At 71.6% G+C, this 115,343-nt stretch carries 84 protein-coding genes and 8 pseudogenes (1 of these 92 running past the window's edge); 40 read left to right on the top strand and 52 right to left on the bottom strand.

Annotation, left to right across the window (positions count from 1 at the left end):
• The 5 genes from BZZ08_RS10830 to pssA all read left to right on the top strand — a co-directional run.
• Positions 1-316 carry the final stretch of an HpcH/HpaI aldolase/citrate lyase family protein gene (locus tag BZZ08_RS10830; RefSeq protein WP_104631955.1) on the top strand. It extends 647 nt beyond the left edge of the window, so only the last 316 of its 963 coding nucleotides appear in the window; its start codon lies beyond the left edge, outside the window; its stop codon occupies positions 314-316.
• Positions 317-321: 5 nt separating this feature from the next.
• Complete coding sequence (locus BZZ08_RS10825) at positions 322-834, top strand: MaoC family dehydratase (protein ID WP_104631954.1); 513 nt, start codon at positions 322-324, stop codon at positions 832-834.
• 2 nt (positions 835-836) lie between these two features.
• On the top strand, positions 837-2,042 hold the full coding sequence (locus tag BZZ08_RS10820) for an acyl-CoA dehydrogenase family protein (protein ID WP_104631953.1): 1,206 nt from the start codon (positions 837-839) through the stop codon (positions 2,040-2,042).
• 170 nt (positions 2,043-2,212) lie between these two features.
• Positions 2,213-2,869 (top strand): phosphatidylserine decarboxylase, encoded by a 657-nt coding sequence (locus BZZ08_RS10815; RefSeq protein ID WP_104631952.1) that lies wholly within the window; start codon positions 2,213-2,215, stop codon positions 2,867-2,869.
• Positions 2,870-2,927: 58 nt separating this feature from the next.
• Positions 2,928-3,710: a CDP-diacylglycerol--serine O-phosphatidyltransferase gene (gene pssA, locus BZZ08_RS10810; protein WP_003972511.1), complete on the top strand. Its 783-nt coding sequence runs from the start codon at positions 2,928-2,930 to the stop codon at positions 3,708-3,710.
• A 181-nt stretch (positions 3,711-3,891) separates the two neighbouring features.
• Here the strand turns inward: pssA and BZZ08_RS10805 are convergent, their stop codons facing one another.
• Positions 3,892-5,034: a glycerate kinase gene (locus BZZ08_RS10805; protein WP_104631951.1), complete on the bottom strand. Its 1,143-nt coding sequence runs from the start codon at positions 5,032-5,034 to the stop codon at positions 3,892-3,894.
• A 185-nt stretch (positions 5,035-5,219) separates the two neighbouring features.
• Between BZZ08_RS10805 and BZZ08_RS10800 the strand changes: the two genes are divergently transcribed.
• The gene (locus tag BZZ08_RS10800) at positions 5,220-5,714 is read left to right on the top strand and encodes an NUDIX domain-containing protein (protein WP_104631950.1); all 495 of its coding nucleotides are present in this window, start codon (positions 5,220-5,222) and stop codon (positions 5,712-5,714) included.
• A 40-nt stretch (positions 5,715-5,754) separates the two neighbouring features.
• On the top strand, positions 5,755-6,480 hold the full coding sequence (locus tag BZZ08_RS10795; protein WP_104631949.1) for an SIR2 family NAD-dependent protein deacylase: 726 nt from the start codon (positions 5,755-5,757) through the stop codon (positions 6,478-6,480).
• A 22-nt stretch (positions 6,481-6,502) separates the two neighbouring features.
• Here the strand turns inward: BZZ08_RS10795 and BZZ08_RS10790 are convergent, their stop codons facing one another.
• The 4 genes from BZZ08_RS10790 to BZZ08_RS10775 form a co-directional block, all read right to left on the bottom strand.
• Positions 6,503-7,372 (bottom strand): LLM class flavin-dependent oxidoreductase, encoded by an 870-nt coding sequence (locus BZZ08_RS10790; RefSeq protein ID WP_104631948.1) that lies wholly within the window; start codon positions 7,370-7,372, stop codon positions 6,503-6,505.
• Between the two features lie 182 nt (positions 7,373-7,554).
• Complete coding sequence (locus BZZ08_RS10785) at positions 7,555-8,049, bottom strand: methylated-DNA--[protein]-cysteine S-methyltransferase (protein ID WP_104631947.1); 495 nt, start codon at positions 8,047-8,049, stop codon at positions 7,555-7,557.
• 38 nt (positions 8,050-8,087) lie between these two features.
• Positions 8,088-9,560 carry an AlkA N-terminal domain-containing protein gene (locus BZZ08_RS10780; protein ID WP_104631946.1) on the bottom strand — a complete coding sequence of 491 codons (1,473 nt, stop codon included), beginning with the start codon at positions 9,558-9,560 and terminating at the stop codon, positions 8,088-8,090.
• 91 nt (positions 9,561-9,651) lie between these two features.
• Positions 9,652-11,559 carry a heavy metal translocating P-type ATPase gene (locus BZZ08_RS10775; RefSeq protein ID WP_104631945.1) on the bottom strand — a complete coding sequence of 636 codons (1,908 nt, stop codon included), beginning with the start codon at positions 11,557-11,559 and terminating at the stop codon, positions 9,652-9,654.
• A 69-nt stretch (positions 11,560-11,628) separates the two neighbouring features.
• Here BZZ08_RS10775 and BZZ08_RS10770 point away from each other — a divergent pair, with 69 nt between their 5' ends.
• The gene (locus BZZ08_RS10770; protein WP_003972519.1) at positions 11,629-11,991 is read left to right on the top strand and encodes an ArsR/SmtB family transcription factor; all 363 of its coding nucleotides are present in this window, start codon (positions 11,629-11,631) and stop codon (positions 11,989-11,991) included.
• Here BZZ08_RS10770 and BZZ08_RS10765 read toward each other — a convergent pair.
• The 7 genes from BZZ08_RS10765 to BZZ08_RS10735 all read right to left on the bottom strand — a co-directional run bounded on the left by BZZ08_RS10765 (position 11,972) and on the right by BZZ08_RS10735 (position 22,176).
• The gene (locus tag BZZ08_RS10765; protein WP_104631944.1) at positions 11,972-12,850 is read right to left on the bottom strand and encodes a DUF72 domain-containing protein; all 879 of its coding nucleotides are present in this window, start codon (positions 12,848-12,850) and stop codon (positions 11,972-11,974) included. The genes BZZ08_RS10770 and BZZ08_RS10765 overlap by 20 nt on opposite strands.
• Before the next feature lie 41 nt (positions 12,851-12,891).
• Positions 12,892-16,815, bottom strand: coding sequence for a glycoside hydrolase family 2 TIM barrel-domain containing protein (locus BZZ08_RS10760; RefSeq protein ID WP_104631943.1), 3,924 nt, complete (start codon positions 16,813-16,815; stop codon positions 12,892-12,894).
• A gap of 143 nt (positions 16,816-16,958) precedes the next feature.
• Entirely contained in the window at positions 16,959-17,660 is a 702-nt protein-coding gene (locus BZZ08_RS10755; RefSeq protein ID WP_104631942.1) for an ABC transporter ATP-binding protein, read from the bottom strand.
• Entirely contained in the window at positions 17,653-18,657 is a 1,005-nt protein-coding gene (locus tag BZZ08_RS10750) for an ABC transporter ATP-binding protein (RefSeq protein WP_104631941.1), read from the bottom strand. The genes BZZ08_RS10755 and BZZ08_RS10750 overlap by 8 nt, the downstream gene beginning before the upstream one ends.
• On the bottom strand, positions 18,654-19,541 hold the full coding sequence (locus BZZ08_RS10745; RefSeq protein ID WP_104631940.1) for an ABC transporter permease: 888 nt from the start codon (positions 19,539-19,541) through the stop codon (positions 18,654-18,656). Before BZZ08_RS10745 ends, BZZ08_RS10750 begins: the two co-directional genes overlap by 4 nt.
• 5 nt (positions 19,542-19,546) lie before the next feature.
• Positions 19,547-20,515, bottom strand: coding sequence for an ABC transporter permease (locus tag BZZ08_RS10740; RefSeq protein ID WP_104631982.1), 969 nt, complete (start codon positions 20,513-20,515; stop codon positions 19,547-19,549).
• Between the two features lie 32 nt (positions 20,516-20,547).
• Positions 20,548-22,176, bottom strand: a complete 1,629-nt coding sequence (locus tag BZZ08_RS10735) for an ABC transporter substrate-binding protein (protein WP_104631939.1) — start codon at positions 22,174-22,176, stop codon at positions 20,548-20,550.
• An 83-nt stretch (positions 22,177-22,259) separates the two neighbouring features.
• Between BZZ08_RS10735 and BZZ08_RS10730 the strand changes: the two genes are divergently transcribed.
• Positions 22,260-22,607 (top strand): hypothetical protein, encoded by a 348-nt coding sequence (locus tag BZZ08_RS10730; RefSeq protein WP_133169189.1) that lies wholly within the window; start codon positions 22,260-22,262, stop codon positions 22,605-22,607.
• Between the two features lie 39 nt (positions 22,608-22,646).
• Here BZZ08_RS10730 and BZZ08_RS10725 read toward each other — a convergent pair whose 3' ends face one another.
• The 3 genes from BZZ08_RS10725 to BZZ08_RS10715 all read right to left on the bottom strand — a co-directional run bounded on the left by BZZ08_RS10725 (position 22,647) and on the right by BZZ08_RS10715 (position 25,634).
• Positions 22,647-23,156: an O-acetyl-ADP-ribose deacetylase gene (locus BZZ08_RS10725; protein WP_104631937.1), complete on the bottom strand. Its 510-nt coding sequence runs from the start codon at positions 23,154-23,156 to the stop codon at positions 22,647-22,649.
• Positions 23,153-24,562: a phytoene desaturase family protein gene (locus BZZ08_RS10720; RefSeq protein ID WP_104631936.1), complete on the bottom strand. Its 1,410-nt coding sequence runs from the start codon at positions 24,560-24,562 to the stop codon at positions 23,153-23,155. Before BZZ08_RS10720 ends, BZZ08_RS10725 begins: the two co-directional genes overlap by 4 nt.
• Before the next feature lie 142 nt (positions 24,563-24,704).
• Positions 24,705-25,634: an AraC family transcriptional regulator gene (locus tag BZZ08_RS10715; RefSeq protein ID WP_104631935.1), complete on the bottom strand. Its 930-nt coding sequence runs from the start codon at positions 25,632-25,634 to the stop codon at positions 24,705-24,707.
• Between the two features lie 113 nt (positions 25,635-25,747).
• On the opposite strand from BZZ08_RS10715, the gene BZZ08_RS10710 reads away from it, so the two are divergent.
• Entirely contained in the window at positions 25,748-26,428 is a 681-nt protein-coding gene (locus BZZ08_RS10710; protein ID WP_104631934.1) for an NAD(P)H oxidoreductase, read from the top strand.
• 12 nt (positions 26,429-26,440) lie between these two features.
• Here the strand turns inward: BZZ08_RS10710 and BZZ08_RS10705 are convergent, their stop codons facing one another.
• The 3 genes from BZZ08_RS10705 to BZZ08_RS10695 form a co-directional block, all read right to left on the bottom strand.
• On the bottom strand, positions 26,441-27,286 hold the full coding sequence (locus BZZ08_RS10705) for an inositol monophosphatase family protein (RefSeq protein WP_104631933.1): 846 nt from the start codon (positions 27,284-27,286) through the stop codon (positions 26,441-26,443).
• A 95-nt stretch (positions 27,287-27,381) separates the two neighbouring features.
• The gene (locus BZZ08_RS10700; protein WP_104631932.1) at positions 27,382-29,241 is read right to left on the bottom strand and encodes a gamma-glutamyltransferase family protein; all 1,860 of its coding nucleotides are present in this window, start codon (positions 29,239-29,241) and stop codon (positions 27,382-27,384) included.
• A 93-nt stretch (positions 29,242-29,334) separates the two neighbouring features.
• Positions 29,335-30,273 (bottom strand): SDR family oxidoreductase, encoded by a 939-nt coding sequence (locus BZZ08_RS10695; protein WP_104631931.1) that lies wholly within the window; start codon positions 30,271-30,273, stop codon positions 29,335-29,337.
• A 268-nt stretch (positions 30,274-30,541) separates the two neighbouring features.
• Between BZZ08_RS10695 and BZZ08_RS10690 the strand changes: the two genes are divergently transcribed.
• The 4 genes from BZZ08_RS10690 to BZZ08_RS10675 all read left to right on the top strand — a co-directional run bounded on the left by BZZ08_RS10690 (position 30,542) and on the right by BZZ08_RS10675 (position 40,621).
• On the top strand, positions 30,542-31,384 hold the full coding sequence (locus BZZ08_RS10690) for a helix-turn-helix transcriptional regulator (protein WP_104631930.1): 843 nt from the start codon (positions 30,542-30,544) through the stop codon (positions 31,382-31,384).
• Between the two features lie 147 nt (positions 31,385-31,531).
• A complete protein-coding gene (locus BZZ08_RS10685) occupies positions 31,532-38,440 on the top strand; it encodes a glycoside hydrolase domain-containing protein (RefSeq protein ID WP_104631981.1) in 6,909 nt (2,302 codons plus the stop codon).
• A gap of 60 nt (positions 38,441-38,500) precedes the next feature.
• Positions 38,501-39,469, top strand: a complete 969-nt coding sequence (locus BZZ08_RS10680; RefSeq protein ID WP_198601400.1) for a HAMP domain-containing sensor histidine kinase — start codon at positions 38,501-38,503, stop codon at positions 39,467-39,469.
• An 87-nt stretch (positions 39,470-39,556) separates the two neighbouring features.
• Positions 39,557-40,621: a lipoate--protein ligase family protein gene (locus tag BZZ08_RS10675; RefSeq protein ID WP_104631929.1), complete on the top strand. Its 1,065-nt coding sequence runs from the start codon at positions 39,557-39,559 to the stop codon at positions 40,619-40,621.
• Between the two features lie 34 nt (positions 40,622-40,655).
• On the opposite strand, the pseudogene BZZ08_RS10670 reads toward BZZ08_RS10675, so the two are convergent.
• Positions 40,656-40,877, bottom strand: a pseudogene (locus BZZ08_RS10670) (response regulator transcription factor); the annotation flags it as partial.
• A gap of 150 nt (positions 40,878-41,027) precedes the next feature.
• On the opposite strand from BZZ08_RS10670, the gene BZZ08_RS10665 reads away from it, so the two are divergent.
• A complete protein-coding gene (locus BZZ08_RS10665) occupies positions 41,028-41,684 on the top strand; it encodes a hypothetical protein (protein WP_104631928.1) in 657 nt (218 codons plus the stop codon).
• On the opposite strand, the gene BZZ08_RS10660 is transcribed toward BZZ08_RS10665, so the two are convergent.
• The 8 genes from BZZ08_RS10660 to BZZ08_RS10625 all read right to left on the bottom strand — a co-directional run bounded on the left by BZZ08_RS10660 (position 41,681) and on the right by BZZ08_RS10625 (position 50,974).
• Positions 41,681-43,231 (bottom strand): NCS1 family nucleobase:cation symporter-1, encoded by a 1,551-nt coding sequence (locus BZZ08_RS10660; RefSeq protein WP_198601399.1) that lies wholly within the window; start codon positions 43,229-43,231, stop codon positions 41,681-41,683. The genes BZZ08_RS10665 and BZZ08_RS10660 overlap by 4 nt on opposite strands.
• Positions 43,232-43,341: 110 nt before the next feature.
• Complete coding sequence (locus BZZ08_RS10655; protein WP_104631926.1) at positions 43,342-44,364, bottom strand: TIGR03842 family LLM class F420-dependent oxidoreductase; 1,023 nt, start codon at positions 44,362-44,364, stop codon at positions 43,342-43,344.
• A gap of 11 nt (positions 44,365-44,375) precedes the next feature.
• Positions 44,376-45,779 (bottom strand): dihydropyrimidinase, encoded by a 1,404-nt coding sequence (gene hydA, locus BZZ08_RS10650; protein WP_104631925.1) that lies wholly within the window; start codon positions 45,777-45,779, stop codon positions 44,376-44,378.
• 34 nt (positions 45,780-45,813) lie between these two features.
• Positions 45,814-46,656 carry a nitrilase-related carbon-nitrogen hydrolase gene (locus BZZ08_RS10645; RefSeq protein WP_104631924.1) on the bottom strand — a complete coding sequence of 281 codons (843 nt, stop codon included), beginning with the start codon at positions 46,654-46,656 and terminating at the stop codon, positions 45,814-45,816.
• Positions 46,657-46,779: 123 nt separating this feature from the next.
• On the bottom strand, positions 46,780-48,405 hold the full coding sequence (locus tag BZZ08_RS10640; protein WP_104631923.1) for a PucR family transcriptional regulator: 1,626 nt from the start codon (positions 48,403-48,405) through the stop codon (positions 46,780-46,782).
• Between the two features lie 38 nt (positions 48,406-48,443).
• Positions 48,444-49,727, bottom strand: a complete 1,284-nt coding sequence (locus BZZ08_RS10635) for an aspartate aminotransferase family protein (protein ID WP_104631922.1) — start codon at positions 49,725-49,727, stop codon at positions 48,444-48,446.
• Positions 49,724-50,566 (bottom strand): nitrilase-related carbon-nitrogen hydrolase, encoded by an 843-nt coding sequence (locus BZZ08_RS10630; protein ID WP_104631921.1) that lies wholly within the window; start codon positions 50,564-50,566, stop codon positions 49,724-49,726. The genes BZZ08_RS10635 and BZZ08_RS10630 overlap by 4 nt, the downstream gene beginning before the upstream one ends.
• A 156-nt stretch (positions 50,567-50,722) precedes the next feature.
• Complete coding sequence (locus BZZ08_RS10625; protein ID WP_007445836.1) at positions 50,723-50,974, bottom strand: helix-turn-helix domain-containing protein; 252 nt, start codon at positions 50,972-50,974, stop codon at positions 50,723-50,725.
• A 100-nt stretch (positions 50,975-51,074) separates the two neighbouring features.
• Here BZZ08_RS10625 and map point away from each other — a divergent pair, with 100 nt between their 5' ends.
• Together map and BZZ08_RS10615 are read left to right on the top strand one after the other, a co-directional pair.
• Positions 51,075-51,851, top strand: a complete 777-nt coding sequence (map, locus tag BZZ08_RS10620) for a type I methionyl aminopeptidase (RefSeq protein WP_104631920.1) — start codon at positions 51,075-51,077, stop codon at positions 51,849-51,851.
• A gap of 330 nt (positions 51,852-52,181) precedes the next feature.
• Entirely contained in the window at positions 52,182-54,710 is a 2,529-nt protein-coding gene (locus BZZ08_RS10615) for an ATP-dependent Clp protease ATP-binding subunit (protein WP_104631919.1), read from the top strand.
• Here BZZ08_RS10615 and ggt read toward each other — a convergent pair whose 3' ends face one another.
• Positions 54,711-56,522 carry a gamma-glutamyltransferase gene (gene ggt, locus BZZ08_RS10610; protein ID WP_104631918.1) on the bottom strand — a complete coding sequence of 604 codons (1,812 nt, stop codon included), beginning with the start codon at positions 56,520-56,522 and terminating at the stop codon, positions 54,711-54,713. It lies immediately after the preceding gene.
• Positions 56,523-56,673: 151 nt separating this feature from the next.
• Between ggt and BZZ08_RS10605 the strand changes: the two genes are divergently transcribed.
• Entirely contained in the window at positions 56,674-57,432 is a 759-nt protein-coding gene (locus tag BZZ08_RS10605; protein ID WP_104631917.1) for a hypothetical protein, read from the top strand.
• Positions 57,433-57,454: 22 nt separating this feature from the next.
• Here the strand turns inward: BZZ08_RS10605 and BZZ08_RS10600 are convergent, their stop codons facing one another.
• A complete protein-coding gene (locus tag BZZ08_RS10600) occupies positions 57,455-58,540 on the bottom strand; it encodes a LacI family DNA-binding transcriptional regulator (RefSeq protein ID WP_104631916.1) in 1,086 nt (361 codons plus the stop codon).
• On the opposite strand from BZZ08_RS10600, the pseudogene BZZ08_RS10595 reads away from it, so the two are divergent.
• A pseudogene (locus BZZ08_RS10595) lies at positions 58,458-62,732 on the top strand (endo-alpha-N-acetylgalactosaminidase family protein); the annotation flags it as partial. The gene BZZ08_RS10600 and the pseudogene BZZ08_RS10595 sit on opposite strands and share 83 nt — an antisense overlap.
• Before the next feature lie 89 nt (positions 62,733-62,821).
• On the opposite strand, the gene BZZ08_RS10590 reads toward BZZ08_RS10595, so the two are convergent.
• Both BZZ08_RS10590 and BZZ08_RS10585 read right to left on the bottom strand, forming a co-directional pair.
• A complete protein-coding gene (locus BZZ08_RS10590) occupies positions 62,822-64,609 on the bottom strand; it encodes a glycoside hydrolase family 35 protein (RefSeq protein WP_104631915.1) in 1,788 nt (595 codons plus the stop codon).
• Positions 64,610-64,863: 254 nt separating this feature from the next.
• Positions 64,864-65,589 (bottom strand): lytic polysaccharide monooxygenase, encoded by a 726-nt coding sequence (locus tag BZZ08_RS10585; protein ID WP_104631914.1) that lies wholly within the window; start codon positions 65,587-65,589, stop codon positions 64,864-64,866.
• Between the two features lie 211 nt (positions 65,590-65,800).
• On the opposite strand from BZZ08_RS10585, the gene BZZ08_RS10580 reads away from it, so the two are divergent.
• Complete coding sequence (locus tag BZZ08_RS10580; RefSeq protein WP_104631913.1) at positions 65,801-67,408, top strand: amidase family protein; 1,608 nt, start codon at positions 65,801-65,803, stop codon at positions 67,406-67,408.
• Positions 67,409-67,698: 290 nt separating this feature from the next.
• Here the strand turns inward: BZZ08_RS10580 and BZZ08_RS10575 are convergent, their stop codons facing one another.
• From BZZ08_RS10575 to BZZ08_RS10555, 5 genes are all read right to left on the bottom strand, one after another.
• Positions 67,699-68,106 carry a DUF6278 family protein gene (locus tag BZZ08_RS10575; protein ID WP_104631912.1) on the bottom strand — a complete coding sequence of 136 codons (408 nt, stop codon included), beginning with the start codon at positions 68,104-68,106 and terminating at the stop codon, positions 67,699-67,701.
• Between the two features lie 125 nt (positions 68,107-68,231).
• Positions 68,232-69,011, bottom strand: a complete 780-nt coding sequence (locus BZZ08_RS10570; protein WP_104631911.1) for an exodeoxyribonuclease III — start codon at positions 69,009-69,011, stop codon at positions 68,232-68,234.
• Between the two features lie 60 nt (positions 69,012-69,071).
• On the bottom strand, positions 69,072-69,707 hold the full coding sequence (locus tag BZZ08_RS10565) for an MBL fold metallo-hydrolase (protein ID WP_104631910.1): 636 nt from the start codon (positions 69,705-69,707) through the stop codon (positions 69,072-69,074).
• A gap of 43 nt (positions 69,708-69,750) precedes the next feature.
• The gene (gene pcaDC / locus BZZ08_RS10560) at positions 69,751-71,067 is read right to left on the bottom strand and encodes a bifunctional 3-oxoadipate enol-lactonase/4-carboxymuconolactone decarboxylase PcaDC (protein ID WP_446750249.1); all 1,317 of its coding nucleotides are present in this window, start codon (positions 71,065-71,067) and stop codon (positions 69,751-69,753) included.
• 20 nt (positions 71,068-71,087) lie between these two features.
• A complete protein-coding gene (locus BZZ08_RS10555) occupies positions 71,088-72,209 on the bottom strand; it encodes a site-specific integrase (RefSeq protein WP_446750248.1) in 1,122 nt (373 codons plus the stop codon).
• A gap of 245 nt (positions 72,210-72,454) precedes the next feature.
• Here BZZ08_RS10555 and BZZ08_RS10550 point away from each other — a divergent pair.
• The 4 genes and pseudogenes from BZZ08_RS10550 to BZZ08_RS10535 form a co-directional block, all read left to right on the top strand.
• Positions 72,455-73,009, top strand: a pseudogene (locus BZZ08_RS10550) (site-specific integrase); the annotation flags it as partial.
• Positions 72,970-73,835, top strand: a pseudogene (locus tag BZZ08_RS10545) (IS5 family transposase). The pseudogenes BZZ08_RS10550 and BZZ08_RS10545, both read left to right, overlap by 40 nt.
• Before the next feature lie 57 nt (positions 73,836-73,892).
• Entirely contained in the window at positions 73,893-74,423 is a 531-nt protein-coding gene (locus tag BZZ08_RS10540) for an SMI1/KNR4 family protein (RefSeq protein WP_241965433.1), read from the top strand.
• Positions 74,424-74,455: 32 nt separating this feature from the next.
• Positions 74,456-74,692 (top strand): annotated as a pseudogene (locus tag BZZ08_RS10535) (tyrosine-type recombinase/integrase); the annotation flags it as partial.
• A gap of 102 nt (positions 74,693-74,794) precedes the next feature.
• Here BZZ08_RS10535 and BZZ08_RS10530 read toward each other — a convergent pair.
• Together BZZ08_RS10530 and BZZ08_RS10525 are read right to left on the bottom strand one after the other, a co-directional pair.
• On the bottom strand, positions 74,795-75,550 hold the full coding sequence (locus BZZ08_RS10530; protein ID WP_157953332.1) for a barstar family protein: 756 nt from the start codon (positions 75,548-75,550) through the stop codon (positions 74,795-74,797).
• 100 nt (positions 75,551-75,650) lie between these two features.
• Positions 75,651-82,763 (bottom strand): polymorphic toxin-type HINT domain-containing protein, encoded by a 7,113-nt coding sequence (locus tag BZZ08_RS10525; protein ID WP_104631905.1) that lies wholly within the window; start codon positions 82,761-82,763, stop codon positions 75,651-75,653.
• A gap of 540 nt (positions 82,764-83,303) precedes the next feature.
• Here BZZ08_RS10525 and BZZ08_RS10520 point away from each other — a divergent pair.
• The 3 genes and pseudogenes from BZZ08_RS10520 to BZZ08_RS39475 form a co-directional block, all read left to right on the top strand.
• Positions 83,304-86,777 carry a DNRLRE domain-containing protein gene (locus BZZ08_RS10520; RefSeq protein ID WP_104631904.1) on the top strand — a complete coding sequence of 1,158 codons (3,474 nt, stop codon included), beginning with the start codon at positions 83,304-83,306 and terminating at the stop codon, positions 86,775-86,777.
• Positions 86,778-87,678: 901 nt separating this feature from the next.
• Positions 87,679-88,299, top strand: coding sequence for a LysE family translocator (locus BZZ08_RS39480; RefSeq protein ID WP_241965432.1), 621 nt, complete (start codon positions 87,679-87,681; stop codon positions 88,297-88,299).
• Positions 88,299-88,577, top strand: a pseudogene (locus BZZ08_RS39475) (GNAT family N-acetyltransferase); the annotation flags it as partial. The gene BZZ08_RS39480 and the pseudogene BZZ08_RS39475, both read left to right, overlap by 1 nt.
• Here BZZ08_RS39475 and BZZ08_RS10505 read toward each other — a convergent pair.
• Positions 88,558-89,445, bottom strand: a complete 888-nt coding sequence (locus BZZ08_RS10505; RefSeq protein ID WP_104631903.1) for an alpha/beta hydrolase — start codon at positions 89,443-89,445, stop codon at positions 88,558-88,560. The pseudogene BZZ08_RS39475 and the gene BZZ08_RS10505 sit on opposite strands and share 20 nt — an antisense overlap.
• Positions 89,446-89,592: 147 nt before the next feature.
• On the opposite strand from BZZ08_RS10505, the gene BZZ08_RS10500 reads away from it, so the two are divergent.
• The 3 genes from BZZ08_RS10500 to BZZ08_RS10490 all read left to right on the top strand — a co-directional run bounded on the left by BZZ08_RS10500 (position 89,593) and on the right by BZZ08_RS10490 (position 93,616).
• Positions 89,593-90,456: a helix-turn-helix domain-containing protein gene (locus tag BZZ08_RS10500; protein WP_104631902.1), complete on the top strand. Its 864-nt coding sequence runs from the start codon at positions 89,593-89,595 to the stop codon at positions 90,454-90,456.
• A 928-nt stretch (positions 90,457-91,384) separates the two neighbouring features.
• The gene (locus tag BZZ08_RS10495) at positions 91,385-92,977 is read left to right on the top strand and encodes an MFS transporter (RefSeq protein WP_104631901.1); all 1,593 of its coding nucleotides are present in this window, start codon (positions 91,385-91,387) and stop codon (positions 92,975-92,977) included.
• A gap of 141 nt (positions 92,978-93,118) precedes the next feature.
• The gene (locus BZZ08_RS10490) at positions 93,119-93,616 is read left to right on the top strand and encodes an FBP domain-containing protein (protein WP_104631900.1); all 498 of its coding nucleotides are present in this window, start codon (positions 93,119-93,121) and stop codon (positions 93,614-93,616) included.
• Positions 93,617-93,703: 87 nt separating this feature from the next.
• Here the strand turns inward: BZZ08_RS10490 and BZZ08_RS10485 are convergent.
• Both BZZ08_RS10485 and BZZ08_RS10480 read right to left on the bottom strand, forming a co-directional pair.
• Positions 93,704-93,901: pseudogene (locus BZZ08_RS10485) on the bottom strand (LysR family transcriptional regulator); the annotation flags it as partial.
• Between the two features lie 7 nt (positions 93,902-93,908).
• The gene (locus BZZ08_RS10480; RefSeq protein ID WP_241965430.1) at positions 93,909-95,270 is read right to left on the bottom strand and encodes an NAD(P)-binding domain-containing protein; all 1,362 of its coding nucleotides are present in this window, start codon (positions 95,268-95,270) and stop codon (positions 93,909-93,911) included.
• Positions 95,271-95,354: 84 nt separating this feature from the next.
• Here BZZ08_RS10480 and BZZ08_RS10475 point away from each other — a divergent pair, with 84 nt between their 5' ends.
• Positions 95,355-95,720 (top strand): ArsR/SmtB family transcription factor, encoded by a 366-nt coding sequence (locus BZZ08_RS10475; protein WP_104631898.1) that lies wholly within the window; start codon positions 95,355-95,357, stop codon positions 95,718-95,720.
• 67 nt (positions 95,721-95,787) lie between these two features.
• Here the strand turns inward: BZZ08_RS10475 and arsB are convergent, their stop codons facing one another.
• The gene (gene arsB, locus BZZ08_RS10470) at positions 95,788-96,897 is read right to left on the bottom strand and encodes an ACR3 family arsenite efflux transporter (protein ID WP_104631897.1); all 1,110 of its coding nucleotides are present in this window, start codon (positions 96,895-96,897) and stop codon (positions 95,788-95,790) included.
• Entirely contained in the window at positions 96,894-97,202 is a 309-nt protein-coding gene (locus tag BZZ08_RS10465; protein ID WP_104631896.1) for an ArsR/SmtB family transcription factor, read from the bottom strand. Before BZZ08_RS10465 ends, arsB begins: the two co-directional genes overlap by 4 nt.
• 117 nt (positions 97,203-97,319) lie before the next feature.
• On the opposite strand from BZZ08_RS10465, the gene BZZ08_RS10460 reads away from it, so the two are divergent.
• Complete coding sequence (locus BZZ08_RS10460) at positions 97,320-97,739, top strand: arsenate reductase ArsC (protein ID WP_104631895.1); 420 nt, start codon at positions 97,320-97,322, stop codon at positions 97,737-97,739.
• A gap of 34 nt (positions 97,740-97,773) precedes the next feature.
• Here the strand turns inward: BZZ08_RS10460 and BZZ08_RS10455 are convergent, their stop codons facing one another.
• Entirely contained in the window at positions 97,774-99,276 is a 1,503-nt protein-coding gene (locus tag BZZ08_RS10455) for a SulP family inorganic anion transporter (RefSeq protein WP_104631894.1), read from the bottom strand.
• Between the two features lie 258 nt (positions 99,277-99,534).
• On the opposite strand from BZZ08_RS10455, the gene BZZ08_RS10450 reads away from it, so the two are divergent.
• On the top strand, positions 99,535-99,987 hold the full coding sequence (locus BZZ08_RS10450) for a MerR family transcriptional regulator (RefSeq protein WP_104631893.1): 453 nt from the start codon (positions 99,535-99,537) through the stop codon (positions 99,985-99,987).
• Positions 99,984-100,700 carry a spermidine synthase gene (locus BZZ08_RS10445; protein WP_104631892.1) on the top strand — a complete coding sequence of 239 codons (717 nt, stop codon included), beginning with the start codon at positions 99,984-99,986 and terminating at the stop codon, positions 100,698-100,700. Before BZZ08_RS10450 ends, BZZ08_RS10445 begins: the two co-directional genes overlap by 4 nt.
• A 37-nt stretch (positions 100,701-100,737) precedes the next feature.
• Here the strand turns inward: BZZ08_RS10445 and BZZ08_RS38960 are convergent, their stop codons facing one another.
• Positions 100,738-101,790, bottom strand: coding sequence for a DUF6215 domain-containing protein (locus BZZ08_RS38960; RefSeq protein WP_198601398.1), 1,053 nt, complete (start codon positions 101,788-101,790; stop codon positions 100,738-100,740).
• A 232-nt stretch (positions 101,791-102,022) separates the two neighbouring features.
• Between BZZ08_RS38960 and BZZ08_RS10435 the strand changes: the two genes are divergently transcribed.
• From BZZ08_RS10435 to BZZ08_RS10415, 5 genes are all read left to right on the top strand, one after another.
• Entirely contained in the window at positions 102,023-102,880 is an 858-nt protein-coding gene (locus BZZ08_RS10435; RefSeq protein ID WP_104631891.1) for a TetR/AcrR family transcriptional regulator, read from the top strand.
• A gap of 77 nt (positions 102,881-102,957) precedes the next feature.
• Positions 102,958-103,851, top strand: coding sequence for a 3-keto-5-aminohexanoate cleavage protein (locus BZZ08_RS10430; RefSeq protein WP_104631890.1), 894 nt, complete (start codon positions 102,958-102,960; stop codon positions 103,849-103,851).
• Between the two features lie 35 nt (positions 103,852-103,886).
• Positions 103,887-104,843: a 3-hydroxyacyl-CoA dehydrogenase NAD-binding domain-containing protein gene (locus BZZ08_RS10425; RefSeq protein ID WP_104631889.1), complete on the top strand. Its 957-nt coding sequence runs from the start codon at positions 103,887-103,889 to the stop codon at positions 104,841-104,843.
• Positions 104,840-105,319, top strand: a complete 480-nt coding sequence (locus tag BZZ08_RS10420) for a thioesterase family protein (protein ID WP_104631888.1) — start codon at positions 104,840-104,842, stop codon at positions 105,317-105,319. Before BZZ08_RS10425 ends, BZZ08_RS10420 begins: the two co-directional genes overlap by 4 nt.
• A gap of 120 nt (positions 105,320-105,439) precedes the next feature.
• Positions 105,440-107,266, top strand: a complete 1,827-nt coding sequence (locus BZZ08_RS10415; RefSeq protein ID WP_104631887.1) for a glycoside hydrolase family 3 protein — start codon at positions 105,440-105,442, stop codon at positions 107,264-107,266.
• 17 nt (positions 107,267-107,283) lie between these two features.
• On the opposite strand, the gene BZZ08_RS10410 is transcribed toward BZZ08_RS10415, so the two are convergent.
• Complete coding sequence (locus BZZ08_RS10410; RefSeq protein WP_241965429.1) at positions 107,284-109,188, bottom strand: ABC transporter ATP-binding protein; 1,905 nt, start codon at positions 109,186-109,188, stop codon at positions 107,284-107,286.
• A gap of 164 nt (positions 109,189-109,352) precedes the next feature.
• Here BZZ08_RS10410 and BZZ08_RS10405 point away from each other — a divergent pair, with 164 nt between their 5' ends.
• Entirely contained in the window at positions 109,353-110,033 is a 681-nt protein-coding gene (locus tag BZZ08_RS10405) for a GntR family transcriptional regulator (RefSeq protein WP_104631886.1), read from the top strand.
• Here the strand turns inward: BZZ08_RS10405 and BZZ08_RS10400 are convergent.
• The 6 genes and pseudogenes from BZZ08_RS10400 to BZZ08_RS10375 form a co-directional block, all read right to left on the bottom strand.
• A complete protein-coding gene (locus BZZ08_RS10400) occupies positions 110,023-111,024 on the bottom strand; it encodes a proline racemase family protein (protein ID WP_104631885.1) in 1,002 nt (333 codons plus the stop codon). The two genes, BZZ08_RS10405 and BZZ08_RS10400, sit on opposite strands and share 11 nt — an antisense overlap.
• Positions 111,025-111,026: 2 nt before the next feature.
• Positions 111,027-111,923, bottom strand: coding sequence for a dihydrodipicolinate synthase family protein (locus BZZ08_RS10395; protein WP_104631884.1), 897 nt, complete (start codon positions 111,921-111,923; stop codon positions 111,027-111,029).
• Positions 111,920-113,419 carry an FAD/NAD(P)-dependent oxidoreductase gene (locus tag BZZ08_RS10390; protein ID WP_104631883.1) on the bottom strand — a complete coding sequence of 500 codons (1,500 nt, stop codon included), beginning with the start codon at positions 113,417-113,419 and terminating at the stop codon, positions 111,920-111,922. The genes BZZ08_RS10395 and BZZ08_RS10390 overlap by 4 nt, the downstream gene beginning before the upstream one ends.
• Positions 113,412-113,666, bottom strand: coding sequence for a (2Fe-2S)-binding protein (locus BZZ08_RS10385; protein ID WP_104631882.1), 255 nt, complete (start codon positions 113,664-113,666; stop codon positions 113,412-113,414). The genes BZZ08_RS10390 and BZZ08_RS10385 overlap by 8 nt, the downstream gene beginning before the upstream one ends.
• The gene (locus tag BZZ08_RS10380; RefSeq protein WP_198601404.1) at positions 113,663-114,823 is read right to left on the bottom strand and encodes an NAD(P)/FAD-dependent oxidoreductase; all 1,161 of its coding nucleotides are present in this window, start codon (positions 114,821-114,823) and stop codon (positions 113,663-113,665) included. The genes BZZ08_RS10385 and BZZ08_RS10380 overlap by 4 nt, the downstream gene beginning before the upstream one ends.
• Positions 114,824-114,941: 118 nt before the next feature.
• Positions 114,942-115,343, bottom strand: a pseudogene (locus BZZ08_RS10375) (hypothetical protein); the annotation flags it as partial.

Genomic DNA, 115,343 nt, shown 5'->3' with positions numbered 1-115,343 from the left:
CAACGTGGACGGCTACCGCGAGGTCGCGCAGCGCGCCGCCGCCCTCGGCTTCGACGGCAAGTGGGTGCTGCACCCGGGCCAGGTCGAGGCGTCCAACGAGATCTTCTCGCCCTCCCAGGAGGACTACGACCACGCCGAGCTGATCCTGGACGCGTACGACTACTACACGTCCGAGGCGGGCGGCAAGAAGGGCTCGGCGATGCTCGGCGACGAGATGATCGACGAGGCCAGCCGCAAGATGGCGCTGGTCGTCTCCGGCAAGGGACGTGCGGCCGGCCTGCAGCGCACGTCGAAGTTCGAGATCCCGGAGGGCTGAGGGCGATGCAGTTCGGACGCACCTACGAGGAGTTCGAGGTCGGGGCGACGTACAAGCACTGGCCGGGGAAGACGGTCACGGAGTACGACGACCACCTGTTCTGCCTCCTCACCATGAACCACCACCCGCTCCACATGGACACCAACTACGCCGAGAAGACGACGGACTTCGGCAAGAACGTGGTGGTGGGCAACTACGTCTACTCGCTCCTGCTCGGCATGTCCGTCCCGGACGTCTCCGGCAAGGCGATCGCCAACCTGGAGATCGAGTCGCTCAAGCACGTGGCGCCGACCTTCCACGGCGACACGGTCTACGGCCAGACGACGGTGCTCGACAAGTGGCCGTCGAAGTCGAAGAGCGACCGCGGCATCGTGCACGTCGAGACCAAGGGCTACAAGCAGGACGGCACGCTCGTGTGCGTCTTCCGCCGCAAGGTGATGGTGCCGACCGAGACGTACGTCAAGGAGCGCGGCGGCGAGCAGCCGGGCCGCCCCGAGCTGAAGGAACAGGGGAAGTAGAGATGAGCCGTCTCGCCCAGACCCACGGGCTCACGGACGTCCAGCGGGAGATCCTCTCCACCGTCCGGGACTTCGTGGACAAGGAGATCATCCCGGTCGCCACCGAGCTGGAGCACCGCGACGAGTACCCGCAGGACATCGTCGACGGACTGAAGGAACTCGGTCTGTTCGGCCTGATGATCCCCGAGGAGTACGGGGGCCTCGGCGAGTCGCTCCTGACCTACGCCCTGTGCGTGGAGGAGATCGCCCGCGGCTGGATGTCGGTGTCCGGCATCATCAACACGCACTTCATCGTGGCGTACATGCTCAAGCAGCACGGCACGCGGGAGCAGAAGGACCACTTCCTGCCCCGCATGGCCGCGGGCGACATCCGGGGCGCCTTCTCGATGTCCGAGCCGGCGCTGGGCTCGGACGTCTCGGCGATCTCCTCGAAGGCGGTGCGGGACGGCGAGGAGTACGTCCTGAACGGCCAGAAGATGTGGCTGACCAACGGCGGCACGTCGTCCCTCGTGGCCGTCCTGGTGAAGAGTGACGAGGGTCACCCCGAGGGGACCGCTCCCCACAAGTCGATGACGACCTTCCTGGTGGAGAAGGAGCCCGGTTTCGGTGAGGTCCGCCCGGGGCTGACCATCCCCGGCAAGATCGACAAGATGGGCTACAAGGGCGTCGACACCACCGAGCTGATCATGGACGGCCTGCGCATTCCGGCCAATCGGGTGCTCGGCGGCGTCACCGGCCGAGGTTTTTACCAAATGATGGACGGCGTCGAGGTCGGCCGCGTCAACGTGGCGGCCCGTGGCTGCGGCGTCGCTCAGCGTGCCTTCGAACTCGGCGTCCGGTACGCCCAGCAGCGTCATACTTTCGGCAAGCAGATCGCCCAGCACCAGGCCATCCAGTTCAAGCTCGCGGAGATGGCTACCAAGGTGGAGGCGGCGCATGCGATGATGGTGAACGCTGCGCGCAAAAAGGACTCGGGCGAACGAAACGACCTGGAAGCGGGGATGGCCAAGTACCTCGCCTCCGAGTACTGCAAAGAGGTCGTGGAGGACGCCTTCCGGATCCACGGCGGATACGGCTTCTCCAAGGAGTACGAGATCGAGCGTCTCTACCGCGAGGCGCCGATGCTGCTCATCGGTGAAGGCACCGCCGAGATCCAGAAAATGATCATCGGCCGCCGGCTGCTCGAAGAGTATCGGTTCCAGGGTTAGATGTCCGGATACGGGGTGTTTTCTTGGAGAAGAAGGTCACACCCCGTAGGCAGTGTTCGGCCGCCGACTCGGCTTCCTGGCTTACCCAGTTGCGGCGGGAAGCCGCTACGATCGCCGGAAAGCCGCCGTCCCCCGTCAGAGCGCGGCATCATCCGCTACGAAGGTCATCCATGCCCCACAGCCAAACCTCTGCACCTCGCGACAGCCTCGCCGGCGTACGCCTCGCGCGCGGAGCATCGCCGTGGCTTCTGCCGACCGTCGCCACCGCAGCCGTCAGCCTCCTGCGGGCCCGCCGTTCCGGCGCCGCCAAGGCCGTCGCCGTCCCCGCCACCGCGCTCGCGGCGGGGATGCTGTGGTTCTTCCGCGACCCCGAGCGCGAGATCACCCAGGGCCGGGTCGTCTCGCCCGCCGACGGTGTGGTGCAGAGCATCATGCCGTGGAAGGACGGCCGCACCCGCGTCGCGATCTTCATGAGCCCGCTCAACGTCCACGTGAACCGCGCCCCGCTGTCGGGCACGGTGACCTCGGTCGAGCACGTGCCGGGCGGCTTCGTTCCCGCTTTCAACAAGGAGAGCGAGAACAACGAGCGCGTCGTGTGGCACTTCGACACCGAGCTGGGCGACATCGAGATGATCCAGATCGCCGGCGCGGTGGCCCGCCGCATCGTCCCGTACGTGCCGCAGGGCACCAAGGTCGAGCAGGGTGAGCGGGTCGGTCTGATCCGCTTCGGCTCCCGTGTCGACCTGTACCTGCCGGAGGGTGTCGAGGTGGATGTCGAGGTGGGTCAGAAGACGGTGGCTGGGGTGACTCGAATTGACCGTGATTGATCCGCAGACCCAGGCCGGATGGGTGCCGGAGGCCGACGAGATGGACGACGAGGAGGAGATGCCGCTCTCGCTCCGCCTGTCGATAGCCGACACCCTCACGCTCGGCAACGCCACGTGCGGCTTCATGGCGGTGTACTTCACCACCACCGGCATCCTCATCCCCCACCTCATGGGCAGCGACGAGTCGGGCATGGCCCGGCACAGCGCGGCCACCGCGGTCATCCTGATGCTGTGCGCGGCGATCTTCGACCTGTTCGACGGTCTGGTCGCCCGCAAGCTGCGGTCCTCGCCCATGGGCGCGGAGCTGGACAACCTCTCCGACCTGATCAGCTTCGGCCTCGCGCCGGCGTACTTCGTCCTCGTCTACGGCATGGTCGCCGACGACGCCTACCAGCGGGTGGCGGCGGTGGGGGCGATCGTGGTGCTGCTGGCGGTGGTGCTGCGGCTCGCGCGGTTCTCCTGCGTCACGGTCAAGGACGGCACGTTCCAGGGCATGCCGTCGCCGTTCGGCGCGCTGACCGTGGTGTCGATCGTGCTGCTCGAGCTGCCGTTCGTGGCGACGCTGCTGGCGATCCTCGGCACGGCCTGGCTGATGGTGAGCCGGGTCGAGTACCCGAAGCCGCGGGGGCGCCTCGCGGTGGCGATGCTGTCGTGGATCGTCCTGTCGATGGGGCTGCTGGCCGGGTGGGCGTTCGACGCGCCGAGCGGGCAGCTGCTGCTGCAGACGGGGTGTGCGTTGCAGTTGGTGATGGGGGCGGTGATTCCGCTGTTCGCGACCGCTCGCAGGGTGAACAATTTCCGTGACAATCGGCGGGAGGCGCGGGCGGCGCAATTGCCGTAGCGCGTGGCGCTGACGCTGGTGGGCCCCGGAACCGGGTTGGGTTCGGGGCCCTTCCGTTGTGTGCGTGCCCGGCGTCGGTGGCGGCGTCCCTGGGGGCTCCGCCCCCAGACCCCCGGCCTATTGCCCACCCGCCACCCGACTCGGTGGGGACAGAGGCGAGGTACACGGGCCGGAGACTTCCCTACGCGACGAAGTCCCGCGCGATGGACTCCGCCACCCGCTCCAGGATGGGTCCCGCGTTCGCGATGCACTTCGCGACGTCCGGTTCGACATCCGTCAGGGGGTACGCCCGCCGGATCCCCGCCCGCCCCAGCGTCTCCGCCGGCAGCGCGAGGCGGCCGCACACCGCGACGACCTCCTTGCCCGCGGCCCGGGCCGCCGCCGCGACGCCCGCCGGTGCCTTCCCGTGCAGGGTCTGCTCGTCCAGCGAGCCCTCCCCGGTGATGACCAGGTCCGCCCGGTCCAGCGCCGGCGCGAAGCCCAGCACGTCCAGCATCACCTCGATGCCGGGCCGGAACCGCGCCCCCAGCAGCATCGCCCCGAACCCGATGCCGCCCGCCGCTCCCGCGCCCGGGGAGGCGGCGTACTCGGCGGCGCGCGCGCCCACGCCCTCCGTCTGCTCCAGCACCTTCGCGAAGTGCGCGAGGGCCGCGTCCAGGGCCGTCACGTCGTCCGGCGAGGCGCCCTTCTGCGGCCCGTAGACCGCCGGGGCGCCCTTGGGTCCGGTCAGCGGATTGTCGACGTCGCTGGCGAGCACCAGCGCCACGTCGGACAGGCGGGGGTCGAGGCCGGACAGGTCGGCCGAGGCCAGCCCGGCGAGGCCGCCCCCGCCCGGCGCGACGGGCTCCCCGTCGCCGTCCAGGAACCGCGCGCCCAGCGCGGCCAGCATCCCGGCGCCGCCGTCCGTGGTGGCGCTGCCGCCGACCCCGAACACGATCGTCCGCGCGCCCGCGTCCAGCGCGGCCCGCAGCAGCTCGCCGGAGCCGTACGTGGACGCGGTCAGCGGTGCGAGGACACCTTCCGGGAGCCGCTGGAGGCCGCTGGCCTCCGCCATCTCCACCACCGCGGTGTCCTCGCGCAGCGCGTACGCCGCCGTCACCTCGTCGCCGAGGGGGCCGGCGACCCGTACCTCCCGGCGCTCGAACCCGGCCGCGACCGCGGCGGCCACCGTGCCGTCGCCGCCGTCGGCGACGGGCAGCGCTTCGACCTGGACGTCCGGCACGACGCGGCGCAGTCCGGCCGTGACCCGCTCGGCGACCTCGACGGCCGTCAGCGAGCCCTTGAACTTGTCCGCGGCGACGAGTACCCGGCGGGTCCCGTCCACAGCAGCGTCAGCCACCTTGCTCTCCCCTTGCTCTTCGAGCCTTGCGCACGTCAAGGCAGTCGCGCCGCTGCGACCCTAACCGGAGGACGCCCGTGCCGTCATGCCCTGCCCACACCCTGGAACCGGCCGTGGGCCCGGGCCCGGGGGTGCCCCGGGCCCGGGGGCGGGCTCGTTACGCTTCCGGGATGACCACTGCTGACTACGCCACCTACATCGCCGGTCTGCCCCGTGTCCTCGCCGGTGCCGCCGCGGTCTTCCGGGACGCCGAGGGGCGGGTGCTGCTCGTCGAGCCCAACTACCGCGAGGGGTGGACCCTGCCGGGCGGGACCATCGAGTCCGACGCCGGGGAGACCCCGCGGCAGGGCGCGTGGCGGGAGACCCTGGAGGAGATCGGCCTCGACGCGCGGATCGGCCGGCTGCTCGCGGTGGACTGGTCGAGCGGGGCGGGCAGGCCGCCGATCGTGGCGTACCTGTACGACGGCGGGGTCCTGTCGGAGGACGATCTCAAGGCGGTCCGGCTGCAGGAGGAGGAGCTGCTGTCCTGGCGGCTGGTGCCGCGCGAGGAACTCGGCGGCCACCTGCTCGGTTCCCTGCACGGCCGGGTGCTGGCCGCGCTGGACGTGCTGGCGGACGGCTCCGGCGCCGCCGAGCTGGTCGACGGCGTGCGGGTCGACCGATAACCGTTCGCCGGCCGCACCCCGGCGCCCTACCCTCGTCCGCATGACCGGCAAGCCCCTCGTCGCCGTCCTCAGCGGTGCCGGCGTCTCCACCGACTCCGGCATTCCCGACTACCGCGGTCCCAACGGGCTGTGGCGGCGCGACCCGGAGGCCGAGAAGCTCGTCACGTACGCGTACTACATGGGCGATCCGGAGATCAGGCGGCGCTCGTGGCTGATGCGGCGCGACAGCGCGGCGCTGCACGCCGAGCCGAACGCGGCGCACCGTGCGGTGGCCGAGCTGGAGCGGCGCGGGGTGCCGGTCCGCGTGCTCACGCAGAACGTGGACGGTCTGCACCAGCTCGCCGGGGTCTCCGCCCGCAAGGTCCTCGAACTGCACGGTTCCGCGCGCTCCTGCGTGTGCACCGGCTGCGGGGCCCGGGGGCCGATGGCGGACGCCCTCGCCCGGATCGAGGCCGGTGAGGAGGACCCGCCGTGTCTGGAGTGCGGCGGCATCCTGAAGCCGGCCACCGTGATGTTCGGCGAGCGCCTCGACCCGGTGGTGCTGGGCGAGGCGGCCGCCATCAGCAAGGCGTGCCAGGTGTTCGTCGCGGTCGGCACCAGTCTCCAGGTGGAGCCCGCCGCCGGGCTGGCCGGCGTCGCCGTCGGGCACGGGGCGCGGCTGGTCGTCGTCAACGCGGAGCCCACGCCCTACGACGACCTCGCCGACGAGGTGGTCCGGGAGCCGATCGGCACCGCCCTGCCCGAGCTGCTGCGCGGGCTGGGCTGAGCCGCGACGGTCGCGAGGACGGTCAGAACAGGGTCTCGGCGAGGCGGTCGACCTGGTCGGGGTCCGAGGACCAGCAGTAGAACACGACCTCGTCGGCGCCGATGTCCCGGAAGGCGTCGACGGCGGCGCGGATCTCCCGTGCGCCGGTGAGCAGGCCCTTGGTCATGTACTCGGCGCGTCCGGTGAAGGCGTAGTAGTCGCGGAGGTTGCGCCGGGCCCGCTCCACCGTCTCGTCGGGGCCGAGGGCGACGCTCGCCTGGGCGACCAGGTGCGGTCGGCCCGGGCGGTCGTACTTCTGCCAGACCGCCTCGACCTGACGGAACAGGCCGGACATGTGCGCGGCGGGCAGCGCGGCGCCGAGGAAGCCGTCGCCGAAGCGGCCGACCCGTTCCAGGGCGGCCGGGGCGAAGCCGCCGAACAGCACCCGCGGTCCGCCGGGCGTGGTGGGGCGGGGTCCGACGGGGCCGACGTCCGCGCCGTAGGGCTCGCCGTTCCAGGTGCGGCGCAGGAGGGTCATCTGCTCGTCGAGGCGGCGGCCCCGGCGGTGCGTGTCGATGCCCGCGGCGAGGCAGTCGTCGGCCCGCCCGCCGACTCCGATGCCGAGCGTGAAGCGGCCGCCGGTCAGCCGGTCGAGGGTGGCGGTCTGCTTGGCGAGCAGCGCGGTGTTGTGGACGGGGGCGATCAGCACCTCGGTCTGAAGGCGGATGCGGGAGGTGGCGCCGGCGAGGGTCGCGAGGGTGATCAGGGGTTCGGGGTTGTCGTAGACGAGCCGGTCGAGCAGGCCGAGCGTGCTGAACGGGAGCGCGTCGGCGCGCCGTGCCCATTCCGGCAGCAGGGCGGGGTCGTCGACGGGCAGGCCGAGGCCGAGGTGCGGGCGGTGCGTGGAATGCATGGGTGCGGTCCTCCGGAGGGCGTGCCGAAAAGTGGCGCCGCCCCTCCGTGGTCCCGGGCTGCTGTGCGCGGGCCTGCTCCCCATCTGCGGCATCGTTCGGGAGAGCGTGGTCTTCAGAGTCCGGTGAGCGTAACGGGCCCCGCGGCGCGCGGACAACACGTTTTTACCCGGGGCCCGCGCGGCTAGAACAGGGCCTCCGGTCCCGCCGTCCCCCGTTCGAAGTCCAGCAGCCGCTGCTTGCGCTCCAGGCCGCCGCCATAACCGGTGAGGCCGCCGCTCGCGCCGATGACGCGGTGGCACGGGATGATGATGCCGATCGGGTTGCGGCCGTTGGCGAGGCCGACCGCGCGGGAGGCGGCCGGGTTGCCGAGGGCGGCGGCGAGTTCCCCGTAGGTGCGGGTCTCGCCGTAGGGGATCTTCTTCAGCTGTGCCCAGACCGTGCGCTGGAACGGGGTGCCGTTCAGTCGCAGGCCGAGGGTGAAGTCCTTCAGTGCGCCGGTGAAGTAGGCCTCCAACTGCTCCTCGGTCTCGGCGAAGGGGCGTTCGTCGCGTGCGCCGAAGGTCTCCTCCGGCGGGCGGTGGCGCTGGTCGGTCATGTAGAGGCCGCACAGGGCGCCGTCCTCGGCGACGAGGGTGAGTGCGCCGTAGGGGCTGTCGATCACGGTGTGCTGTTTCACGGGTTTCGCTCCGGCTCCTCGGACGGGCTCGAACGGGCTTAGACGGGCAGGAAGTTGATGGGGTGGTCGTCGGTCGCCCACAGGTACTGGACGGCGTACGCCCGCCAGGGCCGCCAGGCCGCCGCGCGGGCGGTGAGCGCGCCCGGGGTGGACGGCAGGCCCAGTTCGGCGGCGGCGCGGCGGATGCCGAGGTCGGTGGGGAGGAAGGCGTCGGGGTCGCCGAGGGCGCGCATGGCGATGACGTCGGCGGTCCAGGGGCCGAAGCCGGGGAGGGCCAGCAGCCGGGCGCGGGTCTCGGCCCAGTCGCTCCCGGCGCCCAGGTTGACCGAGCCGTCGGCCAGGTGGGCGACCAGGGTGGTGAAGGTGGTGCGGCGGGTCCTGGGCATCGCGAGGGTCTCCGGGTCCACCGCCGCCAGCGCCTCGGTGGACGGGAAGAGGTGGGTCAGGCCGCCCTCGGGATCGTCCACCGGATCGCCGTGCGCGGTGACCAGGCGGGCGGCGTGGGTGCGGGCGGCGGCGGTGGAGACCTGCTGGCCGAGCACGGCCCGTACGGCGAACTCCGCCTCGTCCACGGTGCGCGGCACGCGTCGGCCGGGGGCCTTGTCGACGAGGGGCGCGAGCAGCGGGTCGGCGCGCAGCTGGTCGTCGATCGCCACCGGGTCGGCGTCCAGGTCGAGCAGGCGCCGGCAGCGGCTGATGGCGACGGTCAGGTCGCGCAGGTCGCTGAGGGTGAGGCGGCAGGCGATGTGGTCGGGGTTCGGGGTGAGGGCCACGATGCCGTGACCGTACGGGAGGCGCAGGGTGCGCCGGTACGCGCCGTCCCGCCACTCCTCCACGCCGGGTACGGCGGTGGCGGCGAGGTGGCCGAAGAGGTTGTCGGGGTTGAGCGGGGCACGGAAGGGGAGGCGGAGGGGCAGGGCGCCCGGGGCGGTGGGCGCCGGGCGGTTCCTGGGGGCGCGGGTGCGCAGTTCGCTCGGGGAGAGGGCGTAGACCTCGCGGACCGTGTCGTTGAAGGCGCGGATGGAGGAGAAGCCGGCCGCGAAGGCGATGTCCGCCATGGGCAGCGGGGTGGTCTCGATCAGCAGCCGGGCGGTCTGGGCTCGCTGTGCGCGGGCGAGCGCGAGGGGGCCCGCGCCCAGTTCGGCCAGGAGCTGGCGTTCGACCTGGCGGGTGCTGTAGCCGAGGCGGGCGGCGAGGCCGGGCACGCCCTCGCGGTCCACGACGCCGTCGGCGATCAGGCGCATGGCGCGGGCCGTGAGGTCGGCGCGCTGGTTCCACTCGGGCGAGCCGGGGCTGGTGTCCGGGCGGCAGCGTTTGCACGCCCGGAACCCGGCCTGCTGGCAGGCCGCCGCGCTCGGGTAGAAGGTCATGTTCCCCGGCTTGGGCGGCACCACCGGGCAGCTGGGCCGGCAGTAGATGCGGGTCGTCAGGACGGCCGTGAAGAACCAGCCGTCGAACCGCGCGTCCTTCGACTGGACGGCGCGCACGCAGCGCTCGGTGTCGGTGTGCATTCCCGTCTGCATGCGTCCAGGATGGTGCACCGGCCGGGCCGGGGCTGGCGGGAATCCGACATGGACGTGGCCCGTGCTGGGGTCCCGCGGATCACTCCGGGCGCCACGCCGACTCGCGCAGCAGCCGCAGGCCGTTCAGGCCGACCAGCACGGTCGAGCCCTCGTGGCCCGCGACACCGAGCGGCAGCGGGAGGTGGCCGATGAGGTCCCACAGGACGAGGACGGTGATGAAGGCCCCGGCCACGGCCAGGTTCTGGACGACCAGTCTGCGGGCGCGCCGGGAGAGGTCCACGACGGCGGGTACGGCCGTCAGCTCGTCGCGCACGACGACCGCGTCGGCGGTCTCCAGGGCCAGGTCGGAGCCGGCCCGGCCCATGGCGACGCCGGCGTGTGCGGCGGCCAGCGCGGGGGCGTCGTTGACGCCGTCGCCGACGAAGAGCACCTTGCGCCCGGCCCGCTCCCGTTCCCGTACGGCCTCGACCTTGTCCTCGGGCAGCAGTGCGGCGCGGACGTCGGTGATGCCGGTCGCGTCGGCCACCGGGGCGGCGGCGGCCGCGTGGTCGCCGGTGAGCAGGGTGGGGGCGGTGCCGGTGAGGGCGGTGAGCCGGGCGGTGGCCCGGGCCGCGTCGGCGCGGAGTCGGTCGGTGAGGGCGAGGGTGCCCAGGAGGGTGCCGTCGCGGGTGACGCGGACGGTGGTCTCCGCGCCCGCGGCGCCCTCGGCGGGATCGGCGCGGCCGACGTGCACCGTGCGGCCGTCGACCAGGGCCGTCACGCCGCGGCCGGGGGCCGCCGTGAAGTCCGCCGCGGGCGCGATGGTCAGGTGCCGGGCGCGGGCGGCGGCCACGATCGCGCGGGCCAGCGGGTGCTCGCTGGGGTGCTCGGCCGCGGCGGCGAGGGCGAGCAGGGCGTCCTCGTCCACACCGCGACCGGGCGACGGGCGTACGGCGGTCACCTCGGGGGTGCCCTCGGTGAGGGTGCCGGTCTTGTCGAGGGCGGCGGTGTCGATCTCGCCGAGGCGTTCCATGGCGACCGCCGACTTGACCAGCACGCCGTGCCGGCCCGCGTTGGCGATGGCCGAGAGCAGCGGCGGCATCGTGGCGAGGACGACCGCGCACGGCGAGGCGACGATCATGAAGGTCATGGCGCGCAGCAGGGCGTCCGTGAGGTCGGCGCCGAGGGCGAGGGGGATGCCGAAGACCGCGAGGGTGGCGACGACCACGCCGACCGAGTAGCGCTGCTCGATCTTCTCGATGAACAGCTGGGTCGGGGCCTTGGTGCGGGACGCCTCCTCGACCAGGGTGACGATCCGGGCGATGACCGAGTCGGCCGGGTCGCGCCCGACGCGGACGCGCAGCGCGCCGGTGCCGTTGAGGGTGCCGGCGAAGACGTCGTCGCCGGGGCGCTTGAGGACCGGGAGGGACTCGCCGGTGATGGTGGCCTGGTCGACCTCGCCGGCGCCGTCGGTCACCGTGCCGTCGGCGCCGATCCGCTCGCCGGGCCGGACCAGCAGCAGGTCGCCGACGGCGAGGTCGGCGGTCGGGACGGTCTCCTCGCGGTCCCCGGCAAGGCGGGTCGCGGTGGTGGGCGCGAGGTCGAGCAGGCCGCGCACGGAGTCGGCGGTGCGGGCGGTGGCCAGGGCCTCCAGGGCGCCGGAGGTGGCGAAGATGACGATCAGCAGGCCGCCGTCGAGCACCTGCCCGATGGCGGCCGCGCCGAGCGCCGCCACGATCATCAGCAGGTCGACGTCCAGGGTCTTCTCGCGCAGCGCCCGCAGTCCTTCGAGCGCGGGCTCCCAGCCGCCGGCGGCGTAGGCGAGCGCGTACAGCGGGCCGTACGTCCAGGCGGGGGCGCCGCCGACGTCGAGGGGGAGGGCCGCGAGGAACGCGACGAGGGACACCAGCGCCCAGCGGGCCTCGGGCAGGGCGAGGACGCGGGTGCGGCGGCGGGGCGCCCGGCGGACGGGCGCGGGGACCGGGGCGGGGGCAAGCGTGGTGGACACGCGGCCCACCTTACAGGAACAAATGAAGACTCATTCATGCATTCATGTGGGGTGAGTAGGATGAACCGCATGGGTCACGGAGCCGCCACCACCGCGCAGGACGCCGCCGCACGCGTGCGGCTGGACGCGGACAACGTCGCCAAGGTCGCCACCACGCTCCAGGCCCTGTCCACCCCGTCCCGGCTGCTGATCCTGGCCCGGCTGCGCGAGGGCCCGCTGCCCGCGACCGAGTTGGCGGCGGAGGTCGGCATGGAGCAGTCCGCCTGCTCCCACCAGCTACGGCTGCTGCGCAACCTGGGCCTCGTGGTCGGTGAGCGCCGGGGCCGTTCGGTGGTGTACGCGCTGCACGACGACCATGTGGCCGGGCTGCTCGACCAGGCCGTGTACCACGTGGAGCACCTGCGGCTGGGGATCAGCGACACGGCTGAGTGAGCAACCGCCGCATGGTCTCGGCCGCGCGTACGGCGGCGTCCGCGCAGCAGTTGTTGAACAGCACGTGCAGCTCGTCCGCCTGCCGGGCGGCGCGCCGCAACCGGGGCACCCAGGCCGCGAGTTCGGTCACGTCGTAGTCGTACCGGAAGCGGTCCTCCTTACTGCCCCTCCCCCAGGCCGCGCTGCGGCCGTGGAACCGTACGACGGCGAGGGCAGGCCGGGTGACCGGCGCGATGGGCGGCAGGGACCCGGGCAGACGCTGGGCCATGTCGGTGCCGACGGCCGACGCGCCGAGAGCGGACAGCGACGCGCGGGTGGCCTCCGCACGCTCCGGCTCCCACCACCCCGGATGGCGGAACTCCACGGCGAGCGGCCAGCCCTCCGTACGCAAGGCGCACGCTTCGAGCGTCGCCTCGGCCGCGTCGCCCGGTGCGAACCACGGCGGGAACTGGAACAGCACGGTGCCCAGCCGCCCGGCCTTGCGCAGCGGCTCGACCGCCTCGGCGAAGCGCCCCCACACCTCGTCCAGCAGGCCGTCGCTCGCCCGCCCGCGCCGCAGCGGGCCGGGGTCGGTTCCGCGCAGGTCGGCGGGGAGGGCCTCCGCGCGCGTGGGGTGGCCGGTCAGCAGCGAGAACGCCTTGACGTCGAAGCGGAAGCCGTCCGGCGTGCGCTCCACCCACAGCTCGCTGTTGCGCCGGCTCGGCAACGCGTAGTACCCGGCGTCCACTTCGACAACGGGCAGCCGCGAGGCGTAGTGCCGCAGCCGCCCCTCCGCGTCCCGGCGCCCGCGCGGATACCAGCCGCTCGCCAGGAGCTGCCGGTCCGTCCACGAACAGGCGCCGACCAGAACCTCACCCATGGGAGCCCGGAGTACCCCGGGCTCCCGTGTTCATCCCCCGGCTACTCGGTCGCCGTGGGCCGCCGCGAGGCCCGCGTCGCGTCACGGACGTCGGTGAGCGGGCGCAGCCGGTAGGTGTACGCGTAGTCCCGGTCGGCGAAGAGCTTGAACTCGTCGTGGGTGTGCGCGCCCCAGCTGTTGTCGCCGCCGACACCCATCTGACGGTGGTTCAGGCGCAGGACGACCTCGTCCCTCGGGGTGAGCTGGTAGTCGTGCCGCACGCCGGCCGACAGGTCCTCCGGCGTGAAGTACGAGGCGTTGGCCTCCAGGAGGGGTTCGCCGGAGGCGAGCAGGCCCACGCCGTGGCGGTCGGTGAGGGCGATCCACCGGACGTCGGTCTTGTTGCCGTTCTCCTGCGGGCGGATGTACGGGGTCCACTGCTCGGCGACGGTCCCGGAGTACCGGCCGACGTCCGTGCCGTCGTTGCGGTCCCAGTGGTTCTCCTCGGGTCCGCGGCCGTACCAGTGCACGCGGTCCAGGCGGCGCGGCAGGAACAGCATGGTGCCGACCTCGGGGATGTAGGGCAGGTTGGCGGCGCCCGGGTGCAGGGTGTTGTCGACCTTGATCTCGCCGTTGCCGAACACCGTGTAGGTGGCGCTGTAGGTGGACTCCACCGAGGTGGGCAGCGTGCCGGTGACCTTGATCTCGACGGCCCGGTCGCCGAGCGCGCGCACGGCGACGCCGGTGACCTTCCGGCGGGCGCCCGCGTCGCGCCAGGTCTGGTTGCGGGTGTGCTGGCCGTTGCCCTTGTCGTTGTCGGTGGGCGCGCGCCAGAAGTTGGGCACGGGCCCGGAGGTGAGCAGCCGGGTGCCCTTCGCCTCGTAGGAGGTGATGGTGCCGGTGCGCTTGTCGACGGTGACCGAGAAGCCCTTGCCGGTGATCCTGACGTCCTGGTCGCTGTCCTCGTGGCGCAGGGCCGGGACGCTCTCCAGGCGGGCCGGGGTCACGGCGGGGGCGCCGGTCTCGACGGGGAGCTGCTGCCGGGCCACCTCGAAGCCGGCCTTCGCCCACGGGGTGGACTCCTTGGTGGTGAAGGAGAGGTGGAGGAAGTACTCGGTGCCCGGGGCGGGGCGCTCCGGCAGGCGTACGGGGACCGTGATGTCCTTGCTCGACCGCGGGGCCACGTCCAGCTGCTCCCGGGTCAGCTTCCCGCGCCGTACGACCTCGCCGTCGGCGACCAGTTCCCAGCGGCCGTCGAACTCGCGGAGGTGGGTGAAGAGGTACTCGTTGGTGAGGGTGACGGCGCCGGGGCCGCCGCCGGCGGCGCGGGTGGCGTTGATGGCCTGGTAGACGCGCTTGACCTCGGCGGCCTTGCCGGTGTGGCCGCGGTCGGCGGTGACGATGCCGTCCGCGACGAAGGCCCCGTCGTTGGGGTTGTCGCCCCAGTCGCCGCCGTAGGCGAGGAACGTCTTGTCCCCGGGCCGCTTCTGCTCGGCCTTCACGGTGGCGGCGTCGAACCAGAACCGTACGCCGTCGTCACCGGGACCGCGGCTCTCGGAGGCCAGTTCGGCGGCGCCGAGGGCGCGGGCGTAGACGCGGGCGCGGCGGACGGTGCCGCTGAACTCCCGTACCTGGTTGTCGGCGTCGGTGGCGAGCGCGAGGGGCGCGGTGTTGCTGCTGGGGCGCCGGTCGGTGGTGCGGGTGGCCCGTTCGACGCCGTCGACGTAGAGGGTGAGGGTCCCGGCGTCCGCGTCGAAGACGCCCGCGAGGTGGTGTTCGCGGCCGGTCCAGTCGTCCGGCACGGTCCAGTTCGCGGTGATCCACTGGCCCGCGGAGTGGATGAAGAACTCCAGGGTCCGGCCGTTCTGCTTGAGCGCGTACTGGGTGTCGCCCTTGGCGAGGATCGGCTGGTGGTAGCCCGTCACGTGCGGGGTGACCCAGGCCTCCAGGGTCAGTGATCCCGTGAGGTCGAGGCTGTCGTCGCGCTCGAAGACGGTGATGCCGGACAGGCCCTTGTCGCGGTCGAGGGTGCCGCGGGTGGCGAGGATCTCGCCGCGCAGCCCGGCGGGTCCGGTCTCGGTGAGCAGGGTGCGGGCGGGGACGGGCGTGTAGAGGGACTGGTCCACGAAGTCCCAGATCCAGCCGCCCTGGAGCACGTCGTACCGGCGGACGAGGTCCCAGTACTTCTTGAAGTTGCCGGTGGAGTTCCCCATCGAGTGGGCGTACTCGATCATGACGTACGGCCGGGTGTCGGAGGTGTCCTTGGCGCGCTGCTCGACGCGCTGCGGGCTGTCGTACATCTCCGAGCGGATGTCGCTGACGCCGGGGCGGTCGTCGCCCTCGTACTGGATGACGCGGGTGTCGTCGTAGGAGCGGATCCAGTCGTGCATGGCGGTGAAGGTGGAGCCGCCGCCCGCCTCGTTGCCCAGCGACCAGATGACGACCGAGGCGTGGTTCTTGTCGCGGTGCACCATGTTCTGGGCGCGGGCCACGCAGGCGGCGGTCCAGTCGGGGTGGTCGCCGGGGTACTCGTCGCGGATGCCGTGGGTCTCCAGGTTGGTCTCGTCGACGAGGTAGAGGCCGTATTCGTCGGCCAGTTCCAGCCAGTACGGGTTGTTGGGGTAGTGCGAGGTGCGGACGCTGTTGATGTTCATCCGCTTGATGATCCTGATGTCCTCGACCATGTCCTCGCGGGTGAGCGCGGTGCCGCGGGAGGGGTGCATCTCGTGGCGGTTGGTGCCGCGGAGGGACACCGGCTCGCCGTTGATCCGCATCAGCCCGTCCTTGAGCGCGAACTCGCGGAAGCCGACCCGGTGGGACACGGTCTCGGTCACCTTGCCCGCGGGGTCCCGCAGGCGCAGTACGGCCGTGTAGAGGTCCGGGTGCTCGGCCGACCAGAACCGGGGCCTGGGCACCGCCTTCGCGGCCCGTACGGTGACGTCCTCACCGGCGCGGGCCGTGACGACGTCGACGGGCTGCTCCAGCGGCCGGGACCAGACGGCGTGGCCGCGCGCGTCGTACAGCTGGGTCTCGACGGTGTAGCGGCCGGTGCCGCCCTCGCCGTACGCCCGCACGCTCGCGGTGACGACCAGTTCGGCGCCGGTGTAGGTGTCGTCGAGCGGGGTGTCCAGCTTGAAGTCGCGCAGGTGCACGGCGGGGGTGGAGTAGAGGTGGACCGAGCGGAAGATGCCGCTCAGCCGGATCATGTCCTGGTCCTCCATCCAGTCGCCGTCGGAGTAGCGGTAGACCTCGACGGCGATCTGGTTGGTGCCCGGCTTGAGGTGGTCGGTGACGTCGTACTCGGACGGCGTGTAGGAGTCCTCGTCGTAGCCGACCAGTTCACCGTTGATCCACACGTAGTGCGCGGACTTGACGCCCTCGAAGTGGAGGAAGGTGCGCCGTCCCTTCCAGTCGCGGGGCACCGTGAAGGTGCGCCGGTACTGGCCGACCGGGTTGTAGCGGGTCGGCGCGGCGGGCGGCTGCGGGTCCTCGCCGAGGCCGTTGGGGCCCCAGTACGGGTAGGTGATGTTCACGTAGATGGGGAAGTCGTGGCCGTGCAGCTGCCACACGGAGGGGACCGGGATGGTCTCCCAGTCCGCGTCATCCACGTCGGTGCGGTGGAAGTCGGCGTCCCGGTCCTCGGGGCGGTCGGCGTAGGCGAACTTCCAGCTGCCGTCCAGGCTCAGCCGGTAGGGCGAGCGGGCACGGTCGCCGGCGAGCGCCTGCTCGACGTCCGCGTAGGGCGTGAGCGTGGCGTGCGGTGGCTGGGTGCCGAGCCGGAAGACACCGAAGTCGTTCCACTCCGGGGGCCCGTCGGCGGCCGCCCGGCTTCCGGCCGCCCGCGCCGTGACGGGCGACGCGGAGAGGGCGAGGGCGCCGAGGACGGCGGCGCCGCCCTCCAGGAGACGGCGGCGGCTGACGACCGGGCGGGGACGGCCGGCCGGACCGGCCGGGGACTGGGCGGGTGACACGGGCGAGTGCGGCATGACCGTGGCCTTCCGTGGGCTTCGGGGGCGGCTCAACGCACGGTGCTGTGAGAGCAGTTGCCATGGGGGCGGATCACAACTGCCGGTGACGCGGCGACTACTGAGTCACGGGTCACCCTAGAACCCGAACACAACCGAATCAATTACCCCGTCGGACTTTGTTCGTTCCTGGTGGACGTGTCCGGGTTCGGGGTCGTCAGGGTCGCCCAGTCGACGGTGCGCTCGCACCAGCGGTCCAGCAGGACGCGGTCGTGGCCGACGGCCAGCAGTCCCGCTCCGGTCGCGGCTCGGTAGTCCTCCACGACCCGGACCAGGGCGGCCGTGGTCGAGGCGTCGAGCATCGCCGTCATCTCGTCGCACACCAGCCAGCGCGGGCGCAGCACCAGGGCCCGGGCGAGGCAGGCGCGCTGCAACTGGCCGTCGCTGACCTCGTGCGGCCGTCTGGTCAGCAGGTCGGCGGTCAGCCCCACGGTGGCGGCCAGTTCGGCGACCCGGTCGGCGGCCCCGTCCCGTCGGCCGGTGGCGCGCAGCGGTTCGGCGATCAGGTCGGCCAGGGCGAGCCGGGGGTCCGCGGAGAGGCGGGCCTGCTGGAAGACGACGCCGAAGGCGGTGCGCCGTTCCCGCGGGGCGCGGTGCCGCCAGTGCCGAACGGGGGTGCCGTCCAGGAGGAGTGTCCCGGCGTCGGGCCGGTGCAGCAGGGCCGCGACGCGGGCGAGGGTGGACTTGCCGCAGCCGCTGGGGCCGAGCAGCCCGACCGCCTCCCCCGGCGCGACGGACAGGGAGACGTCCCGGAACACAGGCGTGTTCCGGCCGTACCCGGCGGTGACGGTGCGCAGTTCAAGCACGGTCGGCGGCCTCCGTGAGGACGGCGTGCGGGTGGTGGCAGGCCACCTGTCCGCGCAGCGGGGGCAGGGCGGCGCAGGCGTCGGTCGCCCGGTCGCAGCGGGCGGCGAAGGCGCAGCCGTCGGGCAGGGCGCCGAGTTCCGGCGGCAGGCCGGGGATGGGGGCGAAGGCACGGTCGGGCAGCGCGTCGAGCAGGCCGCGGCTGTAGGGGTGGCGTGGGCCGGGGGTGCCGAAGAACGCGGTGGCGTCGGCGAGTTCGACGATGCGGCCGGCGTACATCACGGCGACGCGGTCGGCGATGCGCTCGGCGGCGGCCAGGTCGTGGGTGATCATCAGCAGAGCGCGGCCGCCGTCGGGCCGGGCGCCCCCGCCCTCGGCCTGGTCGACATGCCGCCGCAGTTCGTCGGCCGTGCGGTCCACCAGGTCCCGGTCGAGCCCGGTGGTCGGCTCGTCGGCGAGCAGCAGGGGCGCGTCGCCGACCAGGGCGAGGGCGGTGGCGGCGCGCTGGGCGAGGCCGCCGGAGAGTTCGTGCGGGTGGTGGTCGAGGTGGTCCGGCGGGAACGCGGCGCGCTCGGCGGCGGCCTCCGCGGCCGCGCGCAGGGCCCTGCGGCCGCCGCGGGTCCCGGTGAGTTGTGCGACCGTCTCCTCCAGGTGCGCCCGGACGGTGCGGACCGGGGTGAGGTGGGCGGCCGGGCTCTGCGGGACGAGGCCGATCAGCCGGCCCCGGACCGTGCGGGCGAGGGTCCGCTCGTCGGCGGCGAGCAGGTCCAGGTCGCCGAGGAGCGCGCGGCCCGCGGTCTGCGCGTTGCCGGGCAGCAGTCCGAGCAGGGCGGAGGCGAGGACGGACTTGCCGCAGCCGCTCTCACCGATCAGGGCCAGGCACTCCCCGGCCGGCACGTCGAAGTGGGCGTCGGTGACGGCGGCGACCCGGCGCCCGCCCGGCATCAGGAAGCGCACCGACAGACCGCGTACCGACAGCACGGGGGCTCGCTCGGTCACAGCATCAGCTCCGATCGGCGACGGGGGTTGAGCCGCTCCCGCCAGGCGCCCGCGAGACCGGCGACGGCGAGGGTGGGCACGATGATGAACAGGCCGGGGAAGAGCGTCGGCCACCACTGTCCGGCGAGCAGCGAACCCCGGGCCTCCTGGACCAGGTTGCCGAGGCTCGCGGTGTGGGTGGGCAGCCCGAGGCCGAGGAACGACAGCGCCGACTCGTGCCACATGGCGTGCGGCACCATCAGTACGGCGGCCAGCGCGGCCTGCGGCAGCACGCCCGGCAGCAGGTGCCGCACCGTCACCCGCCACCGGGACGCGCCGCCGGAGACGGCCGCGTCGATGTGCGGACGGGCACGCAGGGACAGCACCTCGGCGCGGACGATGCGCGCGGTGGACAGCCAGTGGGTGAGCGCGACGGAGGCGACCACCGGCCAGACGCCGGGCCGGAACATCGCGACGACGAAGATGCCCAGCAGCAGGTGGGGCACGGAGGAGAAGGCGTCGACGACCCGCATGACGCCCCGGTCGACCCAGCCGCCGAGCGCACCGGCGGCGGCGCCCACGGCGGTGCCGACGACCGTCGCGGTGAGCGCGGCCGCCACTCCGACGAGCAGCGAGACGCGCAGGCCGTACACGCAGCGCAGCAGCAGGTCGCGGCCGACGTCGTCGGTGCCGAACGGGTGGGCCCAGCCGGGAGCCTCCAGCTTGGCGGCCAGGTCGACGGCCTGCTGGTCGAGCCGCACCAGCGGCGGCACGAGCAGCACGGCGAGCACGGTCGCGGTCAGCAGCACGGCGGAGGTGCGCAGGCGCAGGGTGCGGGTGGAGCGGCCCTCGCCGCCCCGGGAGCGCCATGGGGTGCCGGTCTTCTCGGCGGCGACGTCAGTCATGACCCTCACATCTCACTGAGTTTCACCCTCGGGTCGAAGAGTCCGTAGAGCAGGTCGGCCAGCAGGTTCCCGGCGAGTACGGCGGCGGCGGCGAGGGTGGTCAGGGCGGCGAGCAGCGGGAAGTCGACGGCCGTGGCGGCCTCGACGGTGGCGGCGGCGATGCCCGGCCAGCTGAAGACGCTCTCCACCAGCAGGGCGCCGGTGATGAGTTCGGGAACGCGGGAGCCGATCAGCGTGAGCACGGGCAGCAGCCCCGAGCGCAGGGCGTGTCCGAGCAGGACGGTGCCCTCCCCCAGCCCGCGGGCCCGCGCCCCGCGCACCGGGTCCTCCGCCAGGGCGTCGGCGACGCCCTGGCGCACGTAGAGGGTGAACCAGGGCAGTTGGGAGACGGCGAGCACACCGGCGGGCAGCACGAGGTGACCGGCGACCTGCCCCGGGGTGACCTGTTCGCCGGCGATGTCGGTCAGACCGCCGGCGGGCAGCACGTCCCACTGGAGGGCGAACAGCCACACGGCGAGCAGCGCGATCCAGAAGACCGGCGCGGCCTCCAGGGTGTACGCGAGGGAGGTGACCGCCCGGTCGAGCATCGAGCCCGGCCGGCGGGCGGCCAGCACGCCGAGGAGCGTGCCGAGGGTCACGGCGACGGCGAAGGCGACGGCGCACAGCAGCGCGGACCAGACGAGCCGTTCCCCGATCACCTGTGTCACCGGCTGGCGCAGCACGCTGGAGTGGCCGAGGTCGCCGGTGAGCGCGGAGGTCAGCCAGTGCCACCAGCGGCCGACGAAGGACTCGTCCACAGCGAGGTTCTCCCGCAGCCGGTCCAGGGTCTCCTGGTCGGCGCCGAGCGCGGCGGTGCCGGCGTACGCCTTGACCGGGTCGAAGGGCGAGGCGGCGGCGATCGCGAACACGCCGAAGGTGACGACGAGGACGACGGGGACGGCGAACAGCGCGCGCCGCCCCGCCAGCCGTGCCATCGCGCCCCACGGCAGCCGTCGGGCCGGTCGGATCACTTCTTCGGCCGCCAGTCCTGGATGTTCCACCAGGGCCCGCTGGCGAAGCCGTGCTCGTGCGGCTCCAGTTGGGTGGTCAGCCGGGCCCAGCGGTCGGCGAGGACGTAGAGGTGGTCGATGTGGGTGAGGAAGGTGTAGCCGGGGTCCGCCACGAGGGCCTGCTGGACCTTCTCGTAGGCGGCGGCGCGCACCTCCGGGTCCTGGCTGCGGCGCCCGGTGTCGAGCGCCTCGTCCACGGCCGGACTGTCGTAGTGGGCCATGTTGTTGAAGCCGTCGCCGGCGAGTGCGGAGTGCAGCAGGGTGTAGAGGCCGAAGTCGGGGTCGCCGACGCTGCCGAAGCCCGCGAGGACCGCGTCGGACTTCATCCGCGGCTCGATGACCTCCCAGGCGGCGCCCTCGACCCTCACCTCGATGCCGGCCTTCTTGGCGTCGGAGGCGTAGGCGAGCGCGTGGTCCTGGCGGACCTTGTCGCCGGAGGGGTAGTAGAGGGTGAAGGAGGCGCGCTGTCCGTCCTTGGCGCGGATGCCGCCGGAGCCGGGCTTCCAGCCGGCCTCGTCCAGGATGCGCTCGGCCGCGGCGAGGTCGTGGGGGCGCTCGATGCCGCGCTCGTACCAGGGGTCGTCGACGGGCAGCGGTCCGTACGCCGGCCGGCCCGCGCCGTCGAGGATCTGGTCGACCATGGCCTGCCGGTCCACGGCGGCGTCCAGGGCCCTGCGGATCGCGCGGTCACCGGTGACCTTGCCGGAGGTGGGCAGGGTGACGGCCCGGAAGTCGTAGGACCTGGCCCGGTAGGTCCGCCTGCCGTCGTCCTTCGCGAAGGTGGCGGCGAGGTTGGGCGGCAGGACGGCGCCGTCGAGGTCGCCGGAGCGCAGCCGGGTGGCGCGTACGTTGTCGTCGGCGATGACGGCCATGGTGAAGGACTTCACCGCGGGCTCGGGACCCCAGTAGTGCGGGTTGGCCTTGAAGCCGAGCTTCTCGCCCTTGCGCCAGTTGGTGAGCACGTACGGTCCGGTGCCGACCGGCTCGCGGTTGAAGTCGCCGGTGTTGGGGTCCTGTCCGCCCGCGATGTGCTCGGGGACGATGGGCAGGACGGTGCGGGCGGCGAAGGCCGCGTAGGGGTACTTGAGCGTGAAGACGACGGTGTCGTCCCCGCCGGCGCGGACGGCCTCGACGGCGTCGAGTTCGCTGCGGGCGGTGTTGTTGGTCTTCTCGTCGAGGACCGTGCGGTAGGTGTAGACCACGTCCTCGGCCGTCAGCGGTTCGCCGTCGCTGAACTTCACGCCGTCGCGCAGGGTGTACGTGTAGGTCCGGCCGCCGTCGGTGACCTTCGGCAGAGCGGTGGCGAGCGCGGGCTTCAGCTTCAGGTCGGCGTCCCGGGCGAGCAGCCCGTCGAAGATCTTGGAGTTTCCGTCCTTGCCGTAGCCGAGCAGCGGACTGAGGGTGTCCGGCTCCGAGGCGACCCCGATCACGACGGACTCGGCCGCCCCGGCGTCGCCGTCCTTTTCTCCGTCCGAGGGCGCGGAGCAGGCGGTCGCACCGGCGGCGAACGCCACCGCGGCGGCGGCACTCCGTATCGGAAGCTTCCGATCGGTCCGACGGGTCCAACGGGTCCGACGGGCTGCCATGTCTCCCCCACGCTTGTTGTCGATGCGTGGCTATTGCACATCACTTGCAATAAAGCGTCAAGGGTCACGCGGCGATCATCTGCGTGAGCGGGTTCGTGGGCGTGGTGCTCGCCGTCGACGGCCCGATGCCGACGGCGGCGGCCTTCCTCCTGTGGCTGCTCGCCCTCGCGGTCGGCGTGGCGCTGGTCGCGTTCGGCGTGTACGCCATCGGGCCGTACCGCACCCCGTCCGAGGCGGTCGACTGCCGGACGCCGCTCAACGGGCAGCAGGTGGGCGAGGCGACCGTGGCCGATCAGCGCAGAAGCATGGTCGTCGACTCCCTGTGGCCCATCGGCGGCGGAGCGGCGATCGCCGTCGCCGCGCCGACCGTCGGAGTCGCCCGGGTACGGGACCGCTTCCGGGGCGCCGGGTTCTCCCGGTGTCGCCGGTGAGCCCTCGGCACCCGGGGCGAAACGGGGCCCCGGCCGCGGTCAGCCCACCCGCGCCGCGAACACCTCGTACGCACGGTCGTCGAAGAGGACGAAGCGGACCTCCGTGACCGACGTCCCGGTGGTCCGTACCGTCTCCACGGCGATGCGGGCCGCGTCGTCGAGCGGCCAGTGGTAGACGCCGGTGGAGATGGCCGGGAAGGCGACGGTGCGGGCGCCCAACTCGTCGGCGACACGCAGGGATTCGCGGTAGCAGGAGGCGAGGAGGGCCGAGCGGTCCTCGGTGGCGCTGTGCACGGGGCCGACGGTGTGGATCACCCAGCGCGCGTCCAGCTCGCCCGCGGTGGTGGCGACCGCACGGCCGGTGGGCAGGCCCTTGCCGAAGTGCCCCGCGCGCAGCCTGCGGCACTCCGCCAGGATCGCGGGGCCGCCGTGCCGGTGGATGGCGCCGTCGACGCCGACTCCGCCGAGGAGGGAGGAGTTGGCGGCGTTGACGATCGCGTCGGCGCTCTCGCGGGTGATGTCGCCCTGGACGAGGGTGATGTCGGTCATGTCTGCCTCAGCCTCCGCCAGACCGCCTTCGCCGCGTTGTGGCCCGACATGCCGTGGACGCCGGGGCCCGGCGGGGTGGCCGACGAGCAGATGAAGACGGCCGGGTGCGGGGTCGAGTACGGGAACAGGGAGAGCTTGGGGCGCAGGAGGAGTTGCAGTCCGGAGACCGCGCCGGAGGAGATGTCGCCGCCGACGTAGTTGGCGTTGCGGACGGCGAGTTCGGGCGGGCCGGCGGTGGCGCGGGCGAGGACGCGGTCGCGGAAACCGGGGGCGAAGCGCTCCAGTTGGCGTTCTATGGCGTCGGTGAGGTCGCCGGTCCAGCCGTTGGGGACGTGGCCGTACGCCCAGAAGACGTGCTGGCCCGCCGGGGCGCGGCCGGGGTCGACGACGCTGGGCTGCACGGTGATGAGGAACGGCCGCTCGGGGGCGCGGTCGGTGCCGGAGGCGGCGTCCAGGGCGGCGCCGATCTCCGCGCTGTCGGCGCCGATCTGCACGGTGCCCGCGCTGCGCGGCGCCTCGGCCGTCCAGGGGACGGGGCCGTCCAGTGCGTAGTCGATCTTGAAGACGCCCGGGCCGTACCGGTAGTTCGCGTAGTGGTTGCCCAGTCCGGCGATGCGCGCCAGGGCCGTGGGCGAGGTGTCGAAGACGTACGCCCGCGCCGGCGGCAGGTCGTCCAGGCGCTTGACCTCGTAGTCGGTGTGCACCGTGCCGCCGAGGTCCTTCAGGTAGGCGGCCAGGGCGTCGGAGATGGACTGGGAGCCGCCGCGGGCCACGGGCCAGCCGCGGGCGTGCGCGGCCAGCGCGAAGACCAGGCCTACGGCGCCGGTCGCGAAGCCGCCGAGCGGGGCCATGACGTGCGCGACGAGCCCGGCGAAGAGGGTCTTGACGCGGTCGTCGCGGAAGCGGCGCATCAGCCACGTCGACGGGGGCAGGCCGACCAGTCCGAAGCGGGCGAGGGTGACCGGGTCGCGGGGCAGCGCGGTGAGCGGCAGGGACATGAAGTCCCGGGCCAGGGTGTCCCACCTGGGCAGGAAATGCTCGACCAGCCTGCGGTACGCACCGGCGTCACGCGGCCCGAAGGACGCGGCCGTCTCGCCGACCGAGCGGGACAGCACGGCGGCCGAGCCGTCGAGGAAGGGGTGCGCCATGGGCAGGCCGGGGTGCAGCCACTCGAGGCCGTACCGCTCCAGGGGGAGGTTCCGGAAGGCCGGGGAATTGATGCCGAGCGGGTGCGCGGCCGAGCACGGGTCGTGCCGGAAGCCGGGCAGGGTCAGCTCCTCCGTGCGCGCGCCGCCGCCCACGGTGCCCTGCGCCTCGAACACGGCGACCGAGAAGCCGCGGCGGGCCAGCTCCACGGCTGCGGTCAGCCCGTTCGGCCCCGCACCCACTACGACCGCATCGAGCATCGACGGCACCTTCGGACCCCTTCGTCTGCCGATGGCCACTGGGGATCAGGATATGCCCGGGGTCCGACAGCGCGCGGGTGCGGGTGGGCGGGGCCGCGCGCCCGGTGGCGTGCCTGAGCCTCGGCGACGGCCCGGAGGGGGCTCAGGCGGCCGCCGCGGCGCGGAACGTGCTGGGGCTGAGGCCCTTGTGGCGTTTGAAGGCGGCGCTGAAACCGAAGGCGTCGGCGTAGCCGACGGATCTGGCGACCTGGGCGATGCTGAGGTCGGTGTCGGTCAGCAGCGCCTCGGCGTCGGCCATCCGGCATTCGGTGAGGTAGGCGAGGGGCGGGCGGCCCATCAGCTCGGTGAACCGCTTGGCGAACAGCGCCCGCGAGACGCCCGCTTGACCGGCGAGCGACGCCACCGTCCAGGACTGGTCGGGCCGGCCGTGGAAGGCCCGCAGCGCGGGGGCGAGCACCGGGTCGGCCAGGCCCCGGTACCAGCTGGGCGCGTCGGCACCCGCCCGGTCGAACCAGGTGCGCAGTGTGCACACCAGGGCCCAGTCGAGGAGCCGGTCCATGAGTGCCTGGGAACCGGCGGAGAGCCGGGCGGCGTCGGCCGCTGCGGTCTCCAGCCAGGCGCAGACCTCGGCGTCCTCGCTGACGACCAGGAGGTGCGGCAGGGCGCGCAGGAGTCGTTCGTGGCGGTGGCCCGAGGCGCGGTAGGCGCCCACGACCAGCGCGGTCGCCCCGTCCGGGTCGGTGCCCCAGTGGATGCCGCCGAGTTCCTCGGCGGTGCACTCGGCATCCGCGAAGCACGCGATCTCGTACGCGGTGTGCGGGCCGTCGAGCGTGGTGGGCCGGTCCGCGAGGAGGAACGGCGCCGGGCCGCGCACGATGGCCGTGTCGCCCGCGCCGACCGCCCGACGGGTGCCGTCGGGCAGCAGCAGGGTGCCGCCGCCGCGCAGCACGCTGACCATGGTGAGCGGCGCCCCGTCGGTGAAGCGGACGGACCAGGGCGCCGTCAGTACGGCGTGGCTGACGACCGAGCCCTCGGCCCGGATGCCGCTCAGCAGTGACGTCAAGGGATCCACAGCGCCAGCGTAGACGAGCACACATGTTTCCCAGACTTTCTCCCATGGATCATCTACTCGGCCACGGCTGTACTGGACGCGTCGCAACGGACCGAGACCAGCCGGGAGACCCCGTGACGCAGCCCAGCAGCAAGGCCAGGACCGCCCTCGTGGTCGTCGCGCACCACCGCGCCGACTCCCTCACCGCCCACACCGCCCGCCGCAGCGCCGACCGCCTGGAGGCCGCCGGATACCGCGTCGACCTGCTCGACCTGCACGCCGAGGGCTTCGACCCGCGGATGAACACCGCGGACCAGCCGGACTGGGGCGACCGGGAGAAGGCGTACTCGCAGGAGGCGCGGGCCCATATGCGGCGCGTCCTCGACGCCGATGTGATCGTCGCCGTCTTCCCGGTGTACTGGCAGAGCGTGCCCGCGATCCTCAAGGGGTGGATCGACCGCGTGTGGAACTACGGCTTCGCCTACGGCCGCAGCAGGCCGCGCCTCGCGGGCAAGCGCATGCTGTGGCTGGGCCTGGCCGGTGCCACCGCCGACGACCCCGTCACCGAGGGGATGCACTCCCTCCTGGAGGCCAACCTCAACGAGGGCATCGCCTACTACTGCGGGCTCTCCCACTCGACCGTCGGCCTGCTCACCGACGCCGAGGAGCGCCCCCAGCGCGTCGACGCCTCCGGCAACCTGCTGGTCGGCGACGCGGTCGCGGGCGCCGAGCGGGAGGCGCAGTACGCCGACTTCGACCGGCGTGCGCGGGAGTTCGTGGAGAAGTTCCTCGCCGAGGAGGGGGTGACGGCCTGACGGCGCCGGGGATCAGGCCTCCCCCGACAGCAGGGCCACCACCCGGCGGGCCGTGGCCGCGTCGCGGGCGGCGGTGAACGGCAGTTCATTGCCCCCGGTGATGCGGAAGGGCTCGCCCGTGCGCGTCAGATGGGTGCCGCCCGCCTCCTCGACCAGGAGGAGACCGGCCGCGTGGTCCCACGCCGCCTCCCAGGAGAAGGCGGTGGCGTCGGACTCGCCGCGGGCGACGGCCAGGTACTCCAGACCGGCCGAGCCGCAGGGGCGGGGGGCCACGCCCGGGGTGCGCAGGGCGAGCAGGTCGCGCTTCTGCTCGTCCGTCGTGTAGTCCGGGTGGGACGTGGCCACCCGCAGCTCGCGGCCCGGCTCGGGCGGCCCCGCGTACAGCCGCTCGCCGTCCTGGTAGGCGCCCCGGCCCCGTACGGCCGTGGCGAGCCGGTCGTCGGCGGGGGCGTAGGTCCAGGAGGCGTGCACGATCCCGCGGTGGGCGAGCGCGACCAGCGTGCAGAAGCCCTCCTCGCCGCGCACGAACTGCCGGGTCCCGTCGACCGGGTCGACGATCCACACCGGCGCCTCGCCGCGTATCGCCCCGTACGACGCCGGGTTCGCGTGCACCGCCTCCTCGCCGACCACCACCGAGCCCGGCAGCAGGGCGGCCAGGACCTCGGTGAGGTACAGCTCGGCCTTGCGGTCGGCGTCCGTCACCAGGTCGTGCGGGCCGGCCTTCTGGTCGACCTCGTGTGCCGCGAGCCGGCGCCAGCGCGGCATGATCTCCTGCGCGGCCGCCTTGCGGACGGCCTCCTCCACGTCGTCGGTGTGCCGGGCGAGAAACTCGTCGATGGTTTCGTTGTTCTCGATCATGACTCCATGAGAGCACGCGCCACTGACAATCCCCACCCGGGTGGTGTACTCCGGGTGGCATCGCGACGAACACCCGGTGCGGGCGCCGGTGGGCGTCAGCGGCCGACCGCGTACCCCTGCATGCCGCGCGGGTTGGCCGCCGCCGACAGCACGCCCGTCTCCGGGTCCCGCGCGACGGCGCACAGCCGCCCCTCCGACCACGCCTCGCCCACCGTCACGTCGTGCCCGCGCCGCCGCAGCTCCTCGACGACCTCCGCCGGCATCCGGGACTCCACGGTGACGGAGCCCGCCCGCATACCGCGTGGGAAGAAGGACCCGGGGAAGCTGTCGGTGTGCCAGTTCGGGGCGTCGACGGCGCCCTGGAGGTCGAGGCCGCCGCGGACCTGTGCCCGCAGCGCGACGGCCAGGAAGAAGTGCGTCTGCCACTGGTCCTGCTGGTCGCCGCCGGGGGTGCCGAAGGCCATGACCGGCACCCCGTCGCGCAGGGCGATGGACGGCGTGAGCGTGGTGCGCGGGCGGCGGCCCGGCATGAGCGAGTTGGGCAGTCCCTCCTCCAGCCAGGTCATCTGGAGCCGGGTGCCGAGCGGGAAGCCCAGCTCGGGCACGACGGGGTTGGACTGGAGCCAGCCGCCGCTGGGCGTGGCCGAGACCATGTTGCCCCAGCGGTCCACGATGTCCAGGTGGCAGGTGTCGCCGCGGGTCCCCCCGTCGGCGGCGACCTCCGGCTCCCCCGGCACCGGGGACGCCGGGCTCTTGGCGACCGTCGGCTCGCCGACCCCGAGGGCGTCGAGGCCCTCCCCCTCCGCGGCCGCGACGAGCGCCTGCGCACCGAGCCGCGGGGTGCGCCCGCCCGGCGCGCCGGGCCGCAGTTCGAAGGAGGCCTTGTCGCCGACGAGTTGCCGCCGGACCGCGTTGTACTCGGGCGACAGCAGGTCGGCGAGCGGCACCTGCTCCGCGCCGTCCGCGTCGCCGTACCAGGCCTCCCGGTCGGCCATGGCCAGCTTGCAGCCCTCGACCAGCAGGTGGACGTAGTCGGCGGAGGCGTAGGCGGGCAGCTCGGGCGGGAGCAGCGCCAACTGCTGGAGCAGCACGGGCCCTTGGCTCCAGGGGCCGGCCTTGCACAGGGTCCAGCCGTTCCAGTCGTACGTCGCCGGGGCCTCGTAGTGGGCGGACCAGCCGGCGAGGTCGGCGGCGGTCAGGGTGCCGGTGTGACGCTCCCCGCTGGTGTCCAGGGTGGGCCGCCCGGCCTGGCGTACGAGGGCCTCGGCGATGAACCCGGAGCGCCAGATCTCCCGCGCCGCGTCGATCTCCGCCTCCCGGGCCCCCACCGGTCCCGCCTTCCGGCCCGCGCCGGACGCCTCGGCCAGCAGCCGCTTCCAGGTGGCGGCGAGGGCCGGGTTGCGCAGCAGCTCGCCGGGGCGGGGCGGGCGGCCGTACGGCAGGTAGACCTCGGCGGAGGACGTCCACTCGGTCTCGAACAGCTCCCGGACGGTCTCCACGGTCTCCGCGACGCGCTCCACGGGGGCGTGCCCGTGCTCGGCGTAACCGATGGCGTACTTCAGCACGTCGGCCAGTGACCTGGTGCCGTGGTCGCGCAGCAGGAGCAGCCAGGCGTCGAAGGCTCCGGGCACGGCCGCGGCGAGCGGTCCGGTGCCGGGCACCAGGTCGAGTCCGAGCCCCTTGTAGTGCGCGACCGTGGCCCCGCCCGGTGCCACGCCCTGCCCGCACAGCACCCGCACCTCGCCGCCCGCCGGCGCGAGCAGGATCGGTACCTCTCCGGCGGGCCCGTTGAGGTGCGGTTCGACGACGTGCAGCACGAAGGCTCCGGCCACGGCGGCGTCGTAGGCGTTGCCCCCGTCCTCCAGCACCGCCATGGCCGACTGCGAGGCCAGCCAGTGCGTGGAGGACACCATGCCGAAGGTGCCCTGGAGGGTGGGGCGAGTCGTGAACCGCATGTGCGACCTCGGTGTTGGGGGCTCCGGTCGGTCCATCCAACATCAGAAACGGCCGCGGGGGAATGCCGTGTTCCACGGTGCCGTCCGGCGCCGTCACGCGCAGCGCAGTCCGGTCAGTTCCTCGGACCGCGCCCAGATCCGACGGGCCTCGTCGGTGCTCCGCAGGCGGCCGTAGAGCTGCTGCCGGGCGGGCGGGCCGCCCAGCCGGCCCGGGCCGCCGGGGCCGTAGAAGGCTCCGCGTTCGGCCTGCGGCGACGTGGCGGCGTACAGCGCGGGGAGCTGTGCGGTGCGGACCGTGCCGAGGAGGATGCCGCGGGCGGACAGAACGCGGATGACCCGCACACCCAGGGTGTCCCGGGTGCGGCCCACTTCGGGGCGGGCGGCGAGCAGGTTGGTGGGGGCGACGCCCGGGTGGGAGAGGTTGCTGGTGATGCCCCAGTCACCGGCCTCGCTGCGGCGGTCGAGTTCCAGGCCGAAGAGGCCGAACGCGATCTTCGACTGGCTGTAGGCGCGCATGCCGTCGTAGGAGCGTTCCCAGTTCAGGTCGTCCCAGTTGACGGCGTTCCGGTTCGCCGCGACGCTGATCTGGGAGGTCACCCGCGCCCGGCCGGCCCGCAGCAGCGGCAGCAGGCGGGCGACGAGGGCGAAGTGGCCGAGGTGGTTGGTGCCGAACTGCAGCTCGAACCCGTCCGCGGTGGTCTGCCGCGCGGGCGGTGTCATGACACCGGCGTTGTTGACGAGCAGGTGGATCGGGCGGTCCTCGGCCAGCAGGGTGTCGCCCAGCGCCGCCACGGAGGTGAGCGAGGACAGGTCGAGGGTGCGCAGGGACACCTCCGCGCCGGGCACCCGGGCCCGGATCGCGTCCAGCGCCGCCTCGCCCTTGCGCGGGTTGCGGACCGGCAGGAGCACCTCCGCACCGGCGGCCGCGAGGCGGGTGGCGATGCCGAGGCCGAGGCCGTCGCTCGCGCCGGTGACGACCGCGCGCCGGCCGGTCAGATCGGGGACGGTGATGTCGAAGTCGGTGCGTGGCATGAGCTGGCTCCTGGGGGGGGTGTCGTTGCTTCCCTCGTCGTGTCCTCGCTTCCACCATGACCGGATCCGGTGACGGGATGCAGGGTCTGCCGATCCCCTGATCGCGCGGCCGAGGGTAGCGCCGCCTCATGCTCTTTACACAGGTCAGCGGCGGTTTCCCGGCAGTCGGCGGACGCGCCGGACGCCGTAAGGGGGGATCGGCGATCCGTGGCTGCGCCGACGCGGCGGCGATAGAAAGGGGGGAAGCTGCACCGGAGGAGAGGGCCTCATGGAGATCGACCGGAGCGGGCTCGCCGCCTTCCTGCGGCGCCGGCGGGAGCTGTTGCAGCCCGAGGACGTCGGACTCCCGCGGGGACCGCGCCGCCGGACCGGTGGCCTGCGCCGCGAGGAGGTCGCGACGCTGTGCCACATGTCGACCGACTACTACGCGCGCCTGGAACGGGAGCGCGGCCCGCAGCCCTCGGCCCAGATGGCCGCCTCGATCGCCCAGGGCCTGCACCTGTCCCTGGACGAGCGCGACCACCTGTTCCGCCTGGCCGGGCACCACCCGCCGGTGCGCGGCCCGGCCGGCGAGCACGTCGGCCCGGGTCTGCTGCGCATCCTCGACCGGCTGGCCGACACCCCCGCCGAGATCGTCACCGAACTCGGGGAGACCCTGCGCCAGACGCCGCTCGGCGTGGCTCTGACCGGCGACACCACCAAGTACACCGGACCGGAACGGAGCATCGGCTTCCGCTGGTTCACCCTGCCGGCCACCCGCGCCCTGTACGCGCCGGAGGAGCACGCCCTGCTCTCCCGGATGTTCGCCTCCGGGCTGCGCCAGGTCGTCACCCTGCGGGGACCCGGCTCCCGGGCCGCGCACTACGCCGATCTGCTCCTGGAGCGCAGCGAGGAGTTCCGCGCCCTGTGGGACACGCACGAGGTGGGCGTCCGCCCCGGCCGGGTCAAACGCTTCCGCCACCCCGAGGTCGGCCTCCTCGAACTGGACTGCCAGACCCTGCTCGACCCCGACCAGTCGCACCTGCTGCTCGTCTACACCGCCACCCCCGGTACCGAGAGCCACGACAAGCTGCGCCTGCTGTCCGTCATCGGCACCCAGCCGCTCGGCTGACCGCACCGCGTACCCGAAGGCTCTGTACGAACTCCGTTTCCCCGTTGTATGACTTCTCCCTATGTGATGGCGGAGGCGTTCACCCGGGACGCGCGTCTCGGGTATCGGTTGACAACGTTGTCCACAGGGAGAGGGTCCGTGCTCGTCATGCCTGACAGATCCAAGAGACCGCCGATACGGCCGTCCCGGCCCCGGGCCCTGCGGACCACGGTCGCGGCGGTACTCGCCGGGGCGCTCGGCCTGGCCGCGCTGACGGGCGGCGGCAGTGCCGTCGCCGTACCCGTCGCCGAGGCCGCCTCCTCGGCCGACGCGGCGTCCGGCGGGACGGACTACACGAAGCTCGTCGACCCGTTCGTGTCCACCGCGGGCGACGACGGCAACGACCTCCCCGGCGCCCAGGCACCGCACAGCCTGGCGAAGGTCAACCCGATGACGACCCCGGGCCGCAACCACTCGGGGTACGACTACCACGAGGACCACATCGCCGGGTTCACCGCCACGAACCTGGACGGCGTGGGCGGTTCGGGCGGCGGCGGCGACCTGCTGGTCGTCCCGACCTCGGAGCAGTACGACGAGCGCCCGGCCACGAGCACGTACGCCCACCCCTACAGCCACGACGACGAGTCCGCGTCGCCCGGCTCCTACCGGGTGGGCCTCGGGTCCCCCGCCGGGACCATCGACGCCGAGATGACCGCCACGACGCGCACGGCGCTCGAGAAGTACCGCTTCCCCGCCGGTTCGCGGCCCCAGCTCGTCCTCGACCTGGCCAACAACTTCACCAGCCGCACCCGCGCGACCCTGGACGCGACCGAGCTGAAGGACGGCACCACCGCGATCAGCGGGCTCGTCGCCGGGTCCTTCAACGGCGCCTCGTACCGCCTGTACTACTACGCCACCACGAACGTGCCCGTGACCTCGCTGCGCAGTTGGGGCGACGACGGCGAGCTGAGCGACGCGACCGCGCGGGACGGCACCGACACCGGCGCCGTGCTCGGGTTCGACGAGGCCGACGGCGCCGACATCGAGCTGCGCGTCACGCTGTCGCCGATCAGCGCCGAACAGGCCGCGACCGACCAGCACAAGGAGGTGGCGGGCCGCGACTTCGCGGACGTGCGCGCGCAGACCAGGGCGGACTGGAACCGCACGCTCGGCGCCGTCGCGGTGAGGGCCTCGAAGAAGGCCGACCCCGACTCGACACTCACCGAACAGTTCTACACGCACCTGTACCGCATGTACGCGCTGCCGGTGAACGCCACCAGCACCAGCGGCACCTATCGCGGCGTCGACGGCGCGGTGCACCAGGCGAACGGCTTCACGTACTACGACGGCTGGTCCACCTGGGACGACTTCCGCAAGTACTCGGTCGAGGCGTACATCGACCCGGTGACCTACCGGGACATGGTGCAGTCCGCCGTCATCCTCTTCGCCGACGCGCACGCCGCGGGCAAGAGCCCGGGCAGCCTCACCCACTCGGTGCCGACCGTGCGCTGGGAGCGTTCGGCGGTGGTGATCGCCGACGCGCTGTCGAAGGGGTTCAAGGACTTCGACCGCCTCGACGAGGCGTACCCGGCGCTGAAGTCGTACACCGGGTACTACACCGGGACACAGCTGCGGCAGGGCTACATCGCCGGTGACCCCGGTACGACGGTGCAGCGCGGCTACGACCAGTGGGCACTGTCCGTCATCGCCGACGCGCTCGGCGAGGACGCGGACGCGAAGAAGCTGCGCGAGCAGGCGACCATGGCGATCGACCACCTGGTCAAGCCCGGCGCCTGGACCGCGGCCGACGGCACCGAGGTCGGTCTGCTCACCCCGCGCGACGGCGCGGGCGACTGGCAGGGCGTCGACTACGAGAAGTTCGAGGAGGCCGGGCTCTACCAGGGCACCCTCTGGCAGTACCACTGGTACGACGCGTACGACATGGGCGGGCTCATCGAGGCCATGGGCGGTGAGAAGGCGGGCCGGGCCGCGATCCGGCACATGTTCGGCGAGGACTCCGACGCCGACGACGGCTCGGCCATGCTGCACTCCAACGCCAACGAGATCGACCTCCAGGCCCCCTACCTCTTCAACTACGTCGGCGAGCCGAGCCTGACGCAGAAGTGGGTCCGCGCCATCTACACCGGTGAGACCTGGAACCGGTACATCGCGACGGGCTCCACGAACGAAGCGCCCAGCTCCGGCGGCGAGTTCAGGCCACCGGTGAAGACCAAGGTCTACGAACCGGCCCCGGACGGCTTCCTGCCGACCATGGACAACGACGCCGGAACCATGTCGACCATGTTCGTCGCCGCCGCCCTCGGGCTGTTCCCGGTGACCGCGGGCTCCAGCCAGTTCCAGATCGGCACCCCGTTCTTCGACTCGACGACGATCCGTTACGCGGGCGGCGCCACCTTCACGGTGAACGCCCACGGCGTCTCGCCGACCGACTACTACGTGCAGCGCGCGACGCTGAACGGCAAGCGGTTCTCGAACACGTGGCTCGACTACTCGCAGCTCGTCGCCGGCGGCACCCTGGAGTTCGACATGGGCTCCGCGCCGTCGTCCTGGGGTTCGCGCACCGAGCCCGCGTACTCGCTGAACACCGACCGGGGCGACGACGGTGACGACTCCGCGCCCGGCAAGGGCACGACCGTCGTCTCCGCCCGCCCGGAGACCGTGGACACGGCCGCGGACGGCACCGTGGACGCGAGCATCGGACTCCGCCTGTCCGGCAGGGCGTCGTTCGCCGCGCGGAAGGGGACCAGCCTCACCGGGACCGGCGCGGCGGACGTCACCGGCCTCCCGGACGGCGTGCGGGCCGATCTCAGGGTCACCGGCAGGCGCACCGCCTCGCTGAGGCTCACCGGCACCACCGCGACCGACGCGCGGTTCGGCATCACCTTCCGCGACCGGGCCTTCCCGCACGGCATCCCGGCCTCCACGGTCACCGGAACCGGCGTGTCCGTGACCGACCCGCTGGTCGTCTCGGCCGCGCCGGTGCACCGGAAGAACCTCGCCGCCCTGGCCGACGAGGCGTCCCTGGTGCGCGAGGGCAACTACTCCGACGGCTCCTACGGCGTCTTCCGGGCGGCGCTGGAACGCGCGCGGACCGTCCTCGCGGACCCCGCCTCCCCGACCGGCACGCTGATGGCCGCGCACGACGCGCTGCGGTCCGCGATCGACGCCCTCACCCTGGACGAGGGCGGTTACGCCGTCCTCCAGGCCGAGGACCCCGACCGGATGGAGGGCCCCAGCCTCGTGAAGGAGGCGTACTACTCGGACGGCGACCTCGGCGGCGTCACCGAGGGCGCCTGGGAGCAGTACACGCGCCTCGACTTCGGCGGCGTCGCCCCGCGGAGCGTCTCGGTGCGCTACGCCAACTCCCAGGCCCCGACCTCGGAACCGAGCAGCGTCGACATCCACGCCGGGGACGCCGACGGCCCCGTCGTCGCCACCGTCTCCCTCCCCGGGACCGGCGGCTGGCAGTACTACACCACCGTCCAGGCGGCCGTCACCGACCCGGACGCCCTGCTGGACGCGTCGAGCGCGACGTTCGTCTTCCACGCCCCGTCGGGGCGGCAGTGGGTGTCGAACTTCGACTGGTACCGGTTCTCGCCGCAAGCCGCCCCGTCGGCCTCCCCGGTCACCACACTCGCCACGCTCACCACCGCCAACGCCACCGCGACCGGGGGCGGTTTGCTCCCGCTGAAGCTCTCGGGCGGTGTCTTCGAGAACGTCACGAACGGCGCGTGGGCCGAGTGGCGGGACACCGGCCTCGGTGCCGGCGCCGACACCGTCACCGTCCGTTACGACAAGCCCCGGTCCCGCGCCGCGTCGGACTCGCACATCGAACTGCGCCTGGGCGCGAAGGACGGCCCGGCGGCCGCCGCCATCCCCCTCGACTACACCGGCTCGGGCTGGGGAACCGTCGCGACCACGAGCGTGCGGGTCGATCCGGACACCTTCGACGGCTCCCAGGACGTGTTCGCCGTCTTCGTCTCCGGCACCCAGACCGACGCGCAGCCCTACGTCGCCAACGTGTACGCGCTCACTCTGACGCGGGAGGCGGACGCCCCGGTGGTGTTCGACGCCACGGCGTTCGAGGCGAACAGCGGCGGCGGCCTCAAGAGCGAGCCGGCCACCTGGAGCGACGCGGGCGCCGCCACCAGCCTCGGCGGCACCTACGACGGCGCGTGGCTGGACTACGGCGACATCGACTTCGGCGACTCCCCCAAGAACACCGTCACCCTCACCTACGTCAACAACTCCGCCCGCTGCGGCACCGGTTCCGCCGTCCAGCTGTACCTGGGCTCCTTCGACGCGGACGCCCCCGGTACGCCGTACGCGACCGTCCCGCTGCCGGTCACCGGCAGCGCGTGGTCGTCGGGCGGCACGACCAGTGTGACCCTGCCGAAGGGCATCACCGGCACACACGCCGTGCACCTGCGGCTGACGACGCACGCCGACTCCGCGCACCCGTACGTCGCCAACCTCGGCCAGGTCGCCTTCGCCCACGTCGAGGCGCCGGCGGAGACGGACCTGTCCGCGCTGCGGAAGGCGATCGGCCAGTACGAGGGCCTGTCCGAGGACGCGGACCGGTACGGGACGATCGACTTCGGGGTGTTCCGGCGTGAACTCTCCGCCGCCCGCGACCTCCTCGGCGCCGAGGACGCCACGCAGCTGGAGGTGGACCTGCGGACCCGGAGTCTGACCCTGGCCGCCAAGCAGCTGGTGCCGCTGCCGAGACTCAGGCTGGAGAACCTGGTCGACACCGCCTCGTCCCTCGCCGACGAGCGCTACACGGACGCCTCGTGGAGTGCGTTCACCACGGCGCTCACCGCGGCGAGGACGGCGCTGGCGGACGACTCGGCCACGGACCGCACCCTCGGCGAGAGGTACACGGCCCTCGACCGCGCCAGGTCCGCCCTCACCACGAAGCGCAGGACGGTGCCGGCCGCGCCCGGCGCGGTGTCCGCGACCGCGTCCGGAACCGGCGTGAAGGTCACCTGGTCCGCGCCCGGGGACGACGGCGGTTCGCCGGTCACCGGCTACGAGATCACGCTCAGCGGCGGCCACCAGGTGGAGATCGCCGATCCGGACAGCCGGAGCACGGTGTTCACCCGGCTGAAGGACGGCACGTCGTACACGGCGCGGGTCCGGGCGGTGAACGCCCTCGGCGACTCCCCCTGGAGCGCGGCGACGCAGCCCGCGGTCACGGGCGACAACAAGCCCCAGGCGCCGGCCGTCACGGGCGTGGTCACCGACGGCAAGCGGGTCAGGGTGAGCTGGCGGGCCGCCGGCGACGGCGGCTTCCCGGTCGTCGGCTACACCGTGACCCTGGACGACGGAACCACGGCGCACGTGTCCGGCACCACCGGCACCGCACTGCTCACGGCCGGGGGCGGGGCGGCGAAGGCCCACACCGCCACCGTGACCGCGGTGACCCTGGCCGGCAGCTCCGACGACCCCGGCACGGCGGCGGCGACCACGGCCGCCACCGCCTCCGACCCGGCGGACTACGAGCCGTCCCCCTTCCCGCACGACGTGCTCGACGCCGCCTACCCGTCGGACTCGTGGCCCGCGACCGGCGACGGGAGCGACTACTTCAACCAGCTCCTCAGCGGCTTCGACGACCTGGGCCCCGGCACCCTCGGCAGCGACGAGAAGCTGGGCGAGGGCACTTCGCCCACCGCGGAGAACGACACGGTCACCGTCGCCGTCAACAACGCGGCGACGCGGCAGCAGGTGGACCGGGCCGAGGTGGACGCGTCGAACAGCGCCACCGTCACGATGGCCGACGGCCTCGGCTCCCGGCTCGGCCCGCTGTACGGCGAAGCACTGAAGGACGGCGAACTCCCCAAGACCAGCGCCCTGTTCTCCCGCGTCACCGAGAACCTCGACACCCACGACGCGGCGAAGAACCACTACCAGTACCCGCGCCCGTACGTGCGGCTCGGCTTCGCCGGGGACGGCGGCGCGATCTACGAGTCGCAGGACAGCTCGTACAGCGGCCTCGCCGGACAGGGCTCCTACCCGAGCGGCCACACCTACGGCGGCTACGCGGCCGGGACCGTCCTCGCCACGCTGCTGCCCGACCTGGCACCCTCGATCCTCGCGCGCACCTCCGAGTACGGGGACAACCGGATCGTCCTCGGGTTCCACTACCCGCTCGACGTCATGGGCGGCCGCGTCACCGCGCAGGCCACCGTGGCGCACCGCTGGGCGGACCCCGCGTTCGAGAAGCTGCTGCGGCAGGCCCACACCGAGATCGAGAACGTGCTGCTCGCGCGGTGCGCGGAGGAGGGCTACGGCGACACCCTCACGGCCTGCGCGGGCGACCCGTACGCCGGGCTGAGCACCGCGCAGGACGTGGACCTGTACACGCGGCGCCTGACCTACGGGTTCTCGCGGACCGGCGAGGCCGGGCAGGCCCTCGACGCGCCGGCCGACGCGGCGGCCCTGCTGATCACCGCCTTCCCGGACCTCACCGCCGAGCAGCGCACCCAGGTCCTGGAGCAGACCGCGACGGACTCCGGGTACCCGCTCGACCTCACCGCGTCCGGCGGACCGGGCTGGCAACGGATCAACCTGGCGGCGGCGATGGCGGCGGACGTGGAGGTGAACGCCGACGGGTCGGTCACGGTGACCAACTTCCCGGACGCCACGAGGGCCAGTGTGGCCGACGCCTCCGCGCTCACCGTGGGCGGCGTCGCGCTCGACGGGTTCGACCCGGCGGTGAGCACCTACGTGGTGGACTGGCCGGAGCACGGCAGGATCCCCGCGGTGGGTGCCGTGCCGGCCCAGTCCGGTGCGCGGGTGAAGGTCACCGACGGCAGTGCCACCGTCTCGTCGTCCCGGTCCCGCCTGACCACCCGCACCATCACGGTGACCTCGGCCAACGGCGCGTACACCCGGACCTACACGGTCGGCTTCCGGCGGACGCCGGACCACCGTCCCCCCTGGTGGGCCGCGTCCAGTGGCCGGGGCGCCGTCGGCGGCGACGGCGGCGCGGGCGGAAGCGGGCTCTGGTCGCCCGCCCGGGAGTGGGCGGCGGCACGGGGTGGGGGTGCGTGACGGACGAAATGGGTGCCGGACCCGATGGACCGGGTGCCGTGCGTCGTCGACGCTGCTGCGGTGTCCTTGTTCTGGAGAATCTCGCTGTTCAACTCGGTGGTGCTGATCGCCGCGACCGCGTTGCTGCTGGGACCGGTCACCGTGTCGACGCCCGTCCTGCTCACCGAGGCCGCGATCCTCACGGTGGGGCTGGTGGTGATCCTGGTCGCCAACGTCCTGCTGCTGAGGATCGGTCTCGGGCCGCTGCGCCGGCTCGCGCACGCCATGGCCACGACCGACCTGCTGCGGCCCCGGGTCCGCCCGAAGGCCGACGGCGACGGCGAGATCGCCGCGCTGATCACCACCTTCAACACCATGCTCGACCGGCTGGAGGCCGAGCGCGCGCTGAGCGCCGCCCGCACGCTGAGCGCGCAGGAGTCGGAACGCCACCGGGTCGCCCAGGAGCTGTACGACGAGGTGGGGCAGACCCTCGCCGCCGTGCTGCTGGACCTCAAGCGGGTCGCGGACCAGGCGCCCGGCCCGGTGCGTGAGCAGCTCTCGCAGGTGCAGGAGACGACCCGGGCCAGCCTGGACGAGATCCGCCGCATCGCCCGCCGCCTGCTGCCGGGGGTCCTGGAGGAGCTGGGTCTGACCAGCGCCCTGAGGTCGCTGTCGGACGAGTTCACCGGGCCGTCGCTGACCGTGCGCCACGAGATCGCCCCCGGTCTGCCCGCCCTCGGCGACAACGCCGACCTGGTGCTCTACCGGGTCGCCCAGGAGGGTCTCACCAACGCGGCCCGGCACTCCGGCGCCCGCCTGGTGGTGCTCACCCTGGCGCGGGCGGGCGACGCCGTGGAGCTGCGGGTGCGCGACGACGGCCGGGGCTTCGACGGCTCCGGTGGGGCCGCCGAGGGGGCAGGCATCCGCGGCATGCGCGAGCGCGCCCTGCTGATCGGCGCCGACCTCGTGGTCGGTCCCGCGCGCGGGGGCGGCACCGAGGTGCGGCTGACCGTGCCCGTCGGGGACCGGGTGGCCGACCGGGTCGGGTGACCGCCCGGACCGGCGCGGGGCGGGGCGGGGCGGGGACACTCCGACCGGGCGCACTGTTGTCCCCGGATGCGGAACGGAGGCGGAACGGTGCACGGTGAATACAAGATCCCCGGCGGCAAGCTGGTCGTCGTGGACGTGGAGGCCGAGAAGGGCGTGCTGCGGCACGTGCGCGTGGCGGGCGACTTCTTCCTGGAACCGGACGAGGCGCTGGACGCCGTGAACCGCGCGCTGGAGGGCGCCCCGGCGGACACCGACGCGGCGGGACTCGCCGCGCGGATCGACGCGGCCGTGCCCGAGGGCACCGTCATGTACGGGCTGACCTCGGAGGGCGTCGGCATCGCCGTGCGCCGCGCGCTGGCGCACGCCACGGACTGGACGGACTACGACTGGCAGCTCATCCACGAGGGCCCGCAGTCCCCCGCGCTGCACATGGCCCTCGACGAGGTGCTGACCGCCGAGGTCGCCGCGGGCCGGCGTCCGCCGACCCTCAGGGTGTGGGAGTGGGGCGCCCCGGCGGTGATCATCGGCAGTTTCCAGTCGCTGCGCAACGAGGTGGACCCCGAGGGCGCCGCCCGGCACGGCATCGAGGTGGTGCGCCGCGTCTCCGGCGGCGGCGCGATGTTCGTGGAGCCCGGCAACACGATCACCTACTCCCTGTCCGTGCCGGAGGCGCTGGTGCAGGGCCTCTCCTTCCAGGACAGCTACGCCTACCTCGACGACTGGGTGCTCGGCGCGCTCGGCGAGATGGGCATCCGCGCCTGGTACCAGCCGCTGAACGACATCGCCACCGACCAGGGCAAGATCGCGGGCGCCGCCCAGAAGCGCGTGGTGGGACCCGGGGGCGGCCCCGGCGCCGTACTGCACCACGTGACCATGTCGTACGACATCGACGCGGACAAGATGCTCCAGGTGCTGCGGATCGGGCGGGAGAAGATGTCCGACAAGGGCACGAAGTCCGCGAAGAAGCGGGTGGACCCGCTGCGCCGGCAGACCGGGCTGGCCCGCGAGGCCGTGATCGAGCGGATGATCTCCTCCTTCGGCGGCCGGTACGGGCTGACCCAGGGCAAGGTGACGGACGAGGAGCTGGCCCGGGCCCGGGAGTTGGCCCGCGCGAAGTTCTCCTCCCCCGAGTGGACCGCCCGGGTGCCGTGAGGCCCGCCGCGGCCACCCGCGTGCGCCAGGCCGTGCCGCGCGCCGCGACCAGGCCCGACTCGTAGGCGAACACCACGAGTTGGGCGCGGTCGCGGGCGCCCAGCCTGGTCATCGCGCGGCTGATGTGCGTCTTGGCGGTCAGCGGGCTGATCACCAGGTGGGCGGCGATCTCCTCGTTGCTCAGGCCGCGCGCGGCGAGCGCGGTGGCCTCGCGTTCCCGGCGGGTGAGGGAGTCCAGGCCGGGTGCGGTGGCCCGGCCCCTACGGCGCTGACGGCCGCCGTTCGTCTGCGTCACCGGGCGGGCACGCACCGAGTTCGGCCTTCCGCCCCACGGGGACTCGTGTGACACTGGCGTCCCGTCCGCTGTGCGGGCACCCTCCGCACCGTCCCCCACGAGAAGTGCGCCGTGCGTTCTCTTCCCCTGCCGCTCGCCCTGACCGCCCGTCTGGCGCCGGTCGCCGTGCTCGCCACGGCGGGCTGGGCGCTGTCCTCCGGGCCGGACACCTCACCGGCCGCGAAGGACAAGACGCCGCCCGACACCACGAACCGCTCGGCGTCCGCACCGGCGACCCGGGCGGCGACGAAGACGTACGCCACCGCACCGGCGCCGTGCGAGGCCGTGGCCGGCAAGACGGTCACCTCGCTGGTGCCGGGCGCCAAGGCGGCCGGCAAGGAGATCCCGTCCACGGACACCGAGGTGCGCCGCACCTGTTCCTGGAACGCGCTCAAGGGCTACGACTACCGCTGGCTCGACGTCTCCTTCGAGGTGATGCAGACGGACGAGGCGGCGCAGAAGTCGTACAAGGAGCGGGTCGCCGACCGCGGCGGCGGCGGCGCCGTCCCGGGCCTCGGCGACAGCGCCTACTCGGTCGTGAATCTCACCACCGAGGACAAGCAGCAGACCCGCGAGGGCACGGTTCTGGTCCGCGCGGCCAACGCCCTGGTGATGATCACCTACAACGGCAGCGACTTCGAGTCGAAGAAGGCCCCCGGCACGACCGAGATCAACAAGGGCGCCATCAAGGCGGCCAAGGAGGCCGTGGCCGCCTTGCAGGACGGCTAGGGCTGAGCGGTGGGGCCGGTGATCTCGGCCTTCGGCCGTGTGGCGGGCAGCAGCATCAGGGCCAGGTAGAGGGCGAGGGACGTGCCCAGGCCCACCGCCCAGCCGTAGTCGGCCAGTGGTTCGAGGAACGGTACGGGGCGGCCGTCGACCAGGGGGTGGAAGTCGGCGCCGCCGACGGCCAGGACGCCGCCGACGGCGAAGGCGAGCACCGCGCGCCAGTTCCAGCCGCCGCCGTACCAGTAGCGGCCGCCCCTGCGGTACAGGTCGACGAGGTGCAGCCGGGCGCGGCGCAGGATCCAGTAGTCGGCGATGAGGATGCCGGCCACCGTGCCGAGCAGGCCGCCGACCAGGCCGAGCCAGGTGAAGATGTAGCCCTGCGGGTCGGAGTACAGCTTCCAGGGGAAGATCAGCACGGCCAGGACGGACGTGATGAGCGCGCCCGCCCGGAAACTCACCTTGCGCGGTGCGACGTTGGAGAAGTCGAAGGCCGGTGAGACCAGGTTGGCCGCGATGTTCACGGAGAGGGTCGCCACCAGGACGGTGACGAGGGCGAAGAGCAGGCCCACCACGTTGTCCGTCTTCGCGGCGAGCTGCACCGGGTCCCAGATCGGCTCGCCGTACACGGCCTGGGAGCCGGAGGTGACCATGACGGAGAGGAAGGCGAACAGGGTCATCGTCGTCGGCAGGCCGAGGGCTTGGCCGCGGGTCTGGGCCTTCTGGCTCTTCCCGTAGCGGGTGAAGTCGGGGATGTTGAGGGACAGCGTGGACCAGAAGCCGATCATGCCCATCAGGGAGGGCCAGAACAGCTTCCAGAAGTCGCCGCCCCAGCCCAGCTTCGAGGGCTGGTCGAACAGGGGGCCGAAGCCGCCCGCCTTGTCGGCCATCCACCACAGCATCACGAAGGCGCCGACGAGGACGAAGGGCGCCGCCCAGTTCTCGAAGCGGCGGATGGTCTCCATGCCCCGGTAGATGATGGCGACCTGGAGCACCCAGAAGATCGCGAACGACAGCCACATCGTCCAGGCGTGGCCGCCGACCGTCGCGGCGCCCGTCCAGCCGTCGCCGATCAGCTTGCCGGCCAGGAAGTAGATCGCCTCCCCGCCGATCCAGGTCTGGATGCCGAACCAGCCGCACGCCACCAACGCCCGTACGACGGCGGGGAGATTGGCGCCCCGGATACCGAAGGAGGCGCGGGCGAACACCGGGAAGGGGATGCCGTACTTGGGTCCGGCGTGCCCGGTGAGCAGCATGGGCGCGAGGACGATCAGGTTGGCCAGGGCGATGGTGAACACCGCCTGCTTCCAGTCCATGCCGACCGCGATGAGACCGGAGGCGAGGGTCCAGGAGGCCGTGTTGTGGGCCATGCCGACCCACAGGGCGGAGAAGTTGTACGTGGTCCAGGTGCGCCCCTCGACGGGGACGGGCAGCAGGTCTTCGTTGGCGTAGGGACCGCTCGGCGGCGGGGAGCCCGGGGCGAGCTCCACGCGCCCGTCGGTGAGGGTGACTTGGGCGGACGGCGGTATGGCCGTGGGCGCGGTGTCGGTCATGGGCAGGCCAATCATGCGGTGGGACGGGAGAGGCCGTGCGGGCGGTGCCGAGGGGGGTGCGCGGGTGCGCCCTGGGGCCCGCCCCCGAGCGCGGGGCGGGCCCGGACGGGTCAGGCGTTGACGGCCGGGATGACCTTCGTGCCGTAGGTGTCGATCACGGCTTCCTGCGCGTCGTGCATGTCGTACAGCGCGAACTGGTCGACGCCGAGGGCGCGCAGGGCGGTCAGCTTCTCGATGTGCTTCTCGACCGGTCCGATCAGGCAGAACCGGTCGACGATCTCGTCCGGCACGAACTGCGTGTCCGGATTGCCGCTGCGCCCGTGGTGGGCGTAGTCGTAGCCCTCGCGGGCCTTGATGTAGTCGGTGAGTTCGTCGGGCACGGCCCCAGTGTGGGCGCCGTACTTGGCGACCAGGTCGGCGACGTGGTTGCCGACCATGCCGCCGAACCAGCGGCACTGCTCGCGCGCGTGGGCGAGGGCCTCGGGCGAGTCGTCGGCGGTGACGTACGCGGGGGCGGCGACGCAGACCGTCACCTCGGACGGGTCGCGCCCGGCGGCCTCGGCGGCGTCCCGGACGGCCTTGACCATGTACTCGGTCAGGTAGAGGTCGGCGAGCTGGAGGATGAAGCCGTCGGCCTCCTCGCCGGTCATCTTCAGGGCCTTGGGACCGTACGCGGCCATCCAGACGGGGACCTCGGCGCCCGGCTTGATCCAGGGGAACCGGACGACGGTGCCGCCGCCGAGGTCGGCCTCCTCTCCCCTGCCCAGCGCGCGGATGACCTTGATCGCTTCGCTGATGCGGGCGAGGGTGTTGGGCTTGCGTCCGGCGACCCGCATCGCGGAGTCGCCGCGGCCGATGCCGCAGACGGTGCGGTTGCCGAACATGTCGTTGAGGGTGGCGAAGGTGGAGGCGGTCACCTCCCAGGTGCGGGTGCCCGGGTTGGTGACCATCGGGCCGATCTTCAGCGTGCTGGTGTGGGCCAGGACCTGGCTGTAGATCACGAACGGCTCCTGCCACAGCACGGCGGAGTCGAAGGTCCAGCCGTGGCTGAAACCGTTGTGCTCGGCCCGTTTCATCAGGTCCACGACGCGGGAGGCCGGCGGGTCGGTCTGCAGGACGAGTCCGAAGTCCATGGGCACCACTCCTAGTTCAGGTACTGACAGGTGGCGCGCGGGGTGTAGGCGCCGTGTCCCTTGCGCCCGGTGTACTCCCGCTCGGTGACGACCGGTTCGCCGCGCGAGAGCACGGTCTCCACCCGGCCGGTGATCCGCTTGCCCTCGTACGCCGAGTAGTCGACGTTCATGTGGTGGGTCTCGGCCGAGACGACCTGCTCGGCGCCCGGGTCGTAGACGACGATGTCGGCGTCCGCGCCGGGCGCGATGGTGCCCTTCTTCGGGTACAGGCCGAACATCCGGGCCGGGGTGGCACAGGCGATCTCGATCCAGCGGCGGCGGCTGATGTGGCCGTCGACGACGGCCTGGTGGAGCAGGTCCATGCGGTTCTCGACGCCCGGCATCCCGTTGGGGATCTTGGAGAAGTCGCCCCGGCCCAGTTCCTTCTGTCCGCTGAAGCAGAAGGGGCAGTGGTCGGTGGAGACCACCTGGAGGTCGTTGGTCCGCAGCCCCCGCCACAGCGCCGCCTGGTGTTCCTTCGGCCTGAGCGGAGTGCTGCACACGTACTTGGCGCCCTCGAAGTCGGGCTCGGCGAGGTTGTCGGTGGACAGGAACAGGTACTGGGGGCAGGTCTCGCCGAAGACGGGCAGGCCCTCGTCGCGGGCCCGGGTCAGCTCGGCGACCGCCTCCGTCGCCGAGACGTGCACGACGTACAGCGGCGCCCCCGCCACCTGCGCGAGCCGGATGGCGCGGTGGGTGGCCTCGGCCTCCAGGAGTGCCTTGCGGACCTCGCCGTGGAAGCGGGGGTCGGTCTCACCGCGGGCGAGGGCCTGCTCGACCAGGACGTCGATGGCGATGCCGTTCTCGGCGTGCATCATGATCAGGCCGCCGTTCTCGGCGGCGCGCTGCATGGCGCGCAGGATCTGGCCGTCGTCGGAGTAGAAGACGCCGGGGTACGCCATGAACTGCTTGAAGGAGGTCACCCCCTCCTCCACGAGCAGGTCCATCTCCTTGAGCGTCTCCTGGTTCACGTCGGAGACGATCATGTGGAAGCCGTAGTCGATCGCGCAGTTGCCCTCGGCCTTGGCGTGCCAGGCGTCCAGACCCTCGCGCAGGGAGTGTCCGACGCTCTGGATGGCGAAGTCGACGATGGTGGTGGTGCCGCCCCAGGCGGCGGCGCGGGTGCCGGTCTCGAAGGTGTCGGCGGCGTAGGTGCCGCCGAAGGGCATCTCCATGTGGGTGTGCCCGTCGACGCCGCCCGGGATGACGTACTTGCCGCTCGCGTCGATCACCCGTTCGGCGCCGAACGCCTCGGCGGCCGGGGTGCCGGTCGCGGCGAGGGCGGCGACGCGGCCGTCCTCGATCAGGACGTCGGCGTGGATCTCGTCGGACGCGGTGACGACGAGGCCGCCGCGGATGACGGTACGGCTGCTCATGCTGCTGTTCCCTCCTGTCGGGGGCGCCGGCGGATCAGGGCGCGGTCAGCGGGGAGTACGTGCCCGGCGCGCGGTCGCGGTAGAACTGCCAGCGGTCGCGGACCTCGCGCAGCTTGGCCAGGTCGAGGTCGCGGACGACGAGTTCGGTCTCCTTGTCGCTCGCGACCTCGCCGACGAACTGCGCCTCGGGGTCGACGAAGTACGAGGTGCCGTAGAAGTCGTTGTCGCCCAACTCCTCGACGCCGACCCGGTTGATGGCGCCGACGAAGTACTCGTTGGCGACGGCGGCCGCCGGCTGCTCCAGCTGCCACAGGTAGCCGGACAGGCCGCGGGAGGTGGCCGACGGGTTGAAGACGATCTCGGCGCCTTCGAGGCCCAGCGCCCGCCAGCCCTCGGGGAAGTGCCGGTCGTAGCAGATGTACACGCCGACCTTGCCGACGGCGGTGTCGAAGACCGGCCAGCCGGAGTTGCCGGGGCGGAAGTAGAACTTCTCCCAGAAGCCGCGCACCTGCGGGATGTGCGTCTTGCGGTACTTGCCGAGGTAGGAGCCGTCGGCGTCGATGACGGCGGCGGTGTTGTAGAGGACGCCGGGCTGCTCCTCCTCGTACATGGGGAGCACCAGGACGATGCCGTGCTCGCGGGCGAGCCGCCGGAAGCGCTCCACGGTCGGGCCGTCCGGGACGCGTTCGGCGTAGGCGTAGAACTCGGGGTCCTGGACCTGGCAGAAGTACGGTCCGTAGAACAGCTCCTGGAAGCACATGACCTGTGCGCCCTGGGCGGCGGCGTCGCGCACCGCCTGCTCGTGGACCTGGATCATCGATTCCTTGTCGCCCGTCCAGGCGGTCTGGAAGAGCGCGGCACGGATCACTCGGCTCATCTTCGGCCTCCACTCGCTCGAATCGCTCGGTGTGGCGCTCGGTGTACGGCGAGACTAGGGACGCCGGGTGGCCGGAATGAGTGGCACGGTGTCACGTCTGCGGGGGTCGGGCATTGCACGGTGTCACCCCTGTTGCGCGTCGTGGGCGAGGAGCGCGATGTGGACGGAGGCGGCCTGCTCGAAGTCGTCGAGATCGACGCCGAGGCGGCCCTGTATGGCTTCGAGGCGGCGGTAGAGCGCGGGCCGGGAGACGTGGTGCAGCTGGGCGGTGCGGGACTTGTTGCGGCCGGTGGCCAGGTAGGTGCGCAGGACGGGCAGCAGGTCCTGGTCGGGGCCGCGCAGCAGCCCGTCCAGCTCCCGCTCGGCGAAGGACTGCACGTGCGGGTCGTCGCGCAGCAGCCGCACCAGGCCGCGCAGGTGGACGTCGCGCAGGCGTACGACGGGCGGCAGGTCCAGGGCGGTCGCGGAGTCCGCGACGGCGTCGGCGACGTGCTGCGCCTCGCGCAGTCCCGCCGGTACGTCGGCCCAGTCGCCGCGGGCGTCGGCGGCGGCGACCACGGCGCGGCGGGAGTCCGGCTCCGAACGCAGCCGGGTCGCGAAGTGGGCGGTCAGGGCGCGGGCGTCCTGGTCGGGGGCGAGGCTGAGCAGGACGGCCACGCGGTCGTCGGCGAGCCCGGCGGCGATCCCCGGCAGCCCGAGCCGCCGCAGCACCCGGGCCGGCCGCGCGGGGTCCCGCTCCCGGACGACGAGGGGAACGAAGACGCGCCGGTTGACCGGCAGCCCCGCGGCGCGCGCCCGGGGCAGCAGCTGCCGCGCCGGTACGGCCCCGCTGACCAGGTCGGTGAACAGGCTCCGCGCGGACTGCTCCGCCCAGGAGTCCCAGGAACCCGCGGCCGCGGCACCCTGGGACCCGTGGGTCCCGTCACCGGCGAGCATGCGGTGCAGGACGAGGGCCTCGGCGGCGCGGTCGGCGAGCAGCCGTCCGGCGGCCCGGTCCCCGCCGTAGCCGCACAGCACCAGCCGCCCCCAGCGCTCCCCGCGGCAGCTCAGTTCGGCGCGGAGCCAGCCGTCGGCGGACCCGGCACCGGCCTGGCGGGCGATGCGTTCCCAGTCCCGCAGCACGTCGTCGACCGCCGCCCGCTCCCCCGCCGTGGCGAGGACGCGGTGGGCGAGGTTGGTGACGACGACCGGGCAGCCGGCGTGCCGGGCCACCTCGTCGAGCAGGCGCTGCACGGGGGCGCCGGCGGTGATCAGTCCGGTCAGTTCGGTGCGTACCGCCTCGGAGAGGCTGACGGCGGCGAACTTGCGCCGCAGCAGCCGGGACTGCACCTCCTCGGTGAGTTCGGCGAAGGGGAAGGGCCGGTGCAGGACGACCATGGGCAGCCCGCAGCGCTCGGCGGCCCTGCGCATCACGTCGGGCGGGGCGGGGAAGGCGCGGCCGAGGCCGAGCACGACGGCCGCGGCCTCGGCACGGTCCAGGGAGCGGATGTACTCGCCCTGTTTGTCCTCGTCACCGGCGAGGAGCACGCCGGTGGTCAGGACCATCTCGCCGCCGCTGAGCATCACGCCGACGTCGGCGGCCTCGGCGACGTGCACCCAGCGCACCGTCCGGTCGAGCCGGTGGGCACCGGCCACCACCTCGGGCTGTCCGGCCCGCACCCGTTCGAGGCCGAGCACCTGACGGACCGACAGAGCCGGCTCCCAGGGCTCCCGGGGCTGCCGGGCCGGGGTCTCGGGGGTGGTGGTCATGGCGGCGCCTCCTGGGCCCGGGACGCGGAACGCGGTTCTCAGATGCTCCGCAGGGCGCGTTCGAGGATCGCGGCGCCCTCCTCGGCCTCCGCGACGGTGAGGGACATCGGCGGGGCGACGCGCAGCACGCTGGTGCTGTGGCCGCCGCCCTTGCCGACGAGCAGTCCGTCGGCGCGGGCCGCCTCCAGCACGGTGGACGCCGCCTCGGGGGCGGCCTCGTCGGTGCCGGGACGGGTCAGCTCGACGCCGATCATCAGGCCGCGTCCGCGCACCTCGCGCACGTGCGGCACCTGGGCGGCGGCGGCGCGCAGCCGTTCGATGAGCAGGCCGCCGACGCGCCGGGCGTTGCCCTGGAGGTCGTGTTCGAGGAGGTGGTTGAGGTTGGCGAGGCCCGCGGCCATGGTGAGCTGGGTGCCGCCGAAGGTGGAGATGCTGTTGGCGTCCAGGCAGTTCATGATCTCGGCGCGGGCGACGACCCCGCCGATCGACATGCCGTTGCCGATGCCCTTGGCGAAGGTGACGATGTCCGGCGGACCGCTCCTCCCGTGCGCCTGCCAGCCCCAGAAGTGCTCGCCGGTGCGGCCCCAGCCGGTCTGCACCTCGTCGGCGATCCACAGGATGCCCCGCTCGTGCAGCACCTCGCGGAAGGCGGCGTACAGGCCGTCCGGCGGCGAGGTGAAGCCGCCGACGCCCTGGACGGGTTCGGCGATCAGCGCGGCGGGGGCGCGGGTGTGGCCGAGGAGGTCCACCAGGTCGGCGACGCAGGCGTCGATGAAGTCCCGGTCGTCCAGGTGGGCGTAGGGGCCGCGGGTGCGGACGCCGCCGTGCACGTAGAGGGTCTGGAGCGGGGAGAGGGAGGTCGGGGACCAGCCGCGGTTGCCGGTGATGCCGACGGCGCTGAAGGAGCGGCCGTGGTAGCTGTTGCGCATCGCCAGGATCGTGTTGCTGCGCCGGTACGCGGTGGCGAGCAGCAGGGCGGTGTCGTTGGCCTCGGTGCCGGAGGTGGTGAAGAAGACGCGGGCGTCGGGGATGCCGGACAGCTGGGCGACGCGTTCGGCCAGTTCGACCATCGGCCGGTTGAGGTAGAGGGTCGAGGAGTGGATGATCCGCCCGGCCTGTTCGGCGACGGCCTTGGTGACCTCGGGCAGGGCGTGCGCGGTCATCGTGGTGAGGATGCCGCCGAAGAAGTCGAGGTACTTGTTGCCGGCGGCGTCCCAGACGTGCCGGCCCTCGCCGTGGGTGATCTCCAGCGGGTCCTCGTAGTAGAGGGCGAGCCAGTCGGGCAGGACGGCGCGGTGGCGGGCGTAGAGGTCACGGGTCACGGCCGCACCAGCCCCTCGTAGGCGTCGGGGCGGCGGTCGCGGTAGAAGGCCCACTGCTGCCGGACCTCGTCGATGAGGTCGAAGTCCAGGTCGCGGACGACCAGCTCCTCCTTGGTGTCGCTGGCCGTGTCGCCGACGAACTGGCCGCGCGGGTCCACGAAGTACGACGTGCCGTAGAAGTCGTTGTCGCCGTACTCCTCGACGCCGACCCGGTTGATGGCGGCGACGAAGTACTCGTTGGCGACGGCCGCGGCGGGCTGTTCGAGCTGCCACAGGTGGGCGGAGAGGCCGCGGTGGGTGGCGGACGGGTTGTACACCAGCTGGGCCCCGCCGAGGCCGAGTTGGCGCCAGCCCTCCGGGAAGTGGCGGTCGTAGCAGATGTAGACGCCGACCTTGCCGACGGCGGTGTCGAAGACCGGCCAGCCGAGATTGCCGGGGCGGAAGTAGAACTTCTCCCAGAAGCCCTTGACCTGCGGGATGTGGTGCTTGCGGTAGGTGCCGAGGACGGTGCCGTCGGCGTCGATCACGGCCGCGGTGTTGTAGTAGAAGCCGGACTGCTCGACCTCGAAGACGGGGACGACGACGACCATGCCGGTCTCGCGGGCCAGCGCCTGCATGCGGCGGACGGTGGGGCCGTCGGGCACGGGCTCGGCCCAGCGGTAGTGCTCGGGGTCCTGGACCTGGCAGAAGTAGGGGGCGTTGAACACCTCCTGGAACCCGATGACCTTGGCGCCCCGCCGGGCGGCCTCCCGGGCGTGCTCCTCGTGTTTCGCCACCATGGACTCGGTGTCGCCGGTCCAGGTGGCCTGGACGAGAGCGGCACGTACGACGTTGGCCATGAGCTGCTCCTTCGACACGACGTCAGAGCCTCTACGCCCGTAGAGCAGGCCGTAGAGGGACGAACGTAAGCCTGGCCGGAGGGGCTTGCCAAGACCATCGTCGTCAAGGCGCGGTGTCGATCGTGTTTCGCACTCCTGTGGGTGAGTGCCGCCGCCTCAGGCCGGCACGGGCGCGCACCTGCCCACCAGCTCGTCCATGGACAGCCCCAGCGCGCCGGCCAGCGCGGCCACCGTGAAGAACGCCGGGGTGGGCGCCCGGCCGGTCTCGATCTTGCGCAGCGTCTCGGCGGAGATGCCGGCCTGGGCGGCGACCGCCGTCATGCTCCGCTCGCCGCGGGCCGCGCGGAGCAGGCGCCCGAGCTGCTCGCCGCGCTCGCGCTCTTCGGGGGTCAGAGGGGTGCGTACCATGTCGTCATTCTAATACCGGCTTCCCGTACCGGTCCCACCCCGCCGCCGATCCGTCGCCCCCACGCGTGTTCCCAATTAAAATACCGGTATAGTAATTGGCATGGTGGAACTGAAGACGGACACATCGATCGACGCCATGCACGCGGCCGGACAGGTCGTCGCGCGCGCCCTGACCGCCGTACGGCAGGCCGCTGACGTGGGCGTGTCCCTGCTGGAGCTGGACGCGGTGGCGCACGAGGTACTGCGGGAGGCGGGCGCGGGCTCGCCGTTCCTCGGCTACCGCCCCTCCTTCGCTCCGACGCCCTTCCCGGGCGTCATCTGCGCGTCGGTGAACGACGCGATCGTGCACGGCATCCCGGACGGCTACCGGCTGCGCGACGGGGACCTGGTCTCCATCGACTGCGGCGCCCTCCTGGACGGCTGGGCGGGCGACTCGGCGCTCAGCTTCGTGGTGGGCACCCCGCGCCCGGCCGACGTGACGCTGATCGAGACTGCGGAGCGGGCCCTGGATGCGGGCATCGGGGCGGCCGTCGTCGGCAACCGCATCGGCGACATCGCGCACGCCATCGGCACGGTGTGCCGGTCGGCCGGTTACGGGATCATGGAGGACTTCGGCGGCCACGGCATCGGCCGGCACATGCACGAGGACCCGGGGGTGCCCAACGAGGGCCGCCCGGGACGCGGGCTCCCGCTGCGGCACGGCATGGTCCTCGCCATCGAGCCCATGCTGATCGCCGGCGGTCGCGACGACTACCACGCGGCTCCCGACGGCTGGACCCTGCGCACGAACGACGGCTCCCGGGCGGCGCACGTGGAGCACACCGTGGCGATCACGGACAGCGGCCCACGCGTCCTGACGTCGAGGGACGGCCTCTGAGAGACGGGGCGACGGGTCCCGGGCCGGCCCGGGGCCGGGTCGGGACCGGGTCGGGAGCGGGACGGGAACGGGACGGGACCGGGTCGAAAGCGAGCCGGGAACGGGTCGGGACCGAGAGTCCGGCCGGGGTCCGGGCCCGGGAGCCGGGTCGTGGCCCGAGCCGGTGGTCGGCCCGGGTCACGGGTCGCGGGTGCTGCTTCCGGCCGGGCTCCGGCCGGGTTCCGGACGTGCCCGGCGGAACGGAACGTGTCATGTTGGGCATGACCGCACGCCTGCCGGGTTACCCGGCCCCGGCACGTCGATCAGCGATGCAGCGGAGGTCCGTACACCATGACCAGCGGCTACATGGGCCCGGAGGGCGACCCGTTCGCGGAATTCCTGGCACGCTTCTTCGGCGGGCCCAGGCCCCGGCAGATCGACATCGGCCGGCTGCTCAGCCAGCCCGCCCGGGAGCTGGTGCGCGGCGCCGCCCAGTACGCCGCCGAGCACGGCAGCCGCGACCTGGACACCGAGCACCTGCTGCGGGCCGCGCTCGCCACCGAGCCGACCCGGGGGCTGCTCAGCCGGGCCGGTGCCGACCCCGACTCGCTGGCCTCGCAGATCGACGAGCGGACCGGCCCGGTGCAGCACCCGCCGGGCGAGGTCCCGCCGCCCACCTCGCTCTCGCTCACCCCGGCCGTCAAGCGCGCCCTGCTCGACGCGCACGAGCTGGCCCGCTCCACCGGCACCGGGTACATCGGCCCCGAGCACGTGCTCAGCGCCCTGGCCGCCAACCCGGACTCGGCCGCCGGGCACATCCTGAACGCGGCCCGGTTCGCGCCCTCGAACCTGCCCACCGAGACGCCGGACGCCGCGAAGGGCCGTCCCGAGAGCAGCCGCACCACGAACACGCCCACTCTCGACAAGTACGGCCGCGACCTCACCGATCTGGCCCAGCAGGGCCGGATCGACCCGGTGATCGGGCGCGAGGGGGAGATCGAGCAGACCGTCGAGGTGCTCTCCCGGCGCGGCAAGAACAACCCCGTCCTGATCGGTGACGCCGGGGTCGGCAAGACCGCGATCGTGGAGGGTCTGGCGCAGCGCATCACCGACGGCGACGTGCCCGACGTGCTGATCGGGCGCCGCGTGGTCGCCCTGGACCTGACCGGCGTGGTCGCGGGCACCCGCTACCGGGGCGACTTCGAGGAGCGGATGAACAACATCGTGGGCGAGATCCGCGCCCACTCCGACGAGCTGATCATCTTCATCGACGAGCTGCACACCGTCGTCGGCGCCGGCGGGGGCGGCGAGAGCGGCTCGATGGACGCCGGGAACATCCTCAAGCCGGCCCTGGCCCGCGGCGAGCTGCACATCGTGGGCGCCACCACGCTGGAGGAGTACCGCAGGATCGAGAAGGACGCGGCCCTCGCCCGCCGCTTCCAGCCGATCCTGGTGCCGGAGCCCACCACCGCCGACGCGATCGAGATCCTGCGCGGGCTGCGCGACCGCTACGAGGCCCACCACCAGGTCCGCTACACCGACGAGGCGCTGGTGGCGGCCGTGGAGATGTCCGACCGCTACCTCACCGACCGGCGGCTGCCCGACAAGGCCATCGACCTGATCGACCAGGCGGGCGCCCGGGTCCGGCTGCGGGCGCGCACCAAGGGCACCGACGTGCGGGCCCTGGAGCGCGAGGTCGACCAGCTGGTCCGGGACAAGGACCAGGCGGTCGCGGACGAGCAGTACGAGCAGGCGACGCAGCTGCGGGACCGGATCGTCGAGCTGAAGCAGCGGATCACCGAGGCCACCGGCGACGGCGAGGCCGACGAGGGCCTGAACCTGGTCGTCGGGACCGAGTCCATCGCCGAGGTGGTCTCCCGGCAGACCGGCATCCCGGTCAGCAGCCTCACCCAGGAGGAGAAGGACCGGCTGCTGGGTCTGGAGTCCCACCTGCACGAGCGGGTGGTCGGCCAGGACGAGGCCGTACGGGTCGTCTCCGACGCCGTGCTGCGCTCCCGTGCCGGGCTGTCCAGTCCCGACCGGCCCATCGGCAGCTTCCTCTTCCTCGGCCCGACCGGCGTCGGCAAGACCGAGCTGGCCAGGGCGCTGGCCGAGGCACTGTTCGGCAGCGAGGACCGGATGGTCCGCCTCGACATGAGCGAGTACCAGGAGCGCCACACGGTCAGCCGCCTGGTCGGCGCCCCGCCCGGCTACGTCGGGCACGAGGAGGCCGGTCAGCTGACCGAGGTGGTGCGCCGGCACCCGTACTCGCTGCTGCTGCTCGACGAGGTGGAGAAGGCGCACCCGGACGTCTTCAACATCCTGCTCCAGGTCCTGGACGACGGGCGGCTGACCGACTCGCAGGGCCGGACGGTGGACTTCTCCAACACGGTCGTCGTGATGACCAGCAACCTGGGCTCGGACGTGATCACCCGGCGCGGCGCCGGGATCGGCTTCGGCGCGGGCGGCGCGGAGGCGGACGAGGAGGCGCGGCGCGAGCAGGTGCTGCGTCCGCTGCGGGAGCACTTCCGGCCCGAGTTCCTCAACCGCGTCGACGAGATCGTGGTCTTCCGCCAGCTCAGCGGCGAGCAGCTGCGGCAGATCACCAGCCTGCTCCTGGAGCAGACCCGCCGCATGGTGCACGCGCAGGGCATCACCGTCGACTTCACCGACGCGGCCGTGGACTGGCTCGCCGAGCGCGGCTACCAGCCCGAGTACGGCGCCCGCCCGCTGCGCCGCACCATCCAGCGCGAGGTCGACAACGAGCTGTCCCGGCTGCTGCTCGACGGGCGGGTCGCGGAGGGCGGCCGGGTGACGGTCGACGTCGAGGACGGGCGGCTGGCGTTCCGGACGCCCGAGCTGCCCGTCCCCGAACTCTGACTACCTCTCCCGCACCGGCGCGACGACCATCGCGGAGCCGCCGCCGCGCCGTACCTTCTCGGCCGCGGCCAGCCACTTGCCGTTCGCCAGGCGCTGCACGGCGGTCGCCGCGCCGATCTCGGGGTTGAGCTTGAAGGAGTGCCCGAGGGCCTCCAGTTGTGCCCGTACGCCGCTGTCGTAGAGCCCGGGTTCCAGCTCGGTCTGGGCGGCGTTGCGCTGGCTGGCGCGCGGGGCGGCGATCGCGTCGACGAGCGGGAGTCCGCGGTCGAGGAAGCCGGTGAGGGTCTGGAGCACGGTGGTGATGATGGTGGCGCCGCCGGGTGAGCCGAGGGCCACGACCGGCCGGTGGTGCCGGTCCAGGACGATCGTCGGAGCGATCGAGGAGCGCGGGCGCTTGCCGGGTCCGGGCAGGTTCGGGTCGTGGACGGCCGGGTTGGCCGGGGCGAAGGAGAAGTCCGTCAGCTCGTTGTTGAGCAGGAAGCCGCGCCCCGGCACGGTGATGCCGCTGCCGCCGGTCTGCTCGATGGTGAGCGTGTAGGCGACGACGTTGCCCCACTTGTCGGCCACCGTGAGGTGCGTGGTGTTCTCGCCCTCGTACGTGGTCGGCGCGGGCGTGCCGCCGCCCGCGCAGGAGGCCGGGTGCCTCGGGTCGCCGGGGGCGAGGGGGCTGGTGAGCACCGCGTCGTCCTTGATCAGGCACTCGCGCGAATCGGCGTACCGCTGCGAGAGCAGTTCCCTCGCCGGTACGTCCTCGAAGGCGGGGTCGCCGACCCAGCGCCCGCGGTCGGCGAACGCGATGCGGCTGGCCTCGATGTAGCGGTGCAGGTAGCCGGCCTTGTCCGCGGCGGAGAGGTCGGTGCGCTCCAGGATGTTGAGGGCCTCGCCGACCGTGGTGCCGCCGGAGGAGGAGGGCGCGATGGAGTAGACGTCCAGACCGCGGTAGGAGGTCTTCGTCGGCGGCTGGAGCTTGGCCGCGTAGGCCGCGAGGTCCTTGGCGGACAGGTCGCCGGGGCGGGCGTTCCAGCCGGAGTCCGGGTCGACGGGCGGCTTGTTGACGGTATCGACGATGTCCTCGCCGAGTTCGCCGTGGTAGATCGCGCCGACGCCCTCGCGCGCCAGCTCCTGGTAGGTGCGCGCCAGGTCCGGGTTCCTGAACGTCGATCCCACGACGGGGAGTTCGCCGCCCGGCAGGAACAGGTCGGCGGTGTCCGGGAAGTAGCGGAACCGCTGCTCGTTGGAGGCGGTCTGGGAGCGGAAGGTCTCGTCGACGGTGAAGCCGTTGCGGGCCAGGCGCTCGGCGGGCTTCAGGACGGAGGACAGCGTGCGGCTGCCCCACCGGTCGAGCGCGGTCTGCCAGGTGGCCGGGGTGCCCGGTGTGCCGACGGCCAGGCCGCTGGTGACGGCATCGGCGAAGGCGAGCGGCTCGCCGTTCTCCGTGAAGAGCTTCTCGTCGGCGGTGAGTGGCGCGGTCTCGCGGCCGTCGATGGTGCGCACCGTGCGGGACCCGGCGTCGTAGTAGACGAAGTAGCCGCCGCCTCCCACCCCGGCCGAGTAGGGCTCGGTGACGCCGAGCGCGGCGGCGGTGGCCACGGCGGCGTCGACGGCGTTGCCGCCCTTGCGGAGCACCTCGATGCCGGCGGCGGAGGCGTCCCGGTCGACGCTGGACACCGCGCCGCCGTACCCGACGGCGACCGGGGTCTTGGGGGCCGCGGGCCCGCTGTGGGCCGTGGGTGGCGCGGCCGCCCCCACCGAGACCACGACAGCGGCCGAGACCGCCAGGACCGTCAGATTCCGTGCGACAGGGCGACGCATCCGCACCTCCAGGGAAAGGCCGTTCGGGCAGCTTAGTTGATCGTCATGGCCGCGTCAGGAGCACGTGGGCAGCGCGTGTCGGGCGCGTGGTGCGCCCGCACCCGCCGCCCGTCGAACACAGGTACGCCGACGCCCGCTAGCATGCGCGCCCATGACTGACGACGTACGCAACATCGTCCTGGGTGTGGTCGCGGCGGGCATCAGCGCCACGCTGGGCTGGCTCGCCCGCACCTACCTGTGGAAGCGGAAACTCCGCCGCAAGCAGGCGTTCTTCGGGCTGCCGGACAGCTCCGAGTCGCTGCTCGTCGTCAACCGGGACCCGGCCGCCTCCGAACCGGCCGTCCACCGCTTCGACGTCTTCGCGCTGCTTGAGCTCTCCGCGCTGATCAAGGACTGCGGCGCGCACGCCCAGGTGGTCACCCAGGACATGGTCGGCCAGGGCTTCGGCGAGCGTACGGAGTTCTGCGTGGGCGGCCCCGGTTCCAACCGGCGCATGGCCGCCCACATGGCGGCGATGCTGCCCGGGGTGCGGATGAACGTCGACCCCGAGCCCGGTCCGGACCGGGGCGCCTTCCAGATCGGCGGCGAGCGCTACCGGCTGGAGGCGGGTGTCACGGAGTACGTGCTGCTGGCCCGCCTGACCGCCGGGGACCGGCGCGAGGCCCGGCCCGCGTTCCTCTTCTGCGGCCAGCGCGCCATCACCAACCAGGCCGCCACCCGCTATCTCGCCCGGCACCACGAGAAGCTGGCCCGCAAGCACGGCAACGACTCCTTCGTGCTGCTGCTCAAGGTGGTCAACTCGCAGGCGTACGGCCCGGACGTGGTCGAGTTGGTCGGCGATGTCACCCGGGCGGCGACCAGCCCCCTGCCGACCCCGGCCCCGGCTTCCCGCACCTCCCACCGGGCCTGACCGGGCGGCGTGCCGTCAGCGCTCAGGACCGGCGTCCGGCCGCACCGTCGACCGCCGCCGTACTGGCGCGCACGACCAGCACGGGCTCGACCGAGGCGGGTTCCGCCGCCGCGTCCGGATCGGCGATGTGCCGCAGCAGGTGGGCGACCGCGAGGGCACCCATCTCGGCGAACGGCTGGGCCACCGTGGTCAGCGAGGGCGAGCAGTACTCGGCGAGCGCGATGTCGTCCACCCCGACGACGGAGATGTCCCGCGGCACCCTGCGCCCGGCCTCGTGCAGCGCCCGGATCACTCCGAAGGCCATCTCGTCACTGGCCACGAACACCGCGGTGACGTCGGGGATCTTCCCCAGGACCAGCCCGTTGCGGTACCCGGAGGCGGGTGTCCAGTCCCCCTCGAGGACCGGCGGCACGGACAGTCCGGCCTCCTGAAGGGTGTCGCGCCAGCCGGCGCAGCGGCTGGCCGCGTCGAGCCACTCCTGGGGCCCCGACACGTGCCAGACGGTCTCGTGACCCAGCTCGATCAGATGCCGGGTCGCCAGGCGTGCCGCCAGGGTCTGGTCGACGGCGACGATCTCGGTGGCCGGTGTCCGCGAACCGTCCACCGTGACGGTCGGCACCGAGCGGGTGAGCCGCTCGATCCGCGGGCTCACGTGCACCAGCGGCACCGAGAGGATGACCCCCTCGACGTCCTGCTCCGCCAGCCGGGACAGCGCGCCCTCGATGGCCGCGGTGTCCAAGGACGCCGTGGCGGCGGTACTGACCGCGTACCCGGCCTCGCGCGCCGCGGACTCGATGCCGAAGAGCAGGTTCGCCCGGGAGTAGAAGGTGGTCCGCAGCGTCACGACGCCGATCGTCCGGCTGCGCCCCGACGACAGCATCCGCGCCGCGTTGTTCTTGCGGTAGCCGAGCTCCTCGACCGCGGCGAGCACCTTGGCGCGGGTGCTGTGCTGGACGTTGGGATGACCGGCCAGGGTGCGGGAGACCGTCTGGGCGGAGACCCCGGCGAGCCGCGCCACGTCGGCCATGCCGGGCTGCCGGACGGCGGGGTCGTCGGCCGACCGTCTGCTCGCGGGCGTCCGGTCGGCCGCCGGCGTTTCCGATGACATCGCTCGCCTCTCCACGAGAACCGCGGCCCTGGCCGCCGTCGCAGGTGATGGTCCCGCCCCGGAGTCTAGCCAGGCGCGACCCATTGGCATCGATAACATCCTCTGCCATAGTTCCCGCCAACGCGGACCTCGCGCGGATCAAGTTTCTCTGAAGACGCCTCTGTCGACACGGAGAAGGGCTAGCGGCAACGAGATGGCAGCGATCACCCCGAAGCGAGCGGCCAGAGTGGACACACCGACAGCCTCATCATCTCCCCCGCCGGGACGCGGACGACCGCCGCGCCCCGGTGCCGTCGTCGCGGCGCTGGTCCTCACGGCCGGTCTGCTGTCGACCGCGGCCCTGCCCGCGGGCGCGGCCCCGCCCCGGGCCGCCCCGGCCCCGGCGCCCGGGACCGCCACACCGGTGGAACTGAGCCGGGGCGGGCTGACCGTCACCGTGGCGAAGGAGTTCCCCCAGGTCATCTCCTACCGGCTGGGGCAGCGCCGTCTCGGCGGGCGGGCAACGGCCCTGGACAGCTTCACCGTCAACGGCGAGACCCACCGCGCGACCACCACCATGAAGGCGAAGGGCAGCCGGGCGAGCTACACCTCCACCTTCGAGGACCTGCCCGGTCTCACGATCACCTCCACCATCACGGTCACCGGGGAGACGACGGTCGTCTTCGCCGTCGAGAAGATCTCCGGCGAGGCCGCGTCGAGCGTACGCACCCTCGCGATCCCCGGTCAGTCCCTGGTCTCCGTCGACTCCGCCGACCCGGGCGCCAACCTCGCCCGGACGAAGATCTCCACGGACTCGACGACGACCGCCGACCGCTTCATCCCCGTCACCGGCGACACCGCCCCGGACAAGGAGCCCGTGGGCACCCCGTACGCGTTCGTCGGCAACGCGGGATTGTCCGCGGGCATCATCACCAACGCGACCGAGGACTCGCCGCAGGACGACAACACCAACGGCAACACGCGCCTGCGGTCCCGCATCGTCGACGCGGGCGAAGGGCGGCGCCGGGCGGAGCTGTCGGTCGGCACGTACACCTACCGTCCCCGGGGCGCGACCGATCCACGCGTCGACACCTACGAGCTGCCCCGGGCGACGGTGGTCCTCGCCGCCGACGCCAACCGGGACGGCACGGTCGACTGGCAGGACGGGGCCATCGCCCACCGGGAGCACATGCGCCGCCCGCTCGGCGCGGACCGGGTGCCCGAACGCGTGGTCCAGCGCATCCCGTTCAACTTCGCCGGCCAGGCCACCAACCCCTTCCTGAAGACGCTGGACAACACCAAGCGCATCTCCATGGCCACCGACGACCTCGGGCAGTGGGTGCTGGAGAAGGGGTACGCGAGCGAGGGCCACGACTCCGCCCACCCGGACTACGGCGGCAACGAGAACGTCCGCGCGGGCGGGTGGAAGGACCTGAACCGCCTCACCCGGACCGGTGCCGACTACAACGCGGACTTCGCCGTGCACGTCAACGCCACCGAGGCCTACGCACAGGCGAGGACCTTCAGCCAGGCCATGGTCGAGGGGCAGCCGAACGGCTGGGACTGGCTCAACCAGGCGTACCACATCGACCAGCGCCAGGATTTGGGCACCGGCGCCGTCCTCGACCGGTTCAGGCAGCTCCGCAAGGACGCACCGGGCATCAGGACCGTCTACATCGACGCCTACTACTCCAGCGGCTGGCTGGCCGACGGTCTGGCCGCCGAGCTGCGCAGGATGGGCTTCGAGGTCGCCACCGAGTGGGCGTACAAGTTCGAGGGCTCCTCGGTGTGGTCGCACTGGGCCGCCGACAAGGACTACGGCGGCGCCACCAACAAGGGCATCAACTCCGACATCGTCCGGTTCATCGCCAACTCCGACCGCGACGTGTGGAACGTCGACCCGCTGCTCGGCGGCGCCAGTGTCGTCGAGTTCGAGGGCTGGACCGGCCAGGACGACTGGAACGCCTTCTACCGCAACATCTGGACCGACAACCTGCCGACCAAGTTCCTCCAGCACTTCCAGGTGATGGACTGGGACCGCGGCAGGTCCGCGCGGCTCACCGGCGGTGTGAGCGTGCAGTCCGTCGACGGCGAGCGGCGGATCTCCATGGACGGCATCGAAGTCCTCAGGGGCGACACCTACCTGCTGCCCTGGCAGAACGCCGGGAAGGGCGACGGCACCACCTCGCCCCGCGACGCCGACAAGATGTACTTCTACAGCGCCTCCGGCGGCGAGCACACCTTCGAACTGACCGAACGGTTCGCGGGCGACGAGGACTTCACCCTCTACGCGCTCACCGACCAGGGCCGGGCGAAGAAGGCCCGGGTGACGGCCCACGACGGGCGGGTGACCCTCACCGCCGAGAAGGGGCGGCCGTACGTCCTGGTGCCGGACGGCGGCAGGGCGCCTCACCGGGACGCGCGCTACGGCCAGTTCACCGGGCTGTCCGACCCCGGCTTCAACGGCGGGGACCTCGACGGCTGGAACGCGCGGGGCGGCGCGGAGATCGTCCGGGCCGGCAACGGGGACAACGTGGTCCGACTGGGCGACGGCGCCTCCGGCATCGCGCAGCGGGTCCGCGGTCTGACCCCGGGCAAGCGGTACACGCTCGGCGCGGACGTCGAGATCGGCCCCGGCGAGCGCCGGGAGACGACGCTGCGGGTGCGCGGTGGCAAGGACAGCGAGGCCAGGACCTTCGACATCACACCGGCGCGGAACAGGATGGCGGCCGACGAGAAGCGGGACACCTACTCCCAGCGGGCCTCGGTCTCCTTCACCGCGCCGCGCGACGGCACGGTCACCGTGGAACTCGGTGCCGTCGCGGGCCGCGCCGCGGTCGTCCTGGACGACGTACGCGTCATGGCGGACACCACCGCCCCGCTCCCCCGCTCCCAGGACGGCACCGTCGTCGCCCACGAGGACTTCGAGGGCAACCAGCCCGGCTGGGGACCCTTCGTCAAGGGCGACGCGGGGGGCGTCAGCGACCCCCGCACCAGCGTCAGCGACCTGCACGCGCCCTACAGCCAGAAGGAGTGGAAGAACACCTACTCCCCCTACGACTCGGGCACCTTGCGGGGCAAGGCGGTCGACGACGTGCTCGCGGGCCGGCACTCGCTGAAGTCCCACGCCGAGAACACCGGGCTGGTCCACCGCACGACCCCCGCGACGGTGCCCTTCCAGGAGGGCCACAGGTACCGGGTCTCCTTCTCCTACCAGACCAACATCGAGGGCCAGTGGGCCTGGGTCACCGGCGCGGACCGGGTCGCCGACGGGAGGACCGCCTCCCGGGACATCACCCGTGACGCGCTGGCACCGGCCCTGGACACGGCGTCCTACTCCCGGGAGATCGTCGCCGGCTGCGGGGACACCTGGGTCGGACTGCGCAAGCTCGGCAGCGCCCGGGGCACCGATCTCGCCCTCGACGACTTCACCGTGACCGACCTGGGCGAGGCGGAGACCGGGGCCGCCTGCGCCGGTGTCACGGCACCCTCCGGCGCCGAGCTGAGCCCCGGCGTGCCCGGTGAGTACGTCACGACGTTCACCAACCACGAGTCCGCCGACGCCGACAACGTGGGCATCGCCCTCCAGGGACTGCCCAAGGGCTGGAAGGCCGAGGTGAAGGAGAAGGACGGCAACCTCTTCGCGCGCGTGCAGCCGGGCGCGACCGTGCGCACCACCTGGCTCCTCACCCCGCCGGCCGGCACGACCGACACCTCCGCCACGTGGAAGGTGACGGCCACCTACGCCCATGCGGGAGCCACCAGGACCGTCTCGTCCGACGCCCGCGCCGCGGTGACCGCGGAACCCGTTCTCGCACCGGGTTCGACGACCGCGACCGCCGACTCGGAGAACGGCTCGTCGGGGGCCGCCGAGGGGCCGGTCTCCAACGTTCTCGACGGTGACGCCGGCACCATCTGGCACACCGACTACACCGCTTCCCAGGCGCCGTATCCGCACTGGGTGACGCTGAAGCTCGGCGGCGCCGCCGACATCGACGGGTTCGGGTACCTGGGCCGGCAGAGCGGCGGCCAGAACGGCCGTGTCGCCGGCTACGAGGTCGCCGTGTCGGACGACGGCGCGGACTGGACGACGGTGGCCCGCGGCACCCTGAAGGACGTCCCGCAGACCCAGCGCGTCTCCTTCGACCGGGTCCGCGCCTCCTACGTGCGGTTCACCGCGCTCGACGCGCTCAACGGGCAGCCCTACGCGGCCGCCGCGGAGATGCGCGTGTACGGCGTGCCCGTGGACCTCCCCACGGGCTACCCGCCGGGGGAACGCCCGGCCGCCGTCGGCCGAAGCGGTCAGTCGAAGGTCTCGACGTACTCCTCCGACGGCCCGAGGCCGGGGCGGTCGTGCAGGGCGACGCGGTCGCCGAAACGTTCGAGTTCCAGCACGGTCAGGGTGTTGTCGCCGGGGCGCAGGAGCGGGCCGGGCAGGTAGAGCGTGGTCTGGGGCCCGATCTCCCAGTAGCGGCCCAGCAGGGTGCCGTTGACCCACAGGAACCCCTTGCCGAACCCGGGCAGGGCGACGAAGGTGTCCGCGGGCTCGGCCACGGACAGGACCGCGGTGGCGAACCCCGCCCGGCCGTCCGAGGGGGCCGCCGCAGCGGCGCGTGCCGTGTCCCGCGAGGTCCACGCGTCGAGCGGCAGGGGACGCGTCGTCCAGCCGTGCACCAGCCGTCGCTCCACCCGGACGCCGCCGAGGATGCCCTTGCCCTGGCCGAGCAGCGGGCCGTAGTTGATCCGCCCCTGGTTCTCCACCAGCAGCGCCAGCCGGACCCGCGCGCCGGTCCCGGAGACGGTGAAGGAGGCGCTCTCGCGGTCCAGTACGGCGACGGGTGTGTCGTCGACGAACACCTGGGCGCGGTCGTGCAGACCCGTGACGGTCACCTCGTGGTTCCCGGGGGGCAGCAGCGGCTCGGCCTCGTAGAGCATCAGGCCGGAGGCCAGGGACAGTTCCTCGAAGCTCGGCGGCAGCGGTGCGGACACCGGCTCGGACACCGCGCGCAGCGCGTCGAGCAGGCCCGCGTGCCGGGTGACCGGCAGGTCGCGGGGGGCCAGCAGCGGTGGGTCGGCCGGCAGCGGTCGCCGGGCTCCGGCGCCGTCGAGCGCGGTCAGTCTGTCCCGCAGGGCGATGAACTTCGGGGTCAGGGCACCGTTCTCGGCGATGGGGGCGTCCGAGTCGTAGCTGGTGACGGTCGGCTGGAGGCCCTCGCCGTCGTGGTTGGCGCCCGCCCACAGCCCGAAGTTGGTGCCCCCGTGCGCCATGTAGAGGCTCACCGAGCCGCCTTCGTCGAGGATGCCGCCGAGGTCCTCGGCCGCGCTCGCCGCCGACCGGACGTGGTGCTTCTCGCCCCAGTGGTCGAACCAGCCGTTCCAGAACTCGGCGCAGAAGAACGGCTCCCCGCTCCGGCGCGAGCGCAGCAGCGCCGCGGCCTCGGCGGGACGTGAGCCGAAGGTCGCCGCCGCCAGTTCGCCGGGCAGGGCTCCGCCGTCCTGCATCAGCGGGGTCGGTCCGTCCGCGGTGTAGAGCAGTTCGGTGATGCCCCGGCCGACGAGGGCGTCCCGGATGTGGCGGACGTAGGAGTGGTCGTCGCCGTAGCTGCCGTACTCGTTCTCGATCTGCACGGCCACGACCGGTCCGCCCCGGCCCGCCTGGAGGTCCGCGACGCGGGGGATCAGCGCGTCGAACCAGCGGTCGACCGCTTCGAGGAAGGGGCCGTGGGACGTGCGCAGCCGCATGCCCGGGGTGCCGGTCAGCCAGGCGGGCAGACCGCCGTTGTCCCACTCGGCGCAGATGTACGGGCCCGGCCGCACGACGACGTCCAGCCCCTCGTCCTGGGCGAGCCGGACGAAGCGGTCCAGGTCGCGCGGGCCGTCGAAGCGGATGTCGCCCGGGGTGCGTTCGTGGAAGTTCCACGGGACGTAGGTGTCGACCGTGTTCAGACCGAGGGCGGCCAGCCGTCGGAGCCGGTCGGCCCAGTGTCCGGGATGAACCCGGAAGTAGTGCAGCGAGCCGGCCAGGAGGCGGTGCGGGCGCCCGTTCCGCAGCAGGGTGCCGTCGGCGTGGGTGAGGGTGGATCGCTGCACGGTGCCTCCTTGACCATCGATAGCTGCGACTATGGCAGACGTTGTTATCGATGCCAATCCTTCTCCGGGCGCGACCAGCAGGCCGGCGCCGGAGGCGACCTGCGGTGCTGCTGGCATCGCTATCAGGACCGCTACGGCACACCGTCGACCTCAGGAGCTCGCGCGGGACCGGCGAGCGGCAGGACATGTGGGCCGGTCCAGGACGGCGGGGGTCGGCGCACGCGCCTTCCGGTGCGTACGCCGACCGGTCGTGCTCAGCAGGCGCCGAGGTCCTCCCAGACGCCCCACTCGCCGGTGGTGCCGGGCTCCTCGCCCGTCACCCACCACTTGGCACGCCAGGTGCGGCCGTCGTGGGAGACGGTCTCGCCACCGTTGTAGACGCTCCCGGCGCTCCAGGCTCCCGCGACGCAGTCGCCCGGCTGGTCGTCGCCGCCGCCGTCTCCACCACCGTCGTCACCGCCGCCGCCACCGATGTTGACGTCGATGCAGGCGTAGAAGGCGTTGGCGGTGTCCGCGATGTTCCAGACCGCGAGCACCTTCTGCCGCCCGCTGAACCCGCCGAAGTCCAACTGGTGGCTGACCGAGGCGGGCGGCAGGGCGCCGTGCCCGTCGAACTGGGCGATCTTCCGGTCGCCGATGAAGTACTGCCAGTTGCTGGTGGCGTGCCGTGCCTCGATGGTCCAGGTGAAGGTGTGCGTGGTGCCGATCGGGGTGACCCGCCAGCCCTTGCTGTCGTCGTCCAGGTCGGCCCACCGGGCGTCCCCGCCACTGCAGTTGCGCAGTCCCTTCGGGCCCTCGACGCTCGCCGGTTCCCACTTGATCTGGCCGCACTGCACCACGCGGTTGGCGCACTGGTCCTGCCGGCTCCCCGGCGAGACCACCCAGCCGTGGGCGCTCGCCGTGGGCGCCGGCAGGCTCAGGGCCACCACGGGAGCGACCAGCGCTCCCACGGCGGCGGCCACCCTTCTTTTCATGCGCATGACATCACTGTTCCCTTCGGTCCGCGTCGAATCAGCCTGCCCCGGCTTACGACGGTGCCGATGAGGCAACCCGCCCGCAGGTCTAGACCTGCGCGTGTAGGTCTAGACCTTAGCGAAGGAGTGGGGGCCGTCAAGGGGGTGCGCGTCGCGCCAACGTCCAAGGCCGAGGGGCCCCTTGTGCCGGGCGGCCCCGTGTAGTGGGCTGTCCGCCATGAAGAAGAGAAGCATGGCGGCCCTGACCGCGATCCTGGTCGTGGCCTCCCTCGCCGCGGCGGCGCCCGGTCAACGGGCCGCGGCCGCCGGCTCCGGACCCGGCGACGCGGCGCGATCCGCCGAGTCGACGCTGGTCGGCGGGGTCGACCTCGACACGGTGACCATCCCCGAACTCCAGGCCCGCATGAACCGCGGATCGCTGTCCTCGCTCAAGCTGACCCGCGCCTACCTGCGGCGGATCAAGGCCGTCGACCCGAGGATCAACTCGGTGCTGCGCACCAGCCCGACGGCCCTGCGCCAGGCGGCCGCCAGCGACCTGAGGCATCGTCTCGGCAAGACCCGGGGCCCGCTGGACGGCATCCCCGTTCTGCTCAAGGACAATGTGAACACCCGTGACATGCCGACCACCGCCGGGTCGCTGGCCCTCGCCGGGAGCCCACCGGACACCGACGCGGACCTGGTCGGGAAGCTGCGGGCGGCCGGCGCGGTGATTCTCGGCAAGACCAACCTCTCCGAGTGGGCCAACTTCCGCGCGGCGAAGCCGACGTCGGGGTGGTCGGCGGTGGGCGGGCAGACCAACAACCCGTACGTCCTGGACCGCAATCCCTGCGGTTCGTCCTCCGGTTCGGCCGCGGCGCTCGCCGCGTCGCTGGCCCAGGTGGCGGTCGGGACCGAGACGGACGGCTCCATCGTGTGCCCCGCCGGGATGAACGGCGTGGTCGGCCTCAAGCCCAGCCTCGGAGTGGTCAGCCAGTCGGGCGTCGTACCGATCTCCGCCGAGCAGGACACCGCGGGGCCCATGGCCCGCAACGTGACCGACGCCGCGCTCACCCTCGCCGTGCTCGGCGGCCGTGACACCGTGCGCACCGGCGGCGCCGCGAGCCTCACGGACGCGGTCGGCCCTCCCGGCAGCCTGCGCGGCAAACGGATCGGCCTGTGGCGGCTGCCCTCGCTCGGCGCCGAGGTGGACGCCCTCATGAGCCGTACCGCGCAGCGGCTGACCGCTGCGGGGGCCGAGGTCGTCGAGGTGACCATGCCCTATCAGGAGCGGCTGGCCGAACTCGAGTTCCCGGCGCTGCTGAGCGAGTTCCACCGGGACATCGACGCCTACCTCCCGACTCGCGGCGGGCCGCAGGACCTGGCCGAGCTGATCGAGTTCAACCGCACGCACCCGCGGGAGCAGACCTGCTTCGCCGGCCAGGAGCTGTTCGAGCAGGCGCTGGCCGCGCCGCCCACCACGGACCCGGAGTACCGGGCGATGCGCGCGGAGTTGACCGACCTGTCCCGGCGGTCCATAGACGAGGTCATGGCCGCGCACGGCCTGGACGCCATCGCCTCCCCGGCGAACCCGCCCGCCTGGACCACCGACTGCGCGCGCGGCGACAACGACGTGATCCCGTCCTCGACCCCCGCCGCCGTCGCCGGGTACCCCTCGCTGTCCGTGCCCGCCGGCTTCGTCGGGGAGCTGCCGGTGGGGCTGCTCCTCATGGCCGGCGACCGCCAGGACGCCGAACTGCTGTCCCTGGGGGCGGCGGTGGAGCACCGGCTGGACGCCTGGCGGGCGCCCCGGTATCTGCCCTCGGCTCCGTCCGGCACCGCACGCTGAGCCGACCGGCGAGCGCCGAGCCGTCGAGCGGTGCCTCGACGCGGTCGCTCGCCGGTATGCAGCTGACCTTCTCCTCGCCCGCGAGCAGTGATCTCCGGCTGCACCCTGCGTAGTCCCCCGTGCGTCCGCGTCCGATCCGACCACCGCAACGTATCGAGACAAACAGCACGAATACCACCGACACGCACCTTTTGATCATTACCCCTATTTAAGGCGGGCTTTGGGGAAGGCGTGACGGCGGGCGACCGCGGCGGCGGCTCCGCGGTGCGCACTTCGGCCCACGCCTCGCCTCACGCCTCGGCGACTTCTCCGTACAGCTGGGAGAGTTCGGGCACGCCGTCCTCCGCCCACGCCTGGCCGTTCGCCACCACGTCGAACTCCCGGCCGGAGGCGAGCCGGACGACCGGCTGACCGTCGGAGCGGATGGCCCAGGCGGCGCCGGGCACGGTGCGCACGATCACGGTGCCGAGGTACAGACCGGCGTCGTTGCCGAGCCAGGTCAGGATCTCCTCGTCGCTGCGCCAGCGTGGCAGCACCTGGTCCAGCTGTTCCAGGGAGAGCGCGGAGTCGTCGAGCCTGACCCCCTCCCGCAGCGCCTGCGAGCGCAGCAGATCACAGTCGGCGAGCAGCTCGCCGATGCCCTCCGCGTCGTGCGCCCGGGGATCCTCGCGCCGCTTGCCCAGGAAGGGGAAGTTCATACCTCCACACTGTCATTCGTACCGCCATGTGCACCACAGGGCACGCGGATGGTGTGCGCGGCGTGCACTGCCCTGCACGGCGTGCGCGGCGTGCGCGGCGTGCGCGGCGTGCGCGGCGTGCGCGGCTACAGGTCCAGGTCCACGACGACCGGCGCGTGGTCCGAGGCACCCTTGCCCTTGCGCTCCTCGCGGTCGACGTAGGAGTCGGTGACCGCCTTGGCGAAGGGCTCGTTGCCGTACACCAGGTCGATGCGCATGCCGCGGTTCTTGGGGAAGCAGAGCTGGCGGTAATCCCAGTACGTGAAGGGATGGTCGTACTTGAGCGGGCGCGGGACCACGTCGGACAGGCCGGCGCCGCGCAGGGAGGCGAGGGCGGCGCGCTCGGCGGGGGTGACGTGGGTGGCGCCCTCGAAGGCCGCACGGTCGTAGACGTCCTCGTCGGCCGGCGCGACGTTGTAGTCACCCATCACGGCGAAGGGGCGGCTGCCGGAGGCATCGCCCTCGACGGCGGCGCGCAGGGCCTCGAACCACTGGAGCTTGTAGGCGTAGTGCGGGTGGTCCACCTCGCGCCCGTTCGGCACGTATACGGACCAGACGCGGGCCGGGCCGCAGGTGGCGGAGATCGCGCGGGGCTCCTGGACGCCCTCGTAGCCCGGGTCGCCGGGCAGGCCCTTGACCACGTCGTCGAGGCCGACGCGGGAGAGCACCGCCACGCCGTTCCACCGGCCGGTGGCGTGGACCGCCGCCTCGTAGCCCGCCTCCCGCAGCTCGTCGAAGGGGAACTGCGCCTCGGCGACCTTGGCCTCCTGGAGGCACAGCACGTCGGTGCCGCTGCTCTCCAGCCAGGCGAGCAGCCTCGGCAGGCGGGCGGTGATCGAGTTCACGTTCCAGGTCGCGATGCGCATGTCCCACAACCTACCGGGCGGCACTGACAACGGGTCCCGCCCGGGGTCCGGCCCCGGGTCTCACACCCGGGCGGAGTCGCCCGGCGTCAGCCGCAGGTGCTCGGAGCCGCCCAGCTCGCCGATCTGACGGTCGTAGATCGGGCGGGCGAGGTCGGTGAGGAGGGCGTCGTGGATGTCGTAGGCCCGCCGCGGTTTGACCTCGCGGACGTACTCGATCACCTCGGCGATCTTGTTCCACGGGGCCATGACCGGCAGCATCAGCGTCTCGACCGGACGGTCGGGGACGGTGAGGGCGTCGCCGGGGTGGAAGACCTTGCCGCCGTCCACCAGGAAGCCGACGTTGGTGACGCGCGGGATGTCCGGGTGGATCACCGCGTGCAGCTCCCCGTGGACCTGTACGTCGAAACCGGCGGCGGTGAAGGTGTCGCCGTGACCGACGGTGTGGACACGGCCCGGGAACGCCGCCGAGATCTTCTCCGCGACCGACTTCAGCGTCCAGATCGCGGCGGCCGGGTTGTCCTCCATGGCGGCGCGCAGCCGCAGCTCGTCGAAGTGGTCCGGGTGCTCGTGGGTGACGAGGATCGCGTCCGCGCCCAGGGCGGCGTCCTCCTCGCTGAACCCGCCGGGGTCCAGGACGAGCGTCTGCCCGTCCTTCTCGAGGCGGACGCAGGCGTGCGACTTCTTGGTGAGCTTCATGACTCCATCCTGCCGCCGCGCGCCCGCTCCCCGCCCGTGGGGCTCACTCGGGCGGTGTCGTCTCCTCGCGGATGACCTGCTGGGCCACCCGGAACGCGCCGCTCGCGGCCGGCACGCCGCAGTAGACGGCCGCCTGGAGCAGTACTTCCTTGATCTCGCCCGGGGTGAGGCCGTTGCGCAGGGCGGCCCTGAGGTGGGGTGCCAGCTCGTCCAGGTGACCGCCGGCGACCAGGGCGGTGAGGGTGACGCAGCTGCGCGAGCGCCGGTCGAGGCCCGGACGGTCCCAGATCTCTCCCCAGGCGTACCGGGTGAGGAACTCCTGGAAGTCCCCCGAGAACTCGTCCGCCTGCGCGAGCGCCTGGTCGACGTGCCCGTCGCCGAGGACCTCTCGGCGCACCTTGAGCCCCGCGTCGTACGGATCGGGCCGCCCCTGTGCCTGCGGCGGCACGGCGGGGGCCGGGGCGATCTCGGCGATGGGCACGGTCTGCGGCGGCTGGACCGGCACCGGCTGGACGGGCCCGGCGCCGGTCCCGGCGACCGGTACCGGGTGCGCGGGGTGGACCGGGACGGGGATCTGGCCGGTGGAGGTGGCGTCGTGGGCGGCCTGCCAGGCGGTGGTGAAGTGCCGCACCAGCAGGTCGGTGACGGCGGCGGGCTGCTCGACCGGGACCAGGTGGGAGGCGCCGGGGACCACCGCGAGGCGGGCGTCGGGGATGCCGGCGACCAGGGTGCGGGCCTCGGCGGGGCCGGTGACCTGGTCGTCGGAGCCGACGAGGACCAGGGTGGGGACGCCGACCCGGCCGAGTTCGCCGCGCACGTCGAAGGCGGCGAGGGCCTCGCAGGCGGAGATGTAGCAGCCGGGATCGGTGGTCCGCACCATCTGCACGGCCCATTCGGTGATCGCGGGCTGGGCGGCCGCGTACCCGCCGGTGAACCAGCGCTCGGGGGAGCTGCGGGCGATGGGGTCGAGCCCGTTGGTGCGCACGATCACGCCGCGCTGGCGGAACTCGTCGGCCGTGCCGAACCGGGGCGAGGCGGCGATCAGCGCGAGGGAGGCGAGTCGCTCGGGGTGGCGCAGGGCCAGCTCGATGCCGACGGCACCGCCGAAGGCGCAGCCTGCGTACCCGAAGCGGTGCACGCCGAGTCCGTCGAGGGTGGCCAGCAGACGCGTGGTGAGTTCGGCGACGGACCCTGCCGGGTGGGCCGGGGCACCGCCGTGTCCGGGCAGGTCGAACCGGAAGACCCGCCACTGCTGAGCCAGTTCGGGCACCTGCCGGTCCCACATGTGCCATGTAGCACCGAGGGACGGCCCCATGACCAGGACCGGGGCCTGTTCCGGCCCGTCAAAGCGGTATTGCATGCTGTCGACGTTCTTCTCACTCACCCGTTCACGCTCCCACATCTCACATTCTCTTCGTGAACGGGGGCGGACCCACTCGCCAGACCTCCCCACGTGTCCGCCGTCGGCCGCAGGTCCTCCACATCCGGCTTCACGTACCAGCGCTTCGTGGTCCGGACGTCGGCGTGACCGGCCCAGCGGGCGAGGAGGTGGTCCGGGACCTCGTGGTTCGCCAGGTACGTCAGGCAGCTCGCACGGGCGTCGTACAGACGGACCCGACGCAGCCCGCTGCGGTCCATGACCTTGTAAGCCCGCTCACGCAGTTGCCGCCCGTTGAGCGCTCTTCCCCGAGCGTCCACAAGAACGTAGCCGCTGTCTTCGTACACCTGACCCGCCGCCGTCTTCTCGGCTGCCTGAGCAGCCCGGAACTCGGTCAAAGCAGCCACAACCGGAGCCGGCAGAGGGAGCTGCCGCTCACCGGCGGGTGACTTGGTGGTCTTCTCCACCACGATGTCGTTCCCCATGACCGTCCGGGTGTTGGTGATGGACACGGTGGCTTCGTCCAGGTCGATGTCCGTCCAGCGCATGCCACAGATCTCCGCCGGCCGAAGACCCATCAGAGCCAGGAGGAACGGTGCCTGCAGGCGATCACCTGCGATCGCACGAACAAAGGCGCGCACTTCCGCGACGCTCCACGGCGGCACAGCCTCCCTGGCCCTGCGCTCTGCCTTCCGTGCCCTACGGGGAACGGTCACCTCACGAGCGACGTTCACCTGGAGCAAGCCTTGTGTCACTGCCCGGTCAAGCGCCTCCTTCAGCCGGGCCAGCGACATCTGGACCGAAGTCGCCCCCAGGCCGGTGCCCGGCCTCCCTCCCCGCCCACGCCCCTCCTGGAGCGCCCATCGCATCCATGCGTCGACATGGTCCTCGGTGAGGTCCTGGAGCCGGATGTGTCCAAGCCTTCCGCGGACGCGGGCCAAGGTCATGGTGTAGCTGTAGGCAGTACTCTCTTCCAGATCTTCTGCCTTCATGGACAGCCACTGATCGAGCCACTCGTCCACGGTGATCTGACTGAGCGGCGCGCGCGCCGCCTCGTAGCGACGATGCACGATGCTCGCGTACTCCGCCTTCGCCTCCCTCAACGTCCCGAACGTACGGGTCACCTGCTTACGCTTCCCCGTGACCGGATCAGGGCCTGCATCGACCACAAACCGGTACCGGACCCTGCCCTTGCTATCCGGAACGAGCTTCTTGATGGGGTCGGACAGGACTACTCACTCTCCTAGAGGGTCTCGACTCCTCTTGACCCACACGGATCCAACGCTGAACCCAGTGAACATGAACTCCCTCAAGGGTCGCCATCCTCGCCGGTTTGGCCAACCGGCGATCAACGTCTATGTTGCGCCCCGCCCGCAACGTCCGCACCGGCACCCCACGGCCCCGACGCTTCGAACCCCTCACCGCCGACGAAGCCCGCCAGCTCCTCACCTACGCAGGAGGTCACCGGCTGCACGCCCTGTTCGAACTCGCCCTCCACACCGGACTCCGCAAGGGCGAACTCCTCGGCCTCCGCTGGGAAGACCTCGACCTCGACGCGGGCACCGCCGCCATCCGCCGCACCCTTCAGCGCACCGCCGTAGGCGGGCTCACCACGCTGCCCACCAAGACCCGGGCATCCGAACGCCGCATCGCCCTCCCCACGTGGTGTCTGTGGTGTCTCCAGTCACTGAAACTCCACCGGGAGCAGCAGCACGAACGCGAGGCCACAAACACCGCGTGGCAGCACAGCGGGCACGTGTTCACCACGGTGCAGGGCACACCGATCGACCCGACCAACCTCACCCGCACCTTCACCACCCTCCTCCGCCGCGCCGGCCTCCGTCGCATCCGCTTCCATGGCCCAAGTACGGCTAACACAATGAGGTGGATCAGTCCTGGCTGCCGTGTCCGGCACGAGAGTTGAGCGTTCGGTCCGGTGTGGGGACGTCGCCGTGGATAGTGTCGGATGAACTGTGGGACCGTCTGGAGCCGCTGCTGCCGCAGCGTGAGCGCAGGTTCCGGCATCCAGGTCGCAAGCCGTTGCCGGACCGGGCGGTGCTGTGCGGGATCTTGTACGTGCTGCACACCGGGATCCAGTGGGAGTACCTGCCCAAGGACCTCGGCTTCGGGTCGGGCATGACGTGCTGGCGCCGGCTGCGGGACTGGAACGAGGCTGGCGTCTGGCAACGGCTGCACGAGATCCTGCTGGCCGAACTGAACGCGGCCGCACGTCTGGACTGGTCCCGCTGCGTGGTCGACTCCTCCTACGTCAGGGCGCTAAAAGGGGGCAGCACACGGGCCCATCACCGGTCGACCGGGGACGAGCCGGCTCCAAGCATCACTTGATCACCGACGGACACGGCACCCCGCTCGCGGTCCTGCTGACTGGCGGCAACGGCAACGACGTCACCCAGCTCCTGCCCCTGCTCGACGCGATCCCGCCGGTCCGCGGCCGGGTCGGTCATCCTCGCCGGAAGCCGGACTCCCTGTTCGCCGACCGCGGGTACGACCACGACATCTACCGGGACCAGGTCCGTGCCCGCGGCATCGTGCCCGCGATCGCCCGCCGCGGCACCCTGCACGGCACCGGACTGGGCACCTACCGCTGGGTTGTGGAGAGGAGCTTTGCCTGGTTGCACGGCTTCCGTCGCCTGCGAATCCGCTGGGAACGGCGAGCCGACATCCACGAAGCATTCCTCAAACTCGCCTGCTGCCTCATCACCCATCGGCAGCTCAGGGCATTGCGCTGACACTGGAACCGCTGGGCACTCCATGGATGTCCGTGGCTCATGCCATGATCCGGCCTCATGAGTGACCGATCGCTTTCGCCTGCCTGGCTGGCCTCGTGGACAGAGAGGGTCAGCGGGACTCTCACGGCCAGGACAGGCGAGTTCGAGCATCGGCACGGCTTTCCTCCTGGGATCAACCAGGTCCGGCCGGCGGACCACGATGATCAAGCCGCGGCACACACGCTCGCCCAAGTCACCCCTACACCAGCTGACCTGGTCACCTTCTACGAAAGCATCGGTGACGTCACATGGGAGGACGTCGGCAACGGCTACTTCCTCGATACGGCCGGTGACCTCCTGCTGCGGCTCCAGGAGTACGGCGTTGTCGACGTCGGCACGGACGAAAAGAGCCGTGGCCTGGTCATCGGCTCGAACGGCGGCGGCCTGATCTATGTCGCGGGGCCTGATGGGGCCGTTTACCGGACGCGGACGGCTTCGCTGGACGAAGCGGAGCTCGACAAGGTAGCCGATGACCTACGACAGTTTCTGGAGCTGCTGGAGCGTTCCCTGACAAGGTTCAACGCCGACGGCGAGCCGGGATACCTGTAAGCACAGGCCCAACGACCATTTTGTTAGCCGTTGTAAGGCACTCCACCGCCACCCTGCTCCTGGAACAGGGCGTCGAACTCGTCGTCATCAAGGAACTCCTCGGCCACTCCCACATCGGCGTCACCGCCGGCGTCTACGCCCACGTCCGACTCCGCCTCCAGCGCGACGCCATCGACACGCTCGGCACCGCGCTCAACGGCCCGGCGATCACCGAGACGGCCGGCGCCGACGGCGACGAACCGCCACCCTGCGCCGCCTTCGTACGCTGACGTTGCCGTCAACTACTGCCGTCAAGGCCCGCTGAAGGCCCACCAGGGACCGCCTGATGCGCCTTCAGATTTGCACTTCTGATGTCCAGAAACCGAGCACTGCTACCTGAGCGTCACGTCTACACCGAATTCTCTCAGAACGTCCAGAGCGGACGCCGCCAGCGAGGCACCCATCCTTTCCTGCGCACCGGAAAAGTGTTCCCACACCAACTCAAACGGAGCACTAGCGTTCCGGGACGACGCAAGGCAATCAGCAAGCCCGTCAAGAGTGGATCCAAAGTATCCACCGGGACCATTAACCGCTTCACCAAGCGCGCAATAGAAGCTGCTTTCACCGGCGATCTGCCTGCCATCGATTACGTCGATTTCTCCAACGCCATACCTCTTAGCCGCATGTCCTGTTTCGAACCAAGAGTTCTGAACCACATGGAGCCAGCTATCGTGCGATTCGACGGGATACTCCACCCATTCCCCTTTTGTAAGGGGACTCCCCGAAGCCCATCGACGCCAGATCGCTCCCGCTGCAGCGTACGGGCAGGTATGGCCATAGAAGGTCGCAACAAAGCCACCCCGCCCGGGGCCTCCCCTGCCCTCGAACGTAGAGCGCAGCCCCACCCGCCCGATGTAATACGATCCGATCGACTTGCCGAGTGAGTTGACCACGCGCAGCTCCACGTCGGACAGGTCCTCGCCGAGGCGGACCGGTTCTCGCGCAGACCCGAAGATCAAGATGTCCTCTGACTGTGCGTGATCCGACTCCACAAAGAACCCGTTGATTTCATGCGCCGCGATGATGACTGTTCCGGACTCTTCTTCGATTAGGCGATAGAGCGGAATAACCGAACCGCTTTCACTCATCTCACACCTTCCCACTATCGACCAGGCGAATTCTAGCGGAGAGTCCGGAGAAGTCTGCCGACGACCTCTCCGGACTCCCCATTGCATTCACTTCTACCTACTACCACCCAGAGTCAGGGAAGTGAGGCGCTCTGAAGGGCTTGATCGTCTTGTAGTGGTCGTTCGTCCACCCCATCACCATCCGACCATCGGGCAGGGTCTTCGCTAGAATCCGAGCACTGTCACCCTTAGATCCGGGAACTCGATACTCCAAGGCACCCGCCCACCGCTTCTCGTGAGTCGCCTTGCCTTGGAATACCTTCTGCGCTCCCGTGGCAGGATCTGTCTGCGGAACGCCTCTCCCGGCCCTGATTTCGTCATAGGCATTGACGAAGTGCCTCGACATCCCCTGCGGAAGCGGATCCGACAGCTTCCCGGCAGGACAACCATTGCTGTTGTGAACGAGAACCGGCGTGGCCCCCGCCAGCACATAGTACGTGTGCAAGTCTTCGACTGTGAGGTTGTATGTCCGCGCGTGCTTGGTGTAGGCACGGTTGCTGATGACGCGGACGGTGGTGCCGTCAGGGGTCCTGAGGGTCGTGCCGGCGGCGAGGTTGCGGGCCTCGACCCAGGCTCCGATCTCTGGGACCCAGAACGGGTGTTCGTGTGTGGCGGTGAGCTTTTTGGGTCCGTTGGGTGTTTCGATGGTCAGTTCGTTGAAGTGCTTGTCGTCCTCGGTGATGATCAGGCGGGTGACCTTGCGGAGGCGGGTCTGCCCTGTTTCCGGGTCTGTGGCAACGACCTCGTCACCGACCTCAATTTTTTCGATTGCCTTGGTCTTGCCGTCGGCCATGAGGACTTCGGTGCCGGCAAGGAAGCACTTACATCCCGAGCTGAATTTTGCGAGCCACTTTTCGACGGCCTCCCTACCCTTTTTTACAACCGAATCAGGTACCAGTTTCGCTACCTTCGCGAAGGGAAGATCCGAGGCGATACCAAAGTAGTCCCAGCCGTCAGCCTTTCCGGAAATTGCCTTCTTCCATGCTTCCACGTCAGGGAAGACGAGACCGGAAATGAATTTGAGGGCGTTCTTCTGGGCTGTCAGGTTGTATGGCTTGATGAGGGTTGTTGTGCCCAGCGGCGGGTGGTAGCTGCCGGTTCGTGTGACGCTGTGGAGGTCACCCTCCGAGTCGTGGGTGTAAACAGATTGTTCGTGGCGGGTGGACCAGCCTCCGTCACTGCCGGGGACCACCCAGTCCCGGTAGACGCTGTCGCCGTCCTTGCAGCCTCTCCAGCAGTCGGTGACCGGCTTCATGCCGTCGGGGTCGCTGGTGCTGATGGGGCTGTTCTTGGCGTAGGCGTAGCCGTTCATCTGCAGCGGGTCCGTGATGTCCAGGAGCGGGTCCGCGCTGATGAAGCGGCCGTTGGCCTGGTCGTACTCGCGTGCGCCGATGTGGGTGAGGCCGGTGGCGGTGTCGTCGATGCCGGTGCCCAGGTAGCTGCGCCTGTCCGGCCAGGAGGTCGGCTGGGGGCCGCGGGCCTCGCCGAAGGGCTTGAAGGCCCGCCTGGTGACCGGCTGGTTGGCGGCCATCTGGATGGTGGTGTTGGCGGTACCCAGATGGTCGGCGAGTTGGATGTTGCGGGTGTGGCCGGTGCTGGTGCCGTTCGATGTGCGGACGACTGTCGGGGCGCCGGGGTGGACGTAGTTGCGGGTTGCCTTGGTGATCTTTCCCGTGCTGTCGGTGGTGAGTTCGCCGCCGGGAAGGTAGAGGGTGGAGCCTTCGCTGGAGTTCTCCAGGAGGCGTTGGCCGCCGGTGTCGTAGGTGTAGTTGACGGTGGTGGCGCCGGTGGTGACGGTGGCCGGCTTGTTCTCGGTGGTCCAGGTGAAGTTCTGGGTGTCGTTGGCGAGGTCGCGTTTGGTGGTGTTGCCGGCCAGGTCGTAGGTGTAGGAGCTGCCGGATCCGGTGGGGGTGGTGGAGACCCAGGCGAGGGTGTGCGGCTGGGTGGTGACCGGTTCGGTTGTGCCGTTTCCGGTGGTGGTGCCGTAGTTGGAGCGGTAGGTGATGTTCTTGGTGGGGTCGGTGACGTGGTGCTCGGTGAGGGTGGAGCGGTTGCCGATCCAGTCGTAGGTGAATGCCTGGCGGTAGGCGGTGGTGGAGGATGCCACGGTGCCGGTGGCCGGGGCGGCTGCTGCGAGCGTGCTGGTCAGCGAGGCGTCTGGGCTGGAGGTGTCGGCGTCCGCGTTCGGAGCGTCCGCGACGGGGCCGGGCGAGGCTGCGTAGTCGGTTCGGTAGCCGAAGGTGGCGCCGTTGGCGGTCTTGCAGCCGTTGCCCGTGCCGGTGGGGGCGATGTTGGAGGTCCAGGCGTGGACGAGTTCACCGAGGGCGTCGTAGGTGAAGCACTGTGTGTCCCAGGTGGAGCTTGCGGCTTCGCTCAGCTTGCGGGCGTGCGAGGTGATGGTGCCGGAGGCGTCGTAGGAGTAGTAGCTGTCGGTGATGCGGTGAGGTGAAGCGGTCTCGCGGTCGGCGACGGTGCGTTGGAGGCGTCCGGTGTGGGGGTCGATAAAGTTGGTGGTCCACACGCGATAGGGCTGGGAGCCAGAGACGGTGCGCAGGACTTCACCCAACGGGGAGTAGGTGACGTCAGCGGTATACCAGTCGGCGCCCGCTGTTGACTCGGGCAGGCCGTCCTCGTTGTAGCGGGTGACCACTTTCTCGGAGGAGATGCCGCCCTTGGCCGGGTAGGTCACCGAGAGGGGCTTGCCGGTCGGTGTGTAGCTGTAGGTGTAGCTATACGTGCCCGAGAGCCCGGTGGTCTTGGTGTTGGCGGGGATGGTGATGTCCCGCCCGGTGGGCTGGTAGTCGGTGGTGTAGCCGTTGATCCTGGTGACGTAGTCGCCGTCCGGCATGTGACGGGTCGAGGCGACCGGCATACCGAGGGCGCCGACAGCGTCGAAGGTGAAGGACTTGACTGGGTTGGCCGTGGCTGAACCCTCGCGGACGGCCGTCACTCGTCCGAGCGCGTCGTAGGTCGTGTGCAGGGATTTGCCGTTGGCGTCGACGGTGGTGAGGGGGCGGTCGGCGCCGTCGTACGCGGTCGTTTTGGTGGTACCGGTGTCCGGGTCGGTGGCCTCGACCACACGGCCGCGTACGTCGTACTTGTACGTCCACTTGTTGCCCGCCGGATCGGTGACTTCCGAGCGGTTGCCTCGGACGTCGTAGGCGTAGCGGGTCGACCGGGTGGTCGACTGGTCGGCGTCGGTGTACTGCTCGATCTCGGTGACCCGGCCGAGGGCGTCGGTGGTGGTCCAGGTGGACGGGGATGTGTTGCCCGGGGGGTCCACGTGCACGGTGTTCGGTCCGTACGAGGTGAAGGTCTCGTACTCGAAGTCACCGTCGTGGTAGGTCGCTTGCCGGACGGTGCGGCCCATGCCGTCGTACTGGGTCTTGACGTAGCTGGGGATGAGGGTCGTGGACCTGGGTTGGAAGAGGGTCGTGGTCGGCTGGTCCGCGGCGAGGTAGCCGTTGGTAACGATGCTGGCCCGGCCGTGGTCGTCGTAGGAGGTGTCGGTGATGATGCGACCGGGGCCGTGCGCCTCGTTCTGGGTCTGGACCGGGCGGAGCAGGCCGTCGTAAATGGTGACCGAGGAGGCGTAGCTGCCGTCGTCCCTGATCGTCTTGGTGGTGACGGCGGCAGGGCTGGTCCTTGAGGGGGTGGCGGTGGCCTGTTGGTAGCTGAATTGGACGTCGGGGGTCTGGGTCCCACCGGAGCGGGTCGGGGACCAGCCCTTGACCAGGCGGCCGAGGTCGTCGTACTCGTACCGGGTCACGCGGCCGTTGGGGTCGGTGACGGTGAGCGGGAGGGAGCGGCCGGGGTCGAAGGTGGTCGTGGTGGCATGCCCGAGGGCATTAATGGTCTTGAGGCCGGTGAGCGGGCCTCCGGTGTCGGCTGGTGTGTAGACGTTCTCGGTGGTTCCCTGACTGGGCCTGGTGACCTTGCGGATGCGGCCCAGCGGATCGTAGGTGGTGGTGGTGACGACGCTGTGTGCGTCGCCCTCGCCGTTGGATTCGGCGACGGTGGTGGGCAGGCCCTTGAGCGGCGTGGCGGCGTTGGTGAGGTTGTCGTAGCTGGTGCGGACCGATTTCAGCAGGTGCGTGGCGTAGTTCGCGCCGACGTATTGGGCGCAGGGAACGGCGATCGTCCGGCTCAGGGAGATCAGGCCGATCAGGTGTGCGTCGGTGTTGTGGACGTAGGTGTTGCGGGTGCATTCCTGCTCGGAGCGCGCTTCGCCGGTGCCGTCGGGCTTGACGACGAAGCTTTCGATCTCGGTGGCTAGTCCGTAGGTGTCGTCGACGGTGGTGAGGGTGCGCTTGGACTGCCATCCGTCGTCGAGGGACTGGATGTCATCGGTGCGTTTGATGCCGACGCGGTGGGCGAGGAGCGGTTCCATGGCAGAGCCGTCCTCCGCCTCCCGGGCGCGGGAGGCGGTCTGCTTGGACCAGGGGAAGTTCAGGGTGCGCCGAACGAGCTGCTTGCCCGAGTCCTTGTAGGTGAGGGCCTCGGCGACCTGGCCCGCGTACTGAGGGGCGTCGTCGCTGACCAGGGTGTATGTGCCGGTGGTGTCCTTGACCTCGCCGCCGGTGCCGAGGAAGTAGCGGGTTTCGGAGTACGACTGCGACTGCGGGTCGTCGTTGCCGGTCTTGCTCGAAGTGGTCTTGCTGCCCTTGGTGACGGACACCTGGCGGTAGCCCTGCCAGTCGCTGTACGTGCGCAGGGCGGGTCGCTGGAACTCGTCGTCGGACTTGGCCCAGGCGGGGCCGGTGTACCTGTACTTGGTGACGATCGGCAGACCGTGGTTGGTGACCTTGTCGGTCTCCACGACGGAGTCGACGACGTACTTGTTGAACCACTGCTTGGCGGGAGTCTTCTCGTCGCCGTCCGGGGACCAGCGGACGGGGTAGCAGGTTCCGTTCGCCTTGCCCTTGTCCTCGGACGGCGGGGTGGCGCAGCCTCCGGTGTATTCGACCTCGATGTCGGCGCCGGCCTCGGTGGCGACGGTGCCGATGCGGGGGCGGGTGAAGGCGGGGCGCTGGTCCTTGGGGCTGGTGCGGACGAGGTTGGGGAGCTGGCGGTCACGCAGCCGGGACTGGAGCGGAGAGGAGGAGCCGACGCGGTACTCGGCGAAGCTCACACCGTCCTTGGACTGGACGGTGCCGCTCGTGTCGCCGGGCCCGTATCCGGTGCGGGTGATCGAGTTGAGCCAGAGTCCTGGGGAGGTGTCGTACCAGTCGTCTGGGAAGGACTGGTGGAGGGCGTAGACGTCGACCTTGCCGAGGCCCGTCACGCCGGGGCGGGCACCAAGGGTGGTGACGGTGTCCAGGCGCATCTGTGTCCAGAAGGACGGGAAGCCGGGGCAGAGCTTGGACGTCGATTTGCAGTTGAGGTTGCCGGGGGTGTCCCACCAGGGGCGGTAGGCGCCCGGGTCGTCGGTCTTGGCGAAGTTCGCCGGGTCACAGGCGGTGGTGGACTTCAGGCAGCGCTGCTTGACGCCGAAGCTGACCTGCCCGGAGGGCTTGGACAGGTCGTCCGAGCGCATTCCGTAGTCGATGGTGGTGGGGTAGGCGAAGCGCTCGTAGGCTTCCGGGGTCTTGCGCTTGTCCCGGACGGCGTAATAGTTCGTCTCCTGCTTCCAGTTGACGACCATCACGTTGCCATGGACGTCGGCGACCTTGTCCAGGCCCCAGCGCCACGCCTGCTGCTTACCCGCTCCGCAGCGGGAGTCGGCGAAGGCGGTGGCATGGCAGGGTTCGCCGGGATGGTTACCGAAGACGGGGACCGTGGAGACCGAGTTGGTGTCGGCGTGGCCGTCGCCGACCTCGTGCCGGCCGAAGGTGTACACGGTCCCGTCGGTGCTGGTTACCTCCCAGTACTCGCCGTCGTTGTCGCCGTTCGCCGCTCCGGTCTTGAGTGTGACCCTGGTGCCGTCGTCGGACGCGGGCCGGTATGTGTTGGTGGTGCCGACGCGGACCAGCTCGGTGGTCCGGCCGGCGAGGGACATCACCGCGTTATGCGAGACCCAGCACAGGTCGGAAGTCTTGTCGGATTTGGCCGTGTTGTTGGGGGCGCCGGCATCCAGGGTCTTCCGGTCGTCCTTGCAGCTGCGGTAACGGCGCTCGATGTGGCCGGGGTTGTAGTCCCAGCCCTCACCGATCCACGAGCCTTGAGGGGAGGAGACGCCGGTGCGGCCGTCCACGGACTGCGAGTTGTAGGTGAGCGCGATCTTCGGCACGGGGCCGGCCGGGGGCGCTGGAACGGTCAGCGGGTAGGACCAGACGAAGGCGCCGGAACTGCCGGCATGCGACCAGGAGCCGCTCGAGGCGAGGGGCGTCGCCTTGAACGAGCCGCCGGGGCCGGCTCCGGAATCGACCGCACCGATCACGGTGGAGTCGCCGCTGCCTTCCGCGTTCAGGAGGCGGGAGCCGGCTGACTGCGCGGAGGTGCCTTCGGACGCCGCGGCAACGGTGTCGTCGGCGGCCGGGTCGACGGTCGCGGAGACCGTGTTGGTGGCCGGGTCGTTGACCGTCTCCAGTTCCGTGTATGCCTGGCACTCCTCGGCGTCGGGAGTGGTCAGGTAGCACGCGGGGAACTGGACCAGACGCAGGCGGGAGCCCCAGTCGGCGCCGTAGAGGTTCTCGAAGGTTCCGTAGTCCAGCGAGAGCGCGACCGGCACCGCCCCTGTGTCCGGCGGGTCGACGCGGATGACCGCACCGTCCACGCCCTGCGTGGTGACGTCGGTGCGGGCGTCCACGGTCACTCCCCACGCACCGGTGGGGGTGGGCTGCCCCTCGGCCGGGGCGAGCGTGACCGGGATCTGGTCCGCAGTCTGGGGCTCGACGGCGGCGGACAGGCTCCGTGCGGCACCGGACGGAAAGGTGACCGTTGCGGTGGACGCGGGAAGTGGAGTGGCGGTACCGGACGGTGCTTCTTGCCTGTCCTGCGGAACGTCGGTCTTCAGGCTCTCGACGTCCTGGTTGACCGGAGTGCCGTCGGCCGGAACGACTTTGTCGAGCGACTCGAGACGCAGGGCCTCGCGCCCCGGTTCGTTGACCGGCGGAACCGGCGGCACGGCCACCGATGTCGCGGGCAGCAGGCCGACGAGCACGGCGGCACCGGCTGCGGCGACGACGGCTCTGCGGACGCGCAGACTTCGAGACGAGCGAGTTCGACCGAACACGGAGGGTCCCCCCGGACCACTTGGAGCGGGGTCGGAGAGGGACCTCGCGCAGGACGAAACAGATCGGGCGAATTCTGTGAGAGGTCTGTGAAGAAACGCCAGACACTCGGGGTGTTAGTGATCATCGTCACGCCATGTATCGACAAAGTCACTCACAGAGTGCAGCAAGCAGGCCATATCGCTCTGAGAGGGTGTAGATCTCGCGGTAGGCATGAGTTCACGGAATGGCGCCTGATACCCACTCAAAGTGCCTTACATAGAGGGCATTTGATGCCGGTATGGGGACCTCGCTCGACTCCTTGCTCACCCGTCAGCCGGGCGGGGTGGCGCACCTGTACGAAGACAAGCCAGCCGGTCCGAGCCCCGGCCGTGTGAACTCACAGGGTGACGACAGACGGCTCATGAGTCATCATCAGCTCGCCCTGCCATGCCCGCGCCCCCGTACGGAACGGTCCGCTTCGCCATGGCCGGCCACATCGTTCCGGAGGAGCCCGCACACGTGGATCTGCGTGCCGGGCATGGGGAAGGGGACCTCTCACGATGCCAACCAGCCAGTTCCGTATGCCCGGACGGCGCACCCTGGTGTTCGCCCTCGCCGCGGCGGTCGCAGCGACCGGCATCGGTTATGCCGGGTTCGACGGCTCCGATGCACGACGGCCGGCCAAGCCTCAGCGGGCGAAGGCTGTCACGGAGAGCGCCGCCTTCGTCCAGGCCGCCCGCACGGGCAAGCAGGTCGAAGTCACGGCAGACCGCACCGAGTACTCGACCACTTGGGCCCGCCCCGACGGCCAGCTCGCCACCCGATTCCACGCCTCGCCGGTCCGAGTCCACAGGGACGGCGAATGGCGTGCGATCAACACGGATCTGCGGCGCAGCGAAGCCGGCTGGGAGACCACGGCCACCAGCACCCGGATGGTGTTCACCGCAGGCTCAGGCAAGCAGACCCCGGAGCGGGCCTCGCGAGCCGGGGTGCGGCGTGTGTCACTGGCAAAAGATGCTCCAACCGCGGCCGCAGCAGGAGCAAGCGATCTTGTCACGCTCTATGTGGGCGATGCCGGTGAGTACGCCATCCAGCTCACTTGGCCGGGCCCGGTCCCCGCTCCCGTCATCGACGGTTCTCGCGCCCTGTATCCGGAGATCTTCCCTGGCGCGGACCTGGTGCTCACCGCGGACAACGACGGCTTCGCCCAGCTCCTCGTCCTGAAGAACCGTGCGGCCGCAGCCAACCCGCTGGTGCAGCAGCTCTCCTACGGCATCACCTCCGAAGACCTGACCTTCCGCCTCGCCCCGCTCTCCGGCGTCCTGACGGCCGAGACCTTCTACGGCACCGAGGTGGCCAGCTCCGGCACCCCACTGATGTGGGACTCCACCGGCCAGCCCGCCGTCACCGACGGACAGGTCGGCGCCACGGCCCAGCCGACCGGCTCGGAGAGCCCCGAGCCCGGCAACTCGCAGTCCTGGACACCGGAGCCGGTACCGGCCGAAGAGGCGACGAACGACGCCGAGTCGGACGAGCAGACTGACCGGGAATCCGAAGCCCCCAGCCTGCCCACGCCCACCGACGGCCCCGAAGTCACACCGTCCGAGACCGCCACACCCACCGCCCCCGCCGAACCCACCCCCGCACCGTCACAGACGGGATCGGCAGCGACCCTTTCGCTACCGCTGCTCGACGGGCCGTCACCGGACTCCCTGGGCAACACCGTGGAGTCCGACCTCTCGGGCGACAACTGGGTGATCACCCCGGACCTGAACTTCCTCAACGATCCGGAGACGACCTACCCGGTCTTCGTCGACCCGTCCGTCACCAAACACATGGACAACTGGACGACCGCCTACAGCCGGCATCCCAACGCCACCTTCTACAACGGCAAGGGCTTCAACAAGGGCGGCACCCACGAGGCCCGGGTCGGCTTCGAGTCCGACACCTGGGGCACATCCCGCTCCTTCTTCAACATGAACTTCGACAAGAACCTCAAGGGAGCGAAGATCAGCAGCGCCAAGCTGCGCCTGCTGGAAACGTACTCCTGGTCCTGCAGCGCCCGGTCGATGAGCGTCCACGTCACCGGAGCGATCAGCAAGAAGACCAACTGGAAGAACGCCCCAAAACTGACCGACGGCAACAAACTGCAGACCCGTAGCTTCGCGCACGGCTACAAATCCGGCTGCCGCGACGCCTACGAGACCTTCGACGTGAAGAAGGCCGCACAGAACTACGCCGACCTCGGCCGCTCCAAAATCACCTTCGGGATGCGCGCCAGAGACGAGAAATCGCAATACGCCTGGAAGAAGTTCCAGGCCAACGGCGACAACGGCCCCGCACTCGAACTCGTCTACAACCGGCGCCCCTCGTCCCCCACCAACCTCGACTTGTCCCCCGACGCCAAGTGCACCACCACCGAACCGTACGTCCGGATGGGCGCAGGCAGTGTCACCTTCACTGCGCGAGGCAAGGACAAGGACAGCAACCTCGACTATCTGGACTTCGATCTCTGGCCCACCGGCAAGTGGGGCACCACCGGCGACGTGCTCGGCTCCACGGGCAAGGTGTCCACCGGCAGTGACGGCGGCGATGCCCTGCGCTCCACGCCCGCCTTCCCCACCAGCAAATTGACCAACGGCACCCTGTACTCCTGGCGGGTCCGCAGCATCGACGACAAGGGCGCCACCTCCGGCTACTCGCCGGCGAAGACGCCCTGCCGGTTCGTCCTGGACACCACCGCGCCCAAACGTCCCAAGGTCACCTCCACCGACTTCCCCGACGCCGACGGCTCGGAGAACGGCTTCGGAAACGACGCCGAGGACGCCAACTGGTCGAAGCTGAAGTTCGGTACGGCGGGCTCCTTCACCGTCTACGCCGGCTCCACCGACACCGTCCGCTTCGAATACTCCTTCAACGGTTCCAACTACAACTTCTCCAAGAGCCGTACCGCGGGAACCGCCGTCACCACCCCGACTACCATCACAGGAGCCAAACCCCCGACAGCCGGCCCCAACGTCCTCTACATCCGCGCTGTCGACGGGGCAGGCAACGCCTCCACCCCGGCCCTCTACTTCTTCTACGTCAGCCCGCGCGACGAAGCCGACAACGCCGGCGACTTCACGGGCGACGACCTCGCCGACCTCATGGTCGTGACTGCCGCGGGCAACCTCGCCCTCTACCCGTCCCAGGCCACACCCGACCTCGCCCGCGCCAGCGGAGACCTCGACTACTCCATGCCCGGCGCCTACCGCGCCAATCCCTCCAAGGACCCGAGCTCGGAGGACGGTCTGCCGCCGTTCGTCGCCGCACCCTCCGGCCACTTCAAGGGCTCCCTGATCACCCACAACGGTGACATCTACGGCGGTGACGGCCTCCAAGACCTCGTCGTCAGGGTCGGCGGGAAGCTGTGGGTCTACCCGGGCGACGGCTACGGCGCGGTGAACGTCGACAAGCGAAGAGAGATCATCCTTCCGGCAGGCGCCCCGTCGCCCGCGTCGATGGACCAGATCATGGCAGCCGGTGACATCACCGGTGACGGGAAGACCGACTTCCTCGCCCGTGCCGGCACGGAACTGTGGGCACTGGTCGGATACCACGGGGCCACGATCAGCAGCGCGACCCGGCTGACCTCGACTCTCTGGGACGCCCGGGACATCGTCACCGTCGGGGACGTATCCGGCGACGGAGTCGCCGACATGATCTACCGGTCCGACCCCGACGCCGCCCTCCGCCTCCGCAAGGGCATCGCCAACACCTCCGGCAACGGAGTCGACCTCAACTCGCTGGCCTCCGGAGCCAACTCCGCAGGCGGCGCGGACATCGCATACTCCGGCGGCGGCTGGTCCCGCGCCTCCATCCCACACATCCTCGGTACCCCCGACGTCACCGGCGACTCCGTCCCCGACGTCTGGACCGTCCGCTCGGACGGCTCGGTCCGGATATACGCCGGAAAACCCGACGTACTCCCCGGCGCAGGCTCCGAGATCATCACATCCCGCTCGTACTGGAAGGACCGCATCGCCATCGGATGACCCTCCGTCGCCGAGCGCCCGGACCGATTCCCTGAGATAACGGGTCCGGGCGCGCTGCGTGAGGAAGACCCAGGCACAGCTGAGGGCCGGCCCCCGGTGCTGCTCTGCATGACCCGGTCTCGCTGGGACGGGCGCACACCCTAGTCCCGTCGGTTGAGCGGGTGCGATCGCAAATCACGCACCCGAACGAGTTACAGGCACAAGGACCGCACGAGAAACCGACCACGTCGCACGCGCCAGCTGGTGGCATCTCACGGCGAAGCCGCAACGGAGTACTCGATTGCGGCTTCGCCGTTTCATCGATCCGCTGAGAAATCCCGCCAAGAGGACGGACCTCGTTGGGGCCTCGCGATATCACCCTCGTGTCACACCGCCATCACCAACTGGGCAGAACCGCTCGGGCCAAAAGGCCCTGACCTGCAATTCCATGCCCTTGCTGGACTGGCATAGACGCCCAGGACGGTTTCTACAACCTGTGCCATGTGGTGCCCAGTGAGGGACCGAGGATCAGGACCGGGGCCTCCTCTGGCCCGTCAAAGCGGTATTGCAGGGTGTTCGGTGGTGTCTCACTCACGCTCCCGACCTTCTCACGTATCACGGACGCCCCTGTAACGCGGGGGTACGGGAACCCGGTCTGACCAGGTGGAAGACCTCGCGGGCGGCGTATCGAACGAGAGTCGGATGATTGCGCTCATCCCCGGCCGCCCGGGCGACAGCCCGGACACCGCGGAGGCCCGAGCCTTCGGATCTCTGGCCATCAGCAGGCTCCGCAGCCGCTCGTTCAGGTGCACACACGACACCGCGCTGCGGCAACGCCGTAAGCGAGGCTTTCACCAGTGTGTGGGTCAAGTGCGTCCAGGGCCGCGATCCGGCACGGGGCGGCTGGTGTGAGACTACGAGCATGCTCATACAGTTCGTGACCGCCACCGGTGTGCTGGCGGTGCTGACCATGGTGCCCGGGCCGGACATGGCCGTCGTGACCAAGCGGGCCGTCTCCGCAGGCTGGCGGGACGGACTCCGGACCGTGGGCGGCATCACCGCGGGACTGCTGGTCTGGGGCGTGCTCACGGTGGCCGGCCTCGCCGCCGTTCTGTCCGCGTCCGCCACCGCGTACACGGTGGTCAAGCTGGCCGGGGCCGGCTACCTGCTCTTCCTCGGCGTCCAGGCACTTTTGCAGAGCCGTAGCAGTCGTTCTCGGACACCAGCGGCCGCCTCTGCCGCGCCGCGCGGCAACCCGTGGCGGACCGGCCTGGTGAGCAACGTTCTCAATCCCAAGATCGCCGTCTTCTACACGGGTCTGCTGCCGACGCTGGCCCCGACCGGACTGTCCCCGCACACCGGTATGGCCCTGCTGGTCCTGGTACACGCGGTGCTCACCGCGCTCTGGCTCGGCGGGTACGTCCTGCTGCTGGCCAAGGCGCGCGCCTTCTTCGAGAAGCCGGCCGTACGCCGGGCCATGGACCGTGTCACCGGGGTCGTACTGATCGGGTTCGGCCTGAAGGTAGCCACGACCCAGCCGTGAAAGAACGACTGCGGCCCCCGGGGCGGGCCGAGATCAGTGCTGTCTGCACCACTCCCGAAGTGCGTGGGCGAGGTCACGCCGCCCTCCTGGTCGGCGTGCTTGCCGCCCGCATCGAGGCACGCGGCGAGCGCCCCTTCCTGCAGGTGGCCGAGACGAACGCCGGCGCGATCGCGTTGTACGAACGCCTCGGCTTCAGAACCCGCAAGCAGGTGACCTTCCCACAAGGCGTCCGCCGGATGGCCGCGCACGCTCGCCGACTCAGGCGAGGTGCTCGCTGAAGAACTCGACCAGCTTGGCGACGGCAGGAGTCACGTACTGATCGCGGTCGTACAGATCGACGTGGGTGGCACCGTCGACGAGGAACAGCTCGGCGTTGCCGGGGCTGTCGGCGACGGCCTTCTCGGAGAACCCGCGGGTCACCGCCTCGGTGCCGGCGATCATCAGCAGCGGGCGGGGCGCGATCTTGGCGACGTCGGCGAAGGAGTCGAACTGGTCGAGGAGATCCGCGCTGCGCACGACCATGTCCCCGGTGGAGCGCGGGTGCCTGCCGCGGGGCGTCTTGTAGTAGTCGACGAACTCGGCCGTCGGAGCGGGGGTGTCGGCATCGGCCTTCTCCGGCAGCACGGCGAACGTTGCCGCAGGCTCGCCGGCGGCTTCCGCGCTGCGGAGGTTTCCGGAGTTCTCCACCATCTGCTGCCAGCCCTCGGGGTCGGCGTCGCGGAAGAAGCTGGGAACGTCGGTACCGGAGACGCCTGCCACGGCCTTCATGCGGTGGTCCGTCTGGGCGGCGTAGGGCACGTAGGCGCCCGAGCCGCACACGCCCATCACGCCGATACGGTCGGAGTCGACCTCGGGGCGCGTGGTGAGGTAGGAGACCGCCGCACGGAAGTCCTCAGCGCGCTGGAAGGGGTCCTCCAAGCCGCGGGGCAGGCCCTCGGACTCGCCCTGGAAGGCAGCGTCGAAGGTCAGGACCGCGAAGCCTTCCTCGACCAGGCGTGTTGCGTACGCCGCCGGCGCCTGCTCCTTGACTCCGGTCGTGGGGTGCCCGACGACGACCGCGGCGAGCGGGCCGTCAACGCCGTCGGGAAGGTAGAGGTGTCCTGCGAGCCGCAGGCCGTTGGTCGGGAAGCGGACGTCAGTCTTCATTTTCTGCTCCTGCGGGATCGTGGGTGGCCGGCGATCTGCGGGCCTGTATCCACTGTCCGGCCGGTGTGCGGGCGCAGGAAGGTCGCGCTGCTTCCTAGGAAGGATCTGTCCCAGGCAGAGCTTTTCCCTCGGTGCCATGCTGAAGGAGTGACTGGTAGCGCACATCTTCACGAGCTCGGTGAGTTCCTCAGACATCGCCGCGGCGAACTCACACCAGCGCAGGTGGGGCTCCCCGAGCGCACGCACACCCGGCGCCGTGTGCGGGGGCTGCGCCGCGAGGAGGTGGCTGAGCTCGCCGCGATCAGTACCGACTACTACGTACGCATCGAGCAGGGCCGACTGGCACCGTCGCCCCCGGTGCTGGAGTCCCTCTCGCGGGGGTTGCGGCTGGACGGCGACCAGAGGACGTACGTGGAGGGACTGGTCGGCCAGGCCGCACGGGCTGGGCACCGCAGGCCGCCGCGTCGGTCCGCCCGGCCCAAGGTGCACCCGCACCTGACCCGGCTGCTCGGCCAGCTCTCCCGTACGCCCGCTCTCGTCTTCGGCCCGCGGCTCGACATCCTGGCGTGGAACCCACTGGCGGCAGAGCTGCTGTGCGACTTCGGGGCTGTGCCCGAGTCCGAGCGCAACTACGTCCGCATGGTCTTCACCGACCCGGTGATGCGCGACATCTATCCGGAGTGGGAAGACGTGGCCCGCACATGCGTCGAGGTCCTGCGGATGGAAGCCGGAACGAATCCGACCGACCCAGCGCTCACCGCTCTCGTGGGCGAGCTGGCCGTCGCCGATCAGCAATTCCGGGTCTGGTGGGCCGAACACCGCGTCGCGCACCAGGACTTCGGCAGCAAACGCATTACCCACCCGCTCGCCGGCGAACTGACGCTCGACTGGGACACCTTCCGCTACGCCGGTGCACCAGAACAGCAACTCGTCCTCTGGTCGGCCGAACCCGGCACCGCAGACGCGGAACGACTGACCGGTCTGGCCCACGACATGGCCCCGAGTCCGTGACCGCCGTGAGCACCACTGCGAACGACATCTGCGAGGACCAGCGGACCGTCACCCAGCGGTATCGCAGGGTGTTCGGTGGTGTCTCACTCACGCTCCCGGCCTTCTCACGTATCACGGAAGCCCCCGAAGCGCGGGGGTGCGGGAAAGCGGTTCGACCAGGGCGTAGACCTGGCGGAGTCGTTGTCGAAAGGGTGGTCGGCGGCGTGGTGCGCCATGAGCCCGATGAGCCGGTCCAGACCGGTCCGGGGAAGGCATTTTCGCGGGTCCTCCCGGAGTGCCCGGAGAGGGCGAGGAGCGGGGCTGACGCCCCCTCGTCTCCGCCCTGAGGGCTGGAGTAATGCCTATTGATCGCCTTGTCGCACGGTGTATGCTCCGACGAATGATTTACGGCGGGGCTCCCCGCCGTCGACGCGCACCGCGCGCCCCGGCCGGAAGGAGGCGAGAGACATGGACCGTTGTGAAGTAGTTGCGGCCATAGTTGCCCCCGGCCGTGTGCCTTCGTTCCTCTGCGGCGCGCGGTAAGTCTCCAGTTCCTCCCCGCGGCATCTCCATGAGCCGCCCTCGCCTGTGCAGGTCGCAGGCCGCGCGCCCGTGAACGGGCCCCCTCCTCCCTGGTCGCCGTGATGTCGGCCTGCTCCGACGTCGCCCCAGTGGCACGCGGACGCCGGTCCCGCGTCAGGTCCTGCACCGACCAGTGGAACAGCAGCGCCACCGACCAACACGCGAGCAGCCCCCTCACGGGCCGGCCCGCCGGCTCGGCATGCCCTGGTGCCGCCCCTTCCCGCGAGCGGCAGGCACCGGATCGGCGTACCGCGATCAGCTCACCACCGAGGTGCGTCGACACGCGTAGGCATGCCCCCGGCCGGCGCAACGATCCGTGCCCGGCTGCCTCGACGGCACCCTGACTCTGACTCGAAATGTGATCACCATGAGCAAACAGCGTCGCCACGGGACATCCACCCACGACGGGACAACCGCCGACGGCGAGTCATCCGCCCCCTACACCCCCGACAGGTCCACGGGTGCCGGCCGGCCACAGGCGACGGCCCGCACCTCCGACACCCCCGCCACGGCGGCGCCCGACCCCAAGCGCTGGTGGGCACTGGTCGTCATCTCGCTCGCGCAGCTGATGGTGATCCTGGACGGGACCATCGTGAACATCGCGCTGCCCTCCGCTCAGCACGACCTGGGCATGTCGGACTCCGACCGGCCATGGGTGATCACCGCCTACACGCTGGCCTTCGGCGGGCTGCTGCTGCTCGGCGGCCGCGTTGCCGACCTGGTGGGCCGCAAGCGCACCTTCCTCGTCGGCCTGGTCGGCTTCGCGGCGGCCTCGGCGCTGGGCGGCGCGGCGGCCGATCCCGGGGTGCTGTTCGCGGCGCGTGCCCTGCAGGGCGTGTTCGGAGCCGTCCTGGCACCCTCGGCGCTGTCGCTGCTGACGACGACGTTCACCGATCCCGAGGAACGCGGCAAGGCGTTCGGGATCTACGGCGCGCTGGCCGGCGGCGGCAGCGCGTTCGGGCTCGTGGTGGGTGGTCTGCTGACCGAGTACCTGAACTGGCGCTGGTCCCTGTACGTCAACGTGCCGATCGCCTTGGTCGCGTTCTCCGGCGCCCTCGCCTTCCTGGATGACCGCCCCGGCCTTCCGGGCGTGCGCCTGGACGTAGGCGGCGCGCTGCTGGGCTGCGGCGGAATCGTCGCCGTCGTGTACGGCTTCAGCGAGGCCGAACCCCGGGGCTGGGCAAGCCCGCTGGTCCTCTCGCTGTTCGGGGGCGGCGTCGTCCTGCTCGTCGGCTTCGTGCGGTGGCAGAGCCGCGCGAGGAGTCCGCTGCTGCCTTTGCGGATCCTCAAGGACCGCGACCGGCTGGGGTCCTTCGCGACGATGGGCCTGGCCACCGTCGGCATGTTCGGCGTGTTCCTGTTCCTGACCTACTACTTGCAGGTCGTCCTCGGCTACTCGCCCGTGCGAACGGGCCTGGCGTTCCTGCCGATGTCGGCGGCGATCGTCGTCGGCGCGACGCGGCTCGCGGGCCGGCTGCTGCCGCGCACGGCGCCGCGCGTCCTGATGGTGTCCGGCATGCTGCTGGCGGCCGCGGGCATGGTGGTGCTGACCCGCCTGACCGTGCACTCCGGGTACGCCACCCACATCCTGCCCGCGCTGTTGGTGCTCGGCCTGGGCATGGGCCTGACGTTCATGCCGGTCTACGCGACGGCGACCGCCGGAGTGGCGCCGCAGGACTCGGGCGTCACGTCCGCGACCGTCACCACCTTCCAGCAGGTGGGCGGTTCCCTCGGCGTGGTGCTCCTGAACACCATCGCCGCGAGCGCCGCCGCCCGCTACGTCACCCAGCCACCGCGGGACCGGGCCCAGAAGGATCTGGTCGCCGCCGAAGGCATGGTGCACGGCTTCACCGTGGCGAGCTGGTGGTCGGCGGGCGCCCTGCTGCTCGCAGCCCTGGTGGCGGCCTGCGCGGTCACGGCCAAGGCACCGCAGCACGCTGAGCGCGAGACGAGGGCCTAGCCCAGCTCGGCCCCGTACCGACCTCTCGTCCGCTGTCTCACACCCCTTTCGTATCCCTCGACTCAACTCGACTCAAGTCGACGCGACGCGACGCGACTCGACTCCACTCGACTCATCTCACGCACCGAAGGAATCCACGTCATGAAGCCCCTGACCGAGCACGACATCCGCACCTCCTTCATCAATTGCTCCAAGGGTGAGGCCAAACGCCTCCCCCTGCCCAAGGACCTGGCGGACATCGACCACTGGAGCGATCTGGACTTCTTGGGCTGGCGCGATCTGTCCGCGCCCGCCCGCAGCTACCTCGTCACCGAGCGCGGCGGTGAGCTGGTCGGCGTGACCCTGCTCTCGTCGTCCACCACGCGCGGCTTCCTGCGCCGCAGCATGTGTTCGCTCTGCCTCACGACCCACCCCGGCGGCGGCGTCGCCCTGATGAGCGCCCGCAAGGCGGGAGCGGCCGGGCGCAACGGCAACTCGGTCGGCCTCTACATCTGTACCGACCTCGACTGTTCGCTCTACGTGCGCGACAAGAAGAAGCCCGCACCCGGCGGACGCATGGAGGAGTCCCTCACCGTCGAGCAGCAGATCGACCGCACCCGCGCCAACCTCGGGGCGTTCCTGGACCGGCTCTTGAGCTGAGCCCGTCCGTGCCGGGCCGCCTCACCGGGGCGGCCCGCCACGGGCTCGCGCTCTGCCGGGAGTCAAGCAGCAGACGGGCCGCCGCTCTCACCTCTCGGGCTCGTCGGCCATCCGTCCGCTTCCACGTGCCGCGGTCTCGCGCGGCCAGATGTGGGCCGCGTCGTGGGTGTGCACGGGGTGCCACCACACGTACTCCCGCAACGGCACGGCCTCGTACGGCGGCTCCATCACGCGCACGCCGGCGAGGGGCGCCAGGAGCCGGGCCAGGCGGGCCTTGACGAGGGACCGGGGATCAGGACCGGTGCTTCGGCGCGGCGAGCTGTACGAGCCGGGGTTCCGGTGCGGCGCAGCAGCCGCCGGTGTCGGTCTGTGGGGAGTCGGCGGTGTCGAACAGGCCCGCGCCGCCGCAGACTCCGGTCTCGGGGAGGGTGAGTTCGACGCGGTCGGCGGCGTCGAGGTCACCCGCGAGGGCCGCGGCGACGGAGCGGACCTGCTCGTACCCGGTCATGGCGAGGAAGGTGGGGGCGCGGCCGTAGGACTTCATGCCGACCAGGTAGACGCCCTGTTCGGGGTGGGAGAGCGCGCGGTGGCCGTGCGGGTGGACGGTGCCGCAGGAGTGCTGGTTGGGGTCGATCAGCGGGGCGAGTGCCACCGGTGCCTGGAGGCGCTCGTCCAGGCCCAGGCGCAGTTCGTCCAGGAAGGACAGGTCGGGGCGGAAGCCGGTCAGCACGATCACCTCGTCCACCGGGTCGAGGCGGCGGCCGTCCTCGCCGCGGAGGACGAGGCGGCCGTCGGCGTCGCGTTCGAACGCCTCGGTGCGGAAGCCGGTGACCGCGTCGGCGTGCCCCTTTTCGACGGCGGCCTTGGCGGCGAGGCCGAGGGCGCCGCGGGCGGGGAGCTGGTCGGCGGTGCCGCCGCCGAAGGTGGAGCCGGAGATGCCGCGGCGCAGGATCCACACCGCGTGCGTGCCCGTACCGTTCTCGGAGTCGGCCAGCTCGGCGAGGTACGCGAGCGCGGTGAACGCGGAGGCGCCCGAGCCGATGACGGCGGTGCGCCGGCCCGCGTACCGGGCGCGGACGGCCGGGTTCCCCAGGTCCGGCACACGGTAGGTGATCCGGTCGGCCGCCGCCTTCTCACCGAGCGCGGGCAGGCCGCTGCCGCCGGCCGGGCCGGCCGTGGCCCAGGTGCCGGAGGCGTCGATCACGGCGCGGGCGAGGATGCGCTCCTCCCGGCCGTCGGCGTGCTCGACGTGCACGACGAACGGCTGCCGCTCCCGGTCGGCGTCGACGATCCGGTCGCGGCCGGCCCGGGAGACACCGGTGACGGTGGCCCCGGTGCGCACCCGGTCGCCGAGCGCGTCGGCGAGGGGCTGCAGGTACTGCTTGGCCCACTCCCCGCCGGACGGATACGCCGCCGGGTCGGGCCTGGTCCAGCCCGTGGGGGCGAGGAGCTTCCCGGCGGCCGGATCGACGACTTCGCCCCAGGTGGAAAACAGGCGTACGTGGCCCCACGCACGCACGGCCGCGCCGGCCTTGTCGCCCGCTTCGAGAACGAGGGGTGCGATACCGCGCTCGACGAGGTGGGCGGCGGCGGCGAGTCCGACGGGACCGGCCCCGATGACGGCGACGGGGAGCTGCTGGGTGCTCGTGGCCACGACGACTCCTTGATTCGATGCCTGTCGATGTGTCTCTACGCCTCGGAGCTTGCCACCCGTATCGACAGACGTCAACATAGACACATGTCGAAATCAGAGGTCGTGGAGCTCCCCGTCCTTCAGGACCGGGACGTCGTGCCGTGCTGCCCGCCGATCACCGCCGGGGAGCTGTCCCAGGCGGACGCGGAGAAGATGGCCGCCATGTTCAAGGCGCTGTCCGACCCGGTGCGCCTGCGCCTGTTCTCCAAGATCGCCTCGCATCCGGGCGGCGAGGCGTGCGTCTGCGACATCGCGGACGTCGGCGTCTCCCAGCCGACCGTCTCCCATCACCTGAAGAAGCTCCGCGAGGCCGGACTGCTGACCTCCGAACGGCGCGGCACCTGGGTCTACTACCGGGTCGCCCCGTCCGTGGTGGCGGCCATGGCGGCCATGCTCGACCTGCGCGGCTGACCGCCCCCAGGGCCGGCGGCGAGCCCTGCTTGGCCACCCCCGGCCGCCACCACGTCCACGTGCCGCGTCAGCGGGCCGTCGTCATCGCGTCGGCGGTGAATCTCTTGCGCCAGGCGAGCGCGACGTGGACGAGGCCGATCAGGACGGGGACTTCGATGAGCGGGCCGACGACCCCGGAGAGGGCCTGGCCGGAGGTGACGCCGAAGGTGGCGATGGCGACCGCGATGGCCAGCTCGAAGTTGTTGCCCGCCGCCGTGAAGGCAAGGGTCGTGGTGCGGTCGTGGGCCAGGCCGAGACCCTTGCCGAGGAGGAAGGTGCCGAAGAACATGACCGCGAAGTACACCAGCAGCGGCAGCGCGATCCGGGCGACGTCCAGCGGCTGGGAGGTGATGGTCCTGCCCTGGAGGGCGAAGAGAACGACGATCGTGAACAGCAGCCCGTACAGCGCCCAGGGGCCGATCTTCGGCAGGAAGCGGGCCTCGTAGCCCTCGCGGCCCATCTTCCTCTCGCCGATCCGGCGGGTCAGGAAGCCGGCCAGCAGCGGGACGCCCAGGAAGACGACCACGTTGAAGGCGATCTCCCACATCGAGATGTCCAGACGCTCCCCGTCGCCCAGACCCAGCCGGCCGGGCAGCAGGTCGAGGTAGAACCAGCCGAGCAGGCCGAACGCCAGGACCTGGAAAACCGAGTTGAGCGCGACGAGCACGGCCGCGGCCTCGCGGTCGCCGCAGGCGAGGTCGTTCCAGATGATGACCATGGCGATGCAGCGGGCCAGACCGACGATGATCAGACCGGTGCGGTACTCGGGGAGATCCGGCAGGAAGATCCACGCCAGGGCGAACATGACCGCGGGTCCGAGGACCCAGTTGACGACCAGGGAGGAGATCATCAACCTGCGGTCGCCGGTGACGGCGTCCAGCCTGTCGTAGCGGACCTTCGCCAGGACCGGATACATCATGATCAGCAGGCCGAGGGCGATCGGCAGGGAGACACCGCCGACCTCCACCTTCGCCAACGCGTCGTCCAGCCCGGGGATCACCCGTCCGAGGCCCAGGCCGACGGCCATGGCGATGAGGATCCACACCGCCAGGTAGCGGTCGAGGGTGGAGAGCTTCTTGACGATCGAGTCGCCCCCGGCCCCGGCCCGAGCGGAGGTGGTGGGCTCGGTGGAGGTCACGGGCAGGCCCTCTTGTTGCCGGCGGCGGTGCGGGCGGACCCGGCCAGGTCGGCGAACTGCCCGGCGAGCTGGGCGATGACGTCGGGACGCAGCTTGTAGTAGGTGAAGCGCCCGCACGGCTCGGTCTCCACGACCCCGGCCTCGCGCAGGACCCTCAGATGGTTGGAGAGGTTGGTCTGCCGGGCGCCGGTCTCCTCGACGAGGTGGGTGGTGCACAGCGTCTCGCGGGCGAGCAGGGTCACGATCCGCAGCCTGAGCGGGTCGGCCAGCACCCGGATCAGGTCAGCGTCGGCTGACGTCATCATGGGCTGATACTCTCACATCACCCGACACTGATAACAGCCGAGGCTGATCCATGGGCCGGTCGATCCGCCGAACCCGCGACGACATGAAGGCTCGCTCACTCCGTGAAGGAAGCACGCATGCCCTCCGCTCCGCTCGCCTCCGTGCTGTTCGTCTGCGTCCACAACGCCGGCCGCTCCCAGATGGCCGCCGGCTTCCTCCAGCACCTCGCGGGCGACCGCGTCGAGGTCCGCTCGGCCGGCTCCGTCCCGGGCGAGCAGGTCAACCCGGCCGCCGTGGAGGCGATGAAGGAGGTCGGTGTCGACATTGCCGGCGCCAGGCCGAAGGTCCTGACCACCGAGGCCGTCCAGGCGTCCGACTACGTCATCACCATGGGCTGTGGCGACGCCTGTCCCGTCTTTCCCGGCAAGAAGTACCTCGACTGGACCCTGGAAGACCCGGCCGGCCAAGGCGTCGACGCCGTCCGCCCGATCCGCGACGAGATCAGGGCTCGCGTCGAGGCCCTCGTCGCCGAGATCGACGCGCGGCAGGGGGCGTGACCGGGCGCGGCCTCAGTGACCGACTCACGCTTCCTCAGTGTCCGCCGGTGAGCTGTCCGGCGAGGCGCCGGCGCATGTCGGCGCTGGGCGGGTTCAGGCCCACGATGGTGACCTTCTTGCCGCGTTGGGCGTACTTGGTCTCGATCGCGTCCAGCGCGGCGACCGATGACGCGTCCCAGATGTGGGTGCCGGAGAGGTCGATGACGACGTCGTCGGGGTCGTCCTTGTAGTCGAACTGGTAGACGAGGTCGTTGGAGGAGGCGAAGAACAGCTCCCCGGTGACCGAGTAGACGACCTGCTTGCCCTCGGGGTCGACGACGCCGGAGACGTGGGCCAGGTGGGCGACCCGCTTGGCGAAGATGATCATCGCGGCGATGGTGCCGACGACCACCCCGATGGCCAGGTTGTGGGTGGTGACCACACACGCGACGGTGATGACCATGACGACGGTCTCGCCGACCGGCATCCGCTTGAGCGTCCTGGGCCGGATCGAGTGCCAGTCGAAGGTGCCGACCGAAACCATGATCATGACGGCGACCAGGGCGGCCATCGGGATGTCGGACACGACGGGGCCGAAGACGACCACCAGGATGATCAGGAAGGTGCCGGCCAGGAAGGTGGAGAGGCGGGTGCGGGCGCCCGAGACCTTCACGTTGATCATGGTCTGGCCGATCATGGCGCAGCCGCCCATGCCGCCGAAGAAGCCGGTGACGATGTTGGCGATGCCCTGACCGATCGACTCACGGGTCTTGCCCGAGCGGGTGTCGGTGATGTCGTCGACCAGCTTGGCCGTCATCAGCGACTCCATCAGGCCCACCAGCGCCATGGCGAGCGCGTACGGGGCGATGGTCGTCAGCGTGTCCAGGGTGAACGGAACGTCCGGCAGGCTCGGCACCGGCAGGGAGGACGGCAGCTCGCCCTTGTCGCCCACGTCGGGGACGGCGATGCCCGCACCCACGGTGATCACGGTCAGGATGACGATGGAGACCAGCGGTGCCGGGATCACCCTGGTGACCTTCGGGAAGAACACCATCAGGGCCAGGCCGGCGGCGATGAGCGGATAGACCGCCCAGGGCACGTCGTGCATCTCCGGCACCTGGGCCATGAAGATCAGGACGGCCAGGGCGTTGACGAAGCCCACCATGACGCTGCGCGGCACGAACCGCATCAGCCTGGCGATCCCGAGCGCGCCGAGGATCACCTGGAAGACGCCCGCGAGGATGACGGCGGCGACCAGGTACCCGAAGCCGTACTCGTGGTTGAGCGGCGCGATGACCAGGGCGACGGCGCCGGTGGCGGCGGAGATCATCGCCTTGCGGCCGCCCACGACGGAGATGACGACGGCCATCGTGAAGGAGGCGAACAGGCCGATCTCGGGGTCGACGCCGGCGATGATCGAGAACGAGATCGCCTCCGGGATGAGCGCCAGGGCGACGACCAGCCCGGCCAGTACCTCGGTGCGCACGACCTTGGGTGACGCCAGCCACTCGGGCCTGGACAGGCGGGGCTTGAATGCTTGGGACAGCGGTGAGGACATGCAACCGTTCCTGTTCAGGCGCACGCGTCCGTTGCCGCTGGACACACGCGCTCGGCGTACGTGATCCCGGTGAGGAATCGTCCGGCGGTCCAGCCGCCTCGGCGGGGGCCCTGCCGGACAGGGCGGCAACTCTCAGGTCGCCGGTCGGGCATCATTGCCCGGAGGTCTTCAGCGCCGCCATGGACACTCTACCCTGACGTAAGGGCAGAGTGTGTTCTCGAAGCCCAGGCGGACCGAACGGACAGAGACGGCAGGACGATGACGGAACAGCGGCACATGCAGATCGGCGAGGTGGCCGAACGGACCGGTTTGTCGCTGCGTACGATCCGTCACTACGAAGAGGTCGGCCTGGTCATTCCCTCGGCCCGCAGCAAGGGCGGTTTCCGCCTCTACACGGAGTCCGATGTCGACCGGCTCATGGTGATCCGCCGCATGAAGCCGCTGGACTTCTCCCTCGAGGAGATGCGGGACCTGCTGGACATCACCGACCGGCTCGCCGCACCCGGTGAGCCACCGGTCGGCGAGGAGAGGGAACGGCTGCGGGAGCGTCTCGACTCCTACCGGAAGGTGGCCGACGCGCGCTGCGAGACCTTGCGCGCGCGCCTGACGATGGCCGAGGACTTCGCCGCCACCCTGCGGCGAAGGCTCGAGACCGACTCCCGGCAGGCAGCGGCCCGCACGGTGGCGGGCGAGGGAGAGGCGAACGGATGAGTCTGCGTTTCGAGGAGATCGACTGGCGGCAGACGCCGATCGGTGACATCAGCCTGCGAAGGCGCCGCCATCCGGCGACGGGCGAGGACGTCTACGAGGTGAAACTGGACGACGAGTTCCTGATGTCCAGCCTCTTCACGGCCGGCGAGATCGCGCTGGCCGAACTGGGGCTGGCGAGGCTGCCGGACACCCGGCTGGACGTGGCCGTCGGCGGACTCGGACTGGGATACACCGCCCGGGCCGCGCTGGACGACCCCCGGACGGGCACCCTCACGGTGATCGACGCACTCGCCGAAGTCATCGACTGGCACCGGCGCGGGCTGGTCCCCCTCGGTACCGCGCTGACCTCCGACGCGCGCTGCCGACTGGTGCACGGCGACTTCTTCGCGTTGGCCGCCGACCCCGGTGGACTGGACCCGACGATGCCGGGCCGTCGTTTCCACGCGGTCCTGCTGGACATCGACCACTCGCCGAGCCACGTACTCAACCCCCGCCACGCCGCCCTCTACCGGCCCGCCGGGCTCCGCGCTCTGGCAACGCACCTCCACCCCGGCGGAGTGTTCGCCCTGTGGTCGAACGACCCGCCGGACGAGCAGTTCACCTCCGCGCTCGCGGACGCCTTCGCCGCACCGCAGGCTCACGTCGTCACGTTCGACAATCCTCTCCAGGGCGGCACCGCGACCAACACCGTGTACGTGGCGCACAAGAAGTAGCCGCCCCGGCGTCGGCGGAGGTGGAGGGCCCGGCTCGTCACACGGGCTGTTCGGGGATCGTCGGGAGAACCTTCTCGGCGATGTCCAGGAGGGCGGTGTCGTCCGGGAGGGCTCCGGAGGCGCTCCACACGGTGATGTCGTAGTAGCCGCCCTGGTCCTTCTCGTCCAGGGCCACGGACAAGGTGCGGGCCAGGGGGCCCTGTTCGACCGGTCCGCCGGAGCTGCCGCCCCCCAGGTTGATCTCGATCTTCATGGTGTGGTCCGAGGCGAGGACCGCGGGCCGGCCGAGGACGGACAGTGTCTTGACGTCCGTCTCCTCGCCGTACTTCATCAACTTGACGTACTGGGCGATCGACAACTGGTTGTACGTGACCGAGACGTTCACGGTGTACGTGTCGAACTGGACCTCGGCCCCCGGCTGGGCGACCTTCCCGTCGGTCAGCGGGGCGGTGTCGCTGGTGCCGGAGGCCACGGTCGCGGTCTCCGCGGGCGTCCCGAGGAGCTGGGCCAGGTCGGACCTGTTGAGCGCCTTGCACAGTTCCTCGCCGGTCACGGCTCGGGGCGTCTTCTTGTAGGCGGCCGGCAGTTTCTCGTCCTCACCGCTCGCACACGAGGCGGCCCGCGGTGTGCCGTCGTCCTCGGAGGGCAGCAGGTTCGGGCCCAGCCACGCCGCCGCCCCGAGTGCCGCGAAGACGGCCACGGCCGCGAACGCCTGGCCCCACGCGTTGGGTTCCTTCTCCGGAGCGGTCGGGGTGGTGGGGCGCGGCGCAGCCGGGCGCTGCGGCTGGGGCTGGGGCTGGGGTTCCGGCTGGGGTTCCGGCTGCCGCTGGGGCTGGAGTTCCGGCTGCCGCTGGGGCTGGAGTTCCGGCTGCGGTTGCGGGGCCGTAGTACGGCGTGCGCGCAGGGCCTGGGCCACCGTGTGGATCCGCACCGCGGTGAACACCAGGAAGGCCAGACCGATCCCGGCCGCCACCCACTCGCCGTCGCGGTAGGCGAGATACATGATGCGCACGCCGAAAACGGACCCGACGACGATGAGCAGCGGCTCGCGGACCCAGAAGGGCAGGAGACGGACGAGGAAACCGAGCATCCGGCGATCTCACCAGGCCAAGATCGCGTTTGCTGTGACGGAAGCCACAGTTCCGGCCCGGTACTCAACCGTGATGGAACGGGGCTCGCGGGGGCGGTCCCCTCCCCCGTCGCCATCGACCCGTTGCGCTTCTGACTGGCGCATCAGTCAGCTGCTCAATAATGCTCTGCATCAGGGGATTCCTTCTCCCTTTCCGTTGAGTTTTCCGCAACACATGTCTAGGGTCGTGCCCGTGGAAACCGACGACGCCCCCGACGGCGCACCGATCGCCGACACCGCCGCCCGCGTCCGCGAGGTCATCGCGGTCGCGGGCGTCAGCCAGCGCGAGTTCGCGCGCCGTGTCGTCATGGATCCGTCCAAACTGTCGCGTTCGCTGAGCGGCACCCGTCGCTTCACGGCCGCGGAGCTGGCCCGGATCGCCGACGAGGGGCGGGTGGACGCGGGCTGGCTGCTCGGCACCCGGCCCCGCGAGAAGGACACGGAGCCGTCCGCCGGGGTCGAGGGCGGGCGGCCGCTGCAGATCGTCCGCGAGACGGTCCGGCTGATCGCGGAGCACGGCTTCCACGCGGTGCGGGTCGCCGACATCGCCCGCGCCTGCGCCACCAGCAGCGCCGCGATCCACTACCACTTCCCCGGCCGCGCCGAACTCCTGGAGGCGGCCGTGCGCTGGTGCATGGACGAGGACACCGCGCGCCGTGCCGCCCGGCTCGCCGAGGCGGACGACGCGGCGGCGGAGCTGCGCCAGCTCATCGCGCTGCAGACGCCGCGCACCGCGCAGCAGCGCCGCCAGTGGGCGGTGTGGCTCGACCTGTGGGCCGAGGCCGCCCGCTCGACCGCGGTGGGCCGGCTGCACTCCGAGTACTACCGGCAGTGGCGGGAGACCGTCGCCGACGTCGTACGCCGGGGTGTCGCACAGGGCGTGTTCCGCGCCGGGCTCGATCCGCAGGCGGCGGCACTGACGCTCACCGCGCTGATCGACGGCCTGGCGACACACGTCCTCTCGGTGAGCGGGCCGTCGTCCGCCGCGGCCGCGGACGCGATGCACGCGGCGCTGACCACCCATGTCACCGACACGATTCTGGCCCCGTAGACCGGACCGAAGCAGACCGAAGCCGGGCCGGTAGCCGGCCCAGTGGCAACAAAAGCCCCGACCCCGGGAGTTCCCGTATGCCCATGACCGAGAACGTCATCATCACCTGCGCGCTCACCGGCGCCGGCGACACCGTCCGCAAGAGCCCCCACGTGCCCGTCACCCCGGAGCAGATAGCCAGGAACGCCGTGGAGGCGGCCGCCGCCGGAGCGGCCGTCGTCCACATCCACGTACGCGACCCGGAGACCGGCGATCCGTCCCGCGACCCGAAGCTGTACCGGGAGGTCGTCGAGCGCGTCAAGGAGACCGGCACCGACGTCGTCATCAACCTCACCGCCGGCATGGGCGGCGACCTGGTCATCGACCCGGACGACCCGCTCACCCACCTCCCCGGCACCGACCTCGTCAGCGGGCTGGAACGGCTTCCGCACGTCGAGGACCTGCTTCCGGACATCTGCACGCTGGACTGCGGTTCGCTCAACTTCGGCGACGGCTCGAACCTCTACGTCTCCACGCCCGACATGCTGCGCGCGGGCGCGCGGCGCATCCAGGAGCTGGGTGTACGGCCCGAGCTGGAGATCTTCGACACGGGGCAGCTCTGGTTCGCCAAGCAGTTGCTCGCGGAGGGCCTGCTCGACGACCCGACGGTGTTCCAGCTCTGCATGGGCATCCCGTGGGGCGCGCCCGCGGACCCCGGGGTGCTCCAGTCGATGGTCGCCATGCTTCCGGAGGGCGCGCGTTGGGCGAGCTTCGCGCTCGGCCGGATGCAGATGCCGTGGGTCGCCCAGTCGATCCTGCTCGGCGGTCACGTCCGCGTGGGCCTGGAGGACAACCTGTACCTCGGCAAGGGCAACAAGGCGACCAACGCCCAGCTCGTCGAGCGGGCGGTGACCATCACCGAGTCGATCGGCGCCCGCGTCGCGACGCCGGACGAGGCCCGCGCCGTCCTCGGTCTCAAGCCCCGCAAGTAGCCCGCGTGTCCGCCCGGACGACAAAGGATTCCCTCATGACCTCACCCGAGAACGTCCGCCGCGTCGCCTGCGTCGGCGCCGGAGTCATCGGCGGCGGCTGGGTCGCCCACTTCCTGGCGCGCGGCTACGACGTGACCGCCTGGGACCCGGCGCCCGACGCCTCGCGGAAACTGCGCCGCCTGGTCGACGCGGCCTGGCCGACGCTCACCCTCCTCGGCCTCGCCGACGGCGCGTCGACCGACCGGCTCACCGTGACCGACACCCTCGAACAGGCCGTCGCCCACGCCGACTTCGTCCAGGAGAGCGCGCCCGAGAAGCTCGACCTCAAGCGTGACCTGCTGGCCCGCCTGGACGCGGCGACACCGCCAGGCGTCGTCATCGCCTCCTCCACCTCCGGCTATCCGATGACCGACATGCAGACGACGGCCGCCGACCCGTCCCGCCTGGTCGTCGGGCATCCGTTCAACCCGCCCTATCTCATCCCGCTGGTCGAGGTCGTCGGCGGCGAGCGCACCGACGCGGCGGCCATCTCCTGGGCCGCCCGCTTCTACGAGGTCGCGGGCAAGTCCGTCATCACGATGGACAACGAGGTACCGGGGTTCATCGCGAACCGCCTCCAGGAGGCCCTGTGGCGCGAGGCGCTGCACATGGTCGCGAACGGCGAGGCGACGGTCCGGGACATCGACCTGTCGATCACCGAGGGTCCGGGGCTGCGCTGGGCGGTGATGGGGCCGATGCTGACCTTCGCGCTCGCGGGCGGCGAGGGCGGCATGGCACACATGCTGGACCACTTCGGCCCGTCCCTGAAGTCGCCGTGGACGCGCCTCGAAGCGCCGGAGCTGGACAAGGAGTTGTACGACGCCGTGGTGGCGGGCTGCGACGAGGCGGCGGACGGCCGTTCCCTCGCGGACCTGGTGGCCGAACGCGACCGGGGCGTCGTCGACGTGCTGCGCGCCACCGGCCGCCTGGACCGCGCGGAGGGCTCCCGATGACGAGGCTCCCCCTGTTCCACAGCACGGTCCGCCCGGAGTGGATCGACTACAACGGCCATCTGAGCGAGGCCTTCTACGTCCTCGTCTTCGGCCACGCCACGGACGCGCTGATGACCGGAACGGGTCTGGACTCCGGCTACCGCGAGACCACGGGCTGCTCCCTCTACACGGCCGAGTCCCACGTCCGTTTCCTGCGGGAAGTGCCCGCGGCCTCGCATCTCGCCGTCCGTACCCGGGTGCTGGGCGCGGCGGCGCGCAAGGCGCGCTTCACGCACGAGATGTACGTGGTGTCCGGACCGGAGTCGGAGCCGCCGTCCGGCGCGGTCCCGGTGGCGACGACGGAGCTGCTCGCGGTCCACGTCGACCAGCGGGCGGGCCGGGCCGCCGAGTTCCCGGACGCGGTGCGGCGCCGCTTCACGGAACTGACCGAACCGGCTCCGGAGTGGGCGGGCCGCTCGATCTCCGCCCTGGCCTAGACCTATTTTGTCTAGACCTCTTGCCCGCCCGTGATGCGCAGGCTACGTTTCCCGCTGTTCGGCGTCCTTCAAGTTTCCTTCAACTCCCTTGACGAGCAAGGCTGGAAGGAGCATGCCCGCATGCAGGACCGGAGTCTGTCCAGACGGACCGTTCTCGCCTCCGCGACCGTGGTCGCCGCGAGCACGGCGGGTGCCGTGGGGGTGACGGCCACCCCCGCGGCCGCGCACGGGCGCGACCACCGCCTCAAGAAGATCATCTCCAGGATGAGCATCGAGGCCAGGATCGGCCAGCTGTTCGTCCCGTACTTCTACGGCACGTCGGCGACTTCCCCCAGCCAGTTCGACCAGGACCGCAACCTCCGAGAACTCGGCGTCCGCACGGTGGCCGAGCTGATCGCCAAGTACCACGTGGGCGGGGTCATCCTCTTCTCCGGCTGGGCGAACAACATCCAGGACCCCCGGCAGGTCGCGGACCTGACGAACGGCGTGCAGCGGGCCTCGCTGGCCCTGCCCACCCCCGTCCCGTCCCTGATCTCCATCGACCAGGAACACGGGGCGAACGTCCGCATCGGCAGCGGCGCCACCCAGTTGCCGGGTGCGATGGCGCTCGGCGCGGGCCGCTCGCCCTCCGACGCGCGCACCGCCGGGCGGATCTCGGGCACCGAACTCGCCGCCCTGGGCATCCACCAGAACTTCGCCCCGGTCGCCGACGTCAACGTGAATCCGGCCAACCCCGTCATCAACGTCCGTTCCTTCGGCGCCGACGCCCGCCAGGTCGGTCGTATGGTGGCCGCGCAGGTGACGGGTTACCAGCAGAGCGGCGTGGTGGCCTGCGCCAAGCACTTCCCGGGCCACGGGGACACCGGACAGGACAGCCACACCGGACTGCCGGTGATCACCCACACCCGCGAGGAGTGGGACCGCGTCGACGCCCCGCCCTTCCGGGCCGCGATCGCCGCCGGCGTCGACTCGATCATGACCGCGCACCTCCAGGTCCCCGCGCTCGACCCCAGCAACGAACCGGCCACCCTGTCGCCCGCGATCCTCCAGGGCGTACTGCGCGACGAACTCGGCTTCGACGGCGTCATCGTCACCGACGCCCTCAACATGGCCGGTGTGCGCACCAAGTACGGCGACGACCGCGTGCCCGTCCTCGCCCTCAAGGCCGGCGTCGACCAGCTGCTGTTCCCGCCGGACATCGACGTCGCCTACCACGGCGTCCTGGCCGCCGTACGCGGCGGGGAGATCACCGAGGACCGGCTCGACGAGTCGGTCCTGCGCATCCTGCGCGTCAAGGACAAGGTCGGCCTGCTCCGTGGCAGCCCCTACACCTCCCCGAGGGAGGTCGACCGGGTCGTCGGCGCCCGCGGGCACCGGCTCGCCGCCGCCCGGATCGCCGAGCGCACCACCACCCTGCTGGTCAACGAGGACAACGCGCTCCCGCTGCGCCGCGGGCAGCGGAAGCTGCTCGTGACCGGCGCCAGTCCCGCCTTCCCGACCGACGACACCCGCACCTCGGTGCCCGAGCTGGCCAAGGCGTTCGAGGAGCTGGGCTACCGCACCACCCACCTCGCCACCGGCCGGGAGCCCGACGCGGCGAAGATCGACGAGGCCGTGGCCGCCGCACGGGGACGGGACGCGGTGGTCGTCACCACCGACAACGTCGGCGCCACCAGTGCCCAGCGCACCCTGGTGTCCCGGCTGCGCGCGACGGGCGTCCCCGTCGTCCACCTCGCGGTGCGCAACCCCTACGACATCGCCCACCTCGGCGACATCCCGGCCTCGCTGGCCTGCTACTGCTGGACCGAGGTCGAACTGCGCGCCGCCGCTCGGGTGATCGCCGGCCGGGTCGAGCCGCGCGGCAAGCTGCCCGTGCCCGTCCAGCGGGCCGACGACCCGACCGAGCTCCTCTTCCGCATCGGGCACGGGCTGTCGTACGACGGCTGACGCCCGGGGGCGCCGGGTCAGACGACCGGCCGTTCCAAGGGCGCCTCCGTCTCGTCGTTCTCCGTCTCGTCGTTCTCGGACTTGTCGTTCTCGGACTTGTCGCGCTCGGACTGGTCGCTCTCGGACTGGTCGCTTTCGCCGAGGAAGCCGCCCGACTGGTGCTGCCACAGCCTGGCGTAGGCGCCGTCCGTCGCGAGCAGTTCCTGGTGGGTCCCCTGCTCCACGACGCGTCCGCGGTCCAGGACGACGAGGCGGTCCATGCCGGCGACGGTGCTCAGACGGTGGGCGACCACGAGGGCCGTGCGTCCGTCCATCAGCCGCCACAGGGCGTCCTGGACGAGGAGTTCGCTCTCCGAGTCCAGGGCGCTGGTCGCCTCGTCGAGCAGCAGGATCGGGGCGTCGCGCAGGACGGCCCTGGCGAGGGCGACGCGCTGGCGCTGGCCGCCGGACAGCTTCACCCCTCTCTCCCCCACCAGCGTGCCGAAGCCGTCGGGGAGCTGTTCGGCGAACTCCGTGACGTGCGCGGCCGCGGCGGCCGCGTGGATCTCCTCGTCGGTGGCGCCCGGCCGGGCGAAGGCGATGTTGTCCCGCAGGCTGCGGTGGAACATGGCGGGTTCCTGCGGGACGTAGGCGATCAGTGAGCGCAGGTCGGTCTGGCGCAGCCGGCTGATGTCCTGACCGCCGATCAGGATGCGTCCGTGGTCGATGTCCGACATCCGCAGCAGGAGCCGGGTGAGGGTGGTCTTGCCGCCGCCGGACCTGCCGACCAGGCCGATCCGGGCGCCCGCGGGCACGTCCAGGCCGAGTCCCTGGAAGATGGGCTTCGCTCCCGTGTGGGCGAAGGTCACCGCCTCGAAGCGGATGCCGGTGTCCCGCGGCGCGAGGGGTTCGGGTGCGTCGGCGTCCAGCACGGTGGGCGGGTCGAGCAGCAGCTCCGTGAACTGGGCGGCCTCGGTCATCGAGCTCTCCAGCCGCCGGTAGATCTGGTTGAACTCGAACATGATCTGGGTGGCGTTGGAGTAGTAGGTGAAGGCGACGACGACCTCCTCCACTCCCTGGCCCGGACCGCCGAAGGCGATGGCGACCAACAGGCCCAGTACGTTGGTCAGTACGGACATGGGCGCGATCAGGACGTCCACGCGCAGGTTGCCGTAGTCCCACGACCTCAGGGTCAGGCGCCGGGAGTCCGCGACCCGGCTGCGGTGTTCGGCGGCCTCCCGCCGCTCGGCCGCGAAGGCCCGGATGGTCTCCATGTTCATGAGGCTGTCGGCGACATGGCCGGAGACCCGGGCGATGGCGGCCTCCCGGTCGTTGACGAGCCTCTGCCGACGGCGGATCAGCGGCGTCGCCATCACCACGGTCAGCGCGATCATGACGAACAGGCCGACGACGAGCATCGGTTCGTAGCTCCACAGCACCACGGCACCGAACACCAGGGGGACCAGGCTGCCCACGATCCGGTACGTCACGGTGTCGACGAAGTCCTCGAAGCGCTTGCCGTAGCTGAGCACCCGCTTGGTCAGGGAGCCGGCGAAGTTGTCGTGGAAGAACGCGGCGTCCTTGGCGAGGAGTTCGTCCATGCCGCTCACGTACAGGTGCTCCATGCCGAGGGCGTCCACGCGGTTCAGGCAGTGCTGCCCGATGCGCCAGACGGCCTCGGCGAGCAGCAGCGTCACGCCGAAGCCCAGCACGTACGGCAGCGCCGGGCCGAGGGTGAGGCCGCCCTCGTCGGCGGCCTGTCCGGCCAGCTTGGCGATCAGCAGCGGGGCGACGTAGCGGATACCGATGTTGCCCACGGCCGGCAGCAGCAGCGCGGGCAGGGCCAGTCGTCGTAGTCGCAGCAGTTCCCGGCCGTAGTGGCGCAGCGCCAGGACGACGGCGCTCCTGCCCGGCGCCGGTCCTCGCGTCTCTGTTGTCCCCATCACACTCCCGGAGGTTCGCAAGCCGGAAGTTTCCCGTCGGACGGGGTGCACAGTCCAGGCATTTACCGCGCACCAGCGAGAACCGGACACCGTACGGCCCGCCTTCGGCGCAACGTGACATTGTATGGTGAGGGCCAATTGTCTGGTCGGACGCAGGAGCGTGGATGCCGCATCTCAAGTCCCAGGCGATCTCCGTCCAGGCCCATCTGCGTGATCAGGTCGCCGACGCGCTGCGGGCCGCGCTCATCGCCGGTGATCTGCGGCCCGGTGTCGTCTACTCCGCGCCCACCCTGGCCGCGGAACTCGGCGTCTCCGCCACTCCGGTGCGCGAGGCCATGCTGGACCTGGCCCGGGAGGGGCTGGTCGAAGCGGTGCGCAACAAGGGGTTCCGCGTCACCGAGATGACCGAGCGGGACCTCGACGAGTTCACCGAGATCCGGACGCTGATCGAGGTTCCCACCGTGGGACGCGTCGCCGCCACCGCGACCGTCGAGCAGCTGGAGGCCCTCCGGCCGCTGGCGCGGCAGATCGTCACCGCGGCCCGCGAGCACGACGTCCTCGCGTACCTCGAAGCCGATCACCGCTTCCACCTCGAACTGCTGGGCCTGGCCGGCAACCACCATCTGGTGGAGGTGGTGGCCGGCCTGCGCAAGCGTTCCCGCCTGTTCGGGCTGGGCAGCCTCGACGAGGCGGGGCGGCTGGTCGCGTCCGCCCAGGAGCACGTCGACCTGCTGGATCTGATGGTGGCGGGCCGCGGCCGGGAGGCCGAGGAGTGCATGCGCCGCCATCTCGCGCACGTCCGCACGCTCTGGGCGGACGGCACCGCCGAGTCCGTCAGAGAGTGAAGCCCGCCGGGTAGGGGTCCGTGGGGTCGAGCAGGTACTGGGCGGTGCCGGTGATCCAGGCGCGGCCGGTGACGGACGGCAGGACGGCCGGGCGGTCCCCGACCGTCGTCTCCCCCAGGACCCGCCCGACGAACCGGGAGCCGATGAAGGACTCGTTGACGAAGTCCTCACCGGCCGGCAGCAGACCGCGGGCGTGCAGTTGCGCCATCCGGGCGCTGGTGCCCGTGCCGCAGGGCGACCGGTCGAACCATCCCGGATGGATCGCCATGGCGTGCCGTGAGTGCCGCGCGGTCGATCCGGGGGCCTCCAGGTAGACGTGGTGGCACACGTCGATCTCCGGATTCTCCGGGTGGGACACCGGGTTCTGCTTGTTGACCGCGTCCATGACGGCCAGCCCGGCGTCGAGCAGCCGCTGCTTGTGCGCCCGCTCGAAGGGGATGCCGAGGTCGTCGGTGCGGACGACGGCGTAGAAGTTGCCGCCGTAGGCGATGTCGTAGCGCACCGCCCCGTATCCGGGGACGTCGACGACCTGGTCGAGTGCGTGGCAGTACGAGGCGACGTTCTCCAGGGTCACCGACTCGGCGTGGCCCTCGCGCACCCGCACCCGGGCGGTGACCAGTCCCGCCGGGGTGTCGAGCCGCACCAGGGTCTCCGGCTCGGTCACCTCGACCATGCCGGTCTCGACGAGGACCGTCGCGACCCCGATGGTCCCGTGCCCGCACATCGGCAGACAGCCGGAGACCTCGATGAACAGGACGCCGTAGTCGGCGTCCGGCCGGGTAGGGGGTTGCAGAATCGCCCCGGACATCGAGGCGTGTCCGCGCGGTTCGCACATCAGCAGGGTGCGCAGGTGGTCGCGTTCGGCGACGAACCGCCGGCGTCGCTCGAACATCGTCGCGCCGGGGAGGACGCCCACACCGCCCGTGATCACGCGGGTGGGCATGCCCTCGGTGTGCGAGTCGACGGCGTGGTAGCAGACCGTCGAGCGCATCGTCAGTTCACCCCGGCGTCGACGAGGGCCTGGGTGGCGGCCCGTACGACGGCTTCCGTCTCCGGAGCCAGCGGCTGCCGGGGCGGACGGCAGACACCGCCGCGGCGGCCGGTCATCTCCTGGCCGAGCTTGATGGCCTGGACGAACTCCGTCTTGCTGTCCCACCGCAGTACGGGGTGCAGTTGACGGTAGAGCGGCAGCGCGGTCTCCAGGTCGCCCCGGACGGACGCCTCGTACAGCGCGAGGCAGGCCCGGGGGAAGACCTGCGGGTACCCGGCGACCCAGCCCTTGGCACCGGCCACGGCGACCTCCAGCACGGTGTCGTCGGTGCCGATCATGAGGTCGAGGCCGGGGGCCAGCTCGGAGATCTCGTAGCAGCGCCGCACATCGCCGGAGAACTCCTTGACCCCGACGATGAACCCCTCGGCGTGCAGCTTGGCCAGCAGGTCGGGGCGCAGGTCCACCTTGGTGTCGATGGGGTTGTTGTACGCGGTGACGGGCAGGCCCACCGAGGCCACCCGTTCGAAGTGTTCGAGCACCGCGCGGTCGTCGGCGCGGTAGGCGTTGGGGGGCAGGCACATGACCGCCTGGCAGCCCGCGTCCTTGGCGAACCTGGCGTGCCGCTCGGCCTCGCGGCCGCCGTAGGCGCCGACGCCCGGCATGACGGTGAACCCTTCGGGCGCGTTGGCGAGGGCGGTCTCGACGACGCGGTCGCGCTCCTCGTACGTGAGGGTCTGGTACTCGCCCAGGGAACCGTTCGGCGCCACGCCGTGCATCCCCTGCTCGGCGAGGTGGGCGACGCTCTCGCCGTAGGCCGCGAAGTCGACCGAGAGGTCGTCGTGGAACGGCAGGCTGGTCGCGACGATGACGCCGTGCCAGGGCTTGCGGGTCTCGCTCATGAACACTCCTTGTCGGTTGCACCGTTGTCCGTCGATGCCGTCGATGCCGTCGATGCCGTCGGTCCCGAAGGTGCCGCCGGGGCTTCGTCGAGGTCGGCGAGCGCCCCGAGGGTGACGGGCGTCGCGACGAGCCGTTCCGCGGGCTGGTAGGCCCGCCGCCGCTCCGTGAGGCAGTGCACGGCGGGCCCGCACATCCGGCCCTGGCACCAGCCCATGCCGGCCCGGGTCAGTTGCTTGACCTGCCGGTGGTCGTGGGCGCCGTCGGCGCGGGCGGCGCGGATCGCCCCGGCGGTCACCTCCTCGCAGCGGCACACGACGGTCTCGTCGGTCAGCCACGAGGGCCAGGCGGGAGGGAGCGGGTGGGCCAGGGCCATCGCCCGGGCGAAGGCCCGCTGCCGGGTCACCGCCGAACGCACCGCGGCCGGCCGCTTGTCCGCCGGTACGGGGGTGGTGCGGGAGTCGGCGAGGACCGACCGGGCGGCCAGCCGGCCCTCGTTCACGGCGAGGGCCGCCCCGCCCACACCGCAGGTCTCCCCCGCGGCGTAGAGACCGGGGACGGTGGTGCGCTGGCCGCCGTCGACCGCGACGACCGCGTTGCCGTCCGCCGAGTCGGTGAGGGCACAGCCGAGGGGGACGAGCAGGTCGAGTTGGGGTGCGAAGCCCCAGCCGACGCCGACGGCGTCGACCTCGACACGTCGTTCCGTACCGGGACGCGGGCTGCCGTCCGGCGCCAGCGAGGCGATCCGCACCGCGGTCACGCGTTCGCCGCCCTCCGCGGCGACGATCGCCGTGCGCGGGCGGACGGGGACGCGGTGGCGCACGAGCGCGGCGGCGTACCCGGCTCCCTCGGCCCACTTGCCGGGGTTGCGCAGCAGCGGGCCGGGGTGCCGCAGCCACGCCTTCGGGTGGGCCGCCTCGCACACCGCGACGACCTCGACGCCGCGCGCCGCGAGTCCGGCGGCGACCGGCAGCAGGAACGGGCCGGTGCCGCCCAGCGCCACGCGGCTTCCGGCCGCCACTCCGCCGCCCTTGAGCAGCGCCTGGAGGCCGCCGGCGGTCAGTACGCCGGGCAGGTCCCAGCCCGGGAAAGGCAGTTGACGGTCATAGGCGCCGGTGGCGATCAGGAGCCTGGGCGTCCGCAGGACGAGGGCGGTCTCCCGCGGCGCCTCGCGACGGTCCACCGCGTGGACCGCGAACCCGTCGTCCTCGCGGACGGCGGACCACACGTGGTGTCCCAGGCGCAGGTCGAGCCGGCCCGCGGCACGGCCCGCAGCCAACGCCGCGCACAGGGCGCGGTACCGGCGCAGTCCGTGGTGCAGGTCGTCGGTCGGGACGGCCGCGCGTGCGTGCTCCGGCGGGTGCCGCCAGTACTGACCGCCGAGGGCGGTGCCGGAGTCCAGCAGCACGACGCGCAGTCCCCCGGCCAGCGCCGTGGCCGCGGCGGCCATGCCGGCCGGGCCCGCTCCCACGACGACGAGGTCCGCCGGCTCACTCATCGTCGCCCTCCTGGGTCGTGACGGTCATGCCCGGCCGGGCCGGCACCAGGCAGGCGCGCTGTCCGCGGGCTCCGTCGACGGTGACGAGGCAGTCGAAGCACACGCCGATGCCGCAGAAGACCCCCCGCGGGCGGTGTCCGACGCGGGTGGTGCGCCAGGCGAAGCGGCCCGTGGCCACGAGGGCCGCGGCGACGGTCTGTCCCTCGACGAACGGCAGGGGTTCGCCGTCGACGACGATCTCGCTCACTGGGGAGCACCTCCGGCGGTCAGGAAGCGGTCGGGGAGAAGACCGGTGTGGGCGGCCGGATCGGCGCCGCGCCAGGGGCGGCCGAGCAGGTGGGCCGTGACGAGCGCGCCGGTCCCGGGGGCGAGCCCGATGCCCGCCCCCTCGTGACCGCACGCGTGGACGACGCCCGGCACGCGCGGGTCGGGGCCCACCACCGGCAGGTGGTCCGGGCAGTACGGCCGGAACCCGCGGTAGGCGCGCATCAGATGGACTCCGCGCAGGAACGGGAAGAGCCGGCACGCCTGGGCCGCGAGCCTGGTGACCACGGCGGTGTTCATCGTGGTGTCGAAGCCGACGCGTTCCCGGCTGGCTCCGATGAGGATCGTGCCGCCGCGGGTGCCCTCGACGACGCACGAGGTCTCCAGTCCGGCGTCGGAGGAGGCGACGTTGGCGACGTAGTCGGCGGAGTAGACCTTGTGGCGGACCATCGGCGGCAGCGGTTCGGTCACCAGGACGAAGCCGCGGCGCGGCAGCACCTCGATGGGAGCGCCGAGCCGTCGGCCGACCTCGCCGCCCCAGGTTCCGGCGGCGTTGACGACGGCGTCGGCGGGCAGCACGTCGCCGGCGGCCGTCCGGACGCCGGTGACGTGGCCGTCCCGGCCGGTCACCGCCCCGGCCACCTCGCCCGGGTGGAAGCGCGCACCGTGCCGTACGGCGGCTCGGAGCAGGGCGGCCGCCGCCAGCACCGGCTGCACCTGCGCGTCCTGCGGGTAGTGGACGCCGCCGGGGATGCCGGGCGCGAGGTGGGGTTCGAGGTCCCGCACCCGGTCCACCTGCTCGACGCGGACTCCCGCCGCCTCCTGGCGGGCGGCGAACTCCTGGAGCGCGGCGAGGCCTTCGGAGCCGCTCGCGACGACCAGGCCGCCCTTCGGCTCCAGTTCGAAGGTGTCGGGGCCCAACTCCCGGCCCGCCTCGTCCCACAGCGTGCGACTCAGCCGGGCCAGGTCGAGTTCGGGGCCGGGTTCCTTGTCGGAGAGGAGGACGTTGCCCTCCCCGCGGCTCGTCGTCCCGGCGCCGACGGGCCCGCGGTCGGTGACCGTGACGTCCATGCCCGCCGATGCGGCGTGGAAGGCACAGGCGGCTCCGACGACTCCCGCGCCCACGACGACGACCTTCAGGGTCAACGGCTCCTCCTCCGCGCACGCACCACACTGTGCAATGTCACATGCCATGGGTGAGGCTATACATCCGGCAGGCGGAAGACAACGCCCCCTTCGTCCCCGGCGGTCGGAGGGGTCAGAGATCGACTCGGGTGCCCAGGCCGGTCAGGGCGCCGACCGGGTCGAGGTCGGGAGTACCGCGCGGCCACCAGTCCGCACGGCCGGGCTCCGACTCGTACGCGTACCAGAGCCCCGTCCGGCCGAGTCTGAGCTGGACATGGCCCCGGGGGTGGGTGAGGCGGTTGCGCCAGGGGCGGAAGGCGGGGAGGTCGGCGGCGAGCAGCAGCGGGCGGGCGCGGTCGAACCGGCCGGCCGGCGGGTCCCAGGGCTCCTCCAGGACGTCGAGTCCCTCCGGCCCGCCCTGCCGCCAGGCGGCGACGGCCCGTGCCAGCTCCGCCGTGTCGCGCCCGGTGGCCGAGGCGAGCGACGCGTAGAGCGCGCGGGTGCCCGCGGTGAGGCCGGAGCCGGGGCGCGCGGC

It is taken from the genome of Streptomyces sp. MH60, assembly GCF_002939385.1.
GTDB lineage: Bacteria > Actinomycetota > Actinomycetes > Streptomycetales > Streptomycetaceae > Streptomyces.
Note: the sequence above shows the minus strand (reverse complement) of the source record. Positions and strands in the feature narration are given on the sequence as shown.

What these genes read in the sequence shown, in the direction of transcription:
- BZZ08_RS10825 (WP_104631954.1), top strand. Translation starts at nt 322, where the DNA reads ATGCAGTTCGGACGCACCTACGAGGAGTTCGAGGTCGGGGCGACGTAC.
- BZZ08_RS10820 (WP_104631953.1), top strand. Translation starts at nt 837, where the DNA reads ATGAGCCGTCTCGCCCAGACCCACGGGCTCACGGACGTCCAGCGGGAG.
- BZZ08_RS10815 (WP_104631952.1), top strand. Translation starts at nt 2,213, where the DNA reads ATGCCCCACAGCCAAACCTCTGCACCTCGCGACAGCCTCGCCGGCGTA.
- pssA (WP_003972511.1), top strand. Translation starts at nt 2,928, where the DNA reads ATGCCGCTCTCGCTCCGCCTGTCGATAGCCGACACCCTCACGCTCGGC.
- BZZ08_RS10800 (WP_104631950.1), top strand. Translation starts at nt 5,220, where the DNA reads ATGACCACTGCTGACTACGCCACCTACATCGCCGGTCTGCCCCGTGTC.
- BZZ08_RS10795 (WP_104631949.1), top strand. Translation starts at nt 5,755, where the DNA reads ATGACCGGCAAGCCCCTCGTCGCCGTCCTCAGCGGTGCCGGCGTCTCC.
- BZZ08_RS10790 (WP_104631948.1), bottom strand. Translation starts at nt 7,372, where the DNA reads ATGCATTCCACGCACCGCCCGCACCTCGGCCTCGGCCTGCCCGTCGAC.
- BZZ08_RS10780 (WP_104631946.1), bottom strand. Translation starts at nt 9,560, where the DNA reads ATGCACACCGACACCGAGCGCTGCGTGCGCGCCGTCCAGTCGAAGGAC.
- BZZ08_RS10770 (WP_003972519.1), top strand. Translation starts at nt 11,629, where the DNA reads ATGGGTCACGGAGCCGCCACCACCGCGCAGGACGCCGCCGCACGCGTG.
- BZZ08_RS10765 (WP_104631944.1), bottom strand. Translation starts at nt 12,850, where the DNA reads ATGGGTGAGGTTCTGGTCGGCGCCTGTTCGTGGACGGACCGGCAGCTC.
- BZZ08_RS10760 (WP_104631943.1), bottom strand. Translation starts at nt 16,815, where the DNA reads ATGCCGCACTCGCCCGTGTCACCCGCCCAGTCCCCGGCCGGTCCGGCC.
- BZZ08_RS10745 (WP_104631940.1), bottom strand. Translation starts at nt 19,541, where the DNA reads ATGACTGACGTCGCCGCCGAGAAGACCGGCACCCCATGGCGCTCCCGG.
- BZZ08_RS10740 (WP_104631982.1), bottom strand. Translation starts at nt 20,515, where the DNA reads ATGGCACGGCTGGCGGGGCGGCGCGCGCTGTTCGCCGTCCCCGTCGTC.
- BZZ08_RS10735 (WP_104631939.1), bottom strand. Translation starts at nt 22,176, where the DNA reads ATGGCAGCCCGTCGGACCCGTTGGACCCGTCGGACCGATCGGAAGCTT.
- BZZ08_RS10725 (WP_104631937.1), bottom strand. Translation starts at nt 23,156, where the DNA reads ATGACCGACATCACCCTCGTCCAGGGCGACATCACCCGCGAGAGCGCC.
- BZZ08_RS10720 (WP_104631936.1), bottom strand. Translation starts at nt 24,562, where the DNA reads ATGCTCGATGCGGTCGTAGTGGGTGCGGGGCCGAACGGGCTGACCGCA.
- BZZ08_RS10705 (WP_104631933.1), bottom strand. Translation starts at nt 27,286, where the DNA reads ATGATCGAGAACAACGAAACCATCGACGAGTTTCTCGCCCGGCACACC.
- BZZ08_RS10700 (WP_104631932.1), bottom strand. Translation starts at nt 29,241, where the DNA reads ATGCGGTTCACGACTCGCCCCACCCTCCAGGGCACCTTCGGCATGGTG.
- BZZ08_RS10695 (WP_104631931.1), bottom strand. Translation starts at nt 30,273, where the DNA reads ATGCCACGCACCGACTTCGACATCACCGTCCCCGATCTGACCGGCCGG.
- BZZ08_RS10690 (WP_104631930.1), top strand. Translation starts at nt 30,542, where the DNA reads ATGGAGATCGACCGGAGCGGGCTCGCCGCCTTCCTGCGGCGCCGGCGG.
- BZZ08_RS10685 (WP_104631981.1), top strand. Translation starts at nt 31,532, where the DNA reads ATGCCTGACAGATCCAAGAGACCGCCGATACGGCCGTCCCGGCCCCGG.
- BZZ08_RS10660 (WP_198601399.1), bottom strand. Translation starts at nt 43,231, where the DNA reads ATGACCGACACCGCGCCCACGGCCATACCGCCGTCCGCCCAAGTCACC.
- BZZ08_RS10655 (WP_104631926.1), bottom strand. Translation starts at nt 44,364, where the DNA reads ATGGACTTCGGACTCGTCCTGCAGACCGACCCGCCGGCCTCCCGCGTC.
- hydA (WP_104631925.1), bottom strand. Translation starts at nt 45,779, where the DNA reads ATGAGCAGCCGTACCGTCATCCGCGGCGGCCTCGTCGTCACCGCGTCC.
- BZZ08_RS10645 (WP_104631924.1), bottom strand. Translation starts at nt 46,656, where the DNA reads ATGAGCCGAGTGATCCGTGCCGCGCTCTTCCAGACCGCCTGGACGGGC.
- BZZ08_RS10640 (WP_104631923.1), bottom strand. Translation starts at nt 48,405, where the DNA reads ATGACCACCACCCCCGAGACCCCGGCCCGGCAGCCCCGGGAGCCCTGG.
- BZZ08_RS10630 (WP_104631921.1), bottom strand. Translation starts at nt 50,566, where the DNA reads ATGGCCAACGTCGTACGTGCCGCTCTCGTCCAGGCCACCTGGACCGGC.
- BZZ08_RS10625 (WP_007445836.1), bottom strand. Translation starts at nt 50,974, where the DNA reads ATGGTACGCACCCCTCTGACCCCCGAAGAGCGCGAGCGCGGCGAGCAG.
- map (WP_104631920.1), top strand. Translation starts at nt 51,075, where the DNA reads ATGGTGGAACTGAAGACGGACACATCGATCGACGCCATGCACGCGGCC.
- BZZ08_RS10615 (WP_104631919.1), top strand. Translation starts at nt 52,182, where the DNA reads ATGACCAGCGGCTACATGGGCCCGGAGGGCGACCCGTTCGCGGAATTC.
- ggt (WP_104631918.1), bottom strand. Translation starts at nt 56,522, where the DNA reads ATGCGTCGCCCTGTCGCACGGAATCTGACGGTCCTGGCGGTCTCGGCC.
- BZZ08_RS10605 (WP_104631917.1), top strand. Translation starts at nt 56,674, where the DNA reads ATGACTGACGACGTACGCAACATCGTCCTGGGTGTGGTCGCGGCGGGC.
- BZZ08_RS10600 (WP_104631916.1), bottom strand. Translation starts at nt 58,540, where the DNA reads ATGTCATCGGAAACGCCGGCGGCCGACCGGACGCCCGCGAGCAGACGG.
- BZZ08_RS10585 (WP_104631914.1), bottom strand. Translation starts at nt 65,589, where the DNA reads ATGCGCATGAAAAGAAGGGTGGCCGCCGCCGTGGGAGCGCTGGTCGCT.
- BZZ08_RS10580 (WP_104631913.1), top strand. Translation starts at nt 65,801, where the DNA reads ATGAAGAAGAGAAGCATGGCGGCCCTGACCGCGATCCTGGTCGTGGCC.
- BZZ08_RS10575 (WP_104631912.1), bottom strand. Translation starts at nt 68,106, where the DNA reads ATGAACTTCCCCTTCCTGGGCAAGCGGCGCGAGGATCCCCGGGCGCAC.
- BZZ08_RS10570 (WP_104631911.1), bottom strand. Translation starts at nt 69,011, where the DNA reads ATGCGCATCGCGACCTGGAACGTGAACTCGATCACCGCCCGCCTGCCG.
- BZZ08_RS10565 (WP_104631910.1), bottom strand. Translation starts at nt 69,707, where the DNA reads ATGAAGCTCACCAAGAAGTCGCACGCCTGCGTCCGCCTCGAGAAGGAC.
- pcaDC (WP_446750249.1), bottom strand. Translation starts at nt 71,067, where the DNA reads ATGCAATACCGCTTTGACGGGCCGGAACAGGCCCCGGTCCTGGTCATG.
- BZZ08_RS10540 (WP_241965433.1), top strand. Translation starts at nt 73,893, where the DNA reads ATGAGTGACCGATCGCTTTCGCCTGCCTGGCTGGCCTCGTGGACAGAG.
- BZZ08_RS10530 (WP_157953332.1), bottom strand. Translation starts at nt 75,550, where the DNA reads ATGAGTGAAAGCGGTTCGGTTATTCCGCTCTATCGCCTAATCGAAGAA.
- BZZ08_RS10520 (WP_104631904.1), top strand. Translation starts at nt 83,304, where the DNA reads ATGCCAACCAGCCAGTTCCGTATGCCCGGACGGCGCACCCTGGTGTTC.
- BZZ08_RS39480 (WP_241965432.1), top strand. Translation starts at nt 87,679, where the DNA reads ATGCTCATACAGTTCGTGACCGCCACCGGTGTGCTGGCGGTGCTGACC.
- BZZ08_RS10505 (WP_104631903.1), bottom strand. Translation starts at nt 89,445, where the DNA reads ATGAAGACTGACGTCCGCTTCCCGACCAACGGCCTGCGGCTCGCAGGA.
- BZZ08_RS10495 (WP_104631901.1), top strand. Translation starts at nt 91,385, where the DNA reads ATGAGCAAACAGCGTCGCCACGGGACATCCACCCACGACGGGACAACC.
- BZZ08_RS10490 (WP_104631900.1), top strand. Translation starts at nt 93,119, where the DNA reads ATGAAGCCCCTGACCGAGCACGACATCCGCACCTCCTTCATCAATTGC.
- BZZ08_RS10475 (WP_104631898.1), top strand. Translation starts at nt 95,355, where the DNA reads ATGTCGAAATCAGAGGTCGTGGAGCTCCCCGTCCTTCAGGACCGGGAC.
- BZZ08_RS10465 (WP_104631896.1), bottom strand. Translation starts at nt 97,202, where the DNA reads ATGATGACGTCAGCCGACGCTGACCTGATCCGGGTGCTGGCCGACCCG.
- BZZ08_RS10460 (WP_104631895.1), top strand. Translation starts at nt 97,320, where the DNA reads ATGCCCTCCGCTCCGCTCGCCTCCGTGCTGTTCGTCTGCGTCCACAAC.
- BZZ08_RS10455 (WP_104631894.1), bottom strand. Translation starts at nt 99,276, where the DNA reads ATGTCCTCACCGCTGTCCCAAGCATTCAAGCCCCGCCTGTCCAGGCCC.
- BZZ08_RS10450 (WP_104631893.1), top strand. Translation starts at nt 99,535, where the DNA reads ATGACGGAACAGCGGCACATGCAGATCGGCGAGGTGGCCGAACGGACC.
- BZZ08_RS10445 (WP_104631892.1), top strand. Translation starts at nt 99,984, where the DNA reads ATGAGTCTGCGTTTCGAGGAGATCGACTGGCGGCAGACGCCGATCGGT.
- BZZ08_RS38960 (WP_198601398.1), bottom strand. Translation starts at nt 101,790, where the DNA reads ATGCTCGGTTTCCTCGTCCGTCTCCTGCCCTTCTGGGTCCGCGAGCCG.
- BZZ08_RS10430 (WP_104631890.1), top strand. Translation starts at nt 102,958, where the DNA reads ATGCCCATGACCGAGAACGTCATCATCACCTGCGCGCTCACCGGCGCC.
- BZZ08_RS10425 (WP_104631889.1), top strand. Translation starts at nt 103,887, where the DNA reads ATGACCTCACCCGAGAACGTCCGCCGCGTCGCCTGCGTCGGCGCCGGA.
- BZZ08_RS10420 (WP_104631888.1), top strand. Translation starts at nt 104,840, where the DNA reads ATGACGAGGCTCCCCCTGTTCCACAGCACGGTCCGCCCGGAGTGGATC.
- BZZ08_RS10415 (WP_104631887.1), top strand. Translation starts at nt 105,440, where the DNA reads ATGCAGGACCGGAGTCTGTCCAGACGGACCGTTCTCGCCTCCGCGACC.
- BZZ08_RS10410 (WP_241965429.1), bottom strand. Translation starts at nt 109,188, where the DNA reads ATGGGGACAACAGAGACGCGAGGACCGGCGCCGGGCAGGAGCGCCGTC.
- BZZ08_RS10405 (WP_104631886.1), top strand. Translation starts at nt 109,353, where the DNA reads ATGCCGCATCTCAAGTCCCAGGCGATCTCCGTCCAGGCCCATCTGCGT.
- BZZ08_RS10400 (WP_104631885.1), bottom strand. Translation starts at nt 111,024, where the DNA reads ATGCGCTCGACGGTCTGCTACCACGCCGTCGACTCGCACACCGAGGGC.
- BZZ08_RS10395 (WP_104631884.1), bottom strand. Translation starts at nt 111,923, where the DNA reads ATGAGCGAGACCCGCAAGCCCTGGCACGGCGTCATCGTCGCGACCAGC.
- BZZ08_RS10390 (WP_104631883.1), bottom strand. Translation starts at nt 113,419, where the DNA reads ATGAGTGAGCCGGCGGACCTCGTCGTCGTGGGAGCGGGCCCGGCCGGC.